Genomic DNA, 84,567 nt, shown 5'->3' on the forward strand with positions numbered 1-84,567 from the left:
ACCTCGGAGGGAGACAACCGGCTCGTGCTGGCTCTTGGGTCGGGCGACCTCGACACCGGTCGCTCGGTGGCCCGGGCCCGGCTCGACGTCGCGAATGTGCTCGACGAGGCGCTGGCGCGAAAGGTCTCGGCATTCGTCGTCGGGCCCCCGCCCGAGCACAGCGCCGAGCGCAACCGCGGCATCGCCGAACTCAACACCAGCTTCACCGATGTCGCCAAACGCCGCGGCATCGCCTATGTCGACACCTTCACTCCCCTGCTCGGCCATCCTGTCTGGCAGCGGGAGATCGCCTCCTCGCGCGACCATCTGCCGGCGCAGGAGGGCTACGGGCTGCTCGCCTGGCTCGTTCTCCACCGCGGCTGGTTCGACTGGCTCGGGGTCGAGGACGTGCTCGGCGACGACTGACCGGCGCGGTCATTGACCAGCGCCTTTCGCATGACGCTGCGATCCGGACGGGCTTTGCCCTGGACCAGCCGACATGAAACAATGAACCGTCTATCGAAGGAGTACTGCTATGAGCAAGCGTGGCCGCAAGCGTCGTGACCGTCGCAACCGCAAGGCTAACCACGGCAAGCGTCCGAACAGCTGACGCAGGCGTGTGAGAAGGCGGGGAGAGCGATTTTCGCTCTCCCCGCCTTCTCTGTGTCACCGCCGGCGCAGTGCCAACGCCGGCTCTGTGTCCTGGTGACTGCTCAGATCTGCCAGGTGGTCTGTTCCACGGCAATCCTTCGCTGGATCTTCTCGCGGAGCCCCAGCGGCGCCTGCTCCCGGCTGCAGGATCGTCGCACCAGCTCCTTGAGCAGCGCTTCGATCTCGTACTCGTCATGGCACGCGGGGCACTTCTCGAGGTGGATCGAGATCTCCCTGATCTCCGTCGTCGTCAGCTCCCCGTCAAGGTAGTGGTAGATGCGCATGAGCGACTCCGCTCGCACGCTCTCGCAGCATTCCTGCTCGCTCACTTCTTCGCACCCCCTTCGCCCTTGATGTACCCGCGGTCGAAGGCGTAGTCGGCCAGCATCTCCCGCAGCTGTCGGCGGCCGCGGTGCAGACGCGACATCACGGTCCCGATCGGCGTCTCCATGATCTCCGCGATCTCCTTGTAGGGCAGACCTTCGACATCCGCGTAGTAGACGACCATCCGGAAATCCTCCGGGAGTGTCGACAGGGCATCCTTGACGTCGGAGTCGGGAAGGTGATCGAGGGCCTCGAGCTCGGCCGAACGGCCCTCCGACGAGGTGTGGCTGGCCGCCTGCGCGATCTGCCAGTCCTCGATGTCCTCACTGCCGTGCTCCTGCGGCTGGCGCTGCTTCTTGCGGTAGTTGTTGATGAAGGTGTTGGTCAGGATCCGGTACAGCCACGCCTTGAGGTTCGTGCCCGGAGTGTACTGGTGGAACGCCGCATAGGCTTTGGCATAGGCCTCCTGGACGAGATCTTCGGCGTCAGCCGGGTTCCTCGTCATCCGCAGGGCGGCAGCGTAGAGCTGGTTGAGGTATTCCAGAGCGTCGCGCTCGAAACGGGCCGACCGCTCGGCCTCGGTTTCGGGGACTTCTTTGACTGATTCGGTCATCACTGTCAATGGTACGCCCGTTCGTTCCAGGACTGCAGTGGCACTCACAGACTTCTCCTCCATCGACTCTTCTCCACATCCGCGGCCCGGTTGTCGGGATTCCCGGCCGACCCGCAGGGCAACCGGGTTCGGGCCGGTCGCCTCATCGGGGTCAACACCGACAAGCTGCCCCACTATTCCCTGTGAACCGTTATGCTAGCCAGTGAGATGCCCGACGTCGTCGCTAGGAAGGACCACAGTGTCTCCCATCCGATTCTTCGCCCGCCCCATGCTGGCCGCAGGTTACATCAGCAACGGGATCGATCGTCTGCGCAGCCCCGAGGCGGCCGCCGCATCGATCTCGCCACTTCTCGCACTGGCCCGGAAGAACATCGACGTTCCGGTCGACGCGACCACTGTGGCCAAAGCCACCGGAGCGGCCCAGGTCGCGGCCGGTTCGCTGCTGGCCATCGGACGGTTTCCGCGCACCAGTGCCGTCATCCTCGTGGGCACCTACCTGCTCGACACCGTCGGGGAGAACATCAATGCGGAGAAGGCGACGTCGAAGGCCGAGAAGCGCGACCGCCTCGAACGCACCCTGATCCGCACCTCGATGCTCGGCGGTGCACTGCTCGCCAGCGTCGACACGGCCGGACGCCCCGGCCTGTGGTGGCGCACCCAGCACGCTGCCGAGGACCTGTGGTCGTCGGTGGAGAAGACCTCACACCAGGCAATGAGTGCCCTTGGCGTCGACTGAGACAGCACTGACACACCCACAGGACTGGGTCGCTCCCGTCGCCGAGACCGGAGTCGACGCGATCGTCGAGGTCCCCGGCTCGAAGTCGCTGACCAACCGCTATCTGGTGCTCGCCGCTCTGGCCGACTCGAGCTCAATCGTCCGCGGCTGGCTGCGCAGCCGGGACACCCTGCTGATGATCTCCGCTCTGCGCGCCCTCGGCGCGGGGATCGATGAGGTCGACGGTGAGCTGCACATCACTCCCATCGACCTCGCGGCCGCCGGCTCGCCGGTGCACATCGACTGCGGTCTGGCGGGGACCGTGATGCGGTTCGTGCCGCCGCTGGCCGCGGCCACCGGGCGCGAAGTCCACATCGACGGCGATCCCCAGGCCCGGGTCCGGCCGATGGACGTCACGATCGATTCGCTCACCCGCCTCGGCGCGCAGGTGACGTCCGAGACGAACTCCCTGCCTCTGACGATCCAGGCCGGTTCCGCCGTGCGCGGCGGTCATCTCGAGATCGACGCCAGTGCGTCGAGCCAGTTCGTGTCCGGTCTGCTGCTGACCGCCCCCGCGATGCCCCTGGGCATCGACCTCGTCCACCACGGGGAATCGGTGCCCAGTCGCACCCACATCGAGATGACCCTCGAAGTCCTCGCCGATGCCGGCGTCGACGTCACCGAGCCCGAACCGGAGCACTGGGTCGTCGAGCCGGGGCTCCCCCGCGGCCTCGACGTCCAGGTCGAGCCCGACCTCTCCAATGCCGCGGCGTTCCTGGCCGCGGCCCTGGCGACCCGGGGCCAGATCACCATTCCCGACTGGCCTGCGCACACGACTCAGGCCGGCGACGGATTCCGCCGGATCGCAGAGGCGTTCGGCGGCACCGTCGACCTCGACCGATCAGGACTGACGGTGAGGGGCCCGAAGAGGCTGCGTCCCGTCGACCTCGATCTCTCCGCCATCGGCGAGCTCACCCCCGTCGTCGCCGCTCTGGCGGCGCTGACCCCGGGCACCTCGCACCTGCGGGGCATCGGGCATCTGCGCGGGCATGAGACGGACCGTCTCTCGGCGCTGCGCCGAGAACTCGGCGCGATCGGAGCCGACGTCATCGAGCACCCTGCCGCGCTGACGATCACCGGATCCCGGCTGCGGGCCGGCACCTGGCACACCTATCACGACCACCGGATGGTGATGGCCGGTGCCGTCATCGGTCTGCAGGTCCCCGGACTCGTCATCGAGAACGTCGGCACCGTCGCCAAGACGCTGCCGCAGTTCGCGCAGCTGTGGGAAGCCATGCTGGACTCCAAGGACTGACATGGCGCGGATCTACCGGGACGAGGACTACCGTCCGCGTCCGAACCGGCGCGGCTCGCGACCGCGGACCAAAACGCGTCCCCGCCACGAGTCGGCCGTCGAGGGGCTCGTCACCGCCGTCGACCGCGGTCGCTATCGCGTGGTCCTCGCCGACGACTCGGGGGGATTCCCCAGCTCCGACCCGCAGGGCGGTGACGGTCCCCAGAGCGTGACCGCAGTGCGGGCCTCCCATCTGCGCAAGGATGCCGTCGTGCCCGGAGACATCGTCAAGATCGTCGGTGACACCTCGGGGGCGCAGGGGTCACTGGCCCGGTTGGTCGACATCACCGAGCGGCGCACTCTGCTGCGCCGCAGCGCCGACGACATCGACCCCGCGGAAAGGGTCATCGTCGCCAACGTCGAGGCGCTGGGCATCGTCACGGCCACCGCCGATCCCGAACCCTCCTACGGTCTCATCGACCGCGCGATGACCGCTGCCCTCGACGCCGGCATCACTCCCCTGCTCATCGTCACGAAGACCGATCTCGCGCCCGCTGACGACATCGTCGAACGCTTCCGCGCCTCCGGCGTCGAGATCGTCCTCTCCGGACTGAGCGCCGACGGAACGCCGAGCGTCGCCGAGGTGTATGAACGCCTGAGAGGCAGGATGAGCGTTCTCGTCGGTCACTCCGGTGTCGGGAAGTCGACCCTGATGAACGCCCTCGTCCCCGATGCGAAACGGGCGGTCGGCGTCGTCAACGACGTCACGGGCCGCGGCCGCCACACCTCCTCCTCGGCGATCTGTCTGCCCCTGGACGGCGGCGGATGGCTCGTCGACACACCCGGAGTGCGCAGCTTCGGACTCGCCCACGTCGACCGTGATTCTCTGCTGGCCGCATTCCCGGAACTCACCGAGGCGACCCTCGAGTGTCCCCGCGGCTGCCTGCATCAGGCCGACTCCCCCGGCTGCCGCCTCGACGACTGGGTGGCTGCCGGGAAGGCGGGCCCGGGCGGGGTCTCCCGTTTGGAATCACTGCGCAGGCTGCTTGCCAACACTGTTTAGAGTTGCGCGAGTGCACTGGTTAGAGTGGGGTCATGACCGACCTCGACCTGGCGCTCGAACTCGCCGATCTCGCCGATTCCCTCAGCTACCGCCACTTCCTGGCCCAGGACTTCGCCGTGGAGACGAAGCCCGACCTCACTCCGGTGACCGAATGCGATCGCGCGGTCGAAGCGGCCATCATGGAACGGCTGGAGCGCGACCGGCCCGACGACAGCGTGCTCGGTGAGGAGTTCGGCTCCCATGGAACCTCGCCGAGGCGATGGATCGTCGATCCGATCGACGGCACGAAGAACTTCGTCCGCGGAGTCCCGGTCTGGGCGACCCTGATCTCCCTCTACGACGGAGAGGAGCCGGTGCTCGGCGTCGTCTCCGCACCGGCCCTGGGCCGACGTTGGTGGGCGGAGTCCGGACAGGGAGCGTTCGTCACTGCCCTGGGGGAGGCTCCGAAGCGCATCGGCGTCTCCGAGGTCGAGGAGCTCGGCGACGCCTCTCTGTCCTATGCGTCACTGGGCGGTTGGAAGGACCTCGGGATCCTCGACGAATTCCTCGGCCTGTGCGAGTCGACGTGGCGCAACCGCGGCTACGGAGACTTCTACTCGTACATGCTGGTGGCCGAGGGCGCCGTCGACATCGCCTGCGAGCCCGAGCTCGCTCTCTACGATATGGGCGCCCTGGTGCCGATCGTCCTCGAGGCGGGCGGTTCGTTCACCAATACAGCAGGAGCTCCCGGGCCGTTCGGCGGCAACGCCGTTGCGACGAACTCGCGACTGCACGAGGCGACGCTCGATGCGCTGGGCCGAGTCTCGCCGAGCATCTGAGCTCGATGAGCCCAGACCGAATGAGTATGGATCGAACGAGCACCGATCGCTCGAGCGTCGACCGCTCGAGCACGGAAGAGGAGACAATGCCTGATGTGATGCGCGCCGAGCTGTGGCATGCGATGGCGGATGCGGCGGGGCTCATCCGCGCCGACGGTTCGATCGGGGAGACCATCTACGGTGAGATGACCACGCTGGCGGCCGACACCGGCTCCGTCAACCTCGGGCAGGGAGCGCCCGGCACCGACGCTCCGTCGGACCTCATCGAGGCGGCGACGACGGCCATGCGCGAGGGCTTCAATCAGTATGCTCCGGGCCAGGGTCATCACGAGTTCCTGGCAGCAGTGGCCGAGCAGCGCCGGCGCGACTTCTCGCAGCCGGTGGCTGAAGACCAGGTGCTCTTCACCTGCGGTGCCACTGAAGCCCTGACGGCTTCGATTCTGGCGCTGCTGCCGCGCGGCGGCACCGTGCTCACCTTCGAACCGTTCTACGACGCTTACCCGGCAGCTGTGACCGCAGCCGGCGGATCCCTCGTCACGGTGCCGATCCTGCCCGCGCCGGACGGCGGATTCGCACCCGACTGGAACCTCTTCGACGAGGTCGTGGCGGCCAGCCATCCGTCGATCATCATCGTCAACACTCCGCACAACCCGACCGGATTCGTCTTCAGCACCGCGGACCTGAAGCGGATCGGGGACGCTGCGATCGCCGCCGATGCCTGGATCCTCACGGACGAGGTCTACGAGCAGCTCGTCCTCGACGGCGGTGTGCATGTGCCGCCCGCAACGGCTGTTGCCGATCCGAAGCGCGTCGTCACCGTGTCTTCGGCTGGGAAGTCATGGAACGCCACCGGATGGAAGATCGGCTGGGTGATCGCCGAACCTCGTGTCCGGGAGGCGATCCAGGCAGTCAAGCAGTTCCTCACCTTCACCTCTGGCGGTCCACTGCAGATCGCGGTGGCCCGGATGCTCGCGGAGGATGGGGGTTTCGTGGACGAGAACCGGGAGTCACTGAGGGCTCGCGCCGAGGTGCTGGTTTCGGCCTGTCGCAGCGTCCCGGGTGCTCACGCCTCGATTCCCGCCTCCGGCTACTTCACGGTGATGGACTTCTCCGAACTCACCGATCTCGACGCCTTCGCGATCAACGAGCGCCTCGCCGAGCGCTTCTCCCTCGTGGGGATCCCCGTCCCCGCACTGTGCAGGGAGGGATCCGCCGCCCATCAGGCGTATCGGGCCTCGATCCGCTATTCGTTCTGCAAGTCGCCCGCCGACGTCGATCGCGCAGCGCAGCTCTTCCGCAGCCTGGCCGCCGAACTCGATCAGGATCCTGACACTCTGCGGAGCTGATTCCGTCCTACCGGCAGCAGGCGGAGGAGCACTCAACGGGCGGAGAATCAGTGAAGGGGCGGACACAGCGAGTGCTGTGTCCGCCCCTTCATGTCCGATCTCCGCGCGCGGAGATCGGGCTGGTGATTCCAGACCAGGAGATCCGGGTCAGGAGGTCTGGCTCACGCCTTGACGAGCTCGAGTTCCAGGCCGATCTTGACTTTGTCAGAGACGAGGAGTTCGCCTCCGCCGAGGACCGCTTCGAATTCCATGCCGAAGTCCTTGCGGTTGACCGTGGCCTCTGCGGAGAGTCCGGCGACCTGGTTGCCGTTGGGATCGGTGGCGACTCCGCCGAATTCGGTCGCGAACACGACCTCCTTGGTGACGCCGCGCATGGTCAGCTGTCCGACGAGGTCGAACTCGGCGTCCGACTTCGGCTTCACACCAGTCGAGGTGAAGTTCAGGGTCGGGTACTCGTCGGCGGCGAAGAAGTCACTCGTCTTCAGATGACCGTCACGGTGGTCGTTGCGGGTGCTGATGGAGTTGACGACGGCTTCTGCTGTGACCGAGCTGTCTTCGAGGGCCTCCCCGACGTTGACGGTGCCGGAGATGTCCTCGAAGTGTCCGCGAACCTTGGACACTCCCGCGTGGCGGGCGGTGAAGGTGAATTCCGAGTGCACGGGGTCGATGGTCCAGGTGGAGGGGACGAGTCCCTGTGGAAGAGCAGTCATGGTGTCTCCTTTTTCGTTGAAATTTGAAGTACATGGACGACTATAGTTTAGTTTTCAACCACCTGCAAGAGGGAGGGCGGATTTCCCCGATCAGGCCTCATCGCCCAGAGCTCCCCATCAGGCTCCACCCGCCGCGTCGAAGCGGCCGCATCGGCCGGCAGCACGTCAGCCTTTCGGGTCGCGGTGAACGCCAGGCATACCTGTGTCGGAGGTCACGTGAACACGATTTGTCTTCTCGAATTACGCTCGTGTAAAGTTAAGAACACACCGCGGGGTGGAGCAGTTCGGTAGCTCGCCGGGCTCATAACCCGGAGGTCGAGGGTTCAAATCCCTCCCCCGCCACGGTAGAAGGGCCCTGATCAGTGGAGACACTGATCAGGGCCCTTGGTTTTGCCCAGAAGCAATCAGTCGGCCCGACTTCGCGTGTTCCCGCTCTCTCCACCGTGCAACTGGATTGTCTTCGTTCCTGAGGGCGGCGACCGGGCCAGACTCTGGTCGGCAGCCGAGAATCGAGGAGAGGCCTCGAGGAGACAGCGGATCCCGAGCCCATTCCCTTCCCCGGCTTCGGGCGGAGAGCATCCGACAGCGCCGGAGCGCCTCAGCGGCGAACGACCACGGCGGCAACGTCGAACTGCGTGGACTGGATCCCTCCAGTTTCCGCTTCTCACTCCTGCGAGTGTTCGACACGTCGATACCCCGGGCAGTCAACCCGAAAGTCTGGGGCCGGACCCCAATGGTAGATGCGGACCCACCGACCAGGGCTCGGACGGCAGTCCCGGAAACAAGGACGTGGCCACTGGTGGCAGGGAATTCGCCACTGCCGACGAAAAGACCGCCCAGCTCGGCAGCGACGCCGCGCCCGGGGTCTTCCCTCGCACCGTCGAGCATGCCAATGGAACCACGGAGATCGAGAAGAAGCCCAAGCGGGTCGTCGTCCTCGACACCGGCGAACTCGACGACGTCGTCTCCCTCGGCATCACCCCGGTGGGAATGGTGACCACTGAAGGCGCAGAGCCGGTGCCGTCCTACCTGGCTGACAAGGTCAAGGGCGTGGAGACAGTCGGGACCATCGCGGAACTCGACCTCGAGAAGATTGCGGCCCTCGAACCCGATCTCATTCTCGGCAGCCAGCTGCGCGCCGACAAGCTCTATGATCAGCTCAGCTCCATCGCCCCCACCGTCTTCTCCATCCGCCCGGGCTTCCCGTGGAAGGAGAACTTCCAGCTCGCCGGCGAAGCACTCGGAATGGAGGAGCAGGCGACCAAGGAACTCAATGAGTACGGCCGGGCCGCCAAGGAACTCGATTCCGAGATCACAGGAGACCCCACAGTCTCGCTCGTCCGCTGGATGCCGGAACGCATCCGCCTCTACGGACATGCCTCACTCATCGGCGTCATCCTCGACGACGTGGGCCTCTCCCGTCCCGCCGTCCAGGACGTCGATGACCTCGCCGTCGAGATCTCGCCCGAGAACTTGGACAAGGCGAATGGCGACTACATCTTCTACACCAGCTATGGGGATCCCGAAGCGACCGGCGAGGCCGACGCGCTCGCCGGCAGTCAGTGGAAGGGACTCGAGGCCGTGAAGAACGACAAAGCCTTCCGGGTCGACGACGACGTCTGATTCCTCGGCCTCGGTCCCACCGGGGCCGGCCAAGTCCTCGACGACCTCGAGGAGCACCTCACCGACTGACACGTCATCCACTCGTCTGTGAATAGTGTGAAGAGGCGAGTGCGAATAGGCGACCGCCCCTGGGAACGAACCCAGGGGCGGTCGACGTCTGTCGGCTGAGCGGGCGTCAGTTGCCACCCTCGCCGGCAGGTGCCTCAGTAGGAGCCGAAGCACCGTCACCCTCGGCAATCGAGGGATCAGCGGCAACAGCATCGTCGATGGCCTTCTTGAGGCGGTCCTGTGCCTCTCCGTAGGCGGCGAAGTCCCCGGCCTTGAGAGCCTTGTCGGAATCCTCCATCGCCTTGCGAGCCTGCTGCAGGGCCTCTTCGAGGTCGCCGGCCGGAGCTTTCTCTCCCTCGCCTTCGCCTATACCGCCGGACGCACCGGAGGCACCGCTGCCCGCAGCGCCGGCATCGCCTGCCTGAGCACCCGAGTCTCCGCCGAACACCTGGTCGAGCGCCTCGTCGAGGGTCGGGGCGAACCCGATGTCCTCGCCGAAGGCCACCAGCACGTGCTGGAGCAGCGGATACGAGGTCTCGCCCGCGGACCGGACGTAGACGGGCTGGACGTAGAGCAGTCCCCCGCCGACGGGAAGGGTCAGCAGGTTGCCGTTCTGCACCTGTGACTCACCCTGGCGGAGCAGGTTGAGGCTGCGCTGGACCTCGGGAGCCGTGTTGAAGTTGTTCTGCGCCTGGCCCGGACCGGGCACAGTGGTGTTCCGCGGCAGCTGGAGCAGCCGCAGCTTGCCATATCCCTCCGACACCTCACCCTTGGTGTTGCCGGCGTCGGCATCCGCAGCCAGGAAGCCGGTCAGGTTGTTCCTCGACTCTCCCTGTGACGACCGGGCCGGAATGAAGGAGCTGGTCAGTGAGAACGACGGGGTCTCCTGTCCGGGCATCTGCAGCGTCATGTAGAACGGCGGCTGGGTCAGACCACTCGTGGCCTCACGCGTCGGGTCCGTCGGCAGCGTCCAGAAGTCCTGACCGGTGTAGAACTCGCTGGCCGATGTCACGTGGTAGCGATTGAGCAGCTCCCGCTGAACCTTGAACAGGTCCTCCGGGTAGCGGACATGGCTCATCAGATCGCCCGACATCTGGGAGGCGGGTTTGATGAGATCGGGGAAGATCTTCATCCACGTCTTGAGAACCGGATCGTCTTTGTCCCACTGGTACATGTCGACGGTGCCGTCATAGGCGTCGACAGTGACCTTGACCGAGTTGCGGATGTAGTTGACCTCTTCGTCCGGCAGAGTGGAGACAGAGTTCGGAGCGGTCGCGGTGGTCGAATCCTCGGTCGCGTCCTGCAGCGGCTGCGGAGTCGAATACGGGTAGTCCTTCGCGGTGGTGTACGCATCGAGGATCCACTTGATCCGACCGTCGACGACCGCCGGGTAGGGATCGCCGTCGACCTTGAGGAACGGCGCCAGCTTCTCCACACGTTCGCGCGGATGACGTTCGTAGAGGATCTGCGATTCGCTGTTGACCGCATCGGAGAGGAGGATCTGCTCGTCCTGGAACTTCAGGGCATAGGCGAGCCGGTTGAACAGATTGCCTACCGAGGGACCGCCGTTGCCGGTGAAGGTGTTGTTCACCTGTCCCGAGCCGCCCTCCTCATCGGACGGGTAGTCGAGCTCTCGTGGTGTCGCACCCTTCTCGGCGCCCACGATCGAGTACTCCGGAGAGTTCTCACCGAAGTACACCCGCGGTTCGTAGTCCGGGAAGTCTCCCTGCGGCGGGATGTCGGATTCCATGAACTTCGGCTCACCGTCAGGGTTGCGCTGGTTGCCGTTCGCGGCAACGACGCCGAAGCCGTGGGTGTAGACGATCGCCCGGTTGTACCAGCTCTGGTTGTTCACGGAACTCGGGTTGAGCTCGCGCAACGCGATCACGGTGTCCTGCTTCTGACCGTCGATGTTGTACCTGTCGACGTCGAGCTGCTGCGGGAAGGAGTAGTAGGGACGCACCTGCTGGAGTTGCCGGAACGTGTCGGAGACGAGATTCGGGTCGAGCAGTCGGATCGAGGCCGCCGTCTCGGCGTCCTCGCGCAGGGCTCCCCGTTCGCCGCTCGTGCTCGGGTCGTAGGCGGTGACGTCGATGTCGGAGAAGTCGAACGCCTCACGGGTGGCGTCGATGTTGCGCTGGATGTATTCGGACTCCAGGCTCTGCTGCGAGGGGTTCACCTGGAACTGCTGGACCATCGCGGGATAGGCGACGATCGAGACCCCGCCGAGCACGATGAGCGTGGCGGTGGCGATGAGCGAGATCCGCCAGTTGCCCTTCCACGCCGTGTAGACGAACAGCAGCGCCACGATCACGGCGGCGATCGCGACGATCGCCATCGCTGGCAGCGCCGCCCGGTCGTCGACGTAGGTGACACCAGGGACGATGCCGCCCGTCGAATTCAGCCGGTCGTAGCGGCTCAGCCACAGACGGCCCGCCTGGATCAGCACCAGCAGGGCCACCGTGATGCCGATCTGCCACTGGGCGGTCTTCGTCAGGATGACTCCCTTGGGCTCACCCGGGCGGATTCCGCCGAAGAGATAGTGTCCGACCAGGGCTGCGATGAGCGAGAGCAGGATGGTCATGCCCAGCTGATCGCCGATCAGACGCAGCCCGGGCAGCACGAAGACGTAGAAGGACTTGTCGAGGCCGAACTGCGGGTCGTTCGAGCCGAAGGAGGTGGCATTCAGCCATTCGAGCACCGTGCTCCACTGCGCCGAGGCGGTGATACCGCTGAGCACACCGAGGACGCCGGGAATGGCCAGGGTGGCGACCCGGCGCAGAGGCTCGATCGCCTCACGGTAGCGGTCGAGGTTCTCCTGCCGGGGTGTCGTGGGGGCGTAGACCGGCCGATGCTTGAACGCCAGGTGCAGACTCAGCCAGACGGGCACCGCCATGACGACGAACCCGATGAGGAAGGTCAGACCCCGTGCCAGCCACATCGAGCGGAACACCTGCGAAGCGCCGATCTGTCGGAACCAGAGCACCTCGGTGTACACCTGGGTGAAGGAGATGAAGGCGATCAGCAGGATCGCCACTGACACCAAGGTCAGCATCAGAGGCGAGCGTCTGGGCCTGCCGGAAGGCATGCGGGCGGAGGTGGGTGAGGACGGAGAGCTCACTACTTCCCTTTCTCATTGGGGACGGCACCGGCGGCGGGACACTTCGGCAGAGCCGAGGTGTTGCCGGCGGCGAATTGCTCCACGGCGTTCTGCGCGTCATCGAGTGTGTCGATGCGCGCGACCGTGATCTTCGACTGGTCGGCGGCTTCCATGACCTCTGCGCAGTTGTCGGCAGGGGACAGGAACAGTGTCGCGCCTTCGGCAGTGGCTGCCGCTACTTTCTGTCGAGCCCCGCCGATGGGGCTGACGGTGCCGGCGGGGTCGATCTCCCCCGTGCCGGCCACGTGCTTGCCACCCGTCATCGCACCGGGTGTGAGTTCGTCGACGATCGCCAGGGCGAACATCGTTCCGGCGGACGGACCGCCGATGCCGTCGACGTTGAAGCCGACGTCAACGGGGAACTCGAAGTCCTGCCGCATCTGGATGCCGATCGCCTTCTGACCGCTGACGATGTCGGGGGTCAGCGACACGGTCTTCTCCTCGCCGTCACGGGCGATGATCAGGTCGACGGAGTCCGAGGACTGCACTGTCTCGCTCATCACCTGAGCGGCGTTCGGGTCGTCGGCCAGTCTCGTCCCATTCACGCTCACGATGCGGTCGCCTCGGCGGAGTTCGCCTTGGGCGGGCGAGTCGGGGACCACCTCGTCGACGAGGAGGCTGACCGTGTATCTGCGGTCGAGCTGCGTCATCGCCGCGGCCACGGCGACATCCTGGCTCGACGACATCTCATGCGCATTGGATTCGGCGACCTCTTCGCGTGTCGTGTCCAGCGGGTAGTAGGCCTCGGTGGGAACGACGGTCTCCTTCTCACCGATGAGCGCACCCAGTGCCTGGGAGGCGAAGGTGTCGCGTCCAGGTCCACCGCTGACGGCGACCGTGAGCATGTCGAGGCGACCGCCTGTCGGGTAGGTCTTGGCGCCGGAGATCGAGAGCATCGGTTTGCCCCGGTACTCGCCGAGGGTGTTGAACACCGGCCCGGGCAGCTGCAGCATGTAGGGCACAGGGAGCACGAGCGCTGCGGCGATGAGAACGTAGGTCATGAACCCGGACACCGCGCTCAGACGGGGGGACCGCCGACGGATTTCACCGCGTGGGGGATCTGCGGACGCTGGCACGGCCCGAGGGGCATTCACTGTCATCGATTCCTTTCGCTGCACCGCCCCACCAGTCTAGTTGAAACGCCGAGGTGAGTTTCACAGGTGGCTTTCGCCCCGTGCGAACATCGGGCGAAAGCACGCCCAATTGGGAAGATTCCCACATCTGCAGAGGTTAACGTGGAGGACAAACCGACCATGTGGGAGCCTTGAGATGAGCGACGAGAACAACAACGAGCAGAACCCGTTCGAGCAGATCTTCGGAATGCTCTTCGGCGCAGGTGGACCTGGCGCCGGTGGCGATGACGGCAAGTCCGGTGGCAAGGGCGCCGCAGGGTTCCCGCAGGGGTTCAACATCGATCCGGCGATGATGTCGACCATCATGAACCAGATGCAGGGTCTGTTCGGGCAGGGCGCGGACTCGAGCGCGCAGGCGAAGTCGATTGCACTCCGCCATGTGCCCAGTCCGGATCCGTCCGTCTCGGACGAGTCCGTCCGCGCGACCACCGATGCCTTCCGCCTGGCCGAGCTGTGGCTGGCCGAGGCCACCGAATTCTCCGTGGCGAACCGGTCGGCGCGCGCCCTGACGCGTGCGGACTGGGTCTCCGAGACGATACCGGGATGGCAGAAGTTCGTGCTCCCGATCAAGGAGAACATGTCGACCGCGCTCACCGAGACCCTGGAGACCCAGGTCCCGGCGGAGATGAAGAGCATCATGGCCGGTGCCTCGTCGATGTTCTCCTCGATGAGCGATTCGATGTTCGCCATGCAGATCGGCCAGGCCGTGGGGGCATTGTCCGAAAGCGTCCTCACCGGCACCGAGGTGGGTCTGCCTCTCCTCCCCGCTGACTCCGCCGTGCTCGTCGAGTCCAATCTGGAGAAGTTCGCCACGGATATCGGAGTCGACTCCTCCGAGGTCCGGATCTACCTCGCAGCTCAGGAACTCGCCCACCTGGCCCTGTTCGAGCGCGCCCCGTGGCTCGCCGCTCAGGTCGAGTCCGCCCTTGCCCGCTATGCCCAGGGGCTCAAGGTCGACACCTCGCAGATCGAGGAGATGGCGTCGTCGATCGACCCGAGCAACATCTCCGACCTCAGCGACAACATCCGGCAGGGCCTGTTCAACCCTCCCACCACCGAGGAGCAGAAGAAGGCGCTGGCGACGCTGGAGAATCTGCTCGCCGTGATCGCCGGATGGGTCGACGTCGTCGTTCACTCCGCCTGCGCGCATCTGCCCGGACGCGATCAGATCAGGGAGGCCCTGCGCCGCCGTCGGGCCACCGCCGGACCCGCGGAGAAGACGTTCTCGACCCTCGTCGGCCTGCAGCTCAACCCGCGCCGACTGCGCGACGCCGCCGCCCTGTTCGCCTACCTCGAGTCGCAGGGCGGGACCGATGCCCGCGACCAGGTCTTCTCCCACCCCGACCTGCTCCCGACGACGGAGGACCTCGACGACCCCCTGGGCTATGCCGAACGCCGCCACGCCGAATGGACTTCGGAGTCGACCCTCGACGAGGCTCTCAGTCGGATCCTCGCCGAGGGCCTTCCAGAGATCGAGGACCCTGCGAGCACCAATGAGGGCTCCAGCGGAACCGAGAGCCGCGACAAGGACTCCAGCGGAACCGAGAGCCGCGACGCCAAGAACAGTGACGCCGAGGGCAACGAGGACTCCGACGACGTCAGGGACTCCGACGCGGACGAGAAGCGCGACGAGAGCTGAATGGGCTCCGCAGCACTGAGCCTGGCCACTGCCCGCGCCGAGGTGGCTGCCGTCACCGACTCAGCTGCGGGCTCGGGAGCGGAGCCGGGTCCGCGCCCCGTCACGGACTCGGCCTCCGCTTTCGCCGCTGACTTCGAGGAACTGTTCGCCGCGGTCGGGTCTGCCGCCCTGTTCCGCGAAGGCGGCCCTGAGCACCTCACGGCCAGCTGCCTCGTCGTCGACCTCGACGCCGAGGCGGTTCTGCTCAACCACCACCGCAAGGCCGGTCTATGGGGCCAGTTCGGCGGCCACGTCGAGGCCAGGGATGACAGTCTGCGCTCCGCAGCCTGTCGAGAGGCGCTCGAGGAGAGCGGGCTGGTTTCCCTCTCCTGGTTCTCCCCCACCGCCGTCGACCTTCACGTCCATGACCTCTCTCAGGCATTCGGCCGGTGCTCTCGACACTTCGACGTCGTCTATGCCGCCGGGGCGTCGGTCGCCGAGACACCCGTCGTCTCCGCCGAATCCGTCGACGTGAAGTGGTTCCCGCTCACCAGCTTGCCCGCCGCCCTCATGCCCGACCTCGTGGTCAGGCTGCCTGAGCTCTATGCTGCCGCGTTCGTGGCCGCCGAACTCAGGTCCCCCGGCCGAACCTCTCCCCGGCACTGAATCCGTCGAGGAACAGCTTGGCATCAGCCTGACGCGGATGCCGATCCGCCAACTGGTGGAACTCCTTCGAGTGTGGGCCGATCTGCAGATGTGCGAGCTCATGGACGATGACCGTCTCCAGCACCCAGCGCGGCACCGCCTGCAGCCGATGGGAGACCCTGATGTCGCCTGTCGACGTGGTCGTCGACGCCCACCGGCTGACATTCTGGTTCGACACCCAGCGGATCGAGTTCGCCCGCAGGCGCCCCGCGAAGTAGCGTCGGCTCATCTCATCGGCAAGCTCTTCGAGGTCCGCGGCCGAGGAATGGTCCTTGGCACTGAGGCGATTGAACAAGTCGGTGAGGGAGCGAATGTTCTGCTCCACGCTGTAGCGCACCGGAGTGCTCAGCACGTACGTATCGATCTCCTTCGAGACGGCGATCGTCTTCTTCCGTCTCGCCGAGCGCCGGACTTCGATCTCTCCGCGGGTGATGGCCCGGAGGACGGCCTCTTCGGTCCATCGTGGTCTGTCTGCCATTGCCCAATCATAGGAAATCTCGGCGCCGGACGGGTCAAACGTATTACTTGTGAGTTTCCTGAGCATCTTTCCGGGTGTCCACGTCCGGACCGTCCACAGCCGGACACGTGCTCCGGGAACACGGATCGCCGGATGACCCCGTCCGTCGCGGCGGCGCTCACAGCCGACCCTGTCTCCCCTCCACAATTCGTCCACAGTTATCCACCGCTTATCCACAGCCGTTGCACCGTCCCGGCTCTGGCCCGGCATTGACGGGCCAACGCAAGCAGAATAGGTTCTATTGTGTCCCCGGAAAACCCGGTGATGCGTGCGGAAGGGGAAGCCGCACGAGTCATTCGCGAGCGCCTGGGGAATCAGCGATTGAGGGCGATCGGCACTGCGGTGTCGATCCGCCCTCAATCGTTTTCCACAGATTTGTCCACAGGCCGACGGACGCTCTGGCGAGCAGCGCGGACTTTCACTACTGTGAGGGTTCGGGTCGTTCGAGGCGAGGTGGCGAGATGTACAGGATCTATCCCAATGTGCCCATCACATGGAGGTCGGCGTCCTGCATCCAATTCGGGGTCGACGATCCGGTTCTCATCGACGGCCTGCTGCCCGGCGATGTCGCATTGCTCGAGGAGCTGCGGCTGGGTCTCGGCTCCGCTCAATACCATTCCCGAGCACAGGATCTCGGCGTCGATCTCAGCCGGGCGAGCTCCCTCATCGCACTGCTCGTCGAGGCGGGAGTGATGATCCAGGACTCCGATGCCGGTGCCCTCGGCGGCAGTTCGCACCAGTTCGCCGCAGCCCACCTCTTCGGTTCGTCTCCCGACCGCACGGCCGCGCTGCTCGCGGCACGGCCGGTCATGGTGATCGGTCCGCTGCGCACTCTCGTCGAACAGCATCTGAGCGCTGCGGGCTTCGTCATCGCCGCCGGCAGCCGCGTCGATGAGCTCGAACTGTTCCGCTCCCCCATCGTCATCACCACTTCCTACCTCGTGCCCGATGTCCATACCGCCACCTGGCTGACCGATCGGGAAGTCTCCTCCCTCGACATCGTCGCCGGGGAGTCCTCAGTCGAGGTCTCCGGCCTGGTCCGCCCGGGCGTGACAGGGTGCACCGTGTGCGCGTGCCTGCGCCTCAAAGATGCCGACGCCGACTGGTTCGAGCAGTATTCGCGCATCCGGGAACTGCCCTCACGCGCGGAACTCGCCGATCCCCTGTCCCGCCCGCTGGCAGCGGCGCATGCCGTCACAGCCCTGCGGCAGTCGCTGCTGGATCCCGAGACCCCTGCCGTGCGCCGCCGGATCAGCCTGACCTCGGGCCGCAGCGAGATCGAAGAGCTGCAGTTCCATCCCCGCTGCCATTGCCGCGTGCCTGTTCCGCATTTCGATCTGCTCGCTGAGCAGGCACAGTGACCTCAGGCACAGTGGCCTCAGTCGCTGAGCAGGCTGAGCAGTCCCTCACCGTAACGTTCGAGTTTCGTCGCCCCGATGCCCGGGATCTTCGCCAGGGTGGCCAGATCCCTCGGGCGCACCTCGGCGATGGCGGAGATCGAGGTGTCGGTGAGGACCAGATAGGGAGGCAGGCCCTGCTCCAATCCGACCCGTGCCCGCCACCGCCGCAGCCGGTCGAGGAGTTCGAGGTCGACGTCGGGCGGGCAGTCCGCACACCGTCCCAGCGCCCGATCGACCTGGGACACGAGGACTCTGCCGCAGCCCCGGCACCGATTCATCGTCACCGTGCTCGCGGTCCGGCGGCTGTGCCCGGCCGACTTCTCGACCTGCCCGAGCTCGCTGAGGAACCGTGAGGGCTTGCGCGGCTTCTGCTTGGAGTCGTGCCGGGCCAGCGACCAGCTCATGCTCAACTCCCTGCCCGCACGGGTGATGGCGACGTAGAACAGCCGGCGCTCCTCGGCGATGGTCTGCGGAGTCTGGGCATAGCTGATCGGCAGCAGTCCCTCGCTCAGCCCCACGAGGTGAACGCTGTCCCATTCGAGGCCCTTCGCCGCGTGGAACGACGCGAGGGTGACGCCCTCGATGTCCGGAGCGAACTGATGTTCGGCACGATCGGCGAGATCAGCGAGGAACACATCAAGGGGCACCGGCAGCTCCGAGGCCGACTGATGGGTCTCGGCGAGATCGACGAGGGCTTTGAGCGATTCCCATTTCTGTCGCGCGGCGCCCGCCCCCGGAGGATTGCGCGAGTAGCCCAACGACACGAGCACCTCGGCGACGACCTCCGGCAGCGGCCTGCCCGCCGAGGTGACGCGTGCGGCTTTGAGCATGAGCACCGCCTCCTTGACCTCCTTCCGCGCGAAGAACCTCTCCCCTCCCCGCAGGACGTAGGGGATCCCCGCCTTCGTCAGCGCCTGCTCATAGGCGGGGCTCTGCCCGTTGGTGCGGAAGAGCACGGCGATATTGCGGGGTCTGCGACCGGCGTGGATCTCGGCGGCGATGGCTTTGACCACACCGGCGGCTTCGGCCTCGTCGGTCGGATACTCGACCATCGCCGGAGCGCGTCCCGAGGGGTTGTCCGTCTGCAGGGTCAGCGCGGCCCTCGAAGTATGCCGCAGCAGGCTGTTGGCCGTGGCCACGATCGACTTCGAGGACCGGTAGTTGCGCACCAGCTGGATCGTCGTCGCCGTCGGCATCGCCTGGGTCATCGACAGCAGCAGGGACGAGTCGGCGCCGGCGAACGAGTAGATGGTCTGCGCGGGGTCGCCGACCACGCAGAGATTGTCGCGCGGTCCCAGCCACCGGGAGAGGAGGTCGAACTGAAGCGGGGAGACGTCCTGGAACTCGTCGACGACGAAGTGCCGATACTGTTCGCGCACCTGCGCGGCGATGTCGGGGTATTCGGCGAGGACGCCGTCGAGGACGAGGAGGACGTCTTCGAAGTCGAGCAGCCTCCCCCGCGTCTTCGCCTCGGAGTAGGCCTCGAAGATGCGCACCATGTCATCGACGCCCAGCTGTCCGGGCAGATCGCGGGACTGCGCTTTGATCGCATAGTCCTCGACGCCGAGGAGGGAGGCCGCTGCGTACTCGAGTTCGGCGGCGACGTCACGGTTCATCTCCCGGCTCGTCTCTATGCCGAGACTCTGGAGGACAGAGGCGATCACGCCCGTCTTGTTCTCGATGACCCGGGGGAAGTCGCCGCCTGCGAACCGGTCCCAGAAGAACCGCAGCTGCCGCAGCGCCGCGGAATGGAATGTCCGGGCCTGCACGGCGGGCACGCCGAGGGACCGCAGGCGGGAGCGCATCTCACCGGCCGCCTTCGCAGTGAAGGTGAGGGCGAGAACCTGATTGGCGGGAAAGACGCCGGTGGCGATTCCGTAGGCGATCCGATGGGTCATCGCTCGCGTCTTTCCGGTGCCGGCGCCGGCGAGCACGACAACCGGACTGGTGAAGTGGGTGGCGACCTCGCGCTGCTCGGCATCGAGAGCGTCGAGGAGAGCCTGCGCCTGTGCGCTCACTCGTTCTCCAGCCAGCTGTGGAGGATCTGACCGGCGATCGAGACCGTGCCTGCGGCCCGGACGGCGCCGGTGGCGATGGCCTCCGTGAGCTCCGCGCGCGTGAACCACCGCAGACTGGCGATCTCGGCCTGATCGGCGCGGGTGCTCAGGCTCGTGGCCTCGGCGGTGAAGCCGAGCATCAGGGAACACGGGAACGGCCACGGCTGGGATCCGAGGTAGCGAGGGTTGACGACCTCGACCTGGGCCTCTTCCCAGATCTCGCGGGTCACCGCGTGCTCGAGGGTCTCCCCCGGTTCGACGAAGCCGGCGAGCAGGGAGAACCGGTCAGCCTCCCAGGCGGCGTTGTTGCCGAGCAGCAGACGCTCCTGACCGTCCTCGTCGGTGTGGACGACCGCCACGATGACGGCCGGATCGGTGCGGGGGAAGTGCTCGCTGCCCGCCTCCGGGTCCCGTCGCACCCACCCCCCGTAGGTCGGGACCGTGGGGTTTCCGTTGCGGGGGGAGAATCGGTGCGTGCGATGCCAGTTGCCCAGGCCCACCAGCTCGCAGGCCAGGGACACCTGCACGTCGTCGAGAGCCTCGGCCAGTTCACGCAGCGGCAGCCAGACCGGTTCGATGCTGTCGATTCCTGTGCCGGGGGCAGTGAGCAGGTCACTGGCATCGTGGTCCCGATCCGCCGCCAACCGGCTGTCGATCGCGCTCCTGCCCTCATCATCGAGGTCGATGCCGATGTACCGGGTCCCGGTCGGATCCTGCCCCAGGTAGATCTCGGTCTGCGCGTCCGGGACAAGGCTCCTGTCGGTGAGGAAGAGCCCTCCCGAGGCGACGAGCAGGGATCCGCGGTGGCCGAGCACCGCTGTGGCCCCTGCCTCCCAGACCTCGCCGAGATCCCCGTCCTGACCGCGCCGGAGATGGTCGCGGTCAATGCCGTGACGGGCAAGGCTGGTGGTCTCGAGCGGCGGCAGAGGCTTCATGATGTCCACGATAACGCAGGGGCCTGACGCGCCGATCGCCCCGCCCTGACACGCTCGGCGGACCAAAACCGGCCCAGCAGCGGTGCAGACGGTAGATTGTGAGGCGTGGATACGAAGGCGCTCAAGTTGGCAGCAATAGCGGCGACGATGCTCGAGGATTTCGCCCCAACGAGATGGACTCCTCTGCCGTCCCTGGGACAGGGCATCAGGGTCCTCGTCGACGACGACGAGCTGACATTGGTCGCGACCGCCCAGACCCGGCTCGACCGCTCCGCCGATTCCGCCACCGCTGCGGAAGCGAGCCGGCTCTATGACGCGATGTACCCGCACGCGGACTTCACCTGGCCACACCTGCGGGCCATCACCGAGGTCGAGGCCAAGTACTTCGACACACCGTCGCCCACGACGGTGACCTTGGCCGATCCCCTGCCGGGAGCTCCCCTCGGCGACGCGCCCATCGCCGACATCGCGCGCGCGAGCTCGCTCGCTCAGTCGCTGGCGACGATCCACTCGGCCGCCCCTGAATCGGTCGCCGATGCTGGTTTCGCGGTGGAGGACCCCTCCCGCTCCCAGTTCCAGATCCTCGAGAGGCTCGACCAGGCGGCAGGCACCGGACGTGTTCCCGCCACGCTCCTCCAGCACTGGGAGGAGGAGTTCGAGAAGGTCTCGCTCTGGCATTTCCTCGCCACCCCGATCCACGGTTCGATCGACGAGCTCAGCGTCTACACCGATCAGGAACGCGTGCTCGCGCTCGCGGAGATCGGACGGCTTCGAGTCGCCGATCCTGCGATCGATCTGGCCGCCGCCTCGGCGCTCATCGACCCGTCCGTGCTGCCGACGTTCTTCAAGGAGTACCGCGAGTCCCGGCCCCGCGCCGACGAGCATGTCATCGCCCGGGCCGAGCTGCTCGCCGAATTCGCAGTCCTCGACTGGCTGCTCGAAGCCGTCGACTCCGGCGATGACGAGGCCGTGAACGACGCCGCCGCACTGCTGGAGTCCTTCAATGACGTCCTGTTCCGGGACCAGCCGCGGACGACTGCACCGGACGGCCAGCCGTCGACGGACGCTCGGTCGTCGTCGGCTTCCCAGTCGACGTCGAGCTCTCCTGAGCCTCCAGCCAACTGATGATCTCGGCTTCGTCCGGCAGTTCGGTGAACCTCACCACGTCGTCGCTGCCGACGAAGTAGAACGTTCCCGTCACCTCGCGGATCTGCGGGTGGGTCCGCTGGATCGCGAACCGATAGAGCGCCAGCTGCCACTTCATCACGTCCAGGGTGGATTCGTCGGGCTTCTTCGACGTCTTCCAGTCCACCACCTCGGCGTGATCGCCGGTGATGAAGACGGCGTCGATCTTCCCCGGCACCCGAAACCTGCCGAGGACCAGTTCGAACGACATCTCGACATGATCGGCGTGACGCAGCGCGAACTCCGAGGCGAGGAACGTGCTCTGCAGCTCGGCGATGGTCCGGGCGTCGGCGGGACCCACCGAGGCATCCTCGTCGACGTCGATGCTCGCCTGCCCGAAGTGCTGCTCGACCCAGGCGTGGAAGGCGGTGCCGATGGCGGCGGCCCGGCTCGGCGGGGTCGGAACCGGGCGCAGGGTCTGGGTGAGGAAGTCGTGCGGGTCCCGCCGCCACGAGACGACGGACGTCGCCGACAGACGCTCCGGCACCGAGCCGAGGGCCGAGCGGGGAGGCCTAGCCTGCAGCCGGGCGGCCCGCCGCGCGTACTCCCCCACCGGCGGTTCGGCCTCGCCGAGGGCAGTCAAGCTCACCGGCTCCACCGCTTCCACCCACTGTGCCGCCTTCCGCGCGGCCTCGACGACCCTGGTGCGGGCGACCGGCCAGTCAGCGGTCTCGATGACCTGATCGGGGGTGTCCGTGGCCGGTTCGGGGATCTCACGACTGATCCCCAGTGTTTCGATCGCCTCGGTGAGGAACGGGGAGAGTTCGTCGGGGTCTGTGCGGCCATTCATCAGCTCGGCCCCGAGCCACAGATGATGCTTGGCGCGCGTGAAGGCGACGTAGGCCAGCCGCCGCTCCTCCTCAGCGTGCGCCTGCTCGATCGCGGGCCGGATGACACCGAGGATCCATTCCTCAAGTTCCTTCTTCGTCTCGACCTCCACCGTGGACAGATCGAAGTCGACGAGGTGAGCACGATCGCCGCGCAGCGGGTACGGCAGCGCAGTGCGCTCCATCCAGCCCTCCTTGTCCCGCGGGAGAGTGGGGAAATCCCTGGTCACGAGGGCGGGTACCGCGACCGCGTCGAATTCGAGGCCCTTCGAAGCATGCACGGTCATGATGTTGGTCGCGTCGGCGCGGGCGCTCGGCTCCGCCACGCTCAGCGCGTCCTTGGCCTCCATCACCGAGAGCCAGTCGAGGAACCGCGCCACCGACGGCTGATCGTCGGTGGCCGCATACGTGCTCGCCGCCGACAAGAGGGAGTCGATGGCCGACCGGTGGAGATTGCGCAGTGATTCGCTCAGTCCCCAGATGTCGGAGTCGAGCCCGGTCTCGGACATGGCGCTGCGGATGATCGAGGTGATGCTGCCGGTGGCGGAGCGGACTGAGCGCAGCGCGCGGGCCAAGCGCACCAGTCGCTCGAGCGCGGTACGGCTCAACCCCGAGTCCTCGAAGCTCGCCACTGCCCGACGCACCTCGGCGCTGAGCCGGCCGCGGTGGGAACCTGCCTGTGCGGAGTCGTCGAGGGCGGCGGCGACGTCGATGAGTTCGTCGATTCCCTCGACGATCGTGGGCTGGTCGATGCTCTCCGCCACAGCCGCGGTCTGAGCGGGATCGACGGCAGTCTGCTCGTCGCGGTCTTGGAGTCGGTGGTCGTTCTGCCGGCGGGTGAACGCGGACAGGGCGGCGATGTCGGCCGCGCCCAGACCCAGCAGACGACCGCTGACGAGCCGCATCAGGTTCTCGCCTGCCAAGGGATCGACGGCGACGGTGAGCAGGGCGCGGACATCGGCGACGAACGGGTCGGCGAGGAGTCCGGAGGAGCCGTGGACGTGCACGGCGAAACCGGCCGCCTCGAGCGCGGTCGCGACGGTGGCGAAGTGCGCGCGTTTGCGGCACAGGACTGCTTTGGTCGTGCCCGCGGGCAGCTGCCCGATCCATTCCGTCAGCGCTCTCATCCCGTCGGTGAGGAAGTCGGGGTCGTGGGCGCCCGAGGCGATGCTCACAGCCACTGTGCCCTCACCGGCGTCGGCGCGAGCCGTCAGCGGCGTCTCCTTCTCACCGCCGAGCCCATCGGCGATCCGGTTGGCGACTCTCAGGATGGTCCGGTCGTTGCGCCAGCTGGTGCTCAGGGTCAGCGACCGGACGTTGCGGAAGTCGCCTGAGAAGCGGATCATGTTGTCCGCGCTGGCACCGCGCCAGCCATAGATGGCCTGGCGGGGATCGCCGACTGCCGTGACCGCCGTCTGAGCGAACAGGTCCCGCAGCAACTTCAGCTGCGCCACCGAGGTGTCCTGGAATTCGTCGAGCAGAACGATCTTCCACCGTGCGCGCTCCGCTGCCACGGCAGCGGGCACCCGGTCGACGATGCGCTGCGCGAAGCGGACCTGATCGGAGAAGTCCATCGCCAGATGTCTCCGCTTCGCCTCGATGTAGGCGCCTGCCAGCCGAGCGGTCCTGATCTTCGCCTCGAGCTTGCGTCGGCGTATGGCGTCGATCGGCTTGCCCTTGCTCGAGATCAGCGCCTGCAGGCAGCGGTCGAGGTACGCGATGACTTCGTCCCTGTCCCGTCCGTGGTCGTTCATCGCCCCGGCCAGGGCGATCATGTCCGAGATCATCGTGTCCCTGGCCACGTCGGGCGGGATGTCGTCGACGCCGGCCGCGTCGACGATCTCTCCCGCGATGGCATGCGCCCCGGCCTCGTCGAGCAGAATCGTCTCGGGTTCGATCCCGATGCTGACTCCGTATTCGTCGACGATCGAGGCGGCAAAGGAGTTGTAGGTCGACACAGTGGGGTTGTCGAGACCGGGCAGGGATGTCGGCGAGGTCAGTCCCAGGTTGTGCCGGAACCGGGCCAGGAGGACCCGGATCCGCCCGGCCAGCTCCCCCACGGCCTTGCGTGTGAAGGTGAGTCCGAGGATCTCCTCGGGGGCCACATGCCCGTTGGCGACCAGCCATACCACGCGTTGGGAGATCACCGTCGTCTTCCCCGATCCGGCTCCGGCGGTGACCTTCATCGACTCAGCAGGGTCCGCTTCGATGATGAGCCTCTGCTCGGGGCTGGGCGGGAACGCCTGCGCAGGGTCGGCGGCGGTCAAGCGGGCGAGTTCGTCGGCGGAGTAGCGCATCAATCCTCTTCCATGAGTCGCGGCCCCATCGCGGGGCAGGATGAGCGGACGGGGCAGCTGCGGCAGTTCTGCGGGTCGACGACGGCGGGGAACCGGGCCGAGCGCATGCCGGAGGAGACCTCCCCGAGCAGGTTCCGCGCCCAGTGCGGATCCGAGTCGATCTCCAGCGCCGACTGCTCTCGGACCGTCCTCGCGGACTTTCGCAGGTAGACGAGCTCGGCGCCGAAGGCCCTGGCGTCGAGGACGCGGCCGTCTTCGAGGGTGATCGCGCCCGAGTTGATCGCCTCCTGGTAGACGCCGAGCTGCGGGTGACGGGGCATGTCGTCGGTCGCCTCCACGTTCCTGCCGGTCTTGAAGTCGACGATGCGCACGCCGTCGGCGGCTGTCTCGATCCGGTCGAGTCGGCCCGTCACCTTCCATTCCCGGCCGTGGTCGTCCAGGCCGGTGGCGGAGACCTGAGCCTCGACCCCGACGACCTCCCCGGGGGCATTGGTGATGTAGTGGCCGAGGCGGTCGACCATCGACATCGCCAGGTCGTGATCGCGGGTCCGCTCCCACTCCGCGGAGTAGTCGATGGTGGCGAACTCGGCCTCGACGAAGTCCCGGATGGCCGATGTGGGTCCGTCCGGGAAGCGTTCGGCGGCTGCGTGGAGGATCGTGCCGAGGCTCTGTGCCACCGTCCCCGGCCGGTCGCCCCCGTTGCGAGTGAGGAACCAGCGCAGGGAGCAGTTGGAGAAGGTCTCGACCTGGGAGGGTGAGACGCGCACGACGTCGTCGTCCGTGTAGAGGGGGTCGTGCGAGCTGAGGTCCTCGGTCTCCCGCCAGGCCTCGGTACCGGCGATGTCGCCGTCCGTCTCGCGCAGCGCCCGCAGCAGCTGCGCCCACGGGATCATCTGCCCACCGGGCTCGTCGCTGATGGCGGCGGCCTGCAGCAGTTGGGCGCGGGCGTGCGCGGCCATCTCCTTGACGCCGATCGGCGGCAGATCGTCCTCATGGGTGATGGCATGGCCGTCCGCGGAGTCCGCTGCGGATGCGGTCCGTGCCGCGAGCAGGTCGAAGAAGGGCGAGGGACTGCTCTGATCATCGGCGACGGCGGTCACCACAACGAGTTCGTCGGCACGGGTCAGCGCTGTGTAGAAGAGCTCGCCCTCCTCACGGAGGTTCGTCCGCCGGGCGTGGGACTGATAACCGGGGTCTGCGGTCACGGTGGCCCCGGACTCGAGCACTGCGGCCAGGTCCGTCAGTCCGAGGATGCCACCGCGCAGCTTCGGGTTGGGCCACACTCCCTCATTCACCTCGGCGATGATGACCATGGAGAACCGACGATGAGCCAGGGACGCGGGGGTGCCGATGTGGACATAGTCGTCGAAGCCGGCGGTCGCGGCCAAGGAGTCCTGGGCGATGTCCTGCTCGGCGACGATGCCGGCGAAGGACCGCGCGGTGAAGCCTCCTCGCTCCGCGATCTTCTCGGCCAGGGTGAACAGGCGCAGCACCGCGTCGAGGTGGGAGTTGGCTTCGGATTCGGGATCGCGCAGGGCCTCGGACTGCCAGCGTTCGGCCACCCCTGCCGCCTGCCAGATCGCCCACAGCGCCTGGTGCGGATCGGCGGCGCTTTGCTCCTCGGCAGCAGTGAGCATCCGAATGATGGCGGCGAGTCCCGGAATGTCCGAATCGGTGGAGCGGCTGCGCAGGGCCGCGGCCAGGGAGGCGTCGCTGCTGGGTGCCGGGTGACGTCTGCGCACCAGCCGGCGGAATCGTCGCAGCTGCACCGGGTCGAGGCGGACGTAGACGCTGCCGGCCAGGGACAGCGCCAGGGCGGCGATCGAGTCGTCGTCGTCGAAGTCCGGGGTTCGTTCGAGCAGCTGCAGCAGCGGCGCCGTCGCGGGATCGACGCTCAGAGCCGACACGATGTGCTCGGTGACGAGCCCGGAGGCGCGCAGTTCGCCCGCGAGCACCCGTGCGCTCGAGGTGTTGCGGCAGATCACGGCCACGTCCGACCACGAGTGGCCGTCGTCGACGTAGCTCGCGATCCGCCGGGCCAGGTATCGGTGCCCCGAGGCGGGGCTCTCGAACACATGGGTCTCGACATTCGGGCTGGGCTCCCCAGGGCCGGGCTCCCCAGTGCCGGGATCCTCAGTGCTGGGCTCCCCAGTGCCGGGATCCCCAGGGCCGGTTTCCCCTGAGCTGGGTTTCCCAGGGCTCGGCATCGCGTGCGCCTCCCGCGGGATGTGGCCGAGCCCCCACCGGGTGGTGATGCGACGGGCGAAGTCGTCCCCGGTGTCGACGAGCCCGAGGGCGACGTCCGGGATGTCGGTGAGCACGAGGGTCTCGAACCGCGGGCTGCGCACGCTGCGGTCGAGGAGCGAGGCGTCAGCGCCGTGGAATCGTCCGGTCACTGCCTCCGGGGCCCCGAACAGCGCCAGCGCGCAGCCGCGCTCCTGCAACTGCTCCAGCAGCCCCCAGCTCGCGGAGGGAAAGTCCTGCACGGCGTCGGCGAGGATGACGGCGGGAACCGCTTCCGGGGAGAAGGACCAGGCTCTGCCGGCCGTCACCTCGGCGGGTTCGCGCAGCACTTCGAAAGCGGCCCGCGCGAGGACGGTGGCCGCGTCGACGCCGCCGTAGCCGGGCATGCTCATGATGCCCAGATACTCGTCGAGGACCTGGGCCAGCGCCTCCCAGCGCGGGTCGGCGTGATCCTCCACGACCCGCTGCAGCGCACTGCGGCCCGCGTCGAAGACCAGTTCGCGCTCCTCCCCCACGGGTGGCGGCACCCTGACCCCGAAGTCGAACTCCATGATCCGGTTGAGCGCATCGCGGACCTCAGTGCGGAACGCGGAGGTGGCGCGCACCTCGGCGGTGATCTCCGCGGGCCAGGCAGGGCCGCTGCCACGGCCGAGCTCATGGCCGGCCAGGAGATCGGCGAGGAAGACGTCCTGGTCCGCTCCCGAGACGAACGCGAGATCGTCTCCGGTGCGGGTGCTGTGGGCGGCGCGGGCGATTCCGAAGGCGAACGAGGAGATGCTGCGGGCCGGCGCGGAGCCGAGCACCGCCGTGGGCGGCACCGGCAGCCGGTCGCGCAGGTCGCCCGCGTGGGCGCGGTTGGGGGTGAGCACGAGCACCGAGGCGGGGTCGAGGGTGCGCACGAGCTGGGCGTAGACGGCTTCGAGCAGGGTCGTCTTGCCCGTGCCCGGACGACCGATGATCGTCACGGACTCACGGGCGAGCAGCTTCGCCGAGACTGTTCCGGCCTTGTCATCCATATCCGTATTCCATCATGAGCCGCGGACACGGGCAGACAGGCCCCGGTCAGGGGCCGTTCTTCGCGTAACATTGAGGAATGTCGAGTCCACAGCAGAGATTGCCCCGTGAGCAGCGTCGCGACCAGTTGGTGGGCGTGGCGCTTTCTGTCTTCGCCACCCGCGGATACCGGACCACTTCGATGGATGTCATCGCCGAGGCCGCCGGAGTGTCGAAACCGGTCCTCTACCAGCACTTCGCGTCGAAGCAGGAGCTCTACCTGGCGCTCATCGACGCCTCTGCCACTCACCTCAACTCCTCGGTCCAGTCCGCTCTGGAGTCGACGACGGATCCCCACGAACGTGTGCGGGCGACGTACCGCGCATATTTCGACTTCGTCATCTCGCACCGCGAGGAATTCGCCATCCTCTTCAACTCCGACGTCTACGAGCCCGAGGCGCAGGCCCGCATCCGCGCCCTGCGTGAGCAGTCGGCCTCCCACATCGTCGATGCGCTGCAGAGCTTCACCGATCTCAACGACTCCGAGGCGCGCCTGCTGTGTCGGACCCTCATCGGCACCGCCGAGGTGGTCATCAAGCAGATCGAGTCCTCCAACGACGTTGACATCGATGCCACGGTCAACCTGCTCACCCAGCTCAGCTGGGGTGGACTGCAGTCCTTCGCGACCAAGTGATTCGCGGCCACGTGAGAGTCCCCTCGGCGGCAGGGTGCCATCCGAGCCGAGGCGGTGCACAGCAGTGCGGAGGAGAACGGAAGACGACCGCGCGGAAGAGAACACCGAGTCTCTGACGTTAAGCTGAGTGCGGTCCCGGGCCCGCACACGAAGTAGAAGCCCCGTCCACGAAGACAATCCTGCAAGGAGAACAATGGAAATCAAGATCGGCGTCAAGCACTCCCCCCGTGAGATCGTCCTCGACACGGACGAGAGCGCCACGGAACTCGCAGCCCGCATCGACGAGTCGATCCGAGCCGAATCGCTGCTCACCTTCACCGACAACAAGGGCCGCAAGGTGCTGGTTCCCGCGCCTGCGCTCAGCTACGTCGAGCTCGGCAGCGAATCGGCGCGCCGGGTCGGCTTCGGCGCGATCTGAGCGAACCCGCGAACCGAGCGGGCAGAACATCGACATGCCGCCGAGTCATCGGCGGTGGATCGGGGTTCTGCCCGCTCTCGCATTCACCTGCCGCAGGCCGACGGCAACGCGGCCGATCGCGGCGTCTGCTAAGCGACCAGCCCGAGCGCCGACATCCGCCTCGAATGATTGGCCGTGACAGCGGGGATCGCCTCGACCACGACGGTCTCGTCGATGCCGAGGACGGGATCGGTGAGGAGGTGGCGGGCCCGGCCCAGGGTCTCGGCCACGAGCTTGCGTCCCCACAGCGCCAGGCGTGAGGCCAGCTGGGTGTCGGCGGCCACGTCCTCGGTCAGACGATTGCGGACATGATCGGCCGCACGTGTATCATCGAGAATGGTAATTGCCAGGCTGTATCCGGGCTCGTCGAGTCCGTCCACGGCTGTGCGGTAGAAATCGTTCATGATTCCGTCGAAGACGAATCCCTTCATGAGACTCTCGTGCCAGTCACGAGGACGCGTCCTTTCAGCCAGCACGGTGAAGGTCGGTTCGAAATGCTCGCACAGCTCGACCACATCCTGGCCCAATCGCCTGATGTGCTGTGAGAGCTGTTCGAAGTTCGCAAATGACTGCGAGGCCAGCCGCGCCAAGACGATCTTGTCGTCCAAGTGCGCAGCAGAAGTGGCGTTGGTCGCCATCTCTTCGAAGGCAGTGAGCTCGCCGAACGCCAGAAGCGCGAGCATCGCAGCATTGTTGGTTGCAGCATTTTTACCGGCCAATGGGGCAGAATCGGGCATAAGCCAAGAGTACCGGTTCACGACCTTGACGAGCGCGAATGCGCTAAAAGGAGTTACACACATGGCGCAGACAGAAGCGGATTTCGCCGAGCTTGGGGTCTCGGGACCGATCGTGGCCGCATTGGCCTCCGCCGGCATCACCCACCCCTTCCCCATCCAGACGCTGACACTCCCGGTGGCGCTCTCCGGCGCCGACATCATCGGACAGGCCAAGACCGGCACCGGCAAAACCCTGGGCTTCGGCATCCCGCTGCTCCAGCGCGTGGTCGGCGCCGACGAGGCCGAGGCCGACGACGAGGTCCGCCTCCCCCAGGCCCTGGTCGTCGTCCCCACCCGCGAGCTGGCCAAGCAGGTCGCCGCAGACCTCGTCACCGCCTCGACGCAGCGCAACATCGAGATCATCACCATCTACGGCGGCAAGGACTTCGAGCCGCAGATCAAGGCACTCAAGACCGGAGTCGACGTCGTCGTCGGAACCCCGGGGCGCCTGCTCGACCTCTACGGTCGCAAGGTCCTCAAGCTGCACAAGGTCCACACCGTCGTCCTCGACGAAGCCGATGAGATGCTCGACCTCGGGTTCCTGCCCGACGTCGAGAGGATCATCAACGCGGTGCCCGCGCACCGTCAGACGATGCTGTTCTCCGCGACGATGCCCGGCGCCGTGATCACGCTGGCGCGGCGCTACATGAAGCGGCCCACCCACATCCGGGCCCACGATCACGACGACCTGTCCCAGACGGGCAAGAACACCACCCAGTTCGTCTATCGCGCGCATTCGATGGACAAGGACGAGCTCGTCGCCCGGATGCTCCAGGCCGAGGGGCGCGGGCGCACCATCATCTTCACCCGGACGAAGCGCGCCGCCGACAAGCTCGCCGCAGAGCTCACCGACCGCGGCTTTCAGGTCAGCGCCCTCCATGGCGACCTCGGCCAGGTGCAGCGTGAGCGTGCCCTGAAGTCGTTCCGCGACGGTCACGTCGACGTCCTCGTCGCCACCGACGTCGCGGCCCGCGGCATCGACATCGACGACGTCACCCACGTCGTCAACTTCCAGTGCCCCGACGACGAGAAGACCTACGTCCACCGCATCGGCCGCACGGGACGGGCGGGCAACTCCGGGGTCGCCGTCACCTTCGTGGACTGGGACGACATGCACCGGTGGCGCCTGATCAACAAGGCTTTGGGCCTCGACCACGACGAGCCCGCCGAAACCTATTCCACCTCGCCCCACTTCTTCGCCGACCTCGGCATCCCCAAGGGCACCAAGGGTCGTCTGCCCCGCCAGCAGGAGACCGCCGGTGAGGATGCTCAGGCTGCAGGTGAGAGGCGTGAACGTCGCCGAGGCAGTTCCTCCCAGGACCGGTCGCGGGCCCGTGGCTCGGACGCAGGCGCCGCCGCCGAGTCGGATGAAGAGGCGTCACAGAAGCGGACCCGGCGCAACCGCGAACGCAAGCGCACTCGCGGCGGCAAGCCGGTCGGCCGCGCCTCCCGTGCGCACACGGACAAGTCACCCGCCGGAGAGTCTGCTCCGAGCGCGGAGTAGCGACTCCGCACGCGCCACAGAGCTCGAGCGGACGACTTCGCCTCCAGAGAGCACCCTGCGCCCTGAACTCTCGGCAGGAGGGTGCGCTTTCGGCGCGAAGCCGTCCGCTCGACGCGAAGCCGTCCGGTCGGCGTTGCTCGGCGTTGCTCAGCCTCGCTGATTCTCACACCGGGCTGCGGAAGCTGTTCAGCCCTGGATGAAGTCGACGCCTCCGGGTCGGGTCGAGGCGCGGTCGAGGAACTTGTCGAGCATCCGCTGCGAGGTCGAATGCTCGCCGAGGCGGTTGGGCTTGCCCGTTCCGTGATAGTCGCTCGAGCCGGTGATGATGAGGTCGCGGTCCTGGGCCAGCCGGCGCATCGCCTCCCGTTCCGCGGGAGGATTGTCCCGGTGATCAACCTCGAGCCCGTCCAGTCCCGCCTCGATGAACTGGCGCATGGCCGCATCGGAGACGACGAGCCCACGCATCGCGGCCCGCGGGTGGGCGAAGACGGAGACACCGCCAGCCTCCCGGATCAGACGGATCGCCGTCAGCGGGTCGATGGTCGGCAGAGTGACATGGTACTTGCCCCGGCTGGAGAGGATCGAGGCGAAGGCGTCCGACCTCGTCTCGACGATTCCCGCCGCCACCAGCGCATCGGCAATGTGCGGCCGCCCGATCGTGGCATCCTCACCGGAGACGGAGAGTACCGCGTCCATGTCGATGGGATAGTCCTCGGCCAGCTTCTCGATGATGAGATGGGTGCGGTCGAGGCGGGAGCGGCGGGTCTCCTCGACGACGTCTGCCAGGCCCGTGTCGTAGGGGTCATGGAGGTAGGAGAGGATATGGACGCTGATCCCCTCGTGCCGGCAGGAGATCTCCATCCCGCGCACCAGGCCGAGCCCGTAGACCCGGGCGGCCTCCTCCGCCGGCGCCCAGCCCGCCGTCGTGTCATGGTCAGTGATTCCCAGAACGTCGATCCCCTCCATCGCGGCTTCGGAGATGAGTTCGGATGGGCTCTGAGTACCATCGGAGAACGCCGTGTGCGCATGGAGATCGATGACCATGCGCCCCAGTCTATCCGCTGATCATCTCTGTGCTGACGATGACGTCAGGGTTGAGAGCGGTGCCTAGAATGGAGCCATGACTGATCCCCGGGACACCGCTTTCACACCCACGTCCGAGACCGCCCAGCCATCCGCCGAGACCATCCGGCAGCCCGCCGAGACCACCCAGCCGACCACCGAGACCCCGGGGTCGGCACAGGCTCTCGAGGACCGCGTCAACAACCGCTCCCACCGCCCCGACTCCCAAGCCTTCCGGGATTTCGTGGCCACCGGCTGGGACCGCACCCCGCTCAACGCCGAACCTCTCGCCGCCGCCGGTTTCACCGCTGCCCGCCGGGCGGCGATCTCGGCCGCGTTTCCCGGTGAGCGCCTCGTCGTCCCCGCCGGCTCCCTCAAAGTCCGCTCGAACGACACCGATTACCGGTTCCGGGCGCACTCGGCATTCATCCACCTCACCGGGCTCGAGACCGACTCCGAACCTGACGCGGTGCTCGTGTTCGAGCCCGAGGACGACACCCACACCGTCACCCTCTACTTCCGCCCCCGTGCCGGCTCCGACACCGTCGAGTTCTTCTCCGACTCCCGTTACGGCGAGTACTGGGTCGGCCCCCGCGCCGACCTCGAGGCGATGGCGACGATGACCGGCATCGCCACTGCGGACTCCTCCACGGTCGACGATGTCATCACCAAGGACCTGGGCGCCATCTCCGTGCGCCTGGTCCGGCAGGCCGATGCGCGCGTCGACTCCGTCATCGACCTCGCCCGGTCGCAGGTCCAAGCGGACATGGAGATCTCGCTGGCAGGGGACGCCGAACTCGCTCAGTCGCTGTCGGAGCTGCGCTTGATCAAGGACGACTACGAGATCGATGCGCTGCGCGAGGCCGTTGCGATCACTCGGTCCGGCTTCGACAACGTCGTGAAGTCGCTGCCCGATGCAGTGGCGCACCGGCGCGGAGAGCGCGTCATCGAGACGGCGTTCGAGACCGCCGCCCGCACCGACGGCAATGGCGTCGGCTACGACACGATCGCGGCCTCGGGCAACCATGCCTGCACCCTGCACTGGATCCGCAACGACGGGGAGGTCCGGCCGGGTGATCTCGTCCTCGTCGACGCCGGCGCCGAGGCGGACTCCCTCTACACCGCCGACATCACCCGCACACTCCCGGTCTCGGGCACGTTCAGCGACATTCAGGCGAAGGTCTACGACGTCGTGCTCGAGGCCGCGGACGCCGCGTTCGCGGTCGCGGCCGAACATGTCAGCCGACCGATCCGGTTCCGGGAGGTGCACGAGGCCGCCATGCAGGTCATCGCGGTCCGTCTCGAGGAACTCGGGATCCTGCCGGTCCCGGCTGCCCTGTCCCTGTCCCCCGACGGTCAGCACCATCGCCGCTGGATGGTCCACGGCACCAGCCACCACCTCGGCCTCGACGTCCACGACTGCGCGCAGGCGCGCGCCGAGATGTACCTCGACGCCCACTTGGAGCCGGGAATGGTCTTCACGATCGAACCGGGTCTGTACTTCAAGGCCGATGACCTGCTCCTGCCCGCCGAGTACCGCGGCATCGGAGTCCGGATCGAGGACGATGTCCTCGTCACCGCCGACGGCGTCGAGAACCTCTCGGCCGGCTTCCCCCGCACCCGCGTCGAGGTGGAGGCCTGGGTGCAGGGCCAATGACGTCCGGGCCGGTGACGCCCGGGCCGGTGCGCGGCCGGGGCGTCCTCGAGATCGACGGAATCGGCCTCGGCCATGCCGGCTGCCTCACCCGTTCCCGCCTGACCGGGGTCACCGTTCTCCTCCCGCCCGCCGGTTCGACTGTGGGCGTCGACGTCCGCGGCGGTGGTCCCGCCACCCATGAGACCGACGTCATCGCCCCGAGCACCCACGCCTACGGCGCCGATGCGATCGTGCTCACCGGTGGTTCGGCGATCGGGCTGCGCTCAGTCGCCGGCGTCAGTGAGACCCTCGCCGAGGCGGGACGAGGATTTCCGGCGCCCGGCCTCCCCGGCACCGCGATTCCGCTCGTCCCCGGTGCCGCGATCTACGATCTCGGTCGCGGGGACGGCCCCGTCGCTGCGCCCACCGCAGCCGAGGGCGCTGCGGCAGCCGGCATGGCGCTGTCCGAGCCGCGGACAGCGGCTGTCAGGGGAAGTGTCGGCGTCGGACTCGGAGCGCGGGCGGGCGGGCAGACGCTGCGCAGTTCATTGGGTTCTGCGCTCATGCACCTGCCCGGCGGGTACACGGTCGCGGCGCTCGTCGCGGCCAATCCGCTCGGCACGATCGGCACGCCCGGAGGGACCCTGTGGGCCGGTCCCCTGCTCGAAGAGCTCGGGTGGGATGTTCCGCCGCTGCCGGGGCTGCCGGTGGCGGCGACCGCGGCGTTCGCCTCGGCGAAGAACACGACGCTCGCCGTCGTCGCCACCGATGCCCGGCTCGACTCCGCACAGGTGACGGGACTGGCAGCGGGCGGGCACGCGGGCATCTCCCGGGCTGTGCGCCCCTCACATACGCTCTTCGACGGCGATACGGTGTTCTCGGTGGCCACGGGGGGCATCCCGCTGCCCGTGGACCCTGCCGAGGCCACGTCCGCCCTCGTCTCGATCACCGCCGCGGGCGCCGATGTCATCGCTCTCGCGGTCATCGACGCCCTCGTCAGCGCTGCGCCGTTCGACCCCTCCTGGGGTCAGCCTCCCACGCTCACCGACATCGCGCCCGACTTCGCCCGGTCCTTCTCCGCGCTGCCCTGACGCAGGGTCAGCGGACCGAGGCCGGCCCCCGGGTCAGCCGCGCTGTCCGGCCCCTGCGTCAGCGGCAGCCGGCTTGACCCCGCGTCAGCGGCCGTCGGCCTTTCGCGACTCCTCCGAGTCCAGTCCCGGACGATTCGCGGTCCCGGTCCTCTGTTCGCGGTGGAGGTCGAACCCGTCGTCCTTGAGCTGCCTCTTCGACGTCTGCTTCGCCTCCGTCCTGTCGTCGACGACCGTGAACCGGATGGTGTCGGTGAACGAGCGACCGTAGCGATCCGTTCCCGTCACCTTTGCACTGTGCGTTCCGAGGTCGAGTTTCCCCGGGATCGGCGCCCGCCACAGATGCGAACTCGTCCGGCCGACGTTGCCGGAGGTCCGCAGGTTCTGCGAGGCCGTGTACGGATCGGTGAACTCCCATCCCTCCTTCAGGGGCTCACCTCGTCCGGGCTGGGTGTGCTCGGCGGGAACGGGCGGCTTGCCGTCGAAGCTCACCTCGACGCGGGCATCGGAGCTGCCGGCGAGGAAGCTCGAGGTCAACCACGTGTCTCCGGACTTGAGGTCACTGCGGGTGACGACCTTCTCCGAGACCGCCACAGGCGCGTCGCCCTGCTTCCCTTCGTCCTGCCATTCCTGCGCCGACTGCGCCCAGTCGCGCCAGGCAGGGGAATTGACGCCGAGGAGCAGCTGGTGGCCATCGGGCTCGCCGCGCACCGTATAGCGCTCGCTGCGCTGTGCACCGTCGAAGGAGAGCGTGAGCACTCCGGGTTCGGCGGCGTCGGAGGTGAAGGCGTAGGGAAGGCCGTCGGAGTTGAGTCCGCCGGAGTACCAGTCGCCGGAGACGGCACCGGCGACGAGCTGGGTGTGCGTGAGCTCGTCGATGCCGGCGTTCCTCCACTCCTTCCGGTTCTCACCGGCGATGAGGTTCTCCAACGTGTGCGTGTGCCCGCCGACGGTGACCGCGTTCGGGTAATCGGCGATGACGGAGTAGAAGTCCGCGGCATTGTCGACGACGACCTCACGATGAGTGAGGAGCGGAGCGTGCGTGGCGATGACGATCTGGGCGTTGCGGGGCACGTTCTGCAGATCGTTGCGCAGCCATTCCAGTTGCTCATCGCTGATCGCCTCCGCGTACTTCTTCGTCTTCGGGTCGCCCGAGTAGTCGATGCTGTCGAGGACGACGAAATGGGTCCTCCCGACGTCGTAGGAGAAGTACGCCGGGCCGAAGTCGTCGCGGAACGTGTCGAGCGCGTGGGCGTCGTCAGGTGAGTCGTAGTCCTGATCGTGGTTGCCCGGCGCCACCCGGACCGGTCCGTTCATCTGCGAGTACAGATCGCGGAGATCAGTGTTGAGGCTGAGGTCGTCGCCGACGTTGTCGCCGAGGAGGAGGACGCCGCACGCCCGGTAGTCGGTGCGGTCGGCGAGGTCGCTGACCGCACCGTCGCGAGCGTATCCGACTTCCGTCTTGTCATAGGTCTGCGTGTCCGAGGCGATCGCGCAGTCCTGCTGCGCCGAGGCGGTCGCTTGGGAGGCGATCATCGGGAAGTTCACGCTCTTCGGGGTTCCGCCGGTCGGTGCGATCCCGCCGTACTTGAGCTCGGGTGAGCCTTTCGGGAGATGGTTGTAGCTGAACTGGGCGATCATGTCCTCATCGACGGGCACCTGCCAGCCCGCGGGCTGTGTCACCGACACCGTCATGTTCTCTCGGACCGGCAGCTCATAAGCTCCGCTGCCGTCGGTCTGGACGACCTCGATCCCGTTGGTCACCGCGACCCCGGGGATTCCCGATTCACCTGGGTCGAGCGTCGAATTCTCGTTGATGTCGTCGAAGACCTGGCCGGTGAAGAGCGACGGGTCCTCGGGTTCGCCCCGATCGACCTGGACGTGCCCCTCGTAGAGTTCAGCGGGTGCGGTGTCGGCCAGGGCCGCGGTCGTCACCGCCAGCGGAGCGAGTAGTGCCGTCGCTGCTCCCAAGCCGATCACACGCATTCGTCGTACGGACATATATGTCTTCCTCTCAGGTTCGAAATCTGCACTGCACTCGGATCTGCACTGCACTCGGATCTGCACCGCATTCGGGATGCCTTGCCGAGAATCGACCTTAGGGAGCCTGAGAGAATCCTCAATGACAGGCACAAGGCAACTTGGTGAACGTGCCGTGATCCGGATGACGCGGCATTCTTCCTGGCCAGGACGTAGGGTAGAGGTATGAGTGGCTCCGCGAAACGCGTCTTCGTCGCACGGCTCATCTCCGCCCCGGTCTTCGACCCTCTGGGCGATCAGGTCGGCCGGGTGCGGGACGTCGTCATCGTCTATCGCACGACCATGCGCCAGTTCCCCCGCGTCATCGGCCTGGTCGTCGAGGTGCCCGGTCGACGCCGCGTGTTCGTCCCCATGGGGCGCGTCACGGCCATCGACTCAGGTCAGGTCATCACCACCGGCCTGGTCAATATGCGCCGCTTCGAACAGCGGCGCTCGGAGACCCTGGTCGTCAACGACCTCCTCGACCGCAGGCTGCGACTGCGCGAGGACGGCTCCCCGATCCAGGTCGAGGACGTCGGGATCGAGCAACAGGTGAGCCGGGACTGGGAAGTCACCCGCCTCTTCGTCCGCAGGGTTCCCGAACGCACCGCTTTCGCGGCCTTCCGCCGGCGGGGTGAGACTCTGCAGATCTCCTGGTCGGACGCCGATCATCCCGCCGACGCCGCCGTCGATCAGGAGGCCACGCAGCTCATCGCCGCGTACCAGGACACGAAGCCCGCCGACCTCGCCGACGTCCTGTTCGAGATGAGTCCGCAGCGCCGGCTCCAGGTCGCGCGGGCGCTGGACGACGAGCGCCTCGCCGACGTCATCGAAGAGCTCCCCGCCGAGACGCAGGTCGAGCTGCTCTCCGCCCTGGACACCCAGCGCGCCGTCACGGTCCTCGAGGAGATGGAGCCCGACGACGCCGCCGACCTCCTCGGCGAGCTCAGCGATGAGGCGGCCGAGCGCTTCCTCCTCCTGATGGAGCCCGAGGACGCCGAGGATGTGCGCACACTGCTCGCCTACGACGAGGACACCGCCGGTGGTCTGATGACGACCGAGCCGGTGATCCTGACCCCGGAGACCTCCGTCGCCGAGGCGCTGGCCCATGTCCGCAGGGAGGACCTGCCGCCCGCGCTGGCCGCGGCCATCTTCGTCTGCCGGCAGCCGATCGAGACCCCCACGGGCAAGTACCTGGGGCTCGTCCACATCCAGGAGATGCTGCGCCATCCCCCGCATGAGGCTGTCGGGATCATGCTCGACACCGAGGTGGAGCCGCTGCCGCCGGAGACTCCGCTGGCCGAGGTGACGAAGCTCCTGGCGGCGTACAATCTGGTGTCGGTGCCGATCACCGACGACAATGACCACCTCATCGGTGTGGTCACCGTCGACGACGTCCTCGACCAGCTGCTGCCCGAGGACTGGCGCACCACTGGCCGTGACGATCACAGAAGGGGGTAGTGATGGCTGCTGACGATTTCGATGTGCCCCGGTCGACCAAGCGCAAGCTGCCCCGACTGAGCATGTCCCCGGAGACCTTCGGCCGTGGCGCCGAGTCCTTCGCCCGGTTCATGGGCACGCCTGCGTTCCTCGTCGGGATGACCGTCTTCTGCGCCGCCTGGCTGCTGTGGAACACGCTCCTGCCCGAGGAGATGCAGTTCGACCCGAAGTCGCTGAACTTCACCCTGCTGACCCTGATCCTGTCCCTGCAGGCCTCCTACGCCGCGCCCCTGATCCTGCTCGCGGAGAACCGCAGCGCCGACCGGGACCGGGTGGAGTTCGAGCACGACCGCAGACGGGCCGAGCGCAACCTCGCCGACACGGAATTCCTCGCCCGTGAGGTCGCAGCGCTGCGCATCGCGATGCGCGAGGTCGCGACGCGCGACTTCATCCGCTCGGAGCTGCGCGACCTGCTCCGAGAGCTCGAGGAGGAGGCCCCGTCCCGGGATGACGGCGCGAAAGGCGAGCAGGTAAACTGGAGGACTGACCGCGGCGAGAAAGGACGAGGCTGACTATGACACAACCATCGATGGAGGCCATCCGGGAGGCGCTCACCGGCGTCATCGACCCGGAGATCCGCCGCAGCATCGTCGAACTCGATATGGTCGACGATGTCACCATCGACGGCGCGAAAGTCACCGTCACCGTCCTCCTCACCGTCTCCGGATGCCCGCTCAAGGACACGATCACGAAGGACACGACCGAGGCGGTGGCGGCCGTGCCCGGCGTCGACGAGGTCGAGGTGATTCTCGGCACGATGACGCCCGAGCAGCGCACGGCGATGCGTGAGAAGCTCCAGGGCGCCGGCTCCTCGCGCGAGGTCCCCTTCACGAAACCCGATTCCCTGACCAAGGTCTACGCCATCGCGTCCGGCAAAGGCGGGGTCGGCAAGTCCTCGATCACTGCGAACCTCGCGGTCGCGATGGCGGCCCGTGGGCTGCGCGTGGGCATCGTCGACGCCGACATCTACGGCTTCTCGATTCCCTCCATGCTCGGCGTCACCGGCAATCCCACCCGGGTCGATGACATGATCATCCCCCAGGTCGCCCATGACGTGAAGGTGATGAGCATCGGAATGTTCGTGCCCAGCACCCAGGCCGTGGTGTGGCGCGGTCCGATGCTCCACCGAGCGCTGCAGCAGTTCCTCACCGACGTGTTCTGGGGCGACCTCGACGTCCTGCTCCTCGACCTGCCTCCCGGCACCGGCGACATCGCGATCTCGGTCGCCCAGCTGCTGCCGGGCTCGGAGCTGCTCGTCGTCACGACCCCCCAGCCCGCCTCGGCGCAGGTCGCCGAGCGGGCAGGATCGATTTCCTCCCAGACCCGCCAGCGGGTGGCCGGAGTGATCGAGAACATGTCCTGGATGGAGATGCCCGACGGGACGCAGATGGACATCTTCGGCTCCGGCGGCGGCGCGGTCGTCGCGGAGAACCTCTCCCGCACCACCGGGACCACTGTCGAGCTGCTCACACAGATCCCGCTCGACACCCAGCTGCGCGAAGGATCGGACGCCGGCACTCCGGTGGTCCTCACCCACCCTGACTCCGCCGCCGCCGTCGCCTTCCGCTCCCTGGCGGCGAGGCTCGGACAGCGCTCTCGCGGACTCGCAGGACGGTCGCTGGGGCTCAGCCCCGTCTGAGAGGCTGGGCCCGTGCTGGTCGGGTCATCCGCGCGACATACAATGGATGAAGTTCCAGTCCCCTCCCGTCGCTAGGACCCGTCAATGCCACTCCCCTCCCCTGGCCGACCGCGTCTGCGCTTAGCGCTCGCTGCGGCCGGCCTCGTTCTCATCCTCGCCGGCTGCGTCCCCACCGGCACCACTCGCGAATCGGCAAACCCGCAGGATGCGCAGACCGTCCAGGAGAACCTCGCGGTCGCCGCGAACAACCTGCGCAGCTATGCCATCCTCGACGACGAATTCGCGCCGGAGATCCGGGCACATCTCTTCGGGATCCCCGGCCTTCGCTCCCTCTCGTCGGTCACCGAGGCCAGAGTGCTCGCCGCCATCGAGTCGAACGGCAGCTTCGGCGGCCGGGCCGCCTACAGTCCCGTGCTCACGGATCCCGCCGCCCGTCGGCCCGCGGAGAGGTTCATCGTCGCACCCCAGGTGCAGGACCCTCGCACGACAGGCGCCCCGACTTCGGGCGCGTCCGATGCGGGGACGGCGGGCAAGTTCCCCACCGAGGCAGAGGAGTCCGAGCCGGGCGAGCGACTTGAGATCGGCAATGAGGTCCTCGCCGCAGGCGGTGACTTCCTCGTCTCCCGCCTCTGGGTGAGAGGTCCGGGCGACGACCGCCCGCAGGCCAGCGTGCTGGTGACACAGATCTCGACGGACACCACGGTCGACATCGGCGACCTCTTCGACGCCGAGGTGGATGCCGCCGCCATCGCTGTCGACGCGTTCGGTCACGTCACCCTGGAGGGCTCACAGGTCCCCGAGAAGAGCCTCACTGCGCTCGGGCGCACCGTCTCCAAGTCTCTGCGCACCCCGCTGGCTCTGCCGGCTGCCGCCGATGAGCGCAGACCTGACTATTCGTGCTCCCTCCTCCCCTGCGTGGCTCTGACCTACGATGACGGTCCGGGCGACCCCGAGGGCGAGGACTCCCTGCTCGATGCCGCCGCCGAGGCGGGAGTCCGCCTCACCTACTTCCTGTTGGGAAGGAATGTCGCCGCGTTCCCCGGCACCGTGGAGCGGATGGTCGACCAAGGGCACGAGATCGCCAATCACACGCATTCGCATCCCCAACTCGACCGGAGCAGCCCCGCGACCGTGCGGGCCCAGGTCCGTCAGGCCGATGACGCGATCGAAGCGGCGGGAGCGGGACGACCCGAACTGCTGCGGCCTCCTTTCGGAGCACTTGATTCGGCCGCCGCCGGTGTCCTCGGCCATCCCGCCATCCTGTGGGACGTCGACACCGAGGATTGGCGGCACAAGAACCCGGGCAAGGTGGTCGCCTCTGTGGCCCGCGACGCCCGGCCGGGCTCGATCGTCCTCATGCACTCCATCCACCCGAGCACGATCGAGGCGTCGCCCCAGGTCTTCCGCACTGTGGCGGAGAAGGGTCTCTATGCCGTCACGACGAGCGAACTGTTCGCCGGCGTCGAACTCTCGGCCGGGGCACAGTACTACTGCCGCGGCTACGGAAGCGAACTGTGTTCGAACCCGGAGCACCCGGCGGTGCTGCGGAAATGAATCAGATGGCGTGCTGAGGAGCTGAACGATGCTGAGACGTCAGTTCACCCGGTCTTGAGAACCCGGCGGTCCTGAGCACCCGAGTCAGGTGGCGTCGGGATCGAAGGGAGCCGCCTCGGCGCGCACACGTCTCGCGGCCTGAGCCTGGAATCGCTCGATCGGTGAGCGCATAGGTGCCGGCTGAGACTCCGCCTCGGCGTCCGCCTCGATCCCATCCGTGTCAGATTCGGCTGCATCGCGCCCAGCCGGATGGCGCTCACTCGAGTCGTCGTCGGTGCCCGTCCCCGCACCGGGGGTCGAAACCTGCTTCGGTGTGCGCTTGGACTCCCGGATCGACGTGTCCTCTTCCACGAGGGCCTCACGGACGATGCGCCGGGGGTCGTACTGCCGGGGGTCGAGCTTCTGCCAGTCGACGTCCTTGAACTCGTCGCCGAAATCACGCTGCACGCTCTCCTTCGCTCCCTCGGCCATTCGGCGAGCCTGGCGGACGAGGTCCCGCAGCTTCTCGGCGTACTCGGGGAGGCGTTTGGGACCGATGACGACGAGTGCCACAACCACCAAGATGAGCATCTCGGTGCCGTTGATACCAAACATGCCTCCAGTCTACCGGTCGCGAACAGGGCGACTTCTCAGCGGCGGTATGCTCGGGCGCGGGAGGATTCCCGGTGAGTCGAGAGTCGGTCGAAAGGAACAGCCGTGGACGAGGTGGAGGTCGAACGGGTGCTGCGCATCATCGAACTCGTCCCCCGCGGTCGGGTCGTCAGCTACGGCGTCGTCGGCGCCGTGGCCTCCTGCTCTCCACGGTACGTGGGACGGGTGATGCGCGAATTCGGCTCCAATGTGACCTGGTGGCGGGTGGTCAATGCCGCAGGGGTCCTGCCGCCGCCGCTGCTGGCCCGAGCGCTCCCGCACTGGCGGGAGGAGGTCACCCCGCACACGGCGGAGAAGGCCGAGCGGAGCGCCTTCCTCACGGTCGGAGAACTCGAAGGACTCTGGCAGGAACACGGCGTGGATCCCGCCGCGCAGCCCCGAGTCGAACGGTTAGACTGACTGGGAAGTCAGACGGAAAGCGAGGGTCGATTGTCACGCGAGAGGGCAGGCGATATCACTTTCGCCGAAAACTACAACGGCCCTGACCCGCTTCTCGACGCCGCCAGGACCCTGTCCCACGAGTTCGGGTTGAGCCCCGTCTCACAGACCACCTCATCGACTCTGACGCTGCTGGCCCGCCTGCTCGGACCCGTCGCGGCCGTCGAGGTCGGTACCGGCGCCGGAACCTCGACCCTGGCCCTGCTCCGGGGCATGCCGAGGGCGGGAATACTCACCTCCATCGACACGAACACCACCGCGCAGAGTGCTGCCCGAGACCTCATCGAGATGGCCGGGATCCGCTCGGGACGGCTGCGACTGATGAGCGGCCGCGCCGAGGACGTTCTGCTGCGACTGGCGCCGAGTGCCTATGACATGGTGTTCATCGACTCGGAGCCGACGAACGTCGAGCGGATGATCGAGCCTGCGCTGCGGCTGCTCGATGACAACGGACTCCTCGTCATCCACCAGACCCTCCTCGGCGGCGCAGTGGCCGATCCGGTCGATCGCACTCCGCGGACCCGCGCCGCGCGCAATCTGCTCAATAGGCTGACGAAGCAGGACAGCCTCGACCATGTCCTCCTGCCGGTCGGACAGGGACTGCTCATGCTGCAGAAGACCGCCGGCTGACGACGAACTGCGGCTGCCTCATGCCGACGAAATCCGTGAATGCGAAGAGCAGCAGAGGCTGAAATGCCTCTGCTGCTCTTCGCCGCTGTGCTGCGACCGGATCAGCGCTGTACCACAGCGCATTGCCGCTTCAGTGCTGAGTTCTCAGATGCCCAGTGTCTCTGCGAGGGTGTCGTGCAGAGCGGTGGCCTCATCGGCGCTGAGTTCGATCACCAGTCGTCCTCCACCCTCGACAGGAAGCCGCATCACCATGCCTCGGCCTTCTTTGGTCACTTCCAGAGGTCCATCGCCGGTGCGGGGTTTCTGGGCTGCCATGTGGGACATCCTTCCGTTGATCACGCCACGTCGGCGCATGGGGAACGCGCCGACAGTCTTGGTTCGATTATTCCACGATCCACACAGTGGATGGTAACCAAACCGTAATTTAAGACTCCGAACGGCAAGTGAACTTCGGGCGCGTGAGCAGCAGGTCCACTGCACGACCCCCGCAGCCTACGGCGGCAAGTCGGCCGGTGGGGTGAAGTGCCACAGGTAGCCCACCCAGACGATCTGAAGCAGGATGAACGCGCAGATGACCGCTGCCCGGTACGCGTGAGAGCGCACGACTGCCAGTGTCAGGGCCACCGGGAACAGTGGAAGCAGGAGACGCAGCGTCGACGTCTGCGGCGTGAAGAAGATGAGCAGGTAGATGCCGTAGCCGAGGCAGTAGAGCTGCAGTGTCCTCCCCATCCGCGCCCCGGCCGGGGAGAAGATCAGCGCGAGCATACCGGCGATGACGCCGAAGAGGAGCAGAGGTCCGAAGGGACCGGCGAGTCCGTTCGCCGCGGCCAGCCACTGCACGAGGTACGTCGATCCGCCGCCGTGCCAGGCGGCCTCGGTGTCGGTGTAGGCCGTGAGCGATCCTGTGGCCAACCAGGCGTGGATGGGATGGACGAGTGCGGCGACACAGGACAGCACACCGAGGGTCCACGAGCGGATGACCTCGCCGACGGGATAGGGGTCCTCCCTGCGCCGGAGGAAGCGGTCGATGAGGTGGAAGAGAAGGAAGAACGAGAAGGCCACACCCACGGGCCGGGAGAGATCCATGAGGAACACGACGGGGATGGCCATGAGATACCGGCGCTCGACGATCAGGAAGAGGGCCATCGCCTGAAGCAGCAGCGTCAGGGCTTCGGCATATCCTGTGGAGAACACGGCTGCCGGTGGGAAGAACATGACGAAGGCCAGAGCGGTCAGGGCCTGCGCCTTGTCGACATAGCGGCGGAAGAGCGCGAGGAGGACGATCGAGGCGAGACCGGCCGCGATCGTCGAGACGATCGGTGAGACGGTGTCGTAATCGGCGCCGGTCAGCGTAGAGATGTCACCGACGACAGCGGGGTGCAGCGGATAGAACGCCCATTGGTTCTCCGCCACGGTGCCGGCCTCGGTGACGGGCAGCGAGCTCGGGTACCCCTCCTCGGCGACGCGCTGATACCAGGCGCTGTCCCAGAAGTTGAGGAAGTCGCCGAGCGTCGTCTCCACCGGGCTCGAGCTCCAGCTCGCCGGATCCTGCCGCTGAACGACCCCGGCGAAGATCGCCACGCTCACGATCCGCGAGGCGACGTAGACGCTCAGCGCCTGCACCCACAGCGGCAGGGTGAGGAACAGGACGCCGAGGCGCCTGAAACGTGAGGAGTCGAAGACTTCGGGGACGAGAGTGGTTCCTGGCAGGTCGCGTGCGTGGCTCATCGTTCGGCAGCAGCGGTTCCGGGCTCAGTCGCACTCGTGCCCGGTTCGGAGGCGATGGGGCGCGCCGCTTCGCCAACGGCGGGACGGGCTTCGAGCTCCTGGAGGCGGATGCGCAGGGAGTCCAGCACTTGGTCGACCTCCTCCATCCGGTATCCGCGCAGGGCGGGACGGAATGTGACCCGCTGCAGGTCCAGGGAGGTGAAGTCGGGCGGCAGGACGTCTCGTCGCTGCTCGGTCTCCTCGGCGGCATCGGAGGAGAAGAGGTTGAAGGACGCAGCAAGCACGATCACAAGCACGAACATCGCAGCGGCCACCCCGAGCACGATCCAGAAAGGCATGGGACCATGGTCTCACACCACTTCAGCGCAGTCCCCGGACGGTGTGTCGCGGCGGCTGCTCACCGGTGATGGCCAGCGCCACCGCGATCGCGTCCGCGGTCGCCCTCACATCATGGGTGCGGATCATCGCTGCGCCTCTCTCGACAGCCAGAGCGGTCGCGGCAATGGTTCCGGACAGCCGGTCGGCGGGCGCGACGTGGCCGACGGCCTCACCGACGAAGTCCTTCCTCGAGATCGCCAGCAGCACGGGGAACCCGGTGGCGGCGAATCGGTCGAGTTCGCGCAGCAGCCGCAGGGACTGATACGTGTTCTTTCCGAAGTCAGGAGTCGGATCGATGATCACCTTCTGCGCCGGCACGCCCGCGATCAGGGCGGCGTCCGCCAGCCGCTGCACACCTGCGAGCGTCCGGTCGACGACCTCGCCGGAATGGAGACCGTAGCGGTTGCGGTGGGCATCCGTGCGCGGAGACAGTCCTCCGGTGTGCGAGCAGACCAGCCCGACCCCGTGGTCCGCGGCGACGCGGGCGAGATCCGGATCGGCGCCGGCCCAGGTGTCGTTGAGCAGTCCGGCGCCGGCCGCGCAGGCTGCCTCGGCGACCTCATGCCGCCAGGTGTCGACGCTGATGAGGAGCTCAGGGTGGCTCCGGGCGACGGCCTCGACGACCGGGCAGACTCGGTCGATCTCCTCGGTGACGGTGATCTCCCGGCCCCGCCCCGCTCTCACTCCCCCGATGTCGACGACCGCGGCGCCGTCGGCCACGGCTGCGTCGACCCCGGCGATCGCCTCGCCGAGGGTGGCCGCCGATTCGAAGAAGGAGTCGGTGGTGCGATTGATCACCGCCATGATCACAGGGGAGCCTGCCCGTGCCCCGGCCAGGGCACGGGGATGGGCGTCGAGCGCGGCGACGTCCTTCACGCGCCGGCGCCCTGGGGTCCAGTGCCGATGGTCTCCACGACCTCGTCGATGTCGTCGGTGAGGGTGAAGAGGTCGAGGTCGGCCGGCGAGATGGTGCCTGTCGTCTGCGGCGCCGAGGCGAGCCAGTCGATCAGGCCCTGCCAGTACGCGGTGCCGCAGAGCACGATCGGGAAGGAGGTGACCTTGCCCGTCTGGACCATGGTGAGGGCTTCGAAGAGCTCGTCGAGGGTGCCGAACCCGCCCGGCATGACGACGAAGCCCCGGGAGTACTTGAGGAACATCGTCTTCCGGACGAAGAAGTAGCGGAAGTTCACCCCCAGTTCGACATGGTCGTTGAGCCCCGATTCGAACGGCAGCTCGATCCCCAGGCCGATGGACACTCCCCCGCCCTCTCGCGCGCCGAGGTTGCCCGCCTCCATCGTCCCGGGACCCCCGCCGGTGATGATCGAGTAGCCGTCGGCTGCCAGCCGCCGGGCGATCTCCCGAGTGTCCTGGTAGACCTGAGTGTCGGGGCGCAGGCGGGCGGAGCCGAAGATCGACACGGCCGGACCCACCTCGGCCAGCGAACCGAATCCCTCGACGAATTCGGCCTGGATCCGCATCACCCGCCACGGGTCCTGGCTCGCCCACAGGGCTCCCTCCGGCGAGTCGAGGAGGCGCTGATCAGCCGTCGTGGCCGGCACCTGAGCACCGCGCAGACGCAGCGGACCTTTGCTGTAGAACTTGTCGTGGTCCTCGCCGGGAGTCCCCGGAGTGGCCTTGATCATGGCCGACTCCCCTCCTCGAGATACGCGAGAAGCGCCTGGGCCGCCTGGTCGACCTCCGCGACGCGCACGTGCTCGTCCGATTTGTGCGCATAGAGCGGGTTGCCGGGGCCGAAGTTCACGGCCGGGACGCCGAGTGCGCTGAAGCGGGAGACGTCGGTCCACCCGAGCTTGGGTGCGGGTTCCAGGCCCAGGGTGTCGATGAAGTCCCGCGCGATCTGCCGGTCGAGGCCGGGCCTGGCCCCTTCGGCGGCGTCGGTGACGACGAGGTCGAAGCCGGTGAAGAAGTCCCGCAGGAACTCTTCGGCCTCGGCGGTTGACCGATTCGGGGCGAAGCGGTAGTTGACGCTGATCACGCATTCGTCCGGGACGACATTGCCGGCGATACCGCCACGGATGTTCACGGCCGACAGGGATTCGCGGTAGTCGAGGCCGTCGACGGTCACGGTCCGGGATTCGTATTCGGCCAGGCGGGTGAGCACCTCGGCGGCGGCATGGATCGCATTGACCCCCATGAATGCCCGGGCGGAATGGGCCCGGACCCCGGCGGTCGTGACGTCGACCCGGATCGTGCCGTTGCAGCCGCCCTCGACGGAGGCGTTCGAAGGCTCTCCGAGGATGGCGAAGTCGCCCTCGAGCCATTCGGGGTGGTTGCGGGAGACGCGTCCCAGTCCGTTGCGGGCCGCGTCGACCTCCTCGTTGTCGTAGAAGACCCAGCTGATGTCGTACTTCGGACTCCGCAGGGCCGCGGCCGTGACCAGCGCCATCGCCACTCCGGCCTTCATGTCGCAGGCGCCACGGCCCCACACGACCTCGTCGTCGGGGTACTCCGCCCCACGCAGGACCAGGCGATGCGGGGGAAGATTGTCCTCGACGGGAACCGTGTCCAGGTGGCCGGCGACGACGATCCGCGCGGGACGGGAGAGCCGGGTGCGGGCGACGATCGTGTCTCCATCGCGGAGGATCTCCAGGTCCGGGCCGTCGCCCGCGCCGATGCGAGCCAGCACCTCGGCGACGGCATCGGCGATCGCGGCTTCGTTGCCGGAGACCGATTCGATGGCGCACAGCCGGGCCGTCAGCTCCCCCGGATCATCGATCGCCTCGAAGAGGTATGCTCCCAGCTCAGCGGCGGGGACGAGGGCCTCGGCAGGGGACGTTGCCGTTCCGGTCTCACCAGTTGGATCCACAGTCATACGGCTTAGCCTAGTACTGCCGCCACAGTCTAGGCTTGAGGCATGACACAACGCATTGTTTCCGCGCGTGGACTGGCCACGCAGCACAACGACTCCGTCCTCGCCGTCTGGTACCCGACCCTGAGCACGGGCGAGACCCATGCCGACGCCGAGGCGGCCGCCTCCGTCCATGCCGACGCCGACGGACTCGACGCCCTCGCCGGCTCCGATGACGCCCGGGGAACCGAAGCGCAAGTCGTGACGACGACGATCGACCTCGACGAGGCGCCCGCCTCGGCGGCGGATGCCTACCTTCGTCTGCACGCTCTCTCCCACCGGGTGGTCACCCCCAACGACGTCAATCTCGACGGGATCTTCGGCCACCTCGCGAACGTCGTGTGGACCTCGGCCGGCGCCTGCTCCCCTGAAGGATTCGAAGCCACCCGCGCCAAGCTCATGGCCCGCGGCGCCGTGGCCGTGTACGGGGTCGACAAGTTCCCCCGCCTCACCGACTTCGTCATCCCCTCGGGCGTGCGCATCGCTGACGCCGACCGCGTCCGCCTCGGCGCCCACCTGGCTCCCGGCACCACCGTCATGCATGAAGGGTTCGTCAACTTCAACGCAGGGACGCTCGGCGCCGCCATGGTCGAGGGCCGCGTCTCGCAGGGAGTCGTCGTCGGCGACGGTTCCGACATCGGCGGCGGCGCCTCGATCATGGGCACCTTGTCCGGTGGCGGCACCCACCGCATCTCGATCGGCTCGGGCAGCCTGCTGGGCGCGAACTCCGGCATCGGCATCTCGATCGGCGATGACTGCATCGTCGAAGCGGGACTCTACGTCACCGCAGGCACCCGTGTGAGCGTTCCCAGCGAAGAGGGCAAGGTCGTCAAGGCCGCCGAGCTCAGCGGTCAGAACAACATCCTGTTCCGCCGCAACTCGGTCTCCGGTGCGGTCGAAGCGATCGCCCGCGACTCGAAGGGCATCAGCCTCAACCCCGACCTGCACTGAGTTCGGGCAGCGGCTGAGCCTGCACTGAATTCGGGCAGCGGTGCAGAGAAGTGAATCCGGCAACAACAAGTTCCTGCCGGATTCACTTCTCCGCACCATTGACAGCCTGACGGTCGGCCCTCGACGCGCGGATTGGTTCGGGTGAGCTGCTCACACAGTCCTGCCTGATACCAGTAGCGCCACTTCACCCCGTTGCACGGGAGTGAAGTGGCGCTATCGGTGAGGCGAGTTGTTCCGGCGGGGTGTCACAATGCAGAGGTGCGCGGTGACAGCCGCGGGGCGCGGCGGCCGCACGGACCGACCTCCAGGCACCGCGGGACCGGCCTCCCGGCCGCACGGGCCTCAGCGCGAGCTCATGTCCTTATAGTCGCGCGAGTGGGCGCCGGTGTAGATCTGGCGCGGACGACCGATCTTCGTCTCCGGGTCCTTGATCATCTCACGCCACTGCGCGATCCAGCCGGGCAGGCGCCCGACCGCGAAGAGGACCGTGAACATGTTGGTCGGGAAACCGAGCGCCTTGTAGATGAGACCGGTGTAGAAGTCGACGTTCGGGTAGAGCTTGCGCTCGACGAAGTAGTCGTCGGCCAGCGCGATCTCCTCGAGCTGCTGAGCGAGTTCGAGCAGCGGATCGCCGCCCGAGCGGGCGAGCACCTCGTCGGCAGTCTTCTTGATGATCTTCGCGCGCGGGTCGTAGTTCTTGTACACGCGGTGTCCGAAGCCCATCAGACGCACGCCGTCTTCCTTGTTCTTCACCCGCTCCATGAACTTCTTCGGGCCGTCGTCGGAGGCCGCGATCTTCTGCAGCATCTCGAGCACGGCCGAGTTCGCCCCGCCGTGCAGCGGACCGGCGAGTGCGTTGACGCCGGCGGAGATCGACTGGAACAGATTCGCCTGCGAGGAGCCGACGAGGCGCACCGTCGACGTCGAGCAGTTCTGCTCGTGATCGGCGTGGAGGATGAACAACTGGTCCATTGCCTTGACCGCCAGCGGATCCGGCTCGTAGGGCTCGCTGGGCACCCCGAAGTTCACCCGCAGGAAGTTCTCGACCAGACTCAGCGAGTTGTCCGGGTGGATGACGGGCAGGCCCATGTTCTTCCTGTGGGCAAGCGCCGCGATGGTCGGCATCTTCGCCAGCAGGCGGAACGACGAGGTCTCGATCTGGCCTTCGTCAAAGACATCGAGGTCACCTTGGTAGAAAGTCGACAAAGCCGCGACCGCAGCTGCCACCATGGGCATCGGATGTGCATCGTAGGGGAACGCGCGGAAGAAGCGGCGCAGGTCCTCGTGGACGATCGTGTGTCCGCGCAGACGGGCGTCGAAGGCGTCGTACTGCTCCTGTGTCGGCAGTTCACCGTGGATGAGGAGGTAGCAGACTTCGACGAAGTTCGACTGTTCCGCAAGCTGCTCGATCGGGTATCCGCGGTACTGGAGCACTCCGGCGTCGCCGTCGATGTAGGTGATGGCCGAGGAGGTCGATGCCGTGTTGGCGAACCCTGGGTCATAGGTGACGGCGCCGGTGTCGCTCAGCAGGCTGCTGATGCGATATCCGTTGTTGCCCGCGGACGATGACACCTCGGGCAGTGTCAGCTCGGTGTCAGCGATCCTGAGGTTCGCTTCCGTTGGCATGTGATCTCCTCACCGTAGAGCCACCCCAAGAACTTCCTGGGGCGCAGTGCACAATTCCCTCAAAGACTACCGACTGCGCGAGGAAATCGAAAAATCATCCGACCCCTCGGATACTGGCCGGTAACCCGATTGATCATGGACGATACGGGGAATTCTGCGTCTCACCAATGGGAAGACGCTGGTGCTGAGGCTCTCAGAGATCGTTGAGCCGGCGCCCAGGCCACGCCGGGCGCCGGCTCAGACTGCGGCCGCGTCGAGGCGGTCGGCGGCTGCTGCGATCCGCTCATCGGCAGCCGTCAGAGCCACCCGGACATGCCCCGCCGCAGCCTCGCCGTAGAACCCGCCGGGGCCGGCGACGATTCCGAGATCCGCAAGCCTGGACAACGAACTCCAGCAGTCCTCGTCGGCACTGGACCACAGATACAGTCCCGCCGTCGAATGATCGATACGGAATCCGTAGTTCTCCAGGGCCGGTCGCAGCCGGTCGCGGCGGACCCGATAGCGCTCCTTCTGGGCGAGGACGTGAGCCGTGTCCCGCAGACCTGCGATCATCGCGGACTGGACGGGGAAGGGCACGATCATCCCGGCATGCTTGCGCGTGCGGGTGAGGTCGGCGATGAGGGCGGCGTCACCGGCGACGAAGGCAGCCCGGTAACCGGCGAGGTTCGACTGCTTCGACATCGAGTACACGCTGAGCACACCGGAATGGTCCGAACCGGTGACCGCCAGCACCGATGGTGCGGGTTCGTCGGCCTCCCAGTTGAGCAGGCCGTAGCACTCGTCGGAGGCGAGCACGACCCCGGCCGCGCGGGCCCGGCGGACCACCTCGGCGAGGGTGTCCCGGTCGAGAACCTCACCGGTCGGATTGCCGGGAGTGTTGATCCACAGCAGGCCGATGCCGTCGAGAGAAGCGCCGGCGAGGATCTCGGCGGCGTCGAGGCGACGGCATTCGACGCCGGCGATCGTGGCCCCCATCTCATAGGTGGGGTAGGCGGCGTGCGGGCACGCCACGGCCAGTCCCGCCTGTCGCAGGCCCAGCAGGGTGGGCAGCCAGGCGACGAGCTCCTTCGAACCGATCGTGGGCAGCACCTCGGCGTGGGGATCGACCTGCACACCGTGCCAGTGCTCGTACCACCAGGCGATGGACTCCCTGAGCTCGGGCGTCCCGGCGGTCGTCGGGTAGCCATGGGCGTCGCCGGCGGCGGAGAGGGCGTGCTGGATCACCTGCGGAGTCGGGTCGACGGGCGTGCCGATCGAGAGATCGCAGACGCCGCCGGGATGCTCCGCCGCGCGCCGGCGATACCGGGTGAGCTGATCCCAGGGGTAGTCGGGCAGGTCGAGGCCGAATCGAGCTGACATGCCTCAGTCGTTCTGCTGCGGCGGCAGGGCTGCGATGATCGGGTGGTCCTTCCCGGTGTTGCCGAGCTTGGCGGCGCCGCCCGGAGAGCCGAGGTCGTCGAAGAACTCGACGTTGGCCTTGTAGTACTCCGACCATTCCTCGGGGACATCGTCCTCGTAGTAGATGGCCTCGACCGGGCACACGGGTTCGCAGGCGCCGCAGTCGACGCATTCGTCCGGGTGGATGTAGAGGCTGCGCTCACCCTCGTAGATGCAGTCGACGGGGCATTCGTCGACGCAGGCCTTGTCTTTGAGATCGACGCAGGGCTGGGCAATGATGTACGTCACTGGTAGGCCTCCTCGGGCACACACGGACACTGGGCGTATGAATCCAACAATACGCCTTCGGCCTCGCCAGATGTCCACACACGGGCAGTGATCCGCGTTGCATCAGTGGCTGTCCTACAGTTGGAGGGAACACCGGGCGCCCCTTTCCATGGTCCCCGGCGCGAAGAGACATCGAGTGGAGGACGAAGAGTGGACGAACTGCAGCCGGGGCGCAGAGTGGTCGTGCGGTATGCGCTGGAACCGGGCGAGACCCACAGCTCGACCGATGCGCTCGGCGTCGTGGGCGCCGTCGACGAGGTCAGTGTCGAGATCGAGACGAAGCGCGGACCCGTGAGCATCCCCCGGGCACAGATCCTCCTCGTCCATGAGGTCCCTCCGGCGCCGACGAGGCCCGGACGAACCCACGAGATCGTCTCCGCCGTGGACCTCCGGCGGATATCCGCCGCCGCCTGGCTGCCCAGCGACATCTCCTGGTTGCACGCGGAGAATCTGCGCAATGAGAGCCGGGACACCGACGACGATCTCGGCCTGCTCCAGAAGGGCTGGCTGCTGCGCAGCTCGACCTCGGCGACGAGGCGGGCCAACAGCGCCCTGCCGGTGACCGAGACCGGCATGGGCTGGGAGCGGAGCCTCGACGCGGTCGAGGCCTGGTATGCCTCGCGGCAGAAGCCGGCCCGGGTCCAGATCTACTCCGCCGACGACTCGAACGACCTCGCCGAGCCCTGCGCGGGCCTGGCCCCGCTGCTGTCCTCGCGCGGGTACACGCCCTCGGAGGCCACGTTCCTGTTCACCGGCGCCACCGCCGAGGCGGCCGGCAGGGTGACGAGCCCCAGTGAGGCGGCTCTGCCGGGACTGTCGATCGTCGTCACCGAGGCGCCGACCGAGGTCCACTATGCGGCGTGGACGAGTGAGCGGGACGAGGGCGACGAGTTCTCCGCCCTGATCGAAGCGTCCGATCCCTGCCAGTTCGTCACCGCCTGGGCCGAGCATCCCGACGGGAGCCGGTCGATGGTCGCGACCTGCCGCGTCGTCGAGCGCAGCAAATGGGGCGTGATCACGAATCTCGTCACGCGCCCTGATCTGCGCCGCCGCGGGGCAGGACGGTCCGTGGCGGTCGCCGCCAGCGCGCTGCTGGCCCAGCGGGGGGTGCGCTCCTACCTGGCCGACGTCGAGTCGACGAACGATGCCTCGTTGGCACTCTTCGCCTCTCTCGGGGCGAAGGTCAGGCACCGGTACTGGTACGCGACCCTGGGCTGAGCCGTGCCACGCTGAGCCGAGCCTGGTTGAGCGCAGTTGAGCCGAGCCGCTACTTGCACTCGACCTTGTTGACCGGGCGATAGACGGTGACGAACGAGTCCTTCGTCACCTTCCCCGTGGCGATCTCCTTCATGGTCCGGGTGATCTTGATCGACCAGCCCTGCTTCGGCGACTGCGGAGTGCACTTGTCCCCGGATTCGGTGACCGTGGCGGGAGAGGTGTAGTTGTAGCGCCCGGAAGCGTCGGCCTCGACTTCGTACTTCTTCACCCCGAAGACCTTCGCATGCACCTTGCCGCCGGACAGGTGCATGTCGAGCACGACCGGGGACTTCGTGGTGTTCGTGAACTTGAGGTCGATGGACGACCAGTCGAGCGTCGTCTCGCGGCCTTCGGGATAGCGTGAGATGTAGCGCGAGTGGGCGCGGTGCTCGTCGAGTTCGAAGCCGGCGAAGAACGCTGCGTTGAACAGGGTGGTCGAGACCTGGGAGACTCCCCCGCCGAAGTCCTCTTTCATCTGCCCCTCCGAGATCACTCCGGCCGGCTTGTAGCCGTTGGCGGCGGTGCGCTGGCCGAGAGCCTCGTTGAGGGAGAACTGCTCGCCCGGCTGGATCACGGTGCCGGACACCTTCGCCGAGGCGACTCTCAGGTTGTTGTCGCGGTTGGGTGAGGATTCGTACGAGGTGGAGAACTCGGACACGGTGTCCGAGAGGTCGGCTTTCTTCGCCTCCTCCGTGGTGAACTCCGGTTCGACGGTCTGCAGGCTCACTTCGGCCTCGTCGGTCTCGCCCTTGATGGCGTCGAGGACTGCCTGGGAGAGGTCCTTGCCCTTGATCCCGATCCCGGTCTTGGCCGGCACGACCTCGGGTTTGCCGTCGACGATTCTGAAGGTCGCGTCCTCGGCCGGTCGCCCGATCTCCTTGTTGTCGGCGAGGACCTCCTTGCGCAGCGCCTTCTCGTCGAAGGCGGGCACGAGCTTCGAATCCTTGGCCTCGAAGCCCAGAGTCTTGGCGACGACGTCCGGCTTGATGCTGAGATCGCCGGCCTTGACGTCGGAGTCGGCATCCGCACCCGGTTTCGCATGGACGGTCAGGGTGCGGCTGACCGCTTCCTTGGCGAAGCCGTCGACGACCTCTTTCGCCTCGGCGGTGGTGATGTCGGGTTCGATCTCGGTGGCGTCGACGGAGATCGGCCCGTCGCTGCGCAGCCAGTTGTCGGCGACCGCGCTGCGCAGCTGCTTGTCATCGACCTTCTGACCGGTCACGGCGTCCTTCAGCTTCGGCGTCGTCTTGTCGTAGCTGACTTCCGCATTCACGGGTTCGACCTCGAGAGCCTGTGTCACCTTCGGAGCCTCGTCCGCGAACTTCTCGTCGTCGAACCTGATCACGGGGGCGACCTCGTCGTCGCCGAAGAGCCGGTCGGTGATGACGGCAGGATTGAGGGTGAAGCCGGTGACCTGGTCGATGGTGGCGTCGACATCGACGCCGACGCCCGCCTTCTCGGGTGAGAGCGTCGCTGTGGCCTCGCCGGAGGCGAGTTCGATGTCCTGCTGTGATTTCTCGGCGAGGGCGGTCTCGAGCGAGGATTCTGCGTCGGCGGCGCTCTTGCCGCCGACGTCGACGCCTGCGACCGTGGTCCCGGGAGCGACGACGCGTCCGCTGAAGATTCCCAGCCCCAAGTAGAGCAGGCCGAGACCGAGGGCTGCGAACAGGATGATCGCCCACAGCTTCCTGCGGGGATCGGCGGAGGGGGTGTCAGACGAAGCGTGTTTCGACATCATTCTCCATCGGCGGCGAGTTGAGCCACCAGTCTAGCGGGGCGCCTGAGTGCGCGGCACCCTGATGAATGCGAAGACAGCGGCCAGCAGCATCGGCCCGAGCAGCCAGCCGGCCGAGCGCAGGGTGCCGGTGAGGACGATGTCGGAACCGGGCAGCAGCTGAGGCTGCCCGAGGAGGTAGGAGATGATCGCGATGACGAACGCCGCCGCGAGCATCGGGCCGGAGCTGCGGTACAGCGTCTTCAGGTGCCACAGACCGCACGCGGCCAGCAGCAGGGCGAGTCCGAGCCCCCAGGGCAGGATGATCGGCATCCCGCCGAGGTGGATGACCGTGACGTTGAGGTGCTGCAGTCCTCCGAGCACGCCGATGAGCAGGGCCAGCAGGGCGGCATGGACGTAGGCGAAGACGCCGGGCTTCCTCGGCCCACGTCGGCGTCGGCGCAGTCCCGAGTCCGCAGCGACACTGTGCGCAGCGGACCCCTGCGCGGTGGTCTCCTGCCCTGCCATCGGCAACTCTGAATTCTGCGCCTCCACCTCGGCGAGGTCGAGGCCGGTGAGGATGTGCGGAGCATAGCCGGTCATGGTCATCGGCGCGGCCGACGCGATGGTCTCCCCCGCGCCGATCGTGTAGTACTCGTGGTCGACGATCTTCGTGCCGACATCGTTCGACAACGCGAAGAATCCGCCGGAGACCGTGACCTGGGTGCGGTGAGCGGCCAGAGCGGCTGCCTTGGCGGGCAACTGCGCCGAGATGTCCTCAGCGATGACGATCTCGCCCTCGGGCGCCTTGGTCGGGATCGTCGTCGCCGCGGCGAACCCCGTCTCGGCGAACCCGGGTTGCAACGGATCGAACATCTCCTCGGCCACCTCGGCGGGGACCTCGACGAAGAGCAGGCGCCCGGTCCGCCACCGGGCGGCATCGACCGCGGCGACGGTGGCCTCGTGCACGCGCACATGGTCGGGATGGCCGTACCCGCCGTTGGCGGAGTAGGTGACGACAGCATGCGGGCGGACGTCGTCGATCACCTCGGCGATGGCCGCGGCCACCGTCGAGAGCTCGGCCGAGCACAGGGAGTCCGCTGGGCGGGTCGATGCCGCGACGGCGTGGCCGTCGGGTCCCCATTCCATCCCCGAGTCCTCGAAGATCCGGTCGCTGCCGCCGAGGAACCGGTGATCGCTCACGCCCAGGGCCGCCATCGCCTCGGCGATCTCAGTCTCCCGGACCTGCGCGAGCCCGGCCCGATCGCCTTCGAGGTGGGCGAGTGCGGGAGGGATCACCTCACCGCCCTCGCCCCTCGTCGCGGTCACGACCGTAACGTGCGCCCCCTCGGCCACCAGGGTCGCGATCGTGCCTCCCGTCGTGATCGTCTCATCGTCGGGATGAGCGTGCACGAAGAGGATGCGTGGTCTCGGCGTCATCGTGTGACCTGAGCTCAGGCGTTCTGCCGGCGCATCTTGGAGTAGAGCTTCGCGCGCTCCTTCTGGTCGAGTTCGACCTTGCGGATGCGCACGGTGGCCGGGGTGACCTCGACGCATTCGTCCTCGCGGGCGAATTCGAGGCTCTCCTCCAGAGTCAGCCTGCGCGGCGGGGTGAGGTTCTCGAAGGAGTCCGCCGAGGCCGAACGCATGTTCGTCAGCTTCTTCTCCTTCGTGATGTTGACGTCCATGTCGTCGGCGCGCGAGTTCTCGCCCACGATCTGGCCCTCGTAGACCTCGGAGGTCGGTTCGACGAAGAACGTGCCGCGGTCCTGCAGGTTGATCAGCGCGTACGGGGTGACGGTGCCAGCGCGGTCGGCCACGAGCGAACCGTTGATCCGGAACTCGATGTGACCGGTCCAGGGACCGTAACCGGCGGAGATCGAGTTCGCGATGCCCGTGCCGCGCGTCTCGGTGAGGAACCGGGTGCGGAAGCCGATGAGGCCACGGGCGGGGACGGTGAATTCCATCCGGACCCAGCCGGTGCCGTGGTTCGTCATGGTCGACATGACGCCCTTGCGGCTGGCCATCAGCTGCGTGACGGCGCCGAGGTGCTCCTCGGGCACGTCGATCGTCAGGTGCTCGAGCGGTTCGTAGGTCTTGCCGTCGATCTGCTTGGTCACGACCTGCGGCTTGCCGACGGTGAGCTCGAAGCCCTCGCGGCGCATCTGCTCGACGAGGATGGCCAGGGCGAGTTCGCCACGACCCTGGACCTCCCAGGCGTCAGGACGCTCGGTGGGCAGGACCTTGAGCGAGACGTTGCCGACGAGCTCGGCGTCGAGGCGGTCCTTGACCTGGCGAGCGGTGACCTTGGTGCCCTTCTCGCGGCCGGCCAGCGGCGAGGTGTTGATGCCGATGGTCATCGAGATCGCCGGATCGTCGATGACGATGGCCGGCATCGGCTTCGGGTTGTCGAGATCGGTCAGGGTGTCGCCGATCATGATGTCGGGGATTCCGGCGACGGCGACGATGTCACCGGCGGAGGCCTCGGTGGCGGGGACCCGGTCGAGTCCCTGGGTCTCGAGCAGCTCGGTGATCTTCACGGAGCTGATGTCGTCTCCGCGGGCCCACGCGACCTGCTGGCCCTTGCGAAGGGTGCCACCGAAGATGCGCAGCAGCGCCAGACGACCGAGGAACGGCGAGGCGTCGAGGTTGGTCACGTGCGCCTGCAGGATCCCGTCAGCGTTGATCTCGGGAGCCGGGATCGTCTCGAGGATCGTCTTGAACAGCGGCTCGAGGTCCGGGTTCGCGGGAACTTCGCCGTCGGCCGGCTGCTCGAGTGAGGCAGCGCCGACCTTCGCGGCGGCGAAGACCGTGGGAACGTCGAGCACGGCGTCGACGTCGAGGTCGGGAACCTCGTCGGCGAGGTCGGAGGCGAGTCCGAGGAGCAGGTCCTGGGACTCTTCGACGACGCCGTCGATGCGAGCGTCAGCGCGGTCGGTCTTGTTGATGACGAGGATGACGGGAAGCTTCGCGGCGAGAGCCTTGCGGAGGACGAAGCGCGTCTGCGGCAGCGGTCCCTCCGAGGCGTCGACGAGGAGGACGACTCCGTCGACCATGGACAGTCCGCGTTCGACCTCGCCGCCGAAGTCGGCGTGACCTGGGGTGTCGATGACGTTGATGACGATGGGTTCGCCTTCGGCCGAGGGGCCGTTGTAGAGCACCGAGGTGTTCTTGGCGAGGATGGTGATGCCCTTTTCACGTTCCAGGTCACCGGAATCCATGACGCGTTCTGCAAAATCACCGTGTTCGCTGAAAACACCGGTCTGCCTCAGCATGGCGTCCACGAGAGTGGTCTTGCCATGGTCAACGTGGGCGACGATTGCTACGTTGCGGCGGTTTGCCCGTCGCGTGATGGCTTCAGTCATCAATTACCTTAGGAGTTGGAGAGAGTGGTCCGCTGCGGACCCAACAGACTATTATACGGCCCCGCACGCCCTCCGCGCTCAATGTGACTTGCCTCACGGGCGGACGAATGCCGAATCGGTGGTCACAGAAGCGAGGTTCAATCCCGGCCGAGCGGGATTTCCCTCAGGTCTGTGACCACCGAATCGTGGCGCCAGGCGTTCGCGGTCAGGCGCGTGCGGCCAGGCCCGTGCGGTCAGGCGCTCGCGGTCAGGCGTTCGCGGTCGCGGCGAGGACCGCGTCCCTGGCCTCACGGCGCTTGCGCTGCTCCCGGGGGTCGGGCACCGGCACTGCCGAGAGCAGGCGCTGCGTGTAGGGATGCACCGGATTGCCGACGACCTGTGAGCTCTTGCCGATCTCGACGAGGTAGCCGTGGCGCATCACGGCGATCCGGGAGGCGATGCGCTCGACCACCGCCAGATCGTGGCTGATGAACAGGGAAGCGAACCCGTATTCGATCTGCAGCGCCTGGAACAGGTCGAGCACCTTCGCCTGGACGGAGACGTCGAGGGCCGAGGTCGGCTCGTCGGCGATGAGCAGCTTCGGCCTCAGCGTCAGGGCCCGGGCGATGCCGATCCGCTGCCGCTGCCCGCCCGAGAGCTCGTGCGGGTAGCGGTTGCGCATCGAGGTCGGCAGTTCGACCGCTTTGAGGAGGTCCTCGACCCGTTTGCTCAGCGCCGGCCCCTTCATCCCCTCGTGGAGATAGAGGGGCTCTCCGATCGACTCCCCCACCGGCAGCCTGGGATTGAGCGAGGACCCGGGATCCTGGAACACGATCCCGACCTCTTTGCGCAGCGGACGCAGCTGCCGACTGCTCAGGCCCGTGATGCTCGTGCCGTTGACGACCATGTCGCCCTCAACGGTGGGCAGGAGACCGAGAGCGGCGCGACCGATCGTCGTCTTGCCGGATCCCGACTCCCCCACCAGTCCCACGACCTCGCCGGGGGCGACCATGAGATTGATGTGGTGAGCGGCGCGGAACGCCTTCTTCCGCCCGGTCGCCGGGTACTCGATCGCGGCATCCCGCAGCTGCAGGGCAGAGGGTTGGGAGAAGTCGGCCTGCGAGCCGGGATGGTAGTACGTCTCGGTCGACTCCATCGCGATGACGGGGGTCTCCACCTTGGCCGCTTCGGCGGCGTCCGCCCGGGCTGCGGCCTCCGCCGCTCCCTTCCGCGCCGCCTCCGCGGCCTGTGCTTTCGCCTCGGCCCCGGAGCGGTCGCCCGGCTCCTCGTCCGAGTGCTCGACCGCCTCGGCGAAGGCCTGCGAGTGCTCGAGGTCGGACAGGTGCGCGCCGAACGCCTCGCCCTCGATCTCCGTGCCCAGGTGAGGCACGGCTTCGAGCAGCTGCTTCGTGTACGGATGCTGAGGATCGTAGAAGATCTCATCGGCGGTTCCGGACTCGACGACTCGTCCCGACCGCATCACGATGATGCGGTCGGCCATGTCGGCGACGACACCCATGTCGTGGGTGATGAGGATGATGCCGGCGTCGACCTTCGACTTCAGCTCCCGCATCAGCTTGAGGATCTCCGCCTGGACGGTGACGTCGAGCGCCGTCGTCGGCTCGTCGGCGATGAGCAGCTTCGGCTGGCAGGCCAGCGCCTGCGCGATCATGATGCGCTGGCGCTGTCCGCCCGAGAGCTGGTGCGGGAACGAGTGGAAGCGTTCCTCGGGATCGGGGATCTCGACGAGGCGCATCAGCTCGAGCGCCCGTTCCTTCGCCTCGGTGGGTCCGATGTCCAGGTGCACGCGCAGGGTCTCCACGATCTGGAATCCGGCGGTGTAGACGGGGTTGAGCGCGGTCATCGGCTCCTGGAAGATCACCGAGATCTCATTGCCGCGGATGCGCTGCATCTTCTCGGCCGGCATCCCGATGAGCTCGGTGCCGCCGAGCTTCGCCGACCCGGTGGCACGCCCGTTGCTCGGCAGGAGGCCGAGCAGCGACATGCTCGACTGCGATTTCCCGGAACCGGATTCGCCGACGATCGCGAGCACCTCGCCGGCGTTGACCTTGTAGTCGAGGCCTTCGGCGGCCATCCACCATTCGTCGTTGACCCAGAACTTCACGCCCAGGTCCCTGACCTCGAGGATCGGCGACTTCGCCGAGGCGGTGGCGGTGGTCGGTGTTGCTTCAGCCATCACTTGGCCCCTTTCTGCGCCATGCGCTCGGCCTTCTTCATCTTCCGCCAGCTCGGGATCGTCTTCATCCGCGGGTCGAACGCGTCACGCAGACCGTCGCCGATGAAGTTGACGCACAGGGCGATGAGGATGATGAAGAGTCCCGGCCACCAGAACAACCACGGCCGGGTGGCGAAGGCGGTCTGGTATTCGCTGATGAGCCGGCCGAGCGAGACGTCGGGCGGCTGGATGCCGAAGCCGAGGTAGCTCAGTGCGGCCTCGAGGACGATCGCCTGGCTCATCAGCAGGGTGGTGTTGACGATGATGACGCCCATCGCGTTGGGCAGCATGTGTTTGAACATGATGCGGAAGTCGCTCGCCCCCGCCACGCGGGCGGAATCGACGAACTCGCGTTCGCGCAGGGACATGAACTCACCGCGCACGAGTCGAGCCAGGGAGGTCCACAGCACGGCCCCGAGAACGACGCCGAGCATGGCTCCGGAGGTTCCCGAGACCAGCTTGCCGAGGATCGCTCCGACGACGATGGTCGGCAGGATGATGACCCCGTCGGTGACGCGCATGAGGACCGAATCGATCCACCCCCGGTAATAGCCGGCCAGCGCCCCGACGATCGTGCCGATCACCAGCGAGACCGCGCCGATGATGAGCATCACCATGATGGAGATCTGCGTGCCCTTCATGACCATGGCGAAGTTGTCGCGACCGATCTCGTCCTGTCCGAAGGGATGCTCTCCGAGAGAGAACGGCTCCGAGAGTGACCAGGTGGGGGCGCCGCCGGGATTGACGACGGGCCCCGAAGAGGTGTGATTGTGGATCCACCATCCGGGGATCGGGCCGATTCCCAGCGCACTGTAGGCGAAGAGGGCGATGAAGGCGAACACGATGACGCCGATCATCGCACCCTTGTGGCGGAGGAACTTGCGCAGCACGATCCTGCCCTGCGACAGGCCCTCGGTCTCCTTGGCCTCGATCCCGTTGTCCTTGACCTCGGCCGGAATGTCCTGGGCCTCGTCGGTCGGAGTCTGGTTGTCGTTGCGAATACTCATGCGTTCACCCGGATTCTCGGGTCGAGGACGGCGTAGAGGAAGTCCGCGACCAGGTTGGCGATGATGGCGAAGATGCCCGTGATGACGATGTAGGCCATGATCGGGTCGATTTCGGAACGGTGCATCGAGTCGATGAAGAGCTTGCCCATGCCGTTCCAGCCGAAGATCGTCTCCGTGATCACGGCCCCGCCGACCATGGTGATGATGTCGACGGGGATGATCGACGCCAGAGGCAGCAGCGCATTGCGCAGGGCGTGGCGCATGACGACGGTGCGCTCGTTGAGGCCCTTGGCCCGGGCAGTGCGGATGTAGTCCTGACCCATCACCTCGAGCATTGACCCACGCGTGTAACGGGTGTAGGAGGCGAAGGAGATGAGGATCAGGGCGATCGAGGGCAGCAGGAGGTGGGTGAACGAATCGAGGTTCGCCATCCAGAAATCTCCCGCGACGTTCGGCGCGGACGCGCCGATCGTCGCGATCGGACGGTTGTTGATCGCCGGATGCGCCGAGTACCGGCCCCACTCCTGCAGCACCCTGTCCGCGAAGATGAGGACGGCGATGACGAGGACGGTGAAGAACGTGGTCCGGGCGGTGTCCCAGGGATCCGGGCCCTTGAAGGCAAGCCCCACGCCGACCGCGATGACGATCGCGACGACCAGGAGGCCGACCATCCACAGCCAGTTCATCTCCTGGTAGTAGAAGAGGTACTGCAGCGGCATGTAGAGCAGCGCTCCGATCCCGGCCACCGTCAGGGTCGCGTAGAGGACCCTCTTGTTCCGCAGCCCTGTCGAGAGGAAGGTCATGACGATGGCCGTGCCGGCGCCGATGAGGACGACGCCGACGATCCCGATCCGCGGCTGCTGCAGCCAGCCGCTGGCGAGGATGTAGTAGATCGTGACGAAGGTGATCAGGGTGGCCGCGGCGAAGGTGATGAGCCGCCGATTCCGACTGCCCCCGAGCGCCCCCATCCAGAACAGGCCCATGGCCAGGCAGACGGCGATGATCGGCAGCCAGGTCTCGATCTGCGGATCGCTGAGGAAGTTGTTGATCTCGATCGCTCCCCACTGCTTGAGCAGCACGGCCACCCAGAAGACCGGCAGGGAGTAGAGGAGGAACGAGACGAAGGTGATGAAGTAGTCAAAGCCCGAGTACTGGCGGATGGCGGAGATCATTCCGACGGCCACGCCGAGGACGATGGCGATGATGGTGGCGGCGGAGATGAGCTTGATCGTGTTGACGATCGCACCCTGCAGCTGGGAGGTGACTTCCTGTCCACTCTTCCACGCGATGCCGAGGTCGCATTGGCCGATCGCGCAGCCGCCGACTCCGGCCAGCCACTTGAAGTAGCGGACGACCGCGGGGGTGTCGAGGTCGAGCAGACGCCGCCTGGATTCGTAGAGCGACTCGATGTTGGGCGAGGTGCTCGAGCGGAGATCCCAGAAGAAGTCGAGAGCCGCGTTGAGCAGGAGATAGAGGACGAACGTCACGACGAGCAGCACTAGCACGGTCGAGAGCAGCCTCTTGAGGATGAATTTCAGCATGGAACGTCCGTTTCAGTATTCCGTGAAACGCCACTGTGGGGACCACGAAGTGATCCCCACAGTGGCTGGGGTGGAAAGGAACTGACCACTCAGAGGCGGATCAGTTGACTTCCCACTCCCAGTAGTTCCAGAAGATGGTCGGCGACACGGTGGTCGACTTGGCATTCTTCAACTTTTCGTTGTAGACGAGCAGCTCCGGGAACTGGAAGATCGGCGCTCCGAAGGCATCCTCAGTCAGCTGCGCCTCCAGTTCGGTGACGAGCTTCTCCTGCTCGGGTTCCGGAGCGACGAGGATCTCATCGAGGATCTTGTCGGTCTCGGGGTTCGAGTAGCCGCCGTAGTTGTTCTGCGCACCCGTGCGGTAGTTCGCGTCGGAGTCCGTGATTCCCGTCGACTCGGACTGCCACCCGAAGAGGGAGACGTCGTAGGTCTTGTCACCGAGGCGGGTGCCCCAGTTGACATCACCGACGTCTTCGATCGTGAAGCCTGCCTTCTCCGCTGATTCCTTGATCAGCTGGAATTCCTGCTGCCGGCGGGCGTTCGTGTTGTCGTACATGATGCGCACGGGCTTGATCTCACCGCCGACCTCCTCGAGCAGCTTCTTGGCGCCCTCGGTGTCGACCTTCTCGAGCTCCTTGAGTCCGTTGCCCGCGGTGATCGCGTCGTACATCGGGGAGCCCGGCACCTGGGTGAAGGAGTCGCGGACGACAGCCTCGGGGTTGAGCGGTTTGATGATCTTGTCGACGATGTCAGCCCTGGGCACTGTCTTGAGGAAGGCCTGCCGCACCTTCTTGGCCTTCTCCTCATCCCCGCCATATGCCTTCGGGTCGAAGGGGCCGTTGTTGTTGAAGGTGAAGTCGACGTGTTCGTATGTGGCGCCGTCGGCAGATTCCACTTTGATACCGTCGAGTCCTTCAGCGGCTTCAAGGACGTCGGCAGTGGCCTGTGGCTGGGTGAAGTCGACCTCGCCGTTCTCGATCGCCTGCACCATCGCCATGGGATCGCCGTTGTAACGCACGGTGACGGTGTTGACCTTCGGCTTCGTGGGTCCCGAGTAGTTCTCGTCAACCTGGAGGGTGACGTACTGGCCCTCCTTGAAGTCGGTCATCTTGTACGGCCCAGAATGAACAAGCAGATCGGGATCCTCGGGCATCGAGGTGAAGTCGAAACCGGTGTTCCAGGTGTTCGAGATCTTCGAGAGGGCCTTCTTGTCGTTCTTCTCGATGGCGTCGAGGATGGCCTTCTTGCCCTCGGCCGGATCGTCGATTCCCAAGGCCTTCTTCGCCACGATGTGCGCAGGAAGGCCGATGCCATCGGCACCCAGGCCGAATTCCTTGTCCCAGTCCGCGAAGGGCTTGGTGTAGGTGAACGTGAGCTCCTTGCCGTCCGCGGAGAGCTCAGGGAAGTCCTTGATCAGCGACGATCCGACGGTTGAGGCATCGAAATAGACGGTGTTCTCGTCATTCTCCTTCACCGTCCCGTCGTCATTGTTGTTCTCCTCAACGGTGTTGAAATTCGTCGACTTCCCGGCCCAGGTCAACGCAAGATCTGCGGCGTCCACAGGGGTTCCGTCGGACCACTTCGCCGTGTCATTGAACGTGTACTTGACCTTGAGCGGATCGTCGGAGACCTTCTCCACCGCGCCGAGGTTGCCGTCCTGAATTTCAAGGCTGTCGTCGTAGTATCCGAAGTTGTCATTCATCATGTAGGTGAGAATGGCGTTGGCCACGGCGTTGCCGTTGGCGGTCAGCGTATTCATCGACCGGAATGATTCGTTCCACCCGATGTTGAGGATCTGGTTCTCCGCGGACTGCTCGTCATTGCCGCCGCCGGGAGGGGTGCAGGCGGTGAGCACCATTGCTGCTGCGGCAACTGAGGCCCCGGCTGCGAGGAAGCGCTTCTTCACGTTCTCTCCTTGTATTCGTCTGGAGTTCTCCGCGTTCAACTGTGAAGCGCGGAGTGGCCACGGGGTGTGTGACCTGGTTCATGTTCACACATGGAATGCCTCCAAGTTACTTCACAGAAAGCTGTGACCTAGTCCACATACTGAGCTATTCAGACGATTGTTACTTTGTTGTGACCAAGGAGGTGTGTGCGAATTTCCCATCTCTGAGTGTGAATTGCGTCATTTTGCTGAGTAGGATGGCCCGGGTGATGACCAACCGCGACCCCAATGCCGAGCAGGACGTGTCACCTGTCGTGACTCTGAGGACGACGGGTTCCACGGTGCTCTTCTTCACCATCTCCGCGATCTGCGCTCTCGGGGTCGGATCGATCGTCGCCGGTGACTTCACTTTTCGCGGTCTGGTGGTTGCCGGCGTCCCAGTTGCCGTCTTCATGATCGTCTTCGCGCTCTACCGCTTCCCCCGTGTGGAGCTGCGGCACCAGGAGCTTGCGTTGATCAATCCCCTGCAGTCCATCGTCATCCCGTGGAACCTCATCGACGGCTTCGACACTCACTTCGGCCTGAATGTTCGCACCCCTGAGGCCAGTTACTCGTCATGGCCGCTGGCCGGTCGAGGCAAGAAGATGGAGAAGGACGAACATGGAATCCGTCGGCTCATCGAGAACCCGAACCCGTCCGTCGACGCCGTGCTCGATCACTTCGCCGGACTCGGCGACGACGAACTGGCCAATCCGCGGGGCCTGCGCACAGTCACCACCACCTGGAACGTCGGCCTCATCGCCGCCGTCATCGGCACCCTCATCTGGGCAGTCTTCGGGTTCGCCGCCGTGCCCGGCTGAGATTGCGAGGAATAGGCACCAGATTGCGGGGAACCGGCACCAGTAGAACTAAGAGTCGCTTGCCCGGAGCCTGGGGTCAGATCACCAACCGCGGGCGCGCCACTGGTCGAGGTGAGGACGTTCCGCCCCCAGGGTCGTCTCTGCGCCGTGACCGGGAAGGACACGGGTCTCGTCGGGCAGCTCGGAGAACACTCTCGCCTCGAGATCGTCCATCAGCGATGTGAAGTCCGCGCTGCTCCACGTCTTGCCCGGTCCTCCCGGGAACAGGGAGTCACCGGAGAACAGGATCGTCGCCGGCTGATCACGGCCCGCCTGGGCCTGGCGCGTATCTCCCTTGGCGCGGTCGCGCAGAACGAAGGCCCGTGAACCCGGAGTGTGCCCGCGCAGAGCGATCGCCTTCAGTTCGATGCCGTCGAAGTCAAGTTCGTCGAGGTGCTCCACCGTCCGATCGATCTCGACTCCCACCGCCTCCATGATCGCACCGGCGTCTTCGCTGCCCGCGAGCGCTACCGCCTCGGGGTGGGCCTGCGAGAGTTCGGACAGGGCGCGGATGTGGTCCCAATGCTGATGAGTGGTGATGATCGCCCGCAGGTCAGCGGCGCCGGCCGCGTCCTTCACTCCGGTTGTGATCAGCTCCGCGATGGCGTCAGGATCTGCTGCGGCGTCGATGAGCACCTGGGCTCCGGTCTCGCGGTGGGTGAGGAGATAGACGTTGTTCTCCATCTCGGACACGGAGATCCAGCGGACGACGACAGTGTCGAGTTCGATGATGTTCACCATGCTCCCCTAGTGTACTGAGGCGGATAGGGTCCGGGTTCGACGCCCAGTTCGTGAGCAGCGCGCTGCGGCCAGGCCGGTTCCCGCAGGGCGACCCTGGCCAGGAGGATGACATCGGCCTGCCCCGTGGTGAGAATCGTCTCCGCCTGATCCGGCTCCGTGATCAGGCCCACCGTGCCCGTCGGCACCTCTTCGGCGCGGATCGCCGCCGACAGCGGTACCTGGTACCCGGGCCCGACTGGGATCGAGACCGGCATGTTCCCTCCCGAGGACACATCGACGAGGTCGACGCCTGCCTCGCGCAGGGCACGGGAGACCTCAACCGCCTCGGCGATCTCGAATCCGTCCTGCCGCCATTCGCTGGCCGAGAGCCGCACGATCACAGGCACCGTCTCCCCCACCGCCCGGCGCACCGCCGCGTGGACCTCGTGGAGCAGGCGGGAGCGTCCGGCGAGGTCGCCGCCGTACTCATCGGTGCGGGTGTTCGACAACGGTGAGAGGAACGAGTGGAGGAGATAGCCATGCGCGGCGTGGATCTCGACGGTGTCGAACCCGGCGCCGATGGCCCGCCGGGCGGCGTGCGCGAACGCGGCGACCACCTCGGCGATGTCGTCCTTCGTCATCTCCTCCGGGGGTTCGTAACCGGGATAGGCGATGGGGCTGGCACCGCGGGTCGGCCATCCGCCCTCGGCAGGGGGCACGCTGCCGCGGGGATTGCCGGCGAAAGGGGCATAGGTGCTCGCTTTGCGACCGGCGTGGGCCAGCTGCATCCCGATCGCCGCACCCTGACCGTGGACGAAGTCGACGACTCGCGACCACGCGGCCGCCTGGTCGTCGTTCCACATCCCGGCGTCCTGCGGGGAGATCCGCCCCTCGGGGAGAACCGCGGCCGCCTCGGTGAGGATCAGCCCGAAGCCGCCCTGGGCACGAGCGCCGAGGTGGACGAGATGCCAGTCGCCGGGCACTCCGTCGCGGTTCTCGCAGGAGTACTGGCACATCGGGGCGAGCCAGATGCGGTTCCTGACCGTCAGTTCGCGCAGGGTGATGGGAGAGAAGAGGTGGGTCATAGGGTCATTCTGCCAACTCCGACCGCTGCTCACAGTGCGATGTCGAACACAGGAACAGCGAGCAGGTAGACGGTGACGGTGACGAGCACGATGCCGATGACGTTGAGCCAGACGCCGCCGCGGACCATCTGCGCGATCGTGACGTAGCCGGAGCCGTAGGCGACGGCGTTCGGCGGGGTCGCCACCGGCAGCATGAATGCGCAGGTCGCGGCCAGAGCGACAGGAATCGTGAGCAGGAGCGGATCGAGGTCGAGGCCGAGGGCGACTCCCCCGACGACCGGGACGAAGGTGGCCGCTGTCGCGGTGTTTGACGTCAGTTCGGTGAGGAAGAGGATGATCGCGGCGAAGATCGCGACGATCAGCAGCGTCGGCAGCGCCGCCAGACCCGCCGAGGCGTCACCGATCCATTCCGTCAGTCCCGAGTCGGAGAACTGGGCGGAGAGCGCCAACCCGCCGCCGAAGAGCAGCAGCACACCCCACGGCAGCCTCTCCGCCGTGTCCCAGTCGAGGAGGCGCACCCCGCGTTCGGCGCCGCCGGGGATGAGGAAGAGCAGCAGCCCGACGACCATCGCGATGCCCTCATCGCCGATGGGCGGCTCCTCGAAGATGAGGGGCAGGGAGATCCAGCTGACTGCAGCGAGGACGAACATCGCGAGGACGAGCTTCTCACCGGTCGACATCGGTCCCAGCTTGCGCAGTTCGTCCCTGACGAGCTCGCGACCGCCGGGGATCTCGTCGATCTCGGGTTTGAACAGCACTTTGACGAGCAGGAACCAGGCGATGGCCATCATCACGATCGCCAGCGGAACGCCGACGAGCATCCACTGTCCGAATCCGATCGAGATTTCGTGGTTGTCCTCGAGATAGCCGACGAGGAAGGTGCTCGGAGGCGTTCCGATGATCGTTCCCAGGGACCCGATCGACGCCGCATAGGCGATGCCGAGCATGAGTGCGGTTCCGAAGTTCGACTTGATCACCCGGCCGATGCCGACGGTGTCCTCCTCGACATCGGGATCGGCGTCGGCCATCGCGGTGCCCACGACCTTGCCGACGATCATCAGCACCTAGATCCCGATCGGCAGCATCATCACCGCGGTGGCGGTGTTCGAGACCCACATCGACACGAAGCCGGTCGCGATCATGAAGCCGGCGATCATCGGTCCCGGCTTGTCGCCCATCAGGCTCAGGGTGAACAGCGCGATCCGCTGATGCAGATTCCACCGCTGCATCGCCAGGGCGATGAGGAAGCCACCGAGGAAGAGGAAGATGATGGGGTGTCCGTAGGACGCGCCCACCGCCGACATCTCCACATCGGTGCCGAACACGGGGAAGGCGACCAGGGGCACCAGCGAAGTCGCCGGGATCGGCAGGGCCTCGGTCATCCACCAGCAGGCCATGAGCACGGCCACAGCTGCCGTGAGCTTGACCGCATGGGCGACATCTGCGGGCATCAGGGCGTAGACGGCGGTGGCGAGGATGAGACCGAGGAGGAACCCCAGCCACCGGATCCGCACGGTACTGGTGTCGAAGGCGGGAGCCTTCTCCCCCGGTGAGAGGTGATGGATCTGCGCGGGTGCGGATCTGTCCTGATTCACGGTCGGCTCCTCAGCGAGCAGGGTCTTGGCCAGAGCGTCACCGGGTGCGGTGACGGCGTGCGGTGAGTCTCACCTCTCCGGTGAGTCTCACCACTCTTCGGTGTTCCCACCATAGCCAAGAACCGATCGCTGTGGCGGCTGCAACTGTGCGACAGTGTGACTGGCCGCGACCGCTTCTCTGGACCCTGTTTCTCTAGACCCTGTTTCTCTAGACCCTGTTTCTCTAGACCCTGTTCTCCATTGCCTGTTCCCTGCCCAGGAAATCGTTGATGTGGTCGAAGACGATGTCGGGATGCTCCGCCATCGGCAGGTGCGCGGCATCGGGGATCACGGCGAGTTCGGAACCGGTCACCTGCTTCGACATCTCCGCCATCACCTCGGGCGTGCAGCCGGGATCCTGGGCGCCGGCCATGAACAGGGTCGGCGTGGTGATGGAGCGCAGCCGAGAGCCGAGATCGAACTTCACCAGCGCCCGGCAGCAGGCGATGTAGGCTGTGTCGTCCATCGTGGCTAGGTCGGTGAGGATGAGGGGCCCGGTGGCAATGTCCTCCTCGAGGAAACCGGCGGCGAACCAGCGGTCGGCGGTGTCGTCGAGCTGGCCCTCGGTGCCGTCCTCGGTGACGTCCTTGATCCGCTGAGCCCAGGAGTCCGCAGTGCCGAACCTGGTGTTCGTCGCGCAGGCGACGAGACCGGTGAGCACCTCCGGGTGGTCCAGGGCCAGGGTCAGGCCGATCGCGCCGGAGATCGACACTCCGCAGTAGGCGAACTTCTCCACGCCGTGCTGGGCCATGGACTCGACGAGTCCCGTGGCGAGGTCGCCGATCGTGAAGTCGGCGATGACGTCGAACTCGTTGAAGGTGTGGCCAGGCAGGTCGGAGAGGTAGATCTGGTAGTCGTCGGCCAGTCGGGAGGCGACGGCCGACCACAGGGAGACGCGGGTGCCGAGTGCGCCGCCGAAGACGATGACGGGTGAGCCGGGATTGTCATTGAGGGGGTGGACGGAAATCCGCATGAGAACTCCTCGCGAAGACGATGGGGGTTGGTCGATCGGGAGCTGCCGTCATCAGCCTACCGTCCGACAAGGACAGATAACAGCGCGGACACAGCGATTCGTAGGTCACCGCGTTTCCGTCGATCGCGACCTGATCGCCGTCGAAGATGAACCGTCCCTCGACGAGGCGACCGTTGAACATCGCCTTGCGCCCGCAGCGGCAGATGGTCTTGAGCTCCTCGAGGGTGTGGGCGATCTCGAGGAGCCGGGCAGAGCCCGGGAAGGCCAGTGTGCGGAAGTCGGTGCGGATCCCGTAGCACATGACCGGAACCGCATTGTCGGTGGCGATCCGCATGAGGGAATCGACCTGCGCCGGTTCGAGGAACTGCGCCTCATCGATGAGCAGGCAGGCAACGGGCGCCTTCGGGGTGTCGATGGATTCGAGCAGGGCGTCGTGGTCGACGTAGTCCGCGTGCTCGGCATAGATCGTCTCGACGTCCGCGCCCGGGGGGATGAGGAAATCGACCTCGCGCGTGACGCCGAGCCGCGACACGATCTGATCGGCGCCCTTGGTGTCGATCAGCGGCTTGGCCAGCAGCACTCTCTGGCCCCGTTCCTCGTAGTTGAAGGCAGCCTGGAGCAGAGCAGTCGACTTGCCGGAATTCATCGCCCCGTAGCGGAAATAGAGCTTGGCCACCTTCGTCCTCTCGATCGGGTCAACGCAGGGATCGCCTACGACAGAAGAACAATACCGTGCCCGAATCGGGCCGAATTCGAACTGTAGGATGGGGCTGATAAACCCCAAGACGATGCGGAGCAGTCCATCACCATGGCTAAAATCATCTACACGCGCACGGACGAAGCGCCCCTCCTGGCCACCTACTCGCTCAAGCCGATCATCGAAGCATTCGCCACCTCGGCGGGCGTCGAAGTCGAGACGAGGGACATCTCACTGGCCGCTCGCGTGCTGGCGCAGTTCAACGACCGCCTGCCCGAGGACCAGCAGGTCGCCGACTCCCTGACCGAGCTCGGCGAATTGGCCAAGACGCCTGAGGCCAACATCATCAAGCTGCCCAACATCTCGGCCTCGGTCCCGCAGCTCAAGGCCACGATCGCCGAACTCCAGTCGCAGGGCTACGACCTCCCCGACTACCCGGAGGAGCCTGCCACCGACGAGGAGAAGGACGTCAAGGCGCGCTACGACCGGGTCAAGGGTTCGGCCGTCAACCCGGTCCTGCGCGAGGGCAACTCCGACCGCCGCGCCCCGAAAGCCGTCAAGGAGTTCGCCAAGGCCCACCCGCACTCGATGGGCGAATGGTCGTCGGAGTCGAAGACGAACGTCGCCACGATGGGAGAGCACGACTTCCGCTCGAATGAGAAGTCGGTCATCATCCCCGCCGAGGACACGCTGACGATCCGTCTGCGCACCGAGGGAGGCGAGACCACGGTGCTCAAAGAATCCCTGCCGGTGCTCGCCGGTGAGATCGTCGACGCGACGAAGATGGACGCCGCCGCACTCGACGAGTTCCTCAAGGCTCAGATCAAGCGCGCCAAGGAGGAGGGCGTCCTCTTCTCCGTCCACCTCAAGGCGACCATGATGAAGGTCTCCGACCCCATCCTCTTCGGTCACGTCATCGAAGCGTTCTTCCCCGAGGTCTTCGCCGAGTACGGCGAGGCTCTCACCGAGGCGGGACTGACCCCGGACAACGGCCTGGCCGCCATCCTCGCCGGCCTCGACGACCTGCCCTCCGACGTCGCCGAGGGCGTGCGCGCCGGGATCGAGAAGGGTCTGGCCGAGGGGCCCTCCCTGGCCATGGTGAATTCCGACCAGGGCATCACCAACCTCCATGTGCCCTCCGACGTCATCGTCGACGCCTCGATGCCGGCGATGATCCGCGCCGGCGGCAAGATGTGGAACAAGGACGACAAGACTGAGGACACTCTCGCCGTAATCCCCGACTCCTCCTATGCCGGCATCTACCAGACCGTCATCGACGACTGCCGTGCCAAAGGCGCTTTCGATCCGACGACGATGGGCACCGTGCCCAACGTCGGCCTGATGGCGCAGAAGGCCGAGGAGTACGGCAGCCACGACAAGACCTTCGAGATCGCCGAGGCGGGTGTCATCGAAGTCGTCAACTCTGCGGGCGAGGTTCTGCTCAGCCATGACGTCGCCACGGGCGACGTGTGGCGCGCCTGTCAGACCAAGGACGTGCCCGTGCGCGACTGGGTCAAACTGGCCGTCAACCGCGCCCGCCTCTCCGACACGCCTGCCGTGTTCTGGCTGGATGAGACCCGCGCTCATGATCGCAATGTGCGCGCGAAGGTCGAGGAGTACCTCGGCGAGCATGACACCGAGGGCCTCGACATCCAGATCATGAACCCGGTCGACGCGACCCAGTTCTCAATCGACCGGATCCGCGAGGGCAAGGACACGATCTCCGTGACCGGAAACGTCCTCCGCGACTACAACACCGACTTGTTCCCGATCCTCGAACTGGGCACCTCGGCGAAGATGCTCTCCGTCGTTCCGCTCATCGCCGGAGGCGGACTGTTCGAGACCGGTGCCGGCGGTTCGGCCCCCAAGCACGTCCAGCAGCTCGTCAAGGAGAACCACCTGCGCTGGGACTCCCTCGGCGAGTTCCTCGCGCTGGCGGAGTCGTTCCGCCACGAGTTCAACGTCAACGGAAACGTCCGTGCCGGAGTCCTCGCCGACACCCTCGACGCCGCCACCGGCCGGTTCCTCGAAGAGAACAAGTCGCCTTCCCGCAAGGTCGGCGAGATCGACAACCGCGGCAGCCATTTCTTCCTCGCCCTGTACTGGGCTCAGGAACTGGCGGCTCAGAGCAAGGACTCGGAGCTGGCCGAGGCCGTCGCACCGGTCGCCGCGGAGCTGGAGGAGAAGGCCGACACCATCAACGAGGAGCTCCTCGCGGTTCAGGGCAGCCCTGTCGACCTGGGCGGATACTTCAACCCGGACGAGGACAAGACCCTTGCGGTCATGCGTCCGTCAAGCACGCTCAACGCCATCATCTCCTCCCTGAGCGAGAAGGTCTGAGCGCCGGACGACGAGTCCTGTCTCAGCGCTTCGAACCGACCTCCCGGCCGGCGGCAGGCGAGTCCGTTCTGTAACCGAATAGGACGATTCCACCACTGATCATGGGCCCCATCTGCGATTAGGATGGGGCCCATGAGCACTCATGGCAATCCCCGCGACGAATCCCAGACTCCCGAGGAGCTGCTGGCCGAGACCCAATCCGTCCTCGGCGGCCCACCCGCTCCCGGGGAGGAGCCGACACCGGCGCGAGCCGATGCGGTGGAGAACCGATCCTCCATCGAACAGCCGGTCCCCACTCATCGGACGGGTGAGCAGCATCCAGGCGAGCAGTATGACGATCAGCTCGCCGGTGACCAGCGCGCGGCTGAGAACGCCAAGGCGCCGGGCGGGATGTCGGCAGGCATGTGGCTCTCGCTCATCCTCGGCGCCGTCATCCTCGTCCTGCTGCTCATCTTCATCCTCCAGAACAATGTTCCGGCGAACTTCCAGTACTTCGGCTGGCAGTTCGAACTGCCGTTGGGCGTGGCCATGCTCTTCGCCGCGATCGGCGGCATCTTCATCGCCGGAATCGTCGGCTCGGTGCGCATCTTCATCCTCGGCCGCAGGCTGAAGAAGATCTCCAAGGCAGCGGGAACCGAGCACAGGTGACAATCCCGCCGAACCTCTCCGCACTTCCGCCCGGCTTCGTCGTCCTCCGCTCGGCCCTCGATGACGTCAGTCTCGTCCTCGCCGACACCGCTGCGGACGCTGCCTGGGCACGCACCGATCACTCTGTTCTCACCGAACAGGAGATCAACTACTCCCTCGAGTTCGACCCCGAGCTCGCCACTACGTGGGCAGCGGGCCGAGTCGTCCTCCGTCACGTCCTCGGCAGTGTGCTCGACTGTGACCCGGGGTCGATCGAAATTCGTCTTGACATCGCCGGCAAGCCGAGAGTCACCGACTGCGAGTTCTCCGTCACCCGTGCCCAGCGCCTGGTGCTGGTGGCGGTGGCAGCGGATCCCGTGGGCGTCGACCTCGAGGCGATCCCCGAGGACTCGGTCGCCGCAGAGGCGGCAGCGCTCCTCCACTCCCGTGAGCGGGACGAGCTGGCACAGCTGGAGGGCCGCGAGCTCGCGGAGAGCTTCGTGCGGGTCTGGGCCCGGAAGGAGGCCTTCCTCAAAGCTCTGAGCACGGGGTTGGCCCGCGACCCGGGCATGGATTACATCGGCGCCGCCGGCTCTCCGCAGTCACCCCACCCGGACGTCGACATCGTCGATGTCGTCAATGGGATTCCCGCGGGCTACTCAGCGGCGCTGGCCGTCAACCGCTGAGTTCGTGTCGGTCGTCGGCCCACGCTGTCGTCGTCGGTGGGCCGTCGCCGGCGGCCCGACTCTCAGTCGGCGCCTGTCCGATCGTCGTCGCCGAAGTCTGGGCCGTTCGCCCCTGTGGTGAAGGCGATCGCGACTCCCAACGACCCCAGTGAGAGAAGCCCGAAGAACACGTACCCCGCTCCCGGGTTGTCGCTCAGGGCGAGAACGGTCCCGACGAACGCGGCGACCACGGCGAGGGCGTCGAATGCTAACAGCACCCTGATCTGGCGCCTCTCCGCCTTGCTCACCCCATAGGAGATCTCGGTCGCTCCACTGAGGAACAGAAGCACGATGGCGGAGATGACGAGCCACCTCGGCGAGCCGAAGAAGCCTTCGAGGTCGGGCAGCCAGATGCAGAAGGCGGAGGCCAGGAGCATCTTGAACACACCGTCAGCGATGAAACCGAACTTGAGCATGGCCCGATCCTAGTCCGCTGCCTCCTCCGACGCCGCCGCTTCCCCCAACCTCGCCGCCTCCTCCGCCGACGCCGTCAGCCGTTGCACCGTGCGCAGGGCCTGACGCAGCACGGGCGCCTCGACGTTCGAGTGGGCCAGAACGATTCCATGTCGGACATCGCTGTCGCCGCTCCAGCCTGCAGCCAGCGAGGCGACAAGGATCCCCCGGGCAGCCAACTCGGCGCGCAGTCGCCGGGCATCGTGCTCGTCGGTTTCGATGACGAGGGTGCGCCCCTCGTGGACGAGGCCGCGGATCTCACCGACCTCGGCCAGCACCGCCTCGGCGGCCCGCAGCCGACGACGACCACGCGAGATCCGACGACGCAGGCCCCCGGAGCTGAGGTAGGAGGCGATCGCGGTCTGCATGACCGGCGAGAACGCCGGACCCAACGCCGTGCGGGTGCGTGCGAGCCGCTCAGTGACCGGGCCGTGGGCGATGAGGTAGCCGGTGGAGACCGCCGAGGTGAGCAGGGTCGAGAACGTCCCGACGTGGACGACCTGCGCGCCGACGCCCAAGGAGACGGCGAGGTCGTAGAGCGTGGGCACGACGGTGCGCCGGTAGCGGGCCTCGCTGTCGTAGTCGTCCTCGATGACCAGCACGTCGTTCTCGGCGGCCCATCCCAGCAGCCGCACCCGGCGGTCGACGGGGAGGGTCGTGCCGTGCGGGAACTGGTGATTGGGGGTGACGACGACAGCACCGACGAGGGGCGCGATGCGGTCGAGTTCGGATTCGTCGAGCCCGGCCGAGACGTCGAAGGGGACGAGCTCGCGATCGGTCATCGCCTGCCGCAGTCCGGGAAAGCCGGGGTTCTCGACCCCGATCGCTCCCTCGAGGCCCGAGGTGAACAGGAGCCTGATCCCGTCACGCGAGCCGCTCGTGAGGATGACGTCATCGGGTTCGACCTTGGTCCCCCGCAGCAGGCGCAGATGCTCGGCGATCGCCCATCGGGCCCCCGGCTGACCGAGAGGGTCGACCGGCCCCGGATCCGTGTCGAGGGAATCCCTCCAGGCCCGGCGGAATGCCGGTTCCCGCAAGGGATTGTCGCCGCCGAAGCCCGGACGCAGGTCGACGACATGCTGCGGAGGCCGTCTCGGCACGGCGGGGGGCTGCCGTCTGCGGCTGCGCTCTCCGAGCGCCGGTGGGAGGTCGGGGTTGACCCGGGTCGCCGAACGCTCGCGGGACACCAGATACCCCTCGACGCCGAGCTGGGCGTAAGCCGTCTCGACGGTGCCGCGGGAGATCCCGAGGTGCGCCGACATCCTCCTGCTCGAGGGGACAGGTTCGTCGGGGTGGAGGACGCCTGTCGAGATGAGGCGGCGGAACACGGCCACGAGCTGATCCGGGAGCGGCATCGCGGAACCGCGGTCGATCTCGATGGGCAGCGAGATTCCGGCGGCACGCGGCATCGGAGAGGACTCGATGGACATACGATCAGTCTACTGGCTCAAAATAGTGCTCGAATTCTGGCACTGTGGTTGAGCCACATGGAGCCATAACCTGGGTGGAGACCACACACCCCGCGGCCGCAGTCGAATGACGGTTGCAGCCGCACGAAGATTAAGGCACCCCTATGACCGAAGCGCAGACCCTGCTCAACACCGGACTGGCCCAGATGCTCAAGGGCGGCGTCATCATGGACGTCGTCACTCCCGAACAGGCGAAGATCGCCGAGGCCTCCGGCGCCAGCGCAGTGATGGCGCTCGAGCGGGTTCCCGCCGACATCCGCGCCCAGGGCGGCGTGGCCCGGATGAGCGACCCGGACCTCATCGATTCGATCATCAACTCGGTCTCGATCCCTGTCATGGCGAAGGCCCGCATCGGCCACTTCGTCGAGGCGCAGATCCTCGAGACCCTCGGCGTCGACTACATCGACGAGTCCGAGGTCCTCTCCCCCGCCGACTACGTCAACCACATCGACAAATCCGTATTCAAGGTTCCCTTCGTCTGCGGTGCGACCAACCTCGGCGAGGCCCTGCGCCGGATCACCGAGGGCGCATCGATGATCCGCTCGAAGGGCGAAGCCGGCACCGGCGACGTCTCCGAGGCGATGCGCCACCTGCGCACCATCAATGGTGAGATCCGGGCGCTGGGCGCCAAGAGCGAGGACGAGCTCTATGTCGCCGCCAAGGAGATCGCAGCACCGTATCACCTGGTCAAGCAGGTCGCGAGCCTTGGCCGCCTGCCTGTCGTGACCTTCGTCGCCGGCGGAATCGCCACCCCGGCCGACGCCGCCATGATGATGCAGCTGGGCGCCGACGGCGTCTTCGTCGGCTCCGGCATCTTCAAGTCCGGCAACCCTGAGGCCCGCGCCAAGGCCATCGTCGAGGCGACCACCCACTACGACGATCCCGAAGCCGTGGCGAAGGCGTCACGCGGCCTCGGCGATGCGATGGTCGGCATCAACGTCGCGGACCTGCCCGCACCCCACCGCCTGGCCGAGCGCGGATGGTGACGGTCGGCGTCCTCAGTCTCCAGGGAGCATTCCGCGAGCACGTGAGCGTGCTCCGCTCCCTGGGGGCTCAGACCCGCAAGGTCACCCGCCCCGAACACCTCGAGGGCCTCGACTCGATCGTCCTGCCGGGCGGCGAGTCGTCGGCGATGGTCCGCATCGCCGCGAACGTCGGGCTCTTCCCCGTGCTCTCCCAGCGCATCCGCGACGGATTGCCGACCTTCGGCACTTGCGCGGGTCTCATCCTGCTGGCCGAGCGGCTCACGGACGAAACGCTGGACGGCTACGGCCGCCTCGGCGGTCTCGGCATCACGGTGGCGCGAAACGCCTACGGCTCCCAGCGGGAATCGTTCGTCGCGCCGCTGACGGTGACAGGTCTTGACGGGGACTTCCACGGAACCTTCATCCGTGCCCCGCAGATCGTCGACGCGGGCGACGCCGAGGTGCTCGCCTCCCACGCGGGTCTGCCCGTGCTCGTGCGCTCCGGCAACGTCTGGGGCGGCAGCTTCCATCCCGAACTGGGTCCGGACACCCGGATTCACGAACTGTTCCTGCAGACCGTGGGCGTGACTGTGTGAAGATGGAGGCTATGACCTCCGACACAGTTCAGCAGATCAAAGCCGGCTACACCTTCGATTCGCCCACCTTGGAGCTCGGTGTCGTCCTCGACAGCGACACACCGGTCAAGGACGTGCCCATCGGCATCCCTCTGTCGATGCTCAACCGTCACGGCCTCATCGCCGGCGCCACTGGCACAGGTAAGACCGTCACGCTCCAGGTGCTCGCCGAGCAGCTCTCACGCGCCGGCGTCCCGGTGTTCGCCTCCGACATCAAAGGCGACCTGTCGGGCGTCGGCGCGCCGGGTGTGGCCTCGGACAAGCTGAACAAGCGCCTCGAGGCGGCCGGTCAGGAATGGACCGCCTCGGCGAATCCGACCGAGTTCTACACGCTCGGCGATTCCGGGCTCGGCACACCCCTGCGCGCCACGGTGACCTCGTTCGGACCGATCCTGCTGTCGAAGGTCCTCGAGCTCAACGACACTCAGGAATCCGTCCTCGCGCTCGTCTTCCACTACGCGGACAAGGCCGGCCTGGCCCTGCTCGACCTCAGCGATCTGCGCGAAGTCCTCAATTTCCTCACCTCCGCGGAGGGCAAGGAAGACCTCGCCGGCATCGGCGGGGCGTCGAAGGCCAGCGTCGGGGTGATCCTGCGCAAGATCTCCGAACTCTCCGCACAAGGCGGGGACATCTTCTTCGGCGAACCGGAGTTCGACACCGCGGATCTGCTCCGGGTCGACGACGCCGGGGCCGGCATCGTCTCCGTCCTCGAGCTGCAGAAGCTCAGCCAATCCCCTGCCCTGTTCTCGACGTTCCTCATGTGGCTGCTCGCGGACCTGTTCCAGGACCTGCCCGAGGTCGGCGATGCGGACAAACCCTCCCTCGTGTTCTTCTTCGACGAGGCGCATCTGCTCTTCGCCGATGCGTCGAAGGCGTTCCTCCAGTCGGTGACGCAGACGGTGCGGCTGATCCGGTCGAAGGGAGTGGGCGTCTTCTTCGTCACGCAGACTCCGGGAGACGTTCCCGACGACGTGCTCGCCCAGCTCGGCTCGCGCATCCAACACCAGCTGCGCGCCCACACCCCGAACGACGCGAAGGCGCTCAAGGCCACGGTGCAGACGTTCCCGAAGTCCGACTTCGACCTCGAGGAGCTGCTGACCACGCTCGGCATCGGTGAGGCCGTGGTGACCGTGATGGATCCCGAGGGCGCGCCGACTCCCGTCGCGCCGACTCGAATGCGGGCGCCGGAGTCGAAGATCGGCCCGATGGGCGAGGACGAGGTCCGCGCCGCAGTCAAGACGTCCGCGCAGTTCGCGAAATACGGAGAGGCCGTCGACCGGGAGTCCGCGCGGGAGATCCTCGCGGCCAGGCTCGAGAAGGGCTCGACCACCGCCGAGGCGGAACAGCCCGCGGAGGGTGCCCCGGGGACGACTGGCGGCAGTTCGACGAGTGGTGGGTCGACAGATGATGGGTCGACGAGGACGTCGAAAGTCGAGTTCCCGGAGGACTCAGCGCCGCGGTCGGAGCCCCGCGGGAAGAAGGACGAGGAGAACATCTTCTCCCAAGTCGTCAAATCCTCGGCGTTCAAGCAGTTCACCCGCACGGCGGCGCGGGAGATCGCACGCGGTCTCTTCGGCACGTCGCGTCGCCGCCGGTAGGGGTCACCGTTCGGCAGAGACTCAGAATCTGGGCACGATGAGCAGGAGCCTGTCCGCGCCTGCCCGCACATTGAGCTCACGGCAGGCCCCGATGCTGTCACCGTCGAGATGCAGCGGTGCTGCTTCGTCGAGAGTGATCCGCAGCTCCGTCCCCGTCCAGTAGTGCATGGCCGGGTTCCGCTCGGGGGCACCGGCGAGGCTGTCGAGAGCGATCCCCGCCCATCCCCGAAGGCGCTGCGAGGCCGCCAGCGCCTTCGGGACTACGGTTTCATGTTCAGCCGTGGGCCGGCGTGCGCTCGCGCGCTTCTGTTCAGCGCCGTTCTCAAGGCTGACGGCGAGGAACTCGAATTCCTCAGCGGTCGCCTCGGCGCGAGGAAAGACCGCGGTCGGACCTGCCGGGTGCGACACCTTCGACGCCATGATCGACCAGCAGCGCGATGAGGATATCGCCGCAGCCTGCGCAGCGGTGATCACAGCATGAACTCCCGGAGAGAAGAGCGCGCTCAGCGCGCCCCACAGGTAGCCGGCGACTCCGGGAACCCTGTGCTTCCCGGCGACCGCCTCGGCGTCTCCGCCGATCCCGGCCATCGAGACGAACACCTCACGTCGACTATTGCCTGCGGCGTCAACGTACTCAGCTTCGTTTACGGGCACTTCGACCATGTCTACGCCGAGGTGGTGGCGGCGCAGGTGGCGGGCCAGGACGTTCGCGGTGCCGGTGGGCACGATGAGCACAGGCACCCCGGTGCCGGCGAGTTCCGGAGCGATGGCGCGCACTGTTCCGTCGCCCCCGACCACGATCAGGACGTCCGCGCCCCAATCGAGGAGTTCGCCCGCCTGCTGCCTGCCCGGCCAGGCGCGAGTCGTGGTCGCGGTTCGATACCTCACGGTCTCGGACTTCACAGCTTCGGGCTTCGCAGGTGCTGGACTCAACTCACCGGCGGTCGTCGCAACCTCCGACCTCGCAGCGCGCGACCGCAGTTGCCGGGACAGCACCGTGTAAACCCAGGCGCTGCGATGATGGCGCGGATTGACGATGATTCCGAAACGCACGATTTCCTCAGACTCGCACGAATGCCGGGTGGCGTCGTGCCGTCTCCTCCGCCAAGCCGACGTCGACGACTTCCCCGTCCAGGGGCTCGACGAGGATCGGCGGACCGGACTTCCGCGGGCTCCTCTTCCAGGTGGCGCGGACGGTGGCGTCCTGGATGAGGGTGTTCTTGAACATGCCGTTGCCGCCGGGGACGACTGCCTTCTCATGCATCGGGTCGAGGGTGAAGCTACGGTCCTTGTAGCCGAGAATGAGCTCGTCGAAACCGGGAAGCAGGAACAGTCCCCGCGCTGCTTCGCCATGCTCGGCGAGGCGGTCGTCGAGGTCAGGAGCGTGGAAGTACTCCCGTTCCCGGATCGTCGTGCGCACGATGTCTCCCTGGTCGACGCCGGTCTCGATCGCCGCGCGGCATTGCCCCTTCGGCAGTCCGGTCCACCTGGCGGCGTCATCGAGAGTCACCGGGCCATGGCTGAGGACGTAGCGCCGCAGCCACTCGCAGAGGGCTTCGTCGTGGTCGAGCCGGACGGGGGCGGAGATCCAGGTGGAGCTGAGCGCGAATCTCTGTTCGTCCTTGCCCTCGACGAAGGGACCCTGGACGATGATGCCCCGCATCGACAGCGTGGTCAGCAGGTAGCGCTGGCGCCCGTATTCCTCGCCCTCGCGACCGCCGGCGGTGATGGGCTGGAGAGCCTCGAGGAGTTCGTCGCGGGTGAGGGGTCCGCGTTCCGTGATGGAGGTGTCTGCGATTTCAGCGGCCGACTCAAGCATCGCCTCGTCGACGCCGAAGTGGTCGCGTCGTCTGGCATCGGAGCGCATGATGCGTTCAGCGGTGAGTCCGAGGATCCAGCCGACATCCTCGGCCGGGGCGAAGTGGATGGTGCCGCGCTGTGTCCATGTGCGCACGATCTGACCGCGGTCGAACGCCGCACGCACTTCGTCGAGAGACCCATGACCGCTCCGGAGGGCGATTGAGACGAGGGCACCGCCCAGCGCCTGCGCCTGCATGCATCCCAAGGATCGCACCACCTCGGCGGGGCTCGTCCCCTCTGTCGGCACGAGTCCGAGCGAAAGCATCCGAGCAGCCGAGACCTGTTGGGCATCCATGGCACCAATCTAGTTCAGGTGCCGCGGTGATCGGCGAAGGATCGGGACTGAGTCGACTGAGGTGCGGAAGTGCTCAGCCGAGGATGTCGATGAGCCCGGGCACGGCAAGGCGTGGCAGCACGCCGAGGTGGGCGAACCTGCCCCAGATCGAGCGCAGCTCAGGCCCCGCCAGGCCGGCCATCTCGCCATAGTCGAGGAAGGTCTGCCGCCAGACGTCGCCGGGGAAGATGAGCGGAAGGTCACCGGAGTGGGCGGCGTCGAAGAAGCTGCCGTCACCGCGGGAGACGATGAGAAGCCGGGCGCCCTGCCCACCGGCCATGCGGTGCCGGTCGTAGAACTCCTTGCCCGCGCGGGTGTAGACCGCCGAGGTGATTCCGGAGATGAGGGATTCGACCATCGGCAGGGTGATGTGTCCGTGGTGGAGTCGGCGCAGGGCGGGCACGAAGCCCGCGAAGAAGGCGATCTCCCGTTCGGTGCGGGTCATGAGGATGTCGTACTTCCGGGCAGCGCGCGACCAGGCGTCTGAGGTTTCGGACTTGGAAGGCAGGGGGTAGGCGCCGTAGTGGACGCCGAAGCACATCCCGGCATGGAGACCACCGACGAGGGCTGCCTTGTGGACTTCCTCCTGGGCCTTGAGGATGTTTTCGATGTCGGCATCGGGGTCGATTCTGCGAGCGACCTTCGCCATCGCCCAGTTCATCGATTCGGTTCCGCCGGACAGTCCCAGCGGCGGCGATGCCATGATCACGCGCGAGAACAGACCGTCGGTCGCCTCGGCGATCATCAGATGCGCGCACGCATCCGCACCCGCACTCTGTCCGGCAATGGCGACGTTATTCGGGTCTCCCCCGAACGCGGCGATATTGCGTTGAACCCAGCGCAGAGCGGAGATCTGGTCGAGCAGGCCGAGGTTTGAATGCTCCGGCTTGCCCGTGCCGAGGTATCCGAGCACCCCGAGGCGGTAGGTGACCGAGACGACGATGAGCTTCTGCTCCTCCACGAGGGCGCGGGGGTCGTAGATCTCGGCGTCTCCGGCGCCGGCGACATAGGCACCGCCATGGATCCAGACGAGGACCGGCAGGATCGGACCGTCCTGAGAGGGTTCCGGATCGAGCGGTATCGTCACGCTCACGCGCAGGCAGTCCTCGCTCATCGCCAGATCGCCGATCTGGTCGAAGCTCATCTCCGCGTTCGGGTCGCGTTTCGGCTGCGGGCATGCCGGTCCAGGGCCGAGCCCGTCGATGCAGGCGGAGGAACTTTCGTCGACCGGCGGCTGGAAACGCTGCGCTCGGGCGTAGCGAATTCCCCGTGCGCGGATCACCTGGCCGTCGCGGTAGGCTCGGACCCTCCCGCACGGGGCATCGATGTCCCGCCAGGCGTCCATGTGACTACTTGGAGGGTTCGACCGGGGGTTCGGCTGACCAGGGG

70 protein-coding genes, 1 tRNA gene and 1 pseudogene (1 of these 72 cut by a window edge) are annotated in these 84,567 nt (G+C 66.8%); 32 read left to right on the top strand and 40 right to left on the bottom strand.

The genetic code is table 11. From position 1 onward, the window contains the following. Positions 1-405, top strand: the 3' portion of a protein-coding gene (locus RIT73_RS08485) for a GDSL-type esterase/lipase family protein (RefSeq protein ID WP_309131637.1). Its footprint begins 210 nt before the window's first position; 405 of the gene's 615 nt are visible here — the last part of the coding sequence; its start codon lies beyond the left edge, outside the window; its stop codon occupies positions 403-405. Between the two features lie 109 nt (positions 406-514). Then, complete coding sequence (locus RIT73_RS17230; protein ID WP_375294989.1) at positions 515-589, top strand: 50S ribosomal protein bL37; 75 nt, start codon at positions 515-517, stop codon at positions 587-589. A 103-nt stretch (positions 590-692) separates the two neighbouring features. On the opposite strand, the gene rsrA is transcribed toward RIT73_RS17230, so the two are convergent. After that, positions 693-914, bottom strand: a complete 222-nt coding sequence (rsrA, locus tag RIT73_RS08490; protein WP_309131638.1) for a mycothiol system anti-sigma-R factor — start codon at positions 912-914, stop codon at positions 693-695. Positions 915-955: 41 nt separating this feature from the next. Then, the gene (locus RIT73_RS08495; RefSeq protein ID WP_375294987.1) at positions 956-1,630 is read right to left on the bottom strand and encodes a sigma-70 family RNA polymerase sigma factor; all 675 of its coding nucleotides are present in this window, start codon (positions 1,628-1,630) and stop codon (positions 956-958) included. Between the two features lie 175 nt (positions 1,631-1,805). On the opposite strand from RIT73_RS08495, the gene RIT73_RS08500 reads away from it, so the two are divergent. The 5 genes from RIT73_RS08500 to RIT73_RS08520 all read left to right on the top strand — a co-directional run bounded on the left by RIT73_RS08500 (position 1,806) and on the right by RIT73_RS08520 (position 6,803). Further along, positions 1,806-2,303 (top strand): DoxX family membrane protein, encoded by a 498-nt coding sequence (locus RIT73_RS08500; RefSeq protein WP_309131640.1) that lies wholly within the window; start codon positions 1,806-1,808, stop codon positions 2,301-2,303. Then, positions 2,290-3,597 carry a 3-phosphoshikimate 1-carboxyvinyltransferase gene (gene aroA / locus RIT73_RS08505; RefSeq protein ID WP_309131641.1) on the top strand — a complete coding sequence of 436 codons (1,308 nt, stop codon included), beginning with the start codon at positions 2,290-2,292 and terminating at the stop codon, positions 3,595-3,597. Before RIT73_RS08500 ends, aroA begins: the two co-directional genes overlap by 14 nt. Position 3,598: 1 nt before the next feature. Next, positions 3,599-4,639 (top strand): ribosome small subunit-dependent GTPase A, encoded by a 1,041-nt coding sequence (rsgA, locus tag RIT73_RS08510; protein WP_309131642.1) that lies wholly within the window; start codon positions 3,599-3,601, stop codon positions 4,637-4,639. 32 nt (positions 4,640-4,671) lie between these two features. Then, positions 4,672-5,457, top strand: a complete 786-nt coding sequence (gene hisN, locus RIT73_RS08515; protein ID WP_309131643.1) for a histidinol-phosphatase — start codon at positions 4,672-4,674, stop codon at positions 5,455-5,457. 86 nt (positions 5,458-5,543) lie between these two features. Beyond that, positions 5,544-6,803: an aminotransferase class I/II-fold pyridoxal phosphate-dependent enzyme gene (locus RIT73_RS08520; protein WP_309131644.1), complete on the top strand. Its 1,260-nt coding sequence runs from the start codon at positions 5,544-5,546 to the stop codon at positions 6,801-6,803. Between the two features lie 161 nt (positions 6,804-6,964). Here the strand turns inward: RIT73_RS08520 and RIT73_RS08525 are convergent, their stop codons facing one another. After that, on the bottom strand, positions 6,965-7,513 hold the full coding sequence (locus tag RIT73_RS08525) for a YceI family protein (protein WP_309131645.1): 549 nt from the start codon (positions 7,511-7,513) through the stop codon (positions 6,965-6,967). A gap of 268 nt (positions 7,514-7,781) precedes the next feature. Here RIT73_RS08525 and RIT73_RS08530 point away from each other — a divergent pair. Next, positions 7,782-7,855: transfer RNA gene (locus tag RIT73_RS08530), tRNA-Met, on the top strand. A 447-nt stretch (positions 7,856-8,302) separates the two neighbouring features. Continuing rightward, positions 8,303-9,136, top strand: coding sequence for an iron-siderophore ABC transporter substrate-binding protein (locus RIT73_RS08535; protein WP_309131646.1), 834 nt, complete (start codon positions 8,303-8,305; stop codon positions 9,134-9,136). Positions 9,137-9,311: 175 nt separating this feature from the next. Here the strand turns inward: RIT73_RS08535 and RIT73_RS08540 are convergent, their stop codons facing one another. Continuing rightward, positions 9,312-12,272 carry a UPF0182 family protein gene (locus RIT73_RS08540; protein WP_309131706.1) on the bottom strand — a complete coding sequence of 987 codons (2,961 nt, stop codon included), beginning with the start codon at positions 12,270-12,272 and terminating at the stop codon, positions 9,312-9,314. Positions 12,273-12,304: 32 nt separating this feature from the next. Beyond that, entirely contained in the window at positions 12,305-13,345 is a 1,041-nt protein-coding gene (locus RIT73_RS08545; protein WP_309131647.1) for a S16 family serine protease, read from the bottom strand. Between the two features lie 268 nt (positions 13,346-13,613). Here RIT73_RS08545 and RIT73_RS08550 point away from each other — a divergent pair, with 268 nt between their 5' ends. Next, positions 13,614-15,116 carry a zinc-dependent metalloprotease gene (locus tag RIT73_RS08550; RefSeq protein WP_309131648.1) on the top strand — a complete coding sequence of 501 codons (1,503 nt, stop codon included), beginning with the start codon at positions 13,614-13,616 and terminating at the stop codon, positions 15,114-15,116. After that, the gene (locus tag RIT73_RS08555) at positions 15,117-15,761 is read left to right on the top strand and encodes an NUDIX domain-containing protein (protein WP_309131649.1); all 645 of its coding nucleotides are present in this window, start codon (positions 15,117-15,119) and stop codon (positions 15,759-15,761) included. Here the strand turns inward: RIT73_RS08555 and RIT73_RS08560 are convergent. Then, entirely contained in the window at positions 15,727-16,278 is a 552-nt protein-coding gene (locus tag RIT73_RS08560) for a M48 family metallopeptidase (protein WP_309131650.1), read from the bottom strand. The two genes, RIT73_RS08555 and RIT73_RS08560, sit on opposite strands and share 35 nt — an antisense overlap. Before the next feature lie 500 nt (positions 16,279-16,778). Here RIT73_RS08560 and RIT73_RS08565 point away from each other — a divergent pair, with 500 nt between their 5' ends. Beyond that, positions 16,779-17,678 carry a hypothetical protein gene (locus RIT73_RS08565; RefSeq protein WP_309131651.1) on the top strand — a complete coding sequence of 300 codons (900 nt, stop codon included), beginning with the start codon at positions 16,779-16,781 and terminating at the stop codon, positions 17,676-17,678. A 17-nt stretch (positions 17,679-17,695) separates the two neighbouring features. Here RIT73_RS08565 and RIT73_RS08570 read toward each other — a convergent pair whose 3' ends face one another. The 4 genes from RIT73_RS08570 to RIT73_RS08585 form a co-directional block, all read right to left on the bottom strand. Beyond that, complete coding sequence (locus RIT73_RS08570) at positions 17,696-19,735, bottom strand: ATP-dependent DNA helicase UvrD2 (protein WP_309131652.1); 2,040 nt, start codon at positions 19,733-19,735, stop codon at positions 17,696-17,698. After that, complete coding sequence (gene nudC / locus RIT73_RS08575) at positions 19,732-20,709, bottom strand: NAD(+) diphosphatase (protein ID WP_309131653.1); 978 nt, start codon at positions 20,707-20,709, stop codon at positions 19,732-19,734. Before nudC ends, RIT73_RS08570 begins: the two co-directional genes overlap by 4 nt. Positions 20,710-21,709: 1,000 nt before the next feature. Next, positions 21,710-25,018 (bottom strand): ATP-dependent DNA helicase, encoded by a 3,309-nt coding sequence (locus tag RIT73_RS08580; RefSeq protein ID WP_309131654.1) that lies wholly within the window; start codon positions 25,016-25,018, stop codon positions 21,710-21,712. Further along, positions 25,018-28,278 carry a PD-(D/E)XK nuclease family protein gene (locus tag RIT73_RS08585; protein ID WP_309131655.1) on the bottom strand — a complete coding sequence of 1,087 codons (3,261 nt, stop codon included), beginning with the start codon at positions 28,276-28,278 and terminating at the stop codon, positions 25,018-25,020. Before RIT73_RS08585 ends, RIT73_RS08580 begins: the two co-directional genes overlap by 1 nt. A gap of 77 nt (positions 28,279-28,355) precedes the next feature. On the opposite strand from RIT73_RS08585, the gene RIT73_RS08590 reads away from it, so the two are divergent. Both RIT73_RS08590 and RIT73_RS08595 read left to right on the top strand, forming a co-directional pair. After that, positions 28,356-28,949 carry a TetR/AcrR family transcriptional regulator gene (locus RIT73_RS08590; protein ID WP_309131656.1) on the top strand — a complete coding sequence of 198 codons (594 nt, stop codon included), beginning with the start codon at positions 28,356-28,358 and terminating at the stop codon, positions 28,947-28,949. A gap of 193 nt (positions 28,950-29,142) precedes the next feature. Further along, positions 29,143-29,367, top strand: a complete 225-nt coding sequence (locus RIT73_RS08595; RefSeq protein WP_309131657.1) for a DUF3107 domain-containing protein — start codon at positions 29,143-29,145, stop codon at positions 29,365-29,367. A 128-nt stretch (positions 29,368-29,495) separates the two neighbouring features. Here the strand turns inward: RIT73_RS08595 and RIT73_RS08600 are convergent, their stop codons facing one another. Then, positions 29,496-30,089, bottom strand: a complete 594-nt coding sequence (locus RIT73_RS08600; RefSeq protein WP_309131658.1) for a ferritin-like fold-containing protein — start codon at positions 30,087-30,089, stop codon at positions 29,496-29,498. Positions 30,090-30,204: 115 nt separating this feature from the next. On the opposite strand from RIT73_RS08600, the gene RIT73_RS08605 reads away from it, so the two are divergent. Next, complete coding sequence (locus RIT73_RS08605) at positions 30,205-31,686, top strand: DEAD/DEAH box helicase (protein ID WP_309131659.1); 1,482 nt, start codon at positions 30,205-30,207, stop codon at positions 31,684-31,686. A gap of 186 nt (positions 31,687-31,872) precedes the next feature. Here RIT73_RS08605 and RIT73_RS08610 read toward each other — a convergent pair whose 3' ends face one another. After that, the gene (locus tag RIT73_RS08610; protein WP_309131660.1) at positions 31,873-32,730 is read right to left on the bottom strand and encodes a PHP domain-containing protein; all 858 of its coding nucleotides are present in this window, start codon (positions 32,728-32,730) and stop codon (positions 31,873-31,875) included. Between the two features lie 76 nt (positions 32,731-32,806). On the opposite strand from RIT73_RS08610, the gene RIT73_RS08615 reads away from it, so the two are divergent. After that, complete coding sequence (locus tag RIT73_RS08615) at positions 32,807-34,405, top strand: aminopeptidase P family protein (protein ID WP_309131661.1); 1,599 nt, start codon at positions 32,807-32,809, stop codon at positions 34,403-34,405. Beyond that, positions 34,402-35,475, top strand: coding sequence for a P1 family peptidase (locus RIT73_RS08620; protein ID WP_309131662.1), 1,074 nt, complete (start codon positions 34,402-34,404; stop codon positions 35,473-35,475). The genes RIT73_RS08615 and RIT73_RS08620 overlap by 4 nt, the downstream gene beginning before the upstream one ends. Positions 35,476-35,559: 84 nt before the next feature. Here the strand turns inward: RIT73_RS08620 and RIT73_RS08625 are convergent, their stop codons facing one another. Beyond that, entirely contained in the window at positions 35,560-37,473 is a 1,914-nt protein-coding gene (locus RIT73_RS08625; RefSeq protein WP_309131663.1) for a calcineurin-like phosphoesterase family protein, read from the bottom strand. 204 nt (positions 37,474-37,677) lie between these two features. Here RIT73_RS08625 and RIT73_RS08630 point away from each other — a divergent pair, with 204 nt between their 5' ends. The 4 genes from RIT73_RS08630 to RIT73_RS08645 all read left to right on the top strand — a co-directional run bounded on the left by RIT73_RS08630 (position 37,678) and on the right by RIT73_RS08645 (position 42,184). Next, the gene (locus tag RIT73_RS08630; RefSeq protein ID WP_309131664.1) at positions 37,678-38,952 is read left to right on the top strand and encodes a magnesium transporter MgtE N-terminal domain-containing protein; all 1,275 of its coding nucleotides are present in this window, start codon (positions 37,678-37,680) and stop codon (positions 38,950-38,952) included. Positions 38,953-38,954: 2 nt separating this feature from the next. Beyond that, positions 38,955-39,503: a DUF1003 domain-containing protein gene (locus RIT73_RS08635; RefSeq protein ID WP_309131665.1), complete on the top strand. Its 549-nt coding sequence runs from the start codon at positions 38,955-38,957 to the stop codon at positions 39,501-39,503. A 2-nt stretch (positions 39,504-39,505) separates the two neighbouring features. Then, positions 39,506-40,630 (top strand): Mrp/NBP35 family ATP-binding protein, encoded by a 1,125-nt coding sequence (locus tag RIT73_RS08640; RefSeq protein ID WP_309131666.1) that lies wholly within the window; start codon positions 39,506-39,508, stop codon positions 40,628-40,630. 84 nt (positions 40,631-40,714) lie between these two features. Then, positions 40,715-42,184 (top strand): polysaccharide deacetylase family protein, encoded by a 1,470-nt coding sequence (locus RIT73_RS08645; RefSeq protein WP_309131667.1) that lies wholly within the window; start codon positions 40,715-40,717, stop codon positions 42,182-42,184. Positions 42,185-42,268: 84 nt separating this feature from the next. Here the strand turns inward: RIT73_RS08645 and RIT73_RS08650 are convergent, their stop codons facing one another. Beyond that, positions 42,269-42,778, bottom strand: coding sequence for a twin-arginine translocase TatA/TatE family subunit (locus RIT73_RS08650; RefSeq protein WP_309131668.1), 510 nt, complete (start codon positions 42,776-42,778; stop codon positions 42,269-42,271). A gap of 102 nt (positions 42,779-42,880) precedes the next feature. Here RIT73_RS08650 and RIT73_RS08655 point away from each other — a divergent pair, with 102 nt between their 5' ends. Together RIT73_RS08655 and RIT73_RS08660 are read left to right on the top strand one after the other, a co-directional pair. Further along, positions 42,881-43,234 carry an MGMT family protein gene (locus RIT73_RS08655; protein ID WP_309131669.1) on the top strand — a complete coding sequence of 118 codons (354 nt, stop codon included), beginning with the start codon at positions 42,881-42,883 and terminating at the stop codon, positions 43,232-43,234. Positions 43,235-43,264: 30 nt separating this feature from the next. Then, positions 43,265-43,903, top strand: a complete 639-nt coding sequence (locus RIT73_RS08660; RefSeq protein WP_309131670.1) for a class I SAM-dependent methyltransferase — start codon at positions 43,265-43,267, stop codon at positions 43,901-43,903. 144 nt (positions 43,904-44,047) lie between these two features. On the opposite strand, the gene RIT73_RS08665 is transcribed toward RIT73_RS08660, so the two are convergent. The 6 genes from RIT73_RS08665 to dapE all read right to left on the bottom strand — a co-directional run bounded on the left by RIT73_RS08665 (position 44,048) and on the right by dapE (position 48,842). After that, the gene (locus tag RIT73_RS08665; protein WP_009375197.1) at positions 44,048-44,218 is read right to left on the bottom strand and encodes a DUF3117 domain-containing protein; all 171 of its coding nucleotides are present in this window, start codon (positions 44,216-44,218) and stop codon (positions 44,048-44,050) included. A 177-nt stretch (positions 44,219-44,395) separates the two neighbouring features. Further along, the gene (locus RIT73_RS08670; protein ID WP_309131671.1) at positions 44,396-45,631 is read right to left on the bottom strand and encodes a hypothetical protein; all 1,236 of its coding nucleotides are present in this window, start codon (positions 45,629-45,631) and stop codon (positions 44,396-44,398) included. Beyond that, entirely contained in the window at positions 45,628-45,969 is a 342-nt protein-coding gene (locus RIT73_RS08675) for a DivIVA domain-containing protein (RefSeq protein WP_309131672.1), read from the bottom strand. The genes RIT73_RS08670 and RIT73_RS08675 overlap by 4 nt, the downstream gene beginning before the upstream one ends. A gap of 22 nt (positions 45,970-45,991) precedes the next feature. Beyond that, on the bottom strand, positions 45,992-46,885 hold the full coding sequence (gene folP / locus RIT73_RS08680) for a dihydropteroate synthase (protein ID WP_309131673.1): 894 nt from the start codon (positions 46,883-46,885) through the stop codon (positions 45,992-45,994). Beyond that, complete coding sequence (locus RIT73_RS08685; RefSeq protein ID WP_309131674.1) at positions 46,882-47,652, bottom strand: TIGR00730 family Rossman fold protein; 771 nt, start codon at positions 47,650-47,652, stop codon at positions 46,882-46,884. Before RIT73_RS08685 ends, folP begins: the two co-directional genes overlap by 4 nt. Continuing rightward, positions 47,649-48,842: a succinyl-diaminopimelate desuccinylase gene (gene dapE / locus RIT73_RS08690; RefSeq protein ID WP_309131675.1), complete on the bottom strand. Its 1,194-nt coding sequence runs from the start codon at positions 48,840-48,842 to the stop codon at positions 47,649-47,651. The genes RIT73_RS08685 and dapE overlap by 4 nt, the downstream gene beginning before the upstream one ends. 42 nt (positions 48,843-48,884) lie before the next feature. On the opposite strand from dapE, the gene dapD reads away from it, so the two are divergent. Beyond that, on the top strand, positions 48,885-49,829 hold the full coding sequence (gene dapD, locus RIT73_RS08695) for a 2,3,4,5-tetrahydropyridine-2,6-dicarboxylate N-succinyltransferase (protein WP_309131676.1): 945 nt from the start codon (positions 48,885-48,887) through the stop codon (positions 49,827-49,829). 342 nt (positions 49,830-50,171) lie between these two features. On the opposite strand, the gene RIT73_RS08700 is transcribed toward dapD, so the two are convergent. The 3 genes from RIT73_RS08700 to fdxA form a co-directional block, all read right to left on the bottom strand. Beyond that, positions 50,172-51,455, bottom strand: a complete 1,284-nt coding sequence (locus RIT73_RS08700) for a citrate synthase (protein WP_309131677.1) — start codon at positions 51,453-51,455, stop codon at positions 50,172-50,174. Between the two features lie 237 nt (positions 51,456-51,692). Further along, the gene (gene dapC, locus RIT73_RS08705; protein ID WP_309131678.1) at positions 51,693-52,814 is read right to left on the bottom strand and encodes a succinyldiaminopimelate transaminase; all 1,122 of its coding nucleotides are present in this window, start codon (positions 52,812-52,814) and stop codon (positions 51,693-51,695) included. Between the two features lie 3 nt (positions 52,815-52,817). Then, positions 52,818-53,141 carry a ferredoxin gene (gene fdxA / locus RIT73_RS08710; RefSeq protein ID WP_113903415.1) on the bottom strand — a complete coding sequence of 108 codons (324 nt, stop codon included), beginning with the start codon at positions 53,139-53,141 and terminating at the stop codon, positions 52,818-52,820. Between the two features lie 189 nt (positions 53,142-53,330). Here fdxA and RIT73_RS08715 point away from each other — a divergent pair, with 189 nt between their 5' ends. Then, a complete protein-coding gene (locus RIT73_RS08715) occupies positions 53,331-54,398 on the top strand; it encodes a GNAT family N-acetyltransferase (RefSeq protein WP_309131679.1) in 1,068 nt (355 codons plus the stop codon). A 49-nt stretch (positions 54,399-54,447) separates the two neighbouring features. Here the strand turns inward: RIT73_RS08715 and RIT73_RS08720 are convergent, their stop codons facing one another. From RIT73_RS08720 to RIT73_RS08750, 7 genes are all read right to left on the bottom strand, one after another. After that, positions 54,448-56,172 carry a VanW family protein gene (locus RIT73_RS08720; protein ID WP_309131680.1) on the bottom strand — a complete coding sequence of 575 codons (1,725 nt, stop codon included), beginning with the start codon at positions 56,170-56,172 and terminating at the stop codon, positions 54,448-54,450. A 33-nt stretch (positions 56,173-56,205) separates the two neighbouring features. Continuing rightward, positions 56,206-57,591, bottom strand: coding sequence for an N-acetyl-1-D-myo-inositol-2-amino-2-deoxy-alpha-D-glucopyranoside deacetylase (mshB, locus tag RIT73_RS08725; RefSeq protein ID WP_309131681.1), 1,386 nt, complete (start codon positions 57,589-57,591; stop codon positions 56,206-56,208). A gap of 14 nt (positions 57,592-57,605) precedes the next feature. Then, positions 57,606-59,516: a translational GTPase TypA gene (gene typA, locus RIT73_RS08730; protein ID WP_309131682.1), complete on the bottom strand. Its 1,911-nt coding sequence runs from the start codon at positions 59,514-59,516 to the stop codon at positions 57,606-57,608. Between the two features lie 247 nt (positions 59,517-59,763). Continuing rightward, the gene (locus RIT73_RS08735) at positions 59,764-61,692 is read right to left on the bottom strand and encodes an ABC transporter ATP-binding protein (RefSeq protein WP_309131683.1); all 1,929 of its coding nucleotides are present in this window, start codon (positions 61,690-61,692) and stop codon (positions 59,764-59,766) included. Beyond that, a complete protein-coding gene (locus tag RIT73_RS08740) occupies positions 61,692-62,738 on the bottom strand; it encodes an ABC transporter permease (RefSeq protein ID WP_309131684.1) in 1,047 nt (348 codons plus the stop codon). The genes RIT73_RS08735 and RIT73_RS08740 overlap by 1 nt, the downstream gene beginning before the upstream one ends. Continuing rightward, positions 62,735-64,279 carry an ABC transporter permease gene (locus RIT73_RS08745; protein ID WP_309131685.1) on the bottom strand — a complete coding sequence of 515 codons (1,545 nt, stop codon included), beginning with the start codon at positions 64,277-64,279 and terminating at the stop codon, positions 62,735-62,737. Before RIT73_RS08745 ends, RIT73_RS08740 begins: the two co-directional genes overlap by 4 nt. Before the next feature lie 100 nt (positions 64,280-64,379). Further along, a complete protein-coding gene (locus RIT73_RS08750) occupies positions 64,380-66,185 on the bottom strand; it encodes an ABC transporter family substrate-binding protein (RefSeq protein WP_309131686.1) in 1,806 nt (601 codons plus the stop codon). A 248-nt stretch (positions 66,186-66,433) separates the two neighbouring features. Between RIT73_RS08750 and RIT73_RS08755 the strand changes: the two genes are divergently transcribed. After that, positions 66,434-67,024 carry a hypothetical protein gene (locus RIT73_RS08755; RefSeq protein ID WP_309131687.1) on the top strand — a complete coding sequence of 197 codons (591 nt, stop codon included), beginning with the start codon at positions 66,434-66,436 and terminating at the stop codon, positions 67,022-67,024. An 81-nt stretch (positions 67,025-67,105) separates the two neighbouring features. Here the strand turns inward: RIT73_RS08755 and RIT73_RS08760 are convergent, their stop codons facing one another. The 5 genes and pseudogenes from RIT73_RS08760 to RIT73_RS08780 form a co-directional block, all read right to left on the bottom strand. Further along, on the bottom strand, positions 67,106-67,804 hold the full coding sequence (locus RIT73_RS08760; RefSeq protein ID WP_309131688.1) for an MBL fold metallo-hydrolase: 699 nt from the start codon (positions 67,802-67,804) through the stop codon (positions 67,106-67,108). Continuing rightward, entirely contained in the window at positions 67,798-68,868 is a 1,071-nt protein-coding gene (locus tag RIT73_RS08765) for an NADH:flavin oxidoreductase/NADH oxidase (protein ID WP_309131689.1), read from the bottom strand. The genes RIT73_RS08760 and RIT73_RS08765 overlap by 7 nt, the downstream gene beginning before the upstream one ends. Positions 68,869-68,897: 29 nt before the next feature. Next, positions 68,898-70,463: pseudogene (locus RIT73_RS08770) on the bottom strand (SLC13 family permease). Between the two features lie 223 nt (positions 70,464-70,686). Beyond that, the gene (locus tag RIT73_RS08775; RefSeq protein WP_309131690.1) at positions 70,687-71,475 is read right to left on the bottom strand and encodes an alpha/beta fold hydrolase; all 789 of its coding nucleotides are present in this window, start codon (positions 71,473-71,475) and stop codon (positions 70,687-70,689) included. After that, positions 71,447-72,151: a thymidine kinase gene (locus RIT73_RS08780; protein ID WP_309131691.1), complete on the bottom strand. Its 705-nt coding sequence runs from the start codon at positions 72,149-72,151 to the stop codon at positions 71,447-71,449. Before RIT73_RS08780 ends, RIT73_RS08775 begins: the two co-directional genes overlap by 29 nt. Positions 72,152-72,283: 132 nt before the next feature. Here RIT73_RS08780 and RIT73_RS08785 point away from each other — a divergent pair, with 132 nt between their 5' ends. The 3 genes from RIT73_RS08785 (at position 72,284) to RIT73_RS08795 (ending at position 75,825) form a co-directional block, all read left to right on the top strand. Further along, positions 72,284-74,512 (top strand): NADP-dependent isocitrate dehydrogenase, encoded by a 2,229-nt coding sequence (locus tag RIT73_RS08785; RefSeq protein WP_309131692.1) that lies wholly within the window; start codon positions 72,284-72,286, stop codon positions 74,510-74,512. Between the two features lie 132 nt (positions 74,513-74,644). After that, positions 74,645-75,160, top strand: coding sequence for a lipopolysaccharide assembly protein LapA domain-containing protein (locus RIT73_RS08790; protein WP_309131693.1), 516 nt, complete (start codon positions 74,645-74,647; stop codon positions 75,158-75,160). Continuing rightward, positions 75,157-75,825: a 4'-phosphopantetheinyl transferase superfamily protein gene (locus RIT73_RS08795; protein WP_309131694.1), complete on the top strand. Its 669-nt coding sequence runs from the start codon at positions 75,157-75,159 to the stop codon at positions 75,823-75,825. The genes RIT73_RS08790 and RIT73_RS08795 overlap by 4 nt, the downstream gene beginning before the upstream one ends. Positions 75,826-75,887: 62 nt before the next feature. Here RIT73_RS08795 and RIT73_RS08800 read toward each other — a convergent pair whose 3' ends face one another. After that, the gene (locus tag RIT73_RS08800) at positions 75,888-76,280 is read right to left on the bottom strand and encodes a hypothetical protein (RefSeq protein WP_309131695.1); all 393 of its coding nucleotides are present in this window, start codon (positions 76,278-76,280) and stop codon (positions 75,888-75,890) included. A 9-nt stretch (positions 76,281-76,289) separates the two neighbouring features. After that, positions 76,290-77,747 carry a PLP-dependent aminotransferase family protein gene (locus tag RIT73_RS08805; protein ID WP_309131696.1) on the bottom strand — a complete coding sequence of 486 codons (1,458 nt, stop codon included), beginning with the start codon at positions 77,745-77,747 and terminating at the stop codon, positions 76,290-76,292. A 143-nt stretch (positions 77,748-77,890) separates the two neighbouring features. On the opposite strand from RIT73_RS08805, the gene pdxS reads away from it, so the two are divergent. From pdxS to RIT73_RS08820, 3 genes are read left to right on the top strand one after another with little or no spacing between them, the layout of a single operon-like run. Continuing rightward, the gene (gene pdxS, locus RIT73_RS08810) at positions 77,891-78,772 is read left to right on the top strand and encodes a pyridoxal 5'-phosphate synthase lyase subunit PdxS (RefSeq protein WP_309131697.1); all 882 of its coding nucleotides are present in this window, start codon (positions 77,891-77,893) and stop codon (positions 78,770-78,772) included. 41 nt (positions 78,773-78,813) lie between these two features. Beyond that, the gene (gene pdxT, locus RIT73_RS08815) at positions 78,814-79,347 is read left to right on the top strand and encodes a pyridoxal 5'-phosphate synthase glutaminase subunit PdxT (protein WP_375294988.1); all 534 of its coding nucleotides are present in this window, start codon (positions 78,814-78,816) and stop codon (positions 79,345-79,347) included. An 11-nt stretch (positions 79,348-79,358) separates the two neighbouring features. Beyond that, on the top strand, positions 79,359-80,984 hold the full coding sequence (locus RIT73_RS08820; RefSeq protein WP_309131699.1) for a helicase HerA-like domain-containing protein: 1,626 nt from the start codon (positions 79,359-79,361) through the stop codon (positions 80,982-80,984). A gap of 21 nt (positions 80,985-81,005) precedes the next feature. On the opposite strand, the gene RIT73_RS08825 is transcribed toward RIT73_RS08820, so the two are convergent. From RIT73_RS08825 to RIT73_RS08835, 3 genes are all read right to left on the bottom strand, one after another. Beyond that, positions 81,006-82,037 carry a diacylglycerol kinase family protein gene (locus tag RIT73_RS08825; RefSeq protein WP_309131700.1) on the bottom strand — a complete coding sequence of 344 codons (1,032 nt, stop codon included), beginning with the start codon at positions 82,035-82,037 and terminating at the stop codon, positions 81,006-81,008. Positions 82,038-82,044: 7 nt separating this feature from the next. After that, complete coding sequence (locus RIT73_RS08830) at positions 82,045-83,139, bottom strand: winged helix DNA-binding domain-containing protein (protein ID WP_309131701.1); 1,095 nt, start codon at positions 83,137-83,139, stop codon at positions 82,045-82,047. Positions 83,140-83,212: 73 nt separating this feature from the next. Then, positions 83,213-84,567 (bottom strand): carboxylesterase family protein (locus RIT73_RS08835; protein WP_309131702.1); only part of this gene is annotated, 1,355 nt, incomplete at its 5' end.

The organism is Brevibacterium sp. (assembly GCF_031179145.1).
Taxonomy (GTDB): domain Bacteria; phylum Actinomycetota; class Actinomycetes; order Actinomycetales; family Brevibacteriaceae; genus Brevibacterium.

Excerpts from the sequence above, each read along its gene's own strand:
- rsrA (WP_309131638.1), bottom strand. The coding sequence starts at position 914 with ATGCGCATCTACCACTACCTTGACGGGGAGCTGACGACGACGGAGATC.
- RIT73_RS08495 (WP_375294987.1), bottom strand. The coding sequence starts at position 1,630 with ATGGAGGAGAAGTCTGTGAGTGCCACTGCAGTCCTGGAACGAACGGGC.
- rsgA (WP_309131642.1), top strand. The coding sequence starts at position 3,599 with ATGGCGCGGATCTACCGGGACGAGGACTACCGTCCGCGTCCGAACCGG.
- hisN (WP_309131643.1), top strand. The coding sequence starts at position 4,672 with ATGACCGACCTCGACCTGGCGCTCGAACTCGCCGATCTCGCCGATTCC.
- RIT73_RS08520 (WP_309131644.1), top strand. The coding sequence starts at position 5,544 with ATGCCTGATGTGATGCGCGCCGAGCTGTGGCATGCGATGGCGGATGCG.
- RIT73_RS08525 (WP_309131645.1), bottom strand. The coding sequence starts at position 7,513 with ATGACTGCTCTTCCACAGGGACTCGTCCCCTCCACCTGGACCATCGAC.
- RIT73_RS08540 (WP_309131706.1), bottom strand. The coding sequence starts at position 12,272 with ATGCCTTCCGGCAGGCCCAGACGCTCGCCTCTGATGCTGACCTTGGTG.
- RIT73_RS08545 (WP_309131647.1), bottom strand. The coding sequence starts at position 13,345 with ATGACCTACGTTCTCATCGCCGCAGCGCTCGTGCTCCCTGTGCCCTAC.
- RIT73_RS08550 (WP_309131648.1), top strand. The coding sequence starts at position 13,614 with ATGAGCGACGAGAACAACAACGAGCAGAACCCGTTCGAGCAGATCTTC.
- RIT73_RS08555 (WP_309131649.1), top strand. The coding sequence starts at position 15,117 with ATGGGCTCCGCAGCACTGAGCCTGGCCACTGCCCGCGCCGAGGTGGCT.
- RIT73_RS08560 (WP_309131650.1), bottom strand. The coding sequence starts at position 16,278 with ATGGCAGACAGACCACGATGGACCGAAGAGGCCGTCCTCCGGGCCATC.
- RIT73_RS08565 (WP_309131651.1), top strand. The coding sequence starts at position 16,779 with ATGTACAGGATCTATCCCAATGTGCCCATCACATGGAGGTCGGCGTCC.
- nudC (WP_309131653.1), bottom strand. The coding sequence starts at position 20,709 with ATGAAGCCTCTGCCGCCGCTCGAGACCACCAGCCTTGCCCGTCACGGC.
- RIT73_RS08580 (WP_309131654.1), bottom strand. The coding sequence starts at position 25,018 with ATGCGCTACTCCGCCGACGAACTCGCCCGCTTGACCGCCGCCGACCCT.
- RIT73_RS08585 (WP_309131655.1), bottom strand. The coding sequence starts at position 28,278 with ATGGATGACAAGGCCGGAACAGTCTCGGCGAAGCTGCTCGCCCGTGAG.
- RIT73_RS08590 (WP_309131656.1), top strand. The coding sequence starts at position 28,356 with ATGTCGAGTCCACAGCAGAGATTGCCCCGTGAGCAGCGTCGCGACCAG.
- RIT73_RS08595 (WP_309131657.1), top strand. The coding sequence starts at position 29,143 with ATGGAAATCAAGATCGGCGTCAAGCACTCCCCCCGTGAGATCGTCCTC.
- RIT73_RS08600 (WP_309131658.1), bottom strand. The coding sequence starts at position 30,089 with ATGCTCGCGCTTCTGGCGTTCGGCGAGCTCACTGCCTTCGAAGAGATG.
- RIT73_RS08605 (WP_309131659.1), top strand. The coding sequence starts at position 30,205 with ATGGCGCAGACAGAAGCGGATTTCGCCGAGCTTGGGGTCTCGGGACCG.
- RIT73_RS08610 (WP_309131660.1), bottom strand. The coding sequence starts at position 32,730 with ATGGTCATCGATCTCCATGCGCACACGGCGTTCTCCGATGGTACTCAG.
- RIT73_RS08615 (WP_309131661.1), top strand. The coding sequence starts at position 32,807 with ATGACTGATCCCCGGGACACCGCTTTCACACCCACGTCCGAGACCGCC.
- RIT73_RS08620 (WP_309131662.1), top strand. The coding sequence starts at position 34,402 with ATGACGTCCGGGCCGGTGACGCCCGGGCCGGTGCGCGGCCGGGGCGTC.
- RIT73_RS08625 (WP_309131663.1), bottom strand. The coding sequence starts at position 37,473 with ATGTCCGTACGACGAATGCGTGTGATCGGCTTGGGAGCAGCGACGGCA.
- RIT73_RS08630 (WP_309131664.1), top strand. The coding sequence starts at position 37,678 with ATGAGTGGCTCCGCGAAACGCGTCTTCGTCGCACGGCTCATCTCCGCC.
- RIT73_RS08635 (WP_309131665.1), top strand. The coding sequence starts at position 38,955 with ATGGCTGCTGACGATTTCGATGTGCCCCGGTCGACCAAGCGCAAGCTG.
- RIT73_RS08640 (WP_309131666.1), top strand. The coding sequence starts at position 39,506 with ATGACACAACCATCGATGGAGGCCATCCGGGAGGCGCTCACCGGCGTC.
- RIT73_RS08645 (WP_309131667.1), top strand. The coding sequence starts at position 40,715 with ATGCCACTCCCCTCCCCTGGCCGACCGCGTCTGCGCTTAGCGCTCGCT.
- RIT73_RS08650 (WP_309131668.1), bottom strand. The coding sequence starts at position 42,778 with ATGTTTGGTATCAACGGCACCGAGATGCTCATCTTGGTGGTTGTGGCA.
- RIT73_RS08665 (WP_009375197.1), bottom strand. The coding sequence starts at position 44,218 with ATGGCAGCCCAGAAACCCCGCACCGGCGATGGACCTCTGGAAGTGACC.
- RIT73_RS08670 (WP_309131671.1), bottom strand. The coding sequence starts at position 45,631 with ATGAGCCACGCACGCGACCTGCCAGGAACCACTCTCGTCCCCGAAGTC.
- RIT73_RS08675 (WP_309131672.1), bottom strand. The coding sequence starts at position 45,969 with ATGCCTTTCTGGATCGTGCTCGGGGTGGCCGCTGCGATGTTCGTGCTT.
- RIT73_RS08685 (WP_309131674.1), bottom strand. The coding sequence starts at position 47,652 with ATGATCAAGGCCACTCCGGGGACTCCCGGCGAGGACCACGACAAGTTC.
- dapE (WP_309131675.1), bottom strand. The coding sequence starts at position 48,842 with ATGACTGTGGATCCAACTGGTGAGACCGGAACGGCAACGTCCCCTGCC.
- dapD (WP_309131676.1), top strand. The coding sequence starts at position 48,885 with ATGACACAACGCATTGTTTCCGCGCGTGGACTGGCCACGCAGCACAAC.
- RIT73_RS08700 (WP_309131677.1), bottom strand. The coding sequence starts at position 51,455 with ATGCCAACGGAAGCGAACCTCAGGATCGCTGACACCGAGCTGACACTG.
- dapC (WP_309131678.1), bottom strand. The coding sequence starts at position 52,814 with ATGTCAGCTCGATTCGGCCTCGACCTGCCCGACTACCCCTGGGATCAG.
- RIT73_RS08720 (WP_309131680.1), bottom strand. The coding sequence starts at position 56,172 with ATGTCGAAACACGCTTCGTCTGACACCCCCTCCGCCGATCCCCGCAGG.
- mshB (WP_309131681.1), bottom strand. The coding sequence starts at position 57,591 with ATGACGCCGAGACCACGCATCCTCTTCGTGCACGCTCATCCCGACGAT.
- typA (WP_309131682.1), bottom strand. The coding sequence starts at position 59,516 with ATGACTGAAGCCATCACGCGACGGGCAAACCGCCGCAACGTAGCAATC.
- RIT73_RS08735 (WP_309131683.1), bottom strand. The coding sequence starts at position 61,692 with ATGGCTGAAGCAACACCGACCACCGCCACCGCCTCGGCGAAGTCGCCG.
- RIT73_RS08740 (WP_309131684.1), bottom strand. The coding sequence starts at position 62,738 with ATGAGTATTCGCAACGACAACCAGACTCCGACCGACGAGGCCCAGGAC.
- RIT73_RS08745 (WP_309131685.1), bottom strand. The coding sequence starts at position 64,279 with ATGCTGAAATTCATCCTCAAGAGGCTGCTCTCGACCGTGCTAGTGCTG.
- RIT73_RS08755 (WP_309131687.1), top strand. The coding sequence starts at position 66,434 with ATGACCAACCGCGACCCCAATGCCGAGCAGGACGTGTCACCTGTCGTG.
- RIT73_RS08760 (WP_309131688.1), bottom strand. The coding sequence starts at position 67,804 with ATGGTGAACATCATCGAACTCGACACTGTCGTCGTCCGCTGGATCTCC.
- RIT73_RS08765 (WP_309131689.1), bottom strand. The coding sequence starts at position 68,868 with ATGACCCACCTCTTCTCTCCCATCACCCTGCGCGAACTGACGGTCAGG.
- RIT73_RS08775 (WP_309131690.1), bottom strand. The coding sequence starts at position 71,475 with ATGCGGATTTCCGTCCACCCCCTCAATGACAATCCCGGCTCACCCGTC.
- RIT73_RS08785 (WP_309131692.1), top strand. The coding sequence starts at position 72,284 with ATGGCTAAAATCATCTACACGCGCACGGACGAAGCGCCCCTCCTGGCC.
- RIT73_RS08790 (WP_309131693.1), top strand. The coding sequence starts at position 74,645 with ATGAGCACTCATGGCAATCCCCGCGACGAATCCCAGACTCCCGAGGAG.
- RIT73_RS08800 (WP_309131695.1), bottom strand. The coding sequence starts at position 76,280 with ATGCTCAAGTTCGGTTTCATCGCTGACGGTGTGTTCAAGATGCTCCTG.
- RIT73_RS08805 (WP_309131696.1), bottom strand. The coding sequence starts at position 77,747 with ATGTCCATCGAGTCCTCTCCGATGCCGCGTGCCGCCGGAATCTCGCTG.
- pdxS (WP_309131697.1), top strand. The coding sequence starts at position 77,891 with ATGACCGAAGCGCAGACCCTGCTCAACACCGGACTGGCCCAGATGCTC.
- RIT73_RS08820 (WP_309131699.1), top strand. The coding sequence starts at position 79,359 with ATGACCTCCGACACAGTTCAGCAGATCAAAGCCGGCTACACCTTCGAT.
- RIT73_RS08830 (WP_309131701.1), bottom strand. The coding sequence starts at position 83,139 with ATGGATGCCCAACAGGTCTCGGCTGCTCGGATGCTTTCGCTCGGACTC.